Origin of the sequence: Bradyrhizobium sp. CCGUVB14, from assembly GCF_024199935.1 — a bacterium.
Lineage (GTDB): Bacteria > Pseudomonadota > Alphaproteobacteria > Rhizobiales > Xanthobacteraceae > Bradyrhizobium.
Map to the genome: position 1 here is coordinate 1,584,091 of NZ_JANADS010000001.1, position 115,343 is coordinate 1,699,433.

General features: G+C 59.5%; 73 protein-coding genes and 10 pseudogenes (1 of these 83 running past the window's edge). 44 read left to right on the forward strand and 39 right to left on the reverse strand.

Annotated elements, in window-relative coordinates; translation table 11 throughout:
- Positions 1-115: 115 nt before the first annotated feature.
- From NLM32_RS07485 to NLM32_RS07505, 5 genes are all read left to right on the forward strand, one after another.
- Positions 116-514, forward strand: a complete 399-nt coding sequence (locus NLM32_RS07485) for a transposase (RefSeq protein WP_254128299.1) — start codon at positions 116-118, stop codon at positions 512-514.
- Positions 495-848 (forward strand): IS66 family insertion sequence element accessory protein TnpB, encoded by a 354-nt coding sequence (tnpB, locus tag NLM32_RS07490; RefSeq protein ID WP_027584880.1) that lies wholly within the window; start codon positions 495-497, stop codon positions 846-848. The genes NLM32_RS07485 and tnpB (NLM32_RS07490) overlap by 20 nt, the downstream gene beginning before the upstream one ends.
- Before the next feature lie 765 nt (positions 849-1,613).
- Positions 1,614-2,789 carry a group II intron reverse transcriptase/maturase gene (gene ltrA / locus NLM32_RS07495; protein ID WP_254128553.1) on the forward strand — a complete coding sequence of 392 codons (1,176 nt, stop codon included), beginning with the start codon at positions 1,614-1,616 and terminating at the stop codon, positions 2,787-2,789.
- 105 nt (positions 2,790-2,894) lie between these two features.
- Positions 2,895-4,496, forward strand: a complete 1,602-nt coding sequence (locus NLM32_RS07500; protein WP_375143627.1) for an IS66 family transposase — start codon at positions 2,895-2,897, stop codon at positions 4,494-4,496.
- Between the two features lie 155 nt (positions 4,497-4,651).
- Entirely contained in the window at positions 4,652-5,158 is a 507-nt protein-coding gene (locus NLM32_RS07505; protein ID WP_254128554.1) for a S1/P1 nuclease, read from the forward strand.
- On the opposite strand, the gene NLM32_RS07510 is transcribed toward NLM32_RS07505, so the two are convergent.
- From NLM32_RS07510 to NLM32_RS07525, 4 genes are all read right to left on the reverse strand, one after another.
- Positions 5,145-6,746, reverse strand: a complete 1,602-nt coding sequence (locus NLM32_RS07510) for an IS66 family transposase (protein WP_375143627.1) — start codon at positions 6,744-6,746, stop codon at positions 5,145-5,147. The genes NLM32_RS07505 and NLM32_RS07510 overlap by 14 nt on opposite strands.
- A gap of 105 nt (positions 6,747-6,851) precedes the next feature.
- Positions 6,852-8,027: a group II intron reverse transcriptase/maturase gene (gene ltrA / locus NLM32_RS07515; protein ID WP_254128553.1), complete on the reverse strand. Its 1,176-nt coding sequence runs from the start codon at positions 8,025-8,027 to the stop codon at positions 6,852-6,854.
- 765 nt (positions 8,028-8,792) lie between these two features.
- Positions 8,793-9,146, reverse strand: coding sequence for an IS66 family insertion sequence element accessory protein TnpB (gene tnpB, locus NLM32_RS07520; protein ID WP_027584880.1), 354 nt, complete (start codon positions 9,144-9,146; stop codon positions 8,793-8,795).
- A complete protein-coding gene (locus tag NLM32_RS07525; RefSeq protein ID WP_254128555.1) occupies positions 9,127-9,576 on the reverse strand; it encodes a transposase in 450 nt (149 codons plus the stop codon). The genes tnpB (NLM32_RS07520) and NLM32_RS07525 overlap by 20 nt, the downstream gene beginning before the upstream one ends.
- A 182-nt stretch (positions 9,577-9,758) precedes the next feature.
- Here NLM32_RS07525 and NLM32_RS07530 point away from each other — a divergent pair, with 182 nt between their 5' ends.
- Positions 9,759-10,985, forward strand: coding sequence for an ISL3 family transposase (locus tag NLM32_RS07530; protein ID WP_254127840.1), 1,227 nt, complete (start codon positions 9,759-9,761; stop codon positions 10,983-10,985).
- Between the two features lie 455 nt (positions 10,986-11,440).
- Here NLM32_RS07530 and NLM32_RS07535 read toward each other — a convergent pair whose 3' ends face one another.
- From NLM32_RS07535 to NLM32_RS07545, 3 genes are all read right to left on the reverse strand, one after another.
- Positions 11,441-11,788: a transcriptional regulator gene (locus NLM32_RS07535; RefSeq protein WP_254128556.1), complete on the reverse strand. Its 348-nt coding sequence runs from the start codon at positions 11,786-11,788 to the stop codon at positions 11,441-11,443.
- Between the two features lie 117 nt (positions 11,789-11,905).
- Positions 11,906-12,820 carry a nucleotidyl transferase AbiEii/AbiGii toxin family protein gene (locus NLM32_RS07540; protein ID WP_254128557.1) on the reverse strand — a complete coding sequence of 305 codons (915 nt, stop codon included), beginning with the start codon at positions 12,818-12,820 and terminating at the stop codon, positions 11,906-11,908.
- On the reverse strand, positions 12,817-13,554 hold the full coding sequence (locus tag NLM32_RS07545; protein ID WP_254128558.1) for a type IV toxin-antitoxin system AbiEi family antitoxin domain-containing protein: 738 nt from the start codon (positions 13,552-13,554) through the stop codon (positions 12,817-12,819). Before NLM32_RS07545 ends, NLM32_RS07540 begins: the two co-directional genes overlap by 4 nt.
- A 1,085-nt stretch (positions 13,555-14,639) precedes the next feature.
- Here NLM32_RS07545 and NLM32_RS07550 point away from each other — a divergent pair.
- Positions 14,640-15,125: a transposase DNA-binding-containing protein gene (locus tag NLM32_RS07550; RefSeq protein ID WP_254128559.1), complete on the forward strand. Its 486-nt coding sequence runs from the start codon at positions 14,640-14,642 to the stop codon at positions 15,123-15,125.
- Positions 15,126-15,241: 116 nt separating this feature from the next.
- On the opposite strand, the gene NLM32_RS07555 is transcribed toward NLM32_RS07550, so the two are convergent.
- On the reverse strand, positions 15,242-15,400 hold the full coding sequence (locus tag NLM32_RS07555) for a hypothetical protein (protein ID WP_254128560.1): 159 nt from the start codon (positions 15,398-15,400) through the stop codon (positions 15,242-15,244).
- 15 nt (positions 15,401-15,415) lie between these two features.
- Here NLM32_RS07555 and NLM32_RS07560 point away from each other — a divergent pair, with 15 nt between their 5' ends.
- From NLM32_RS07560 to NLM32_RS07570, 3 genes are all read left to right on the forward strand, one after another.
- Complete coding sequence (locus NLM32_RS07560; RefSeq protein WP_254128561.1) at positions 15,416-15,610, forward strand: hypothetical protein; 195 nt, start codon at positions 15,416-15,418, stop codon at positions 15,608-15,610.
- 857 nt (positions 15,611-16,467) lie between these two features.
- Positions 16,468-25,098: a shikimate kinase gene (locus NLM32_RS07565; RefSeq protein ID WP_254128562.1), complete on the forward strand. Its 8,631-nt coding sequence runs from the start codon at positions 16,468-16,470 to the stop codon at positions 25,096-25,098.
- 21 nt (positions 25,099-25,119) lie between these two features.
- Entirely contained in the window at positions 25,120-25,512 is a 393-nt protein-coding gene (locus NLM32_RS07570; protein ID WP_375143628.1) for a hypothetical protein, read from the forward strand.
- Between the two features lie 83 nt (positions 25,513-25,595).
- Here NLM32_RS07570 and NLM32_RS07575 read toward each other — a convergent pair whose 3' ends face one another.
- The 4 genes and pseudogenes from NLM32_RS07575 to NLM32_RS07590 form a co-directional block, all read right to left on the reverse strand.
- Complete coding sequence (locus NLM32_RS07575; RefSeq protein WP_254128564.1) at positions 25,596-26,207, reverse strand: hypothetical protein; 612 nt, start codon at positions 26,205-26,207, stop codon at positions 25,596-25,598.
- A 152-nt stretch (positions 26,208-26,359) separates the two neighbouring features.
- Positions 26,360-28,888 carry a S8 family peptidase gene (locus NLM32_RS07580; protein ID WP_254128565.1) on the reverse strand — a complete coding sequence of 843 codons (2,529 nt, stop codon included), beginning with the start codon at positions 28,886-28,888 and terminating at the stop codon, positions 26,360-26,362.
- A complete protein-coding gene (locus NLM32_RS07585; RefSeq protein WP_254128566.1) occupies positions 28,878-30,086 on the reverse strand; it encodes an AAA family ATPase in 1,209 nt (402 codons plus the stop codon). The genes NLM32_RS07580 and NLM32_RS07585 overlap by 11 nt, the downstream gene beginning before the upstream one ends.
- 941 nt (positions 30,087-31,027) lie before the next feature.
- A pseudogene (locus NLM32_RS07590) lies at positions 31,028-32,373 on the reverse strand (IS1380 family transposase).
- A 148-nt stretch (positions 32,374-32,521) separates the two neighbouring features.
- On the opposite strand from NLM32_RS07590, the pseudogene NLM32_RS07595 reads away from it, so the two are divergent.
- A pseudogene (locus tag NLM32_RS07595) lies at positions 32,522-33,827 on the forward strand (DUF2130 domain-containing protein).
- A 1,667-nt stretch (positions 33,828-35,494) separates the two neighbouring features.
- Here the strand turns inward: NLM32_RS07595 and NLM32_RS07600 are convergent.
- Positions 35,495-35,866, reverse strand: coding sequence for a hypothetical protein (locus NLM32_RS07600; RefSeq protein ID WP_254128567.1), 372 nt, complete (start codon positions 35,864-35,866; stop codon positions 35,495-35,497).
- Between the two features lie 448 nt (positions 35,867-36,314).
- Here NLM32_RS07600 and NLM32_RS46215 point away from each other — a divergent pair, with 448 nt between their 5' ends.
- Complete coding sequence (locus NLM32_RS46215; protein WP_375143629.1) at positions 36,315-36,530, forward strand: hypothetical protein; 216 nt, start codon at positions 36,315-36,317, stop codon at positions 36,528-36,530.
- A 56-nt stretch (positions 36,531-36,586) separates the two neighbouring features.
- Here the strand turns inward: NLM32_RS46215 and NLM32_RS07605 are convergent, their stop codons facing one another.
- On the reverse strand, positions 36,587-36,844 hold the full coding sequence (locus NLM32_RS07605) for a hypothetical protein (protein WP_254128538.1): 258 nt from the start codon (positions 36,842-36,844) through the stop codon (positions 36,587-36,589).
- A gap of 304 nt (positions 36,845-37,148) precedes the next feature.
- Between NLM32_RS07605 and NLM32_RS07610 the strand changes: the two genes are divergently transcribed.
- The 3 genes from NLM32_RS07610 (at position 37,149) to NLM32_RS07625 (ending at position 47,291) form a co-directional block, all read left to right on the forward strand.
- Positions 37,149-39,200: an HrpF/NolX family T3SS translocon protein gene (locus NLM32_RS07610; protein WP_305884092.1), complete on the forward strand. Its 2,052-nt coding sequence runs from the start codon at positions 37,149-37,151 to the stop codon at positions 39,198-39,200.
- Between the two features lie 1,075 nt (positions 39,201-40,275).
- A complete protein-coding gene (locus tag NLM32_RS07620) occupies positions 40,276-40,572 on the forward strand; it encodes a hypothetical protein (RefSeq protein WP_254128568.1) in 297 nt (98 codons plus the stop codon).
- Positions 40,573-40,583: 11 nt separating this feature from the next.
- Entirely contained in the window at positions 40,584-47,291 is a 6,708-nt protein-coding gene (locus NLM32_RS07625; RefSeq protein ID WP_254128569.1) for a shikimate kinase, read from the forward strand.
- A gap of 1,000 nt (positions 47,292-48,291) precedes the next feature.
- Here NLM32_RS07625 and NLM32_RS07630 read toward each other — a convergent pair.
- Positions 48,292-49,064: pseudogene (locus tag NLM32_RS07630) on the reverse strand (ISL3 family transposase); the annotation flags it as partial.
- 109 nt (positions 49,065-49,173) lie between these two features.
- Here NLM32_RS07630 and NLM32_RS07635 point away from each other — a divergent pair.
- A pseudogene (locus tag NLM32_RS07635) lies at positions 49,174-49,329 on the forward strand (transposase); the annotation flags it as partial.
- Positions 49,330-49,431: 102 nt separating this feature from the next.
- Here the strand turns inward: NLM32_RS07635 and NLM32_RS07640 are convergent.
- From NLM32_RS07640 to zigA, 5 genes are all read right to left on the reverse strand, one after another.
- Positions 49,432-51,045, reverse strand: coding sequence for an IS66 family transposase (locus NLM32_RS07640; RefSeq protein ID WP_254128551.1), 1,614 nt, complete (start codon positions 51,043-51,045; stop codon positions 49,432-49,434).
- Between the two features lie 72 nt (positions 51,046-51,117).
- Positions 51,118-51,471 carry an IS66 family insertion sequence element accessory protein TnpB gene (gene tnpB, locus NLM32_RS07645; protein WP_254128550.1) on the reverse strand — a complete coding sequence of 118 codons (354 nt, stop codon included), beginning with the start codon at positions 51,469-51,471 and terminating at the stop codon, positions 51,118-51,120.
- A complete protein-coding gene (locus tag NLM32_RS46220; RefSeq protein ID WP_371933156.1) occupies positions 51,468-51,884 on the reverse strand; it encodes a transposase in 417 nt (138 codons plus the stop codon). The genes tnpB (NLM32_RS07645) and NLM32_RS46220 overlap by 4 nt, the downstream gene beginning before the upstream one ends.
- A 547-nt stretch (positions 51,885-52,431) precedes the next feature.
- Positions 52,432-53,397, reverse strand: coding sequence for a murein L,D-transpeptidase catalytic domain family protein (locus NLM32_RS07655; RefSeq protein ID WP_254128570.1), 966 nt, complete (start codon positions 53,395-53,397; stop codon positions 52,432-52,434).
- Positions 53,398-53,432: 35 nt separating this feature from the next.
- Positions 53,433-54,638, reverse strand: a complete 1,206-nt coding sequence (gene zigA / locus NLM32_RS07660; protein ID WP_254128571.1) for a zinc metallochaperone GTPase ZigA — start codon at positions 54,636-54,638, stop codon at positions 53,433-53,435.
- 132 nt (positions 54,639-54,770) lie between these two features.
- Here zigA and NLM32_RS07665 point away from each other — a divergent pair.
- Positions 54,771-55,020: pseudogene (locus NLM32_RS07665) on the forward strand (segregation and condensation protein B); the annotation flags it as partial.
- A 706-nt stretch (positions 55,021-55,726) separates the two neighbouring features.
- On the opposite strand, the gene NLM32_RS07675 reads toward NLM32_RS07665, so the two are convergent.
- From NLM32_RS07675 to NLM32_RS07685, 5 genes and pseudogenes are all read right to left on the reverse strand, one after another.
- Positions 55,727-56,386 (reverse strand): hypothetical protein, encoded by a 660-nt coding sequence (locus NLM32_RS07675; protein ID WP_254135244.1) that lies wholly within the window; start codon positions 56,384-56,386, stop codon positions 55,727-55,729.
- 314 nt (positions 56,387-56,700) lie between these two features.
- Positions 56,701-57,048, reverse strand: coding sequence for a transposase (locus tag NLM32_RS46225; RefSeq protein WP_375143630.1), 348 nt, complete (start codon positions 57,046-57,048; stop codon positions 56,701-56,703).
- Positions 57,003-57,314, reverse strand: a complete 312-nt coding sequence (locus NLM32_RS46230; protein ID WP_375143532.1) for a transposase — start codon at positions 57,312-57,314, stop codon at positions 57,003-57,005. The genes NLM32_RS46225 and NLM32_RS46230 overlap by 46 nt, the downstream gene beginning before the upstream one ends.
- A 103-nt stretch (positions 57,315-57,417) precedes the next feature.
- Positions 57,418-57,705 (reverse strand): annotated as a pseudogene (locus tag NLM32_RS46235) (transposase); the annotation flags it as partial.
- A 436-nt stretch (positions 57,706-58,141) separates the two neighbouring features.
- Positions 58,142-58,999 carry a host specificity protein gene (locus tag NLM32_RS07685; RefSeq protein WP_254128572.1) on the reverse strand — a complete coding sequence of 286 codons (858 nt, stop codon included), beginning with the start codon at positions 58,997-58,999 and terminating at the stop codon, positions 58,142-58,144.
- 1,755 nt (positions 59,000-60,754) lie between these two features.
- On the opposite strand from NLM32_RS07685, the gene NLM32_RS07690 reads away from it, so the two are divergent.
- Positions 60,755-60,925 (forward strand): hypothetical protein, encoded by a 171-nt coding sequence (locus NLM32_RS07690; protein ID WP_254128573.1) that lies wholly within the window; start codon positions 60,755-60,757, stop codon positions 60,923-60,925.
- Positions 60,926-62,302: 1,377 nt separating this feature from the next.
- Positions 62,303-64,924 (forward strand): PAS domain S-box protein, encoded by a 2,622-nt coding sequence (locus tag NLM32_RS07695; protein WP_375143533.1) that lies wholly within the window; start codon positions 62,303-62,305, stop codon positions 64,922-64,924.
- A gap of 184 nt (positions 64,925-65,108) precedes the next feature.
- Here NLM32_RS07695 and NLM32_RS07700 read toward each other — a convergent pair whose 3' ends face one another.
- A complete protein-coding gene (locus tag NLM32_RS07700; RefSeq protein WP_254128575.1) occupies positions 65,109-66,911 on the reverse strand; it encodes an HrpF/NolX family T3SS translocon protein in 1,803 nt (600 codons plus the stop codon).
- A 655-nt stretch (positions 66,912-67,566) separates the two neighbouring features.
- On the opposite strand from NLM32_RS07700, the gene NLM32_RS07705 reads away from it, so the two are divergent.
- The 7 genes and pseudogenes from NLM32_RS07705 to NLM32_RS07735 all read left to right on the forward strand — a co-directional run.
- Complete coding sequence (locus NLM32_RS07705) at positions 67,567-67,758, forward strand: hypothetical protein (protein WP_254128576.1); 192 nt, start codon at positions 67,567-67,569, stop codon at positions 67,756-67,758.
- Between the two features lie 70 nt (positions 67,759-67,828).
- On the forward strand, positions 67,829-68,140 hold the full coding sequence (locus tag NLM32_RS07710; RefSeq protein WP_254128577.1) for a hypothetical protein: 312 nt from the start codon (positions 67,829-67,831) through the stop codon (positions 68,138-68,140).
- Between the two features lie 125 nt (positions 68,141-68,265).
- Positions 68,266-69,159, forward strand: a complete 894-nt coding sequence (locus NLM32_RS07715) for a hypothetical protein (protein ID WP_254128578.1) — start codon at positions 68,266-68,268, stop codon at positions 69,157-69,159.
- A 36-nt stretch (positions 69,160-69,195) separates the two neighbouring features.
- Complete coding sequence (locus NLM32_RS07720; RefSeq protein WP_254128579.1) at positions 69,196-69,744, forward strand: hypothetical protein; 549 nt, start codon at positions 69,196-69,198, stop codon at positions 69,742-69,744.
- A 2-nt stretch (positions 69,745-69,746) separates the two neighbouring features.
- A complete protein-coding gene (locus tag NLM32_RS07725; protein WP_254128580.1) occupies positions 69,747-70,178 on the forward strand; it encodes a M48 family metallopeptidase in 432 nt (143 codons plus the stop codon).
- Positions 70,171-72,291: a type III secretion system export apparatus subunit SctV gene (sctV, locus tag NLM32_RS07730; RefSeq protein ID WP_254128581.1), complete on the forward strand. Its 2,121-nt coding sequence runs from the start codon at positions 70,171-70,173 to the stop codon at positions 72,289-72,291. The genes NLM32_RS07725 and sctV overlap by 8 nt, the downstream gene beginning before the upstream one ends.
- A gap of 948 nt (positions 72,292-73,239) precedes the next feature.
- A pseudogene (locus NLM32_RS07735) lies at positions 73,240-73,812 on the forward strand (IS481 family transposase); the annotation flags it as partial.
- 119 nt (positions 73,813-73,931) lie between these two features.
- Here the strand turns inward: NLM32_RS07735 and NLM32_RS07740 are convergent.
- Positions 73,932-74,132: an IS3 family transposase gene (locus NLM32_RS07740; protein WP_254128582.1), complete on the reverse strand. Its 201-nt coding sequence runs from the start codon at positions 74,130-74,132 to the stop codon at positions 73,932-73,934.
- A gap of 62 nt (positions 74,133-74,194) precedes the next feature.
- Positions 74,195-74,575, reverse strand: a complete 381-nt coding sequence (locus NLM32_RS07745) for a hypothetical protein (RefSeq protein ID WP_254128583.1) — start codon at positions 74,573-74,575, stop codon at positions 74,195-74,197.
- Positions 74,576-74,970: 395 nt separating this feature from the next.
- On the opposite strand from NLM32_RS07745, the gene NLM32_RS07750 reads away from it, so the two are divergent.
- Positions 74,971-75,765, forward strand: coding sequence for a glycosyl hydrolase (locus NLM32_RS07750; protein WP_254128584.1), 795 nt, complete (start codon positions 74,971-74,973; stop codon positions 75,763-75,765).
- Between the two features lie 1,143 nt (positions 75,766-76,908).
- On the opposite strand, the gene NLM32_RS07755 is transcribed toward NLM32_RS07750, so the two are convergent.
- Both NLM32_RS07755 and NLM32_RS07760 read right to left on the reverse strand, forming a co-directional pair.
- The gene (locus NLM32_RS07755) at positions 76,909-77,055 is read right to left on the reverse strand and encodes a hypothetical protein (protein ID WP_254128585.1); all 147 of its coding nucleotides are present in this window, start codon (positions 77,053-77,055) and stop codon (positions 76,909-76,911) included.
- 551 nt (positions 77,056-77,606) lie between these two features.
- A complete protein-coding gene (locus tag NLM32_RS07760) occupies positions 77,607-78,224 on the reverse strand; it encodes a secretin N-terminal domain-containing protein (RefSeq protein ID WP_254128586.1) in 618 nt (205 codons plus the stop codon).
- A gap of 286 nt (positions 78,225-78,510) precedes the next feature.
- Between NLM32_RS07760 and NLM32_RS07765 the strand changes: the two genes are divergently transcribed.
- From NLM32_RS07765 to NLM32_RS07815, 11 genes are all read left to right on the forward strand, one after another.
- Complete coding sequence (locus NLM32_RS07765) at positions 78,511-78,984, forward strand: nodulation protein NolB (RefSeq protein WP_254135245.1); 474 nt, start codon at positions 78,511-78,513, stop codon at positions 78,982-78,984.
- 9 nt (positions 78,985-78,993) lie between these two features.
- Positions 78,994-79,863 (forward strand): type III secretion system inner membrane ring lipoprotein SctJ, encoded by an 870-nt coding sequence (sctJ, locus tag NLM32_RS07770; RefSeq protein ID WP_254128587.1) that lies wholly within the window; start codon positions 78,994-78,996, stop codon positions 79,861-79,863.
- A gap of 14 nt (positions 79,864-79,877) precedes the next feature.
- Positions 79,878-80,510: a nodulation protein NolU gene (locus tag NLM32_RS07775; protein ID WP_254128588.1), complete on the forward strand. Its 633-nt coding sequence runs from the start codon at positions 79,878-79,880 to the stop codon at positions 80,508-80,510.
- Positions 80,507-81,130, forward strand: a complete 624-nt coding sequence (gene sctL, locus NLM32_RS07780; protein WP_254128589.1) for a type III secretion system stator protein SctL — start codon at positions 80,507-80,509, stop codon at positions 81,128-81,130. The genes NLM32_RS07775 and sctL overlap by 4 nt, the downstream gene beginning before the upstream one ends.
- Positions 81,131-81,174: 44 nt before the next feature.
- Complete coding sequence (gene sctN / locus NLM32_RS07785) at positions 81,175-82,485, forward strand: type III secretion system ATPase SctN (protein ID WP_254135246.1); 1,311 nt, start codon at positions 81,175-81,177, stop codon at positions 82,483-82,485.
- A complete protein-coding gene (locus NLM32_RS07790) occupies positions 82,461-82,994 on the forward strand; it encodes a hypothetical protein (protein ID WP_254128590.1) in 534 nt (177 codons plus the stop codon). The genes sctN and NLM32_RS07790 overlap by 25 nt, the downstream gene beginning before the upstream one ends.
- Positions 82,995-83,272: 278 nt before the next feature.
- The gene (gene sctQ / locus NLM32_RS07795) at positions 83,273-84,115 is read left to right on the forward strand and encodes a type III secretion system cytoplasmic ring protein SctQ (RefSeq protein ID WP_309143676.1); all 843 of its coding nucleotides are present in this window, start codon (positions 83,273-83,275) and stop codon (positions 84,113-84,115) included.
- Entirely contained in the window at positions 84,108-84,773 is a 666-nt protein-coding gene (sctR, locus tag NLM32_RS07800; RefSeq protein ID WP_254128592.1) for a type III secretion system export apparatus subunit SctR, read from the forward strand. The genes sctQ and sctR overlap by 8 nt, the downstream gene beginning before the upstream one ends.
- Positions 84,774-84,775: 2 nt before the next feature.
- Positions 84,776-85,051, forward strand: coding sequence for an EscS/YscS/HrcS family type III secretion system export apparatus protein (locus tag NLM32_RS07805; RefSeq protein WP_254128593.1), 276 nt, complete (start codon positions 84,776-84,778; stop codon positions 85,049-85,051).
- A gap of 11 nt (positions 85,052-85,062) precedes the next feature.
- The gene (sctT, locus tag NLM32_RS07810) at positions 85,063-85,884 is read left to right on the forward strand and encodes a type III secretion system export apparatus subunit SctT (RefSeq protein WP_254128594.1); all 822 of its coding nucleotides are present in this window, start codon (positions 85,063-85,065) and stop codon (positions 85,882-85,884) included.
- A complete protein-coding gene (locus NLM32_RS07815; RefSeq protein ID WP_254128595.1) occupies positions 85,881-86,918 on the forward strand; it encodes an EscU/YscU/HrcU family type III secretion system export apparatus switch protein in 1,038 nt (345 codons plus the stop codon). The genes sctT and NLM32_RS07815 overlap by 4 nt, the downstream gene beginning before the upstream one ends.
- 44 nt (positions 86,919-86,962) lie before the next feature.
- On the opposite strand, the gene NLM32_RS07820 is transcribed toward NLM32_RS07815, so the two are convergent.
- From NLM32_RS07820 to NLM32_RS07835, 4 genes are all read right to left on the reverse strand, one after another.
- On the reverse strand, positions 86,963-87,625 hold the full coding sequence (locus NLM32_RS07820; RefSeq protein ID WP_254128596.1) for a CpaD family pilus assembly lipoprotein: 663 nt from the start codon (positions 87,623-87,625) through the stop codon (positions 86,963-86,965).
- A gap of 10 nt (positions 87,626-87,635) precedes the next feature.
- A complete protein-coding gene (locus NLM32_RS07825) occupies positions 87,636-89,102 on the reverse strand; it encodes a type II and III secretion system protein family protein (protein WP_256568222.1) in 1,467 nt (488 codons plus the stop codon).
- A gap of 28 nt (positions 89,103-89,130) precedes the next feature.
- Positions 89,131-89,820, reverse strand: coding sequence for a response regulator transcription factor (locus NLM32_RS07830; RefSeq protein ID WP_254128597.1), 690 nt, complete (start codon positions 89,818-89,820; stop codon positions 89,131-89,133).
- Positions 89,821-90,073: 253 nt separating this feature from the next.
- Positions 90,074-90,211 (reverse strand): hypothetical protein, encoded by a 138-nt coding sequence (locus NLM32_RS07835; protein ID WP_254128598.1) that lies wholly within the window; start codon positions 90,209-90,211, stop codon positions 90,074-90,076.
- Positions 90,212-92,743: 2,532 nt separating this feature from the next.
- On the opposite strand from NLM32_RS07835, the gene xopAD reads away from it, so the two are divergent.
- The 3 genes from xopAD (at position 92,744) to NLM32_RS46240 (ending at position 104,644) form a co-directional block, all read left to right on the forward strand.
- Complete coding sequence (gene xopAD / locus NLM32_RS07840) at positions 92,744-100,489, forward strand: XopAD/skwp family type III secretion system effector (protein ID WP_254128599.1); 7,746 nt, start codon at positions 92,744-92,746, stop codon at positions 100,487-100,489.
- A 2,125-nt stretch (positions 100,490-102,614) separates the two neighbouring features.
- Positions 102,615-104,099 (forward strand): coproporphyrinogen-III oxidase family protein, encoded by a 1,485-nt coding sequence (locus NLM32_RS07845; RefSeq protein WP_254128600.1) that lies wholly within the window; start codon positions 102,615-102,617, stop codon positions 104,097-104,099.
- Between the two features lie 386 nt (positions 104,100-104,485).
- Complete coding sequence (locus NLM32_RS46240) at positions 104,486-104,644, forward strand: SEC-C metal-binding domain-containing protein (RefSeq protein WP_375143631.1); 159 nt, start codon at positions 104,486-104,488, stop codon at positions 104,642-104,644.
- Here the strand turns inward: NLM32_RS46240 and NLM32_RS07850 are convergent.
- On the reverse strand, positions 104,571-105,857 hold the full coding sequence (locus NLM32_RS07850) for a type II toxin-antitoxin system HipA family toxin (protein ID WP_254128601.1): 1,287 nt from the start codon (positions 105,855-105,857) through the stop codon (positions 104,571-104,573). The two genes, NLM32_RS46240 and NLM32_RS07850, sit on opposite strands and share 74 nt — an antisense overlap.
- Entirely contained in the window at positions 105,854-106,144 is a 291-nt protein-coding gene (locus NLM32_RS07855; RefSeq protein WP_254128602.1) for a helix-turn-helix domain-containing protein, read from the reverse strand. The genes NLM32_RS07850 and NLM32_RS07855 overlap by 4 nt, the downstream gene beginning before the upstream one ends.
- Before the next feature lie 585 nt (positions 106,145-106,729).
- On the opposite strand from NLM32_RS07855, the gene NLM32_RS07860 reads away from it, so the two are divergent.
- Positions 106,730-107,512 (forward strand): hypothetical protein, encoded by a 783-nt coding sequence (locus tag NLM32_RS07860; protein WP_254128603.1) that lies wholly within the window; start codon positions 106,730-106,732, stop codon positions 107,510-107,512.
- Between the two features lie 371 nt (positions 107,513-107,883).
- On the forward strand, positions 107,884-108,531 hold the full coding sequence (locus NLM32_RS07865) for a DUF938 domain-containing protein (RefSeq protein ID WP_254128604.1): 648 nt from the start codon (positions 107,884-107,886) through the stop codon (positions 108,529-108,531).
- Between the two features lie 60 nt (positions 108,532-108,591).
- Here NLM32_RS07865 and cysN read toward each other — a convergent pair.
- Both cysN and cysD read right to left on the reverse strand, forming a co-directional pair.
- Positions 108,592-110,480, reverse strand: a pseudogene (gene cysN, locus NLM32_RS07870) (sulfate adenylyltransferase subunit CysN).
- Positions 110,480-111,413 (reverse strand): annotated as a pseudogene (cysD, locus tag NLM32_RS07875) (sulfate adenylyltransferase subunit CysD). Before cysD ends, cysN begins: the two co-directional pseudogenes overlap by 1 nt.
- Positions 111,414-112,961: 1,548 nt before the next feature.
- On the opposite strand from cysD, the pseudogene NLM32_RS07880 reads away from it, so the two are divergent.
- Positions 112,962-114,647, forward strand: a pseudogene (locus tag NLM32_RS07880) (ABC transporter ATP-binding protein); the annotation flags it as partial.
- Here the strand turns inward: NLM32_RS07880 and NLM32_RS07885 are convergent.
- On the reverse strand, positions 114,639-115,343 hold the 3' end of the coding sequence (locus tag NLM32_RS07885; RefSeq protein WP_254128465.1) for an IS701 family transposase. 726 nt of this gene lie beyond the right edge of the window; the window shows 705 of its 1,431 coding nt (coding positions 727-1,431); the start codon falls outside the window, past its right edge; the stop codon is at positions 114,639-114,641. The pseudogene NLM32_RS07880 and the gene NLM32_RS07885 sit on opposite strands and share 9 nt — an antisense overlap.

A 115,343-nucleotide genomic window follows, 5' to 3' on the forward strand; every position in this document is an offset into this window, starting at 1 on the left:
GGTCAAGAGCCCGGCATCATCATTGAATGAACGTAAGCGCTCCTTTCTACGCACCTATGCAGTTGAGCGCGGGGATGGGATGAGGTGTCCACCATGAGCGAGGTGGACACCATCGATGATCACTCCAGAAGAACCTTTGAGACTTGAGACGGTCGGCGTGTTGTGCAATGGCCGGCGTCGCTATGATCCGGCCAGCAAACAGCGACTGGTCGAGGCCTGTCTGCAGCCTGGCGTGTCGCTGGCGGGGCTGGCGTTGCAACACGGCGTGAACGCGAACCTGCTGCGCAAGTGGGTGGCCAAGCGACAACTTCAGAACGGGGATGACCAGCCGGAGGCGCGGGCGCCGATTGCGCCAGCTTTTATTCCGGTTTGCGCGACGGAGCGATCCTGTGCAGGGCGGCTGACGGCATCGATGCCCAACGGCGTGACGCTTTCGCTGGAAGGCGGCGACGCGCAGTTGCTGTCGGCGGTGATTGAAGCGCTGGGGCGTTGCGATGTTCCGACTGGCGTCTGATCTTCGGGTCTACCTTCACCGCGAACCGATTGACTTCCGGGCGGGCATCAACAGCCTGGCGATCGTGGTGGAGCAGTCGATGGGGCTGGATCCGTTCCAACGCGCGGTGTTCGCGTTCTGCAATCGTCGCCGCGACCGGATCAAGCTGCTGATTTATGATCGGTCAGGATTTTGGATGCTGCTGAAGCGGCTGGAGGCCGACAGATTCCACTGGCCCCGAAGTCAGGAGGCGGTGCTGACGCTGACGATGGAGGAGCTGCACTGGCTGCTTGACGGCATCAACATCGCGGCGATGCGTCGTCATCCGGTGCGGCAATATCAGAGCGTGGGCTGAGCGTGTTCGATGCGGGCGGCGTCATCGGGCTTCGGCATGGCCGTTCTCAGATGACGCCGCCGAAGACATGACGAAGACATGGGAGCCCGGTTGACGCGGCGGCATGACTTCGATTCAAGACTACGATGAGTGTGCGTCCAGCGAAGGCTGGCATGTTCAGTAGGAGTTAGTCCTACCGGGGTAAAAGTCAGTGCCCTGTAGCACGGATAGCAGGAGGGGAGGAAACGAACCTTTTGAAGCCTATCGACAAGTCTCCCGACGGGGAGATCGCGAGTCATCGGGCCGTATCGAAAGAGAACGCGTTGTGGCCTCGAAATATTGAAGACCGAGGGCCGAGCCCCCATTCATCGGGCGAAGGCAACATGGGCAGCCGAAAACTGACTGACACGGCTGTGCACCTCGGCGGGGTGGAAGCGACAGCACGATGACAAGGACATGCCGAGCAACTGGAGAAGCCCTCCTCGTCCCGGCAAGAAATTGTCGGAGCAAGATAGGCCATATAACCGGCGAACACCGGGAAAGTGGTCGAAGACGAGAGGGTGGCGGCCGGGTCCGTATGTAGCTGCGAAGTGGCGTAACGGCCGTGGAGCGAAGGGACCCTGCCATTTGTGAAGTCTCCAACGCAAGGAAGGCAAGGACGAAATGATAAAAGCGTCCATCGATTTGCAGGACCTGAGGCGGAGACTATACGTCAAGGCGAAGGCTGAACCGTCCTGGCGTTTCTGGGGCCTATATGTCCACGTCTGCAAGGTGGAGACGCTACGCATGGCGTATGAGATGGCTAGAGAAAATGACGGCGCTCCGGGAATAGACGGAGTGACCTTCGGAGCCATCGAAGCGCAAGGCGTAGATGCTCTGCTTGAGCAGCTACGGGACGAACTGATCGGGCATACCTATCGACCACTTCCGGCGCGGAGACAGGAAATACCGAAGGACGGGAACAAAGTTCGAGTCCTTTCGATTCCGGCGATCCGCGATCGGGTGGTCCAAGGTGCGCTCAAACTCATACTCGAACCTGTCTTCGAGGCGGACTTCCAATCGGGGTCGTTTGGATACCGGCCCAAGCGGGCAGCACATGACGCGATCAAGCGAGTAGCAAAGGCAATAACGCAACGGAAGACGCGGGTCCTCGATTTTGATTTGCGAGCGTATTTCGACAATATTCGGCATGACCGGTTGTTGACGAAAGTGGCGCAGCGGATCAACGACGCGGACATCATGCACCTTCTAAAGGTTATGCTGAAAACCTCTGGCAAGAAGGGCGTTCCGCAAGGCGGAGTGATTTCACCCTTGCTCAGTAATCTCTACCTCAACGAGGTGGACAAGATGCTGGAGCGGGCGCGGGACGTCACACGCATCGGCAAGTACACCGGTGTCGACTACGCGAGATTCGCAGACGATCTGGTGATCTTGATTGACGCCCACAAACGTCGTGACTGGCTGGTTGGTGCCGTTATCAAACGGCTACGGGAGGAATTTGTCAAACTTCAGGTAGAAGTCAACGATGAGAAGAGCCGTACAGTCGACCTGGAGCGAGGCGAGAGCTTTGGCTTTCTAGGTTTCGACTTCCGCTATCTCCGCAGTCGACGTGGAGTGATGCGGCCGCATATGACGCCTAAGCTCAAGAAGCGAACGGCGATTATGCGGGAGCTCAAGGAAGTATTTCGACGGCATCGGTCGCAGCCGATTGAGAGGATAATCAACCTGATCAATCCGAAGCTCCGTGGCTGGGTGAACTACTTTGCGGTTGGGCACTCCAGTGAGTGCTTCAGCTACATCAAAGAGTGGGTAGAGAAGAAGGTCAGGCGTCATCTGACGCGGGCGCAGAAACGGAAGGGCTTCGGCTGGAGGCGGTGGAGTACATCATGGCTGTACGGTACCCTAAAGCTGTTTAATGGCTATCAGGTGACATACAACATGACGAAAGCTGCCCCAGTGTGATGAGCCCATAAACCTTAGCGCGAAGCAAATGGGTGCGCGTAGTGCGGGAAATCTGCACGCTGCGTGCGACGAGGCGGGGGCTGGAAACGTGCTCGACCAAGAGATCTGGTCGAGTGGCGCGCCAGCCCTCGACCCTACCGCAAGCCCACGACGCACGAGCTGGAAGCCTTGATCGCGGCGCTGAAGGCCGAGAACGAGAAGCTCGCGCAGCGCGTGACGCACCTTGAGGAGCAGTTGCGGCTGGAGCGGCTGCATCGCTACGCGCCACGCAGCGAGAAGCTCAAGGATCGCATCTTCAACGAAGCCGAACAGGCTTCCGCCGAAGAAGGCGCGGAACAGGACGATCTCGAACCGGCGGTCGTGCCGGATACGGGGCGGCCGGAGGGTGAGACGCCCGCGCCGAAGAAGCGCGGCCGCAAGCCTCTGCCGGCGGATCTGCCGCGCCAGCGTATCGAACATGATCTGCCCGAGGACCGGAAGGCCTGCCCGTGCTGCCGGAATCGGATGCACCGGATGGGCGAGAACGTCACCGAACAACTGCATATCGAGGTGAAGGCGACAGTGCTGCAGCACGTGCGGTTCAAGTACGCGTGCCGTCACTGCGAGCGCACTGCGCTGAACACCCCGATCGTGATCGCACCGATGCCGGCGCAGCCATTGCCGGGCAGCGTCGCCACGGCTTCGACGCTGGCGCTCGTGCTGGCCAACAAATACGTCGACGGCACGCCGCTGTATCGTCTGGCGGACGCGCTGGCACGCGCCAACGTCAGCGTCGGCCGCGGCGCCCTGGCCAATTGGGTGATCCGGTCGAGCGAATTGCACCTGCAACGCGTGTATGATGCGCTGAAGCAAACGCTCCGGTCGCAGCCTCTGATCCATGGCGACGAGACGTGGGTCAAGGTCCTCAAGGAGGACGGGCGGGATGCGCAGACCAAATCGTACATGTGGGTCTACCGCAGTGGCCAGGACAGCGCCCAGCCAGTCGTGTTGTTCGATTACCAGCCCGGTCGCGGCCAGGAGCATCCACAGGCCTTCCTGGCCAGTTGGGGCGGCCTGTTGATGAGCGACGGCTATGACGCCTGGCGCACGCTCTCCGGTGTCACTCATCTTGGCTGCATGGCGCACGCGCGCAGGAAATTTACCGACGCGCTCAAGGCGATGAAGAAGCCCGGCGGCCTCTCGTTGCAGGCACTCAGGTTCTTCGAGGCATTGTATGAGGTCGAGAGGCTGGCGCGCCAGACGCCGCCCGACGGCAAAACGCGCGCCGAATACGCCTTGCGGCTGCGCCAGCAGCACAGCGTCCCGGTCCTGGCTGCGTTCAAAAATTGGCTCGACGATCAGGCGCCGAACGTGCTGCCCGAAAGCCTGACCGGCAAGGCCATCGCCTATGCCCGCAACCAATGGGATTATCTGGCCCGCTACGCCAATGATGGCCTTGCGCCGATCGACAACAATGTTCTCGAACGCGACATCAGACCCTTTGTGACCGGAAGAAAAAACTGGTTGTTCAGCGACACCGTCGCCGGCGCAAAGGCCAGCGCGGTGATCTACAGCCTGGTGCTGACATGCCGGGCCTGTGACGTTGAGCCCTACGCCTGGCTATGTCACGTGCTCGCTGAACTGCCGCAGCGTCCGCCCGACGCCGACATCGAAGACCTGTTGCCATTCAACTTTGCCAAGCACGCAGAGACCGTCAACCCTGGCTGATCGCCTTAAAGCCAACAGGGACACTCCACCAATCAAAATCCCCGCCCTGCGCAGACGAGGAGATGATGCTGCACCGTGCGTCAAAAAGCGCGCTTACGAATGAACCGATTTCCGGTGCATGCGGAGTCTCTCACGACCAGAAGCGGGAGAGGCTCATGGCAAGCAGGACGGCGATACCGGCGAACCCGGTTCGGCGCAACCGGCTGTTCGGCATGCATCAGATGGACCTGTTCGCAGGTGGCATCACGCACAGCGCCGTTGGGGTTCCAGAGTGGCGGGAGCTGCCGAAGGAGGCGCGGGATGCGCTGGGCGCTTTAAAGAATGAACTGCGTTGCACCGCCGGCGATCAACAGCTTCGAGCCCTCAAGTTCGCCGCTCACTTCGTCGGCGACATTCATCAGCCGTTTCACACGATCTGGGAAAGCAGCGGCGGCAACGGGATTGCCATTAAGGTGATCCAGTTCAAGGGCAAGACCTGCACGGCGGACCACTGCTCGACGCCTCCCGACAATCTTCACAAGATGTGGGACACGACGCTGATACGCACGATGGTAAGCGCGCTTTTTGACGCACGGTGCAGCATCATCTCCTCGTCTGCGCAGGGCGGGGATTTTGATTGGTGGAGTGTCCCTGTTGGCTTTAAGGCGATCAGCCAGGGTTGACGGTCTCTGCGTGCTTGGCAAAGTTGAATGGCAACAGGTCTTCGATGTCGGCGTCGGGCGGACGCTGCGGCAGTTCAGCGAGCACGTGACATAGCCAGGCGTAGGGCTCAACGTCACAGGCCCGGCATGTCAGCACCAGGCTGTAGATCACCGCGCTGGCCTTTGCGCCGGCGACGGTGTCGCTGAACAACCAGTTTTTTCTTCCGGTCACAAAGGGTCTGATGTCGCGTTCGAGAACATTGTTGTCGATCGGCGCAAGGCCATCATTGGCGTAGCGGGCCAGATAATCCCATTGGTTGCGGGCATAGGCGATGGCCTTGCCGGTCAGGCTTTCGGGCAGCACGTTCGGCGCCTGATCGTCGAGCCAATTTTTGAACGCAGCCAGGACCGGGACGCTGTGCTGCTGGCGCAGCCGCAAGGCGTATTCGGCGCGCGTTTTGCCGTCGGGCGGCGTCTGGCGCGCCAGCCTCTCGACCTCATACAATGCCTCGAAGAACCTGAGTGCCTGCAACGAGAGGCCGCCGGGCTTCTTCATCGCCTTGAGCGCGTCGGTAAATTTCCTGCGCGCGTGCGCCATGCAGCCAAGATGAGTGACACCGGAGAGCGTGCGCCAGGCGTCATAGCCGTCGCTCATCAACAGGCCGCCCCAACTGGCCAGGAAGGCCTGTGGATGCTCCTGGCCGCGACCGGGCTGGTAATCGAACAACACGACTGGCTGGGCGCTGTCCTGGCCACTGCGGTAGACCCACATGTACGATTTGGTCTGCGCATCCCGCCCGTCCTCCTTGAGGACCTTGACCCACGTCTCGTCGCCATGGATCAGAGGCTGCGACCGGAGCGTTTGCTTCAGCGCATCATACACGCGTTGCAGGTGCAATTCGCTCGACCGGATCACCCAATTGGCCAGGGCGCCGCGGCCGACGCTGACGTTGGCGCGTGCCAGCGCGTCCGCCAGACGATACAGCGGCGTGCCGTCGACGTATTTGTTGGCCAGCACGAGCGCCAGCGTCGAAGCCGTGGCGACGCTGCCCGGCAATGGCTGCGCCGGCATCGGTGCGATCACGATCGGGGTGTTCAGCGCAGTGCGCTCGCAGTGACGGCACGCGTACTTGAACCGCACGTGCTGCAGCACTGTCGCCTTCACCTCGATATGCAGTTGTTCGGTGACGTTCTCGCCCATCCGGTGCATCCGATTCCGGCAGCACGGGCAGGCCTTCCGGTCCTCGGGCAGATCATGTTCGATACGCTGGCGCGGCAGATCCGCCGGCAGAGGCTTGCGGCCGCGCTTCTTCGGCGCGGGCGTCTCACCCTCCGGCCGCCCCGTATCCGGCACGACCGCCGGTTCGAGATCGTCCTGTTCCGCGCCTTCTTCGGCGGAAGCCTGTTCGGCTTCGTTGAAGATGCGATCCTTGAGCTTCTCGCTGCGTGGCGCGTAGCGATGCAGCCGCTCCAGCCGCAACTGCTCCTCAAGGTGCGTCACGCGCTGCGCGAGCTTCTCGTTCTCGGCCTTCAGCGCCGCGATCAAGGCTTCCAGCTCGTGCGTCGTGGGCTTGCGGTAGGGTCGAGGGCTGGCGCGCCACTCGACCAGATCTCTTGGTCGAGCACGTTTCCAGCCCCCGCCTCGTCGCACGCAGCGTGCAGATTTCCCGCACTACGCGCACCCATTTGCTTCGCGCTAAGGTTTATGGGCTCATCACACTGGGGCAGCTTTCGTCATGTTGTATGTCACCTGATAGCCATTAAACAGCTTTAGGGTACCGTACAGCCATGATGTACTCCACCGCCTCCAGCCGAAGCCCTTCCGTTTCTGCGCCCGCGTCAGATGACGCCTGACCTTCTTCTCTACCCACTCTTTGATGTAGCTGAAGCACTCACTGGAGTGCCCAACCGCAAAGTAGTTCACCCAGCCACGGAGCTTCGGATTGATCAGGTTGATTATCCTCTCAATCGGCTGCGACCGATGCCGTCGAAATACTTCCTTGAGCTCCCGCATAATCGCCGTTCGCTTCTTGAGCTTAGGCGTCATATGCGGCCGCATCACTCCACGTCGACTGCGGAGATAGCGGAAGTCGAAACCTAGAAAGCCAAAGCTCTCGCCTCGCTCCAGGTCGACTGTACGGCTCTTCTCATCGTTGACTTCTACCTGAAGTTTGACAAATTCCTCCCGTAGCCGTTTGATAACGGCACCAACCAGCCAGTCACGACGTTTGTGGGCGTCAATCAAGATCACCAGATCGTCTGCGAATCTCGCGTAGTCGACACCGGTGTACTTGCCGATGCGTGTGACGTCCCGCGCCCGCTCCAGCATCTTGTCCACCTCGTTGAGGTAGAGATTACTGAGCAAGGGTGAAATCACTCCGCCTTGCGGAACGCCCTTCTTGCCAGAGGTTTTCAGCATAACCTTTAGAAGGTGCATGATGTCCGCGTCGTTGATCCGCTGCGCCACTTTCGTCAACAACCGGTCATGCCGAATATTGTCGAAATACGCTCGCAAATCAAAATCGAGGACCCGCGTCTTCCGTTGCGTTATTGCCTTTGCTACTCGCTTGATCGCGTCATGTGCTGCCCGCTTGGGCCGGTATCCAAACGACCCCGATTGGAAGTCCGCCTCGAAGACAGGTTCGAGTATGAGTTTGAGCGCACCTTGGACCACCCGATCGCGGATCGCCGGAATCGAAAGGACTCGAACTTTGTTCCCGTCCTTCGGTATTTCCTGTCTCCGCGCCGGAAGTGGTCGATAGGTATGCCCGATCAGTTCGTCCCGTAGCTGCTCAAGCAGAGCATCTACGCCTTGCGCTTCGATGGCTCCGAAGGTCACTCCGTCTATTCCCGGAGCGCCGTCATTTTCTCTAGCCATCTCATACGCCATGCGTAGCGTCTCCACCTTGCAGACGTGGACATATAGGCCCCAGAAACGCCAGGACGGTTCAGCCTTCGCCTTGACGTATAGTCTCCGCCTCAGGTCCTGCAAATCGATGGACGCTTTTATCATTTCGTCCTTGCCTTCCTTGCGTTGGAGACTTCACAAATGGCAGGGTCCCTTCGCTCCACGGCCGTTACGCCACTTCGCAGCTACATACGGACCCGGCCGCCACCCTCTCGTCTTCGACCACTTTCCCGGTGTTCGCCGGTTATATGGCCTATCTTGCTCCGACAATTTCTTGCCGGGACGAGGAGGGCTTCTCCAGTTGCTCGGCATGTCCTTGTCATCGTGCTGTCGCTTCCACCCCGCCGAGGTGCACAGCCGTGTCAGTCAGTTTTCGGCTGCCCATGTTGCCTTCGCCCGATGAATGGGGGCTCGGCCCTCGGTCTTCAATATTTCGAGGCCACAACGCGTTCTCTTTCGATACGGCCCGATGACTCGCGATCTCCCCGTCGGGAGACTTGTCGATAGGCTTCAAAAGGTTCGTTTCCTCCCCTCCTGCTATCCGTGCTACAGGGCACTGACTTTTACCCCGGTAGGACTAACTCCTACTGAACATGCCAGCCTTCGCTGGACGCACACTCATCGTAGTCTTGAATCGAAGTCATGCCGCCGCGTCAACCGGGCTCCCATGTCTTCGTCATGTCTTCGGCGGCGTCATCTGAGAACGGCCATGCCGAAGCCCGATGACGCCGCCCGCATCGAACACGCTCAGCCCACGCTCTGATATTGCCGCACCGGATGACGACGCATCGCCGCGATGTTGATGCCGTCAAGCAGCCAGTGCAGCTCCTCCATCGTCAGCGTCAGCACCGCCTCCTGACTTCGGGGCCAGTGGAATCTGTCGGCCTCCAGCCGCTTCAGCAGCATCCAAAATCCTGACCGATCATAAATCAGCAGCTTGATCCGGTCGCGGCGACGATTGCAGAACGCGAACACCGCGCGTTGGAACGGATCCAGCCCCATCGACTGCTCCACCACGATCGCCAGGCTGTTGATGCCCGCCCGGAAGTCAATCGGTTCGCGGTGAAGGTAGACCCGAAGATCAGACGCCAGTCGGAACATCGCAACGCCCCAGCGCTTCAATCACCGCCGACAGCAACTGCGCGTCGCCGCCTTCCAGCGAAAGCGTCACGCCGTTGGGCATCGATGCCGTCAGCCGCCCTGCACAGGATCGCTCCGTCGCGCAAACCGGAATAAAAGCTGGCGCAATCGGCGCCCGCGCCTCCGGCTGGTCATCCCCGTTCTGAAGTTGTCGCTTGGCCACCCACTTGCGCAGCAGGTTCGCGTTCACGCCGTGTTGCAACGCCAGCCCCGCCAGCGACACGCCAGGCTGCAGACAGGCCTCGACCAGTCGCTGTTTGCTGGCCGGATCATAGCGACGCCGGCCATTGCACAACACGCCGACCGTCTCAAGTCTCAAAGGTTGCCTCTTTTGAAAACCGAGTGGGTGCAGTGACGGCTTTGGCCGCTTGACGACGAGCGCCGCGTTCATCCCTATGTTCGACCGGATGAGAGACCATCCCTCCGTCCCGACCTGCCTTGCCCGGTGCAAGGGGGCGTTCGGCGGTCAAGGATGGCCGCAGGCCACCGCACCGCGGCGCGAAGCGTCCTTGAGGGCCGACCGCCCCCTTGCGATGCTGGGTGCAGGTGGGGCTCTGGGAGGCGTGTGGGACGGTGCAAAATCAGCTCTTCGAATCGGCGCTTGGGATTACCAAGCCGTGGTACGTTCGGGGCGTCGACTTCGACGCTGCCAAGAAGGTTCTGACGATCACTGTCGATTTCGTCGCCGGGACGCGATTTGCGGTCGCCGGTGTCGCGGGCGTCCACCCGGTTCATGACACCCAGATCAAGCGGCTGCGACATCTCAACTTCTTCCAGCACGAATGCTTCCTGGAGGTTCGGACGCCGCGGGTGAAGCTGCCCGATGGGAAGGTCGTCCTGGCCGAGCCCGCTTGGTTCGGCAAGCTCGCCGGCTTCACCCTGCTGTTCGAAGCGCTGGTGCTGGCCATGGCCCAGCAGATGACCTTTGCGGCCGTCGCCAAGCTGGTCGACGAATCCTGGCATCGGGTCCACGCGATCTGCTCGCGCTATGTCAATCTCGCCTTGGCCGAGGCGGACCTTTCGGCAGTGACCGCCGTGGCGATCGACGAGACGTCCTGCCGGCGCGGCCACAATTATCTGACCATCACCGCCGACACCGATGAGCGGAAGGTAGTGTTCGTCACCGAGGGCAAGGACGCCAAGACGGTGGCCGATTTCGCCGCCGATCTGGCCGCCCACAAAGGTACCGCCGAGCAGGTCCGTTTGGTCAGCATCGACATGTCGCCGGCCTTCATCAAGGGCGTCGCAGATCATCTGCCCAACGCCCGCATCACCTTCGACAAGTTCCATGTCGTCGCCCACGCTTCCACTGCCGTCGACAAGATGCGGCGCCTCGAACAGCGCACAGATCCAAGCCTCAAAGGGCTGCGCTGGACGTTGCTCAAGGACCGCGGCCGGCTGTCGGACGAAAGTCGCGCCGATCTCGACACCTTGATTGCTCAGGCCGCGACCAAACGCACGGCGCGTGCCTGGCTCTATCGCGAGCATCTGCGCGACATCCTCGATCGCAAGCAGATCAACGTCGTCTCCGCCATGCTCAAACAGTGGTGCACCAACGTCCTGCGCTCCAGGGTCGAGCCGATGAAGGAGGTCGCCAGAATGATCCGCAAGCACTTCGACGGCATCGTCGCCTGGACGCAAACCCGCCAGACCAACGGCTACATCGAAGCCCTCAACGGCCTATTCCAGGCGGCTAAACGCAAGGCCCGCGGCTATACCCGTTTCACAACGATGCGCACCGTCCTCTTCCTCATCGCCGGAAAACTCGACTTCACTCCGATCAACCCCCATGCCGCGTAGCCCACTCAAAGTTCAAAAGAGCCCAAAGGTTCTTCTGGAGTGATCATCGATGGTGTCCACCTCGCTCATGGTGGACACCTCATCCCATCCCCGCGCTCAACTGCATAGGTGCGTAGAAAGGAGCGCTTACGCACGATGGAGTACAATTGGCCGACTTTCGTCGATGATCTTGAGGCAGGCTGGCTGACCAGCGATGTCGCGAAGAATGACACGAAGGACAATCCGGTCATGTGGGCGGAGGATGCGCACAATGAAGCGATCGCCGGTAATATCTGGGTCGATGGTGATACACTGGACCAAGCTTACTATGATCGGGCCACACCACTCTTAACACAACAACTTGGCTTCGCCGGCTTACGGCTTGGCGCGGTACCTGAACGACGTCATCAGTTCCTCGCAGTGCCCTCCTATACATCTCACATGTGTACTGGTGACAGTAGCGATAGGCAGCGACGTCACGCCGCCATCATGTCGAACTCAACATGCACGCGGTCATAGGGAAATTCCACGCCCCCACTTTCCGTTCGCTCCAAAATCCCTGCGCCCAGTAGCAGCGTCACGTCGGAGTGAACCCCCTTAAAGTCACGGTCGACCCGACGCGCAACTTCTCGGATCGTCAACGGGCCGGCTCCGGTCATAACGCGCACGATCTCCATACGCTTGGGCGCCAGCACCCGCCAAAGGTTGCTGACGCTCTCGAATGAAATTCGATCGTCCCCAGCCTTACGCTGCCCGTGCGCAGTCGCCAGGATGCGGCGCGTCAGGTCGCTTTGTGTCTCGACGCCCAGGATAACCGTCCGCATGCTCTATCTCCGTTTATTCACGTCGCGCCAAAAATCCGCCAGCAGCTGCTCCAGCCCACGAAACGTATTTAGGTCTCGGACAATTTGACCGACCAAGCTATTGGTCAAGTCCAAAACTTATTCCAATAGTCGCGCGAGCACGTCTGACTGCTCGGCGAATTTTTGGGTATTGGCCTTCCGCAATCGCTCGAGGTTTTGCAGCTTCCACCGGACGCCCGGGAGTTGCTCCAGATGCGGGATGCCCAGCAGGTTCCATTCTGGCTCAGCAGCGACCAATGACAACAGGAACCGGCGCTCATCCGCCGTCAGCTCCTGCTGGAGTTCGTGCGCCATTCGCTCGCGCGCGGCCAGCAGCGCGCCGAGCTCGACGGGCTCGGCGGTCATGCCGATGAAATTGTGCTCAAACTCCTGGCGGATGTCGCGCAGGGACGGAAACAGCACCTCATGCACAGGCCGGTTATGGCTCGCGAGGTAAATGACGAAGGCACGGCGGATGGCGGCCGTGATCCCCTCGTGGGCGAAGAGCTGCATGACGTCGAACAGATCGCGGGGATGCTGGCGGTCCATCGCAGCGACGAGCTTGCCGCCATACACGTCCTCGAGCGAAACGACCGGGATTTCGAGATCCGCCTGCAGCGTGTCGCGCGCATTCTGCGTCAGCGACGCCACGCGCACCGCGTTGACGGTGCCGCGCATAACGAAATTGACCTCAATCTTGACCTCGATGGCACCCTGTCGCACCAACAGCTTGGTCTCGCCTGCATCTGTCGAAGCGGGCGCATGGGTTCGAAAGCCGCGCTTGGTCAGGCGTGCAACGGATTGGCGAATGGCTTCGTTGATGCGCTTGGGCGCCTCGTCGCGCGGCAGCGTGTGATCGGGAAAGACCAGGTCGAGATCGACCGAGAGCCGCGGCATGTCGCGAACGAAGAGGTTGATCGCTGTGCCGCCCTTGAGCGCGAAGGTGTCATCGACGAGCACCAGCGGCGCGACTCGCGTCAGCAATCGGGCGCTGTCGAGATAGGTCTGATTCATGGCTTGAGCACCAGAAGCCCGTCAGCCGAGCGCGACACCCATCGCCGATCGCTGCCCTTAGGCAACTGGGATGGATCGAGCTTACCCATCCACGGCAGGGAAAGCTCGTGTCCGAGCTGCAGGCAGAGGCGCACGGTCTTGACGCTGGCGCATCTCTTGAGCAGGTCGCCGAGCACGTCGGCGCGCAAGCTGTAGCTGCTCTCGACCAGTTCGCGCGCTTCTTGCAGCGGCTGACGAACGCCAACTTCGCTCAGAACCTCCAGTAGTGCGCGCTCCGGTGCCGAGACGAATGGTGCGCCTTTGCGGTTCTCGAAGGGCCGGACCTGCAGGAGCGCGTCGGGGCGCTCCTCGAACAGCCGCTTGCGGTGATACTCGGCTGGAAAGCGCTGGATGAACCACTCGGGGAGACGCCCCGCCTTCCAGCCATAGAGATGAAGGACGGGTTGCTGGGCCACGTAGTGGCGGATGCCGTGCCAGTCAAGCGCAGACTTGCCGCCGACATGCAGGCCTTCAAAGCTTCGCTGCAGCAACGCCAGGCTCGGATGCAATGCTGGCGGATCGTTGGGGCGGCAATAGACTCCACGCGCCAGCCGCTCCAACCAGCCCGCCCGGACATAATGGACGGCCAGATCCGCCGATATTCCAAGTGCGGCGAGGTCCTCGGAGATCAGCGGCGTCCCCGGTGCCAGATGGGAATAGAGCCGGTTTAGCTTATCTCTTTGAGTCGTAGCCATACTACGATATTAGGAACAATTCCAAAAATCGGCAAGTTTAGATTCGAGTCGTGGATCGTAGCTAAATTACGATAATCTATCCTTTTCTAAACGGTGAGCCTGCCTGGGGTGCGGAAAGGGAAGCAGACATCGTCAGGCGCTCGATCAGATAATTAGGCCAAGCCGTCCAAATGCGTGAGCGTCGAGATTAGGGGAGCACCTATCCAGAAATCCTCCCGCGAAGGGATTGAGCCGCCCTTGCGGTCGAGGATGACCTTCTTGCCGAAAAACTGGGACAGCTCGCCGCGGGCCATGCGATTGATTTGGCGGCGGCCACATCGAAAGCGTCGCAGGTAGCATCCTTGCCGTTGATGACGGCAGAAAAGCCGTTATGGCATTTTCTTACTGGTGTCGTCCTTCGCCACGCAAGTACGGCGGCCGCGTTGAGCAGCGGCGACCAAGCATCGTTGCGGCGATCTCATCGTCCTCCTCACGCCATGCGAGGGCTTCGGCGGCTTTGAGGAGGCGATCATCCGGCGACTGATCGACTTCGGCGCGTCTCAAGTTCTCTTCGCGAATAAATCTCCACGGATCGCCGCGATGCCGTCGCCATTCCGGCAATGGTCGAGCGAGCAAAGGATTTCGTCAACCTCCTCGGCTCGCTCCGCAACATAAGAATGTGACCTTTCGGCCTATAGGGCCTTCAGGAATACCATCAATGACGGGAGAGAGGGTTGCCGAGGCGGCGGCCTCAGGCTGCTGATATCGACCCTGGCCAACGCCTCTGCATTCATCTCCAGGTCGACTTCAGCATAGATCTGCGTGGTGTCCAATGACGCGTGCCCCGCCAAGCGTGGATCGTGTTGACGCCGACGCCGGCGCGCAGCAGGTGCACGGCCGTTATGTGCCGAACCGTATGTGGGCTCAGGCGCTTCGTCGCCAACGTCGGCACCGTTTCGTCCGCCATATCGGCATATTGGTAAGCGGCAAAGAGACCTTTCAATGACCCACAGTTGACCGCCGATTTAGACGGCGCTCCCGGGACAAATTCTTGAATCGGCAGAATCTGTCGTGATTCCTTATTGAGCACCTGATTCGGAGGCGCGGTGTGCCCGATCGGCTTGGTATTGAAGGAGCGCGCGAAGGCGCGTGCTCCGCGATCGAGGACCGGTATCAAGACGTTGGTTGAACGGGAAGTTGCGGGATGTGACTTTAAGGATGAGTCGCTTGACCGCCGGTTCGGCAAACTGCTCGCACAAATCGGGAGCGACATGGGTCAAAGCATCCTGCTGGCTTGTCAGGATTGGGCCAACACCAAGACCGCCTATCGCTTCTTGTCCAACGAGGCGGATATTCTTTGCGGTCATTTCGAGGCGACGCGCGGTCGCGTGACGACGACGGAGGGGCCGATCCTCGTGCTCCATGACACGACGGAATTCAGCTTCAAGCGCGACAGACCGGAACTGATTGGCTCTAGGGGCTTGACCAGCCTTGGAACACACGGAGGAGGTCCTACAGCGGTGCGTACACAGTGCGGCATCCTGATGCACTCGAGCCTCACCTGGACGACCGAGGGGCTCCATCTCGACTGACGGCAATCAAGTTCTGGACACGCAAGAAGTTCAAGGGGACGACGGCGCTGAAGCGAAAGATCAATCCGACACTTGTTCCGACCGAGCAGAAGGAGAGCATCCGCTGGCTGGAGAATTTACGGTAATCGACCGACCTTCTCGCGGTCCCTGGACGATGCGTTCATATCGGTGATCGCGAGAGCGACATCTATGAACTGTTTTTCCTCGCCGAGGAGGTTGGAACGCATTTCCTGGTGCGAACCTGTGTTGATCGGCTTGCCGGAGACGGCAATCATACAATTGCCGACGAAATGGACGAGGTTACGGTCAAAGGCCTACATCGGATCAAAGTCAAGGACGACAAAGGCGATCCGGATGAAGCGCTTCTCGAAATTCGTTTCCGCAAGCTTCGAATTCTGCCGCCGGTCGGCAAGCAGAAGAAATATCCCGCACTCACTCTAACCGTGATCCATGCTCAAGAGCGGGGAACGCCGAAGCGGCGATAGAAGATCGACTGGAAGCTCCTCACTGATCTCCCGATCCAATCGCGCAAGGACGCTATTGAGACACTCGGATGATACGCGTTGAGGTGGAAGATCGAAGTCATCTATAAGATCCTCAAATCGGGCTGCAAGGCGGAGGAGTCGAAATTGCGAACTGCTGAGCGTCTGCGGCGACCTGCCACTCCAGCTTGTATTTGGCTCGGCCACCAACGCGACGTCGATGGCGGAGCTGGTGCGGACATCAGATGGTCCAAGCCGAGACCCGTCCTCGATTCACGACGCGGCCGGAGGCACGCGAAGCGCTGTCGATAGGTGCCAGTAGGATATTCGCGGGCGGACAACGGATTGAACGGCCGGCCAGTCTCAGCCGCGAGCTGCTCACCGAGAGCCTTTGACACCCGGCGAAGAAGCGTGCCGACGAAGTTCTTCGAGAACACCAATCTACGCGCTTGGCACTCGGGCAGCTCTTGCTCGATTAGCTACTTGGACCGCCGTTCCTACTCGCATCAATGTCGCGGAGGGGAAAAGCCAAGATCACCGCGCCACACCTGTCTCGATCTTGCCTTCGCAACTCCCGGACGAGTGGCTTAGTTGGGCGAATGCAACACCACTCCGGATTGCCCGCTTTGCGCAGGTCAGGTTCACGTCAGTTGACGTGGATATCTTCGATGCCACACTTCGATCAATTGTGCAGAAATGGTCTGCGCTTTTCGGGTGTGGCGAGCCATGTCTCGTTGGCGCAGCGTAAAAAGCTCCTTTCTGATCGGCTATCGAACAAAATCGTTGATGCCGTCGCGGCTGGACCGCGTGTGCGCCGAACGTTCTGATCGGCTAATTCTCGCCTGTCGGGAGGGCGGATTTTGACTCGAGTTGACCGACCTGGGAATGCATCCAGTGAACAAGAAGCGCACTGGACCAGTGCAGCATCAGATGTTGGCGGCGCAGGCGATGGCCCGACGTTCAGTTCTGTCGTGCAAGGCTTGCGCACCGAAAATCGAAATTTGGGAGCGCCACCCGCTCAAGCGCCATCCGCTCAAAGCCCGCCTCCGGCTGGCAATGTCCGACGTAGCAATGTCCGACGCGGCGCATGGGCCGACCGCACCGTTGATGCGCGTGACGACCATCTGCAGGACGACCAGCCAAGTTCCCGCTATTTGCCGTATCGCGTCGCGCCAGATTGGCGAGAAGGTCCGTCGCGTTCCGGCGCCGAGAGCCGAAGTGCCGATCAGTCCAGAAACTCACAAAAAATTGCCTCCTCCTCGCGCAGGCAATCCGTATCCGGCCTGGAGCGCGAACCCAAAAGGCGGCGCACAGATGACGTCGCCACGCAGAGCACGCAAAGTGCAATCTCAGAACAACAATCTAATGCAGCTCTAGACACGATTTATTACGCCCGTGACATCGTTGGATTCTCATGTGCCGTAGTAAAGCATGACAAACAGCTGCAAAGGGCTGGCGACGAGATTTATGCGACATTCGTACGAAAGGCCGCCGCCCACTTCAGAAGTCAATTTGTCCCTCGCTTCGAGGACGATATCCGCCGGGGTAAATCGTGGGGCTACGCGACGGTATGCAACGTGGTGAGTCGCGAGGTCGGAGGTCAGGAAGGTGTCGGGGCTTGCAAGGCGATGGCGGCTCGCGTGTCGCAGTGTCATGGTGCGTTGTTATACGAAGTCGAGCCAAAAACGCTTTCGCTTTTGGCTGCATCATTTGGTCGGCATCCGCAATCGAGGACATGCCGCAATGGAACGATCAGAATCGCCGAATTTTGTCGCGACGAAGACGGGGCACTTGGGCCGCTGAATAGTCAAGGTCTGTCGTTGCTGGTGAACGGTTTCAGCAAGTGGGCGCAACGGGAGGAAACTCGTGAGGGCACGGAAGCCGTCGCCCGTGAGGTCCGTCGTCGCGCCGACCGCCGTTTTCGGCTCTCGGATTTTGATCAGCAGAACTTAGCGAACCTCGTAAACGGTTTCAGCAAGTGGCCGCATGCAGCCGATTGTCGCGATGCTATGGCCACGCTCGCCAGTGAGGTCCTTCGCCGCGCTTCCAGTGACTTCGGCCTCTCTGCCTTTAATCACCAGGACTTGGCGAATCTCGTGAACGGTTTCGGCAAATGCCCGGAAGAGGAGGCCTTTTGCCAAGCGGCAGTCAGGATCGCGGACGAGGTCCTCCGTCGCGACCGCCGTGCCCGGCTCTCTGAATTCACTCACCAGGAACTGCCCAACCTTGTGTACGGTTTCAGCAAATGGCCGGAACAGAGGGCTTCTCGCCAAGCTGCAGGCGCGATAGCCGGTGAGGTTCTCCGTCGTGACCACCGCGCCCGGCTCTCTGAATTCAGTCAGCAGGAACTGGCGAACCTGGTGAACGGCTTCACCAAGTGGCCGCAAGAGGCGTCGTCTCGCCAGGCGACCGGAGCGATTGCCGGTGAAGTTGCTCGCCGCGCCGCCCGCGGGTGTGGGCTCTCTGATTTCAATCACCAGGACGTGGCGAACTTGGTGAACGGCTTCAGCAAATGGCCGGAAGAGGCGGTCTGTCGCCAAGCCACAGCCAACATCGCCACAGAACTCTCTCGCCGCGCCCCCGAGCAAGGGCTCTCTCATTTTAGTCCGCAGGAGCTGGCGAACCTAGTGAATGGGTTCAGCAAATGCCCGGACGATGCGAACTGTCACCAGGCCGCGGTGGCGATCGCCAGTGAGGTTATTGGCCGCCGCGCCCAACTGTCTAAGTTTACTTACCAGAATCTAACGAATCTGGTGAATGGCTTCAGTAAGTGGGCGGACGGGGCGGACTGTCGCCACGCCGCACTGGCAATCGCCAACGAGATCTGTCGCCGCGATGACCAGCTCTCTCATCTTACTCAGCAGGCGCTCGCGTCATTGGTGAACGGGTTCAGCAAGTGGCCGGAAGAGGTGGCGTCTCTCCGAGCGAGTGTCGCGATCGCCAGTGAGATCGCTCGCCGCGCTGTTCGCGGCGAGTTAGGGCTCTCTGACTTTGATCGCCAGGGGCTGGCGAATTTGGTGAACGGTTTTAGCAAATGGCCGCAAGAGACACCCTGTCGCCAAGCCACAGCCAACATCGCCACAGAACTCTCTCGCCGCGCCCACGAGGAAGGGCTCTTTCATTTTACTTCGCAGGAACTGGCGAACCTGGTGAACGGGTTCAGCAAATGCCCGGACGATGCAGACTGTCACCAGGCCACGATCGCGATCGCAGGCGAAGTTATTGACCGCCGCGGCCAACTGTCCGATTTTAATTACCAAAATCTGACGAACCTGGTGAATGGTTTCAGCAAGTGGCCGGACGGGACGGACTGTCGCGACGCCGCGCTCGCAATCGCCAGTGAGATCTTTCGCCGCGACGACCAGTTGTCTCATCTTACTCCACAGACGCTGGCGACATTGGTGAACGGGTTCAGCAAGTGGCCGGAAGAGGCGCCATCGCGTCAAGCAGCAGGCGCGATGGCCAGTGAGGTGCTCCGTCGTGACCGCCGTGCCCGTCTCTCTGAATTCCGTCAGCAAGACCTAGCAAACCTGGTAAACGGCTTCACTAAGTGGCCAGAAAACGAGTGGTCTCGCCAGACCACCGGAGCGATTGCCGGTGAGGTCCGTCGTCGCGCCGCGCGCGGCGAGTTCGGGCTCTCCGATTTTAATCACCAGGACTTGGTGAACCTGGTGAACGGTTTCTGCAAGTGGCCGGAAGGGGCAAGAAATCAGCGAGCCGCCGACGCGATCGCGCATGAGGTCCTTCGCCGCGGCGCCCAGCTCCGTGATTTTACTCACCAGCACCTGACTAATCTGGTGAATGGCTTCAGCAGGTGGCCGAACGCAGCGGGTTGTCGCGAGGCGACAGTCGCAATCGCTGGGGAGATCCGCGGGCGCCAGCTCTCCGATTTTGCTGCACATGAACTGGCGAACTTGGTGAACGGTTTCAGCAAGTGGCCAGAAGCGCCGGCGTCTCAGCAAGCCGCCGTCGCGATAGCGCATGAAATCCTCCGCCGCGGCGCCCCGCTTTCTGACTTTGACCATCAGCATCTGTCTAATTTGGTTAACGGTTTCAGCAAGTGGCGGGAAACTCCAGATTGTCGCGACGCTACGGTCGCAATCGCTGCGGAGGTGCCCGGCCGCCAGCTCTCTGACTTTACGCCGCAGGGACTAGCGAACCTGGTGAACGGTTTTAGCAAGTGGCCGGAAATGGCGGCCTCTGGCCAAGCCACAGTCGCGATCGCCGACGAGGTTTGTCGCCGCGGCGCGTGGCTCTCTGACTTTAGCCACCAGCACTTAGCTAATTTGGTGAACGGTTTCAGCAAGTGGCCGGAAGCGGCGGAGTGTCGGGGCGGCACGGTCGCAATCGCACGGGAGGTCCTTGCTCGCGACATCTGGTTTTCTGATTTTACCTCGCAGGAGCTGGCGAACCTGGTGAACGGCTTCAGCAAGTGGCCAGATGAGGCGGCGTTTCAGCAAGCCACAGTCGCGATAGCGAACGAGGTTCTTCGCCACGATGTCCGACTCCGCGATTCTACCCACCAGGAGCTTGCTAATCTGGTGAACGGTTTCAGCAAATGGCCGGAAGAGCCGGCCCCTCGCGACGCCACGTTCGCGATCGCGAGCGAGGTACTTCGCCGCGCCGAACTCTCTGATTTTGCTCCGCAGTGGCTAGCGAACCTGGTGAACGGTTTCAGCAAATGGCCGGAAGCGTCGGCCTCTCGCGACGCCACGTTCGCGATCGCGAGCGAGGTACTTCGCCGCGCCGAACTCTCTGATTTTGCTCCACAGGGACTGGCGAGTCTGGTGAACGGCTTCAGCAAGTGGCCGGACGAGGAGGACTGCCGCAAAGCCGCGGCCGCGATCGCCGAGGAAGCCCGTCGGCGCCAGCACGCTGATTTCGCTCCACAGGTAGTGGCGACCTTGGTGAACGGGTTCGCCAAATGGCCGGAAGAGGCGGCGTGCCGGCAGTCCACGATGGACATTGCGCGCGGCCTAGGCGTTCGAGAGTGGCGATTCGGTGTGTTCACCACGCCTCAGCTGAGTATGCTCGCCAATGCTCTGTCGCGAACGATCATGAGCACAGAGGACAGTGGGGAGATTACGGAGGCTGCTCTCCCGAAGGATCGGTTGCACAAGCTCGCCCACTACCTGTACTATGATCATGATCGTCTGGAACAGGCAGACGTTCTGCACATCACAACCATTTTCAAGGGGCTAGGTAAGGCTCGGCTGGTTGATGATCTCGGTTTGCTCGCGCCGACAGGCTTGAATCGGCTGTCGGAATTGCGTCAAGCCCCTGACTTTTCGGCCAAGAACGATCTGGAAACCATGGGCAATCTCTGTGCTGCTCTGCTGCCGCTGGCGCGTAGCCCACAGAGGCCGCTACGCTGGCACCGCAGGCAGGCCCTCAACCTGCTCAACGACGTCCAACCTGTGGTCGAGCACAAGATCGAGGCGCATCTGAACGCAAACGATGCCGAGCGGATCCGTGGGCCGCTTGCAAGCCGCTGTCCCGCTTTATCGATCTATCAGACGCTCAAGGCTCGTGCAGTCCTGGAGAGATTGTTCAGGTCACCGTATGTCGAGGGCAAGAGGCCCGAGTTACGGATCAGGCAGGAAGAGCTGCACGATGGGACCAGAGAGATCTTGGCCGGGGCGCGCGACCTGATTCAAGGCGATCTTTCCAGCATGAGCTGGAATCTGATTGCGCAGATCGAGGCCGACAGTCCCGTAGATGCGCTGGACTTATTCATGGAGCAGGATGCGGCGGCGATCCAGGCGCAACATCCTGCGTCGGTCTTCGACGTGCATCAGGTCTTGCGATCCATGGACCACGCGCCAAGAACTCCGCAGGGTGACGCGGGACTGATGCAGCTGCCTGTAGTGGACATGCAGGGGCGGCCGCTGGCCAAGGAGCCGGAGATGCGGTATTCGATTTTTCATCGCCTGACCTCCGGAGTCCTTCCGGTGGTCGCGGTGCAACTGCCAGCAACACCGAGCGCGTTCATGCTGGCGCGTACGGTGAACGTCAACGGAGTCCCATACCGCATGGACCTGTTCGGCGGCAGCAAGTTGAAGCCGCCGCGACTGACCGTGTCTCAGGTGGCAGCCCGTGCTCCAGGTGAGCCAGCAAAACCTAGCGGGGGAAAGCTTCTGGCGATTCCCTATGCCGAAACCGCACCGGGCACCGCCTTCGAGCAGCTGTCTCGCGCCTGGGCCCCTTTCAAGGAGGCCTATTATTACACTCAGCGCAGGGGTTTTGCGGCGCCTCCCGCGATCAAGGATCTATCTCCGCATGACTACGCGCTTGAAGGCGCGTTCAAATTGGCATTGCTGCCGGACCGCCCGACCAACGAGGAGCATCCCTTCAAGCTGAGGGGGCTAGACGGCCCTATCGCGTTGCGACCGCATGATGGGTGCGGCTTCATCAGGGCCTCGCTAGCCAACCTTATGCCAGCTGTGCGTCGCACCGGCCAACAGGAAGGCCCTGACCGGGTGCTCGCATATGGTGAGGCAAGGCATTCGGTCCTGCCGGTCTCGGCGCTGCAACATTATCCCCGTAGCGAGCAAGTGGCGGATGAGGTGCGCGAGAAGGCCAGGAGCTGGCTTGAGAGCCGGAAAGATCATAAGCTGACATCTGAGGAGCTGTTTCGCACCGTGACCGCCGGACATATCAATGGTCTGGGCGCAATCGCGATCCCGTCCGCAGACGGTCGTCTTCATGTGCCGACGCTCAAGAGCGGGATGTTGAGCGGTGGCGGCGTGCTGATTGGGCGATCACCTTATGACAAGCCTAACCTGCGTCCGCTCGCCCCCGACCAGGTCAGGTCGCCTGCTGATGTGGACCCGACCGCAACGTTCCTCGATCAGTGCGTGACCATCCAATACAGTTTTAATGTTGCCCAGAAGTCGGGGAAGGAGTTGGCAGCCAACGATCCGACGTTCTTCGCAAAAGGGCTTCTGATCGTGGTGCCGGATGAGATGTGGCCGACCGACTTCGCCGACCGGGCGCTGGTGATGTCTGCCGAGGACGTCAAGTGCCATTCGAACTGGACCAAGAGCAAAGACCGCGCAAAAGTAGACACAGCGATCGACTGTGTCGGCATCCTCCAGGCGACTGAATTGTTTGCCTCAGGCTCGGTGGTTGCCGTGCCGCCCGATGAACAGAAGAAGCTTGACGGCGACTTCGACGGGGATAGCCTTCTCATCATCGGCGACCGGCCGCAGCTTTACGAGCATGTCGGGCAATTCCATCAAGAGGAGCAAGCTCGCGGATTGCGCTCGCTCAAGCCGCCAAAGTCGCATACCCCAGCGATTGAGGACGGTCATTACAAATTCGGTCGCGCCAGTCAGATCCTCGCCGCCACGCGGAATGTTCTTGAAATATACACCGGCCTGCAGCGAGGCTTTCTGGCTCAATCCAATGAGGCCCGACAGTGGTTTGCCGAGCGTGCCATCTTCGGCACCTATGAAGGCGTTCACCAAGAGCTCAAGCGAGGAATCGGAGACCTCTTGGAACAGGAGCAAGTCAGTGTTCAGGACGTCCAGGACAAACTCAAGAAGGCGCGGCACGAGATCGAGCTGGCAGACCATCCGGTCGCGCGCGAAATGGCCGAGTTGCTCGTCACCGAGCTCGAGGCATGGACCGAAAGGCTGGATGAGCAAGCCCTGCCCGGACAACTGGTGCCCGAAACAGCGGCCAGCGTGAGTGAGACACAGCTCGCCTTGAGCCAACCGCTCTGCGAGCTGTTCCCGGAGCTGGCGGAGGTCTATCCGGCAACGGCTCAGCCACGCGACCGTATCCAGCTTATCGTCGATCGTTACCCCGTGCGCATCGACCCGCGGCCGGATGGTTACAATCCGCACGATCTCGTCCAAAGTGCAAGCAATCTACTGAGCCTCGGTATCAAGGTCGGGACTGACGCCTATAAATCCGACACCGGTGCCCACACCTTTATGATCAAGAGCGGGTATCTTCAGCGTCTGCTGCAACAGACACCGGGGTTGAAATCAGTGCCTTACGCCAAGAGCGTCGCGGCTGCCCTCAACCAGGGTCAGTTCGATGTTGATGCCACCTTGGACGATCTCAAGGACAATCCAACGCTGGCGGCTTCAGTTATGCAAGTCTCGATCAAGCTTGCAGCCGAGCAAGGCATTCTGCCTGAACCCTCGCGCCGAGAGCTTGCTGCCGATGATTCCGCGACGACGATCACGTTGACACGTGAGCAGGCTGCACAGCGCGCCCAAATGGAGGCTTCCCGCGCTCAGGCCGAAGAGAACAGCATTACCGCTATGGTGGGCTCGGTCGCCGAAGCCCTCAGACGGGCTAACATAGAGGTGAAGATGCCCCATCTCGCTGAGCGTTTGAGATCAGAAAGCTCGATGACAGACCAACTCGCCGGCATGCAGGCCCCGTCTGAGGCCAGCGTTCAGCTGATCAGCAACGCTGTACGCCACGTCCTCGAGCTCCCTGATCGGGATTTTACGCGTGCCGTCAAGAAGGCCATTCTAGCCTTTGACGAGAGCGGCTGTGCTGAGGTCAGTACGACCAATTGGTTCAAAGCCAGATCACCGACCTTCGTCGGCATCAAGACTGTCTTCGCCACGACCAGCGGCTACCGCTTCGAGGTGGAGTTCCACACGGCAGACAGTTACACCGCCAAGATCATCAATCACGACACTTACAAGGAGCTGCAGAAGCTGCAGGAGGGGCAGCGAACGAGCCGAGAGCCCTCGGACCAGTCAATGGCCGAGCCACTCTTGGAGCGCGTACGACAGGCCTGCAGCAAGGTTGTCGTTCCCGAAGGAGCCACATCAATCCCGCATTGGGAAGCCGACGCGGGTGGTACAGCCGGTACCAGCCTCGTTCGCCGGTTGCAAAAGTCGCCGCCGGGCCGTACGGCACACTCCGCGATCGCAAGAGAGGTCGTTGGCGCCCTGGGCGCGCGGCCGGTCGTGCTCGTCGGCATGCCGGGTGCCGGCAAATCCGCTATCGGCTCACATCTTGCGCGACGGCTGGGGTTGCCTTTCATCGATTCCGACAAGAAAATCGAGACAATGGCTCGTCTGTCGATAGCGGATATTTTTGCAACCAAAGGGGAGCGGCATTTTAGGGACCTCGAGGCGAGGTTGATCGCGGAGTTTCTCGAGCGAGGGCCGGCGGTGTTCGCCATCGGTGACGGCGCGTTCATGCGCGAGGAGACGCGGCGCTGCGTCGCCGAGAAGGGGGTTTCGATCTGGCTCAATACGGACGCAGGCGAAATCAAGAGACGCCTTAGGCGTGACACCGCTCGACCGCTGTTGCAGACCGAGGACCGAGCGGACAAGATCACGCAACTGATCCGCGAGCGCGCGCCGTTCTATCAACTTGCCGATCTCACGATCGTCCCGGGCCAAAAGCGTGACAACAAGAACGCGGATCAATGCGTGGCCGCGCTGCATGCACATCTTTGCGGCGAGCGCGGCGCGGACCGGACACCGGCCAATGTCATGGGAGCGCCGTCTTGACCTCGCTGACCCTACATAGACATATACGATGTCGATGCCAGGACAGCTAAACGGGATGGGCGCTTGCGGGATTCTGGGCGATTGATCCGCTTTGAATTCGAGGGCCACTCATTCCCTCTCGTTCCGCCGAACGTGTTCTATGATTGGCTGTACCTGACAGCAATCTACCCACACCGCGAGTGGCTGAAAGAGCGGATTGTTATGCAGGAACGGTTCGCCGGCTTCACCGATATTGAGTTCAACCCAAGCAAGTCCATCAACTGTCAGGCCCGTTCATGCGCTCTATTTGTGGCACTGACTGAGCGAGAGCTACTCGACGAGGCAATGGCATCGCCAGAGGCCTTTATCAAGATCGTTAAGGCTGACGACGATTCATCGATCGCTAAAGAGAATGAGAACAGACTTGCGCTTTAGCGTCGGAGAGCTCCCAAGAGAACCATCGATCCTCAAATCGCGATGGCAAACGATTATATTCTTACTTGCCCTCGCATGCTTGATCATGGCGCAACCTTCTTCTTTCGACCTCCTTTGCCGACAAGAATGATAGGCGCCCAGTTTACATCCGCCTTAACGCCGCGGAACTCTGCCTCTAGCTTATCTTGGTGGACAAGAGCATCGGTTGTGTAAATGACTGCAAAGAATGTGCGCCAGTCATCATGCCCGCTGTAGCCCTTCATGTCGGCATAGATCTCATCCAGCGCCTTTTTGACTTCGGCCTCGGTGTCAGCAAATTTGTATTCCGCCGCCGCCATCAATGAGCGGACGCCCAAATCGGGCTTATAGACCTTCAGCACTTGGGCTACCGGAATTTCTCGTACCGCGTCATGAAAAGCAAACTTCAGAACGTCGTATATCGCGGCGCGTACTTCGGCTTCGCTCGACGGTTCGATGCCTTTTGCCCGGATGATTGCGGGAGTATTTTTCAGAATTGTCTCGAACACGCGGAGGCCTGTGACCGCGCCGCCTTCGGCGATCGTGGCAAGCGAGTCATAGAAACCGTGCGCTTTCCCGAGCGTCGCGCTACGAAGCCCCACGTCCCATCGCGTCGGTTCCATGGCGGTGACATCTTTTGTGGGTGGGCTTTCCGCAACGATTCTGGCTGCAAGCAAGGGCAACCCGAGAAGTTCGGCTGAGATAGCAAGGTCTCGAAAGTAGTTGCGTTTCTTGACTCATATCGTCCTGCGCCCGCGGTACCGCGGCGAATTTCTTCGGATCATTGAAGCTTGCTCGCTTAGGGCATGCTTAGGTGCCTCGGCCTGCACTATCGCCCCCGAGGACGCACTCTCGTTGCGGTTCTAACATCTTGCGCTACGGCGTTGCTCGCCTGCAGCCATTGCCGCATCTCGCGAAAAACCGGCCGATCACCCTCGGGATCTTCAAGCGTGAAGACAACAGCGAAGGGCACGCCTTCGACAGGAAATTGTGCTTCGGCCCGAACGAGGCTTGTGACTTCCAAGCGCCATTGCGACGAGCTCCCATTCTCGACAAGTGCGCTCTCATATTGCTTCGCCGGCCACCATTTCAGACCATGATCAATGAGAGCTTTTTCAGGTATGGCGAGATTCGTCGACTTTGGCAGGTATCGGGCTGCGATTTGATTGGTGAACCGAACGCTTCCGTCGGACGCGGGCTCTGGCTGACGCTGCTTTAGCGCAGCTTCCAAATTGACGCGAACGAACTCAGCACCAAACGCTGGATCGAGGGGCGGCGCATAAACCAGGGTTATCCGAGCGCGACCGGAGCATCTTCCGCCCGTGACGAGACTCTGCGGCCAGGTGAATGGGAAACGGAGAATGACAGGCTTCTTCTCACCAATGCTAAGGCGGCTCTGGAATAACAGAGTGATCTGATGATCATCTGTTTCCAACATCCTGCTGACGGCTTGCGGCTTGCCGAAGCCGGCAAATTGCCTGCCGATCTCCCTGAGACCACGTTTCGTAAGCGGCTCAGGCATCGTTGCGTGATGCAGCAACATGGCCCGGAGGGCTTCAACAGACAGGCCTCCCTCGGTAGCTACGTCGAGGCCCGCAAGGGTGCGCGCAACAAGCGGCGCGGCGAAGCTCGTTCCGACAACACTCTGCTTGGTGCCCGCGGCCGATACCGATGAAAGCCCGGTCGGTCGTCCGGGGCGACTGCCGCCTGCTCCGCCATAGCACGCGACATCGGGCTTGACTCCAACCTGGAGACCCGGCCCGCGCGTGGTATAAATGGTAGGCGCGTCCGTGATCTGATCGGTGTTCGGTGGATTCAGGGCTCCCACCGAGATCGACCTGACGCTCTCGGCTGGCTTAAAGATAGTGTCTGGCGAGGTTCGTGACGCGAAATAATTGATGACGTCGACCGGACGCGTTTGCCAAGCGGAGCGCGCTTGGGACGATGGCAGATTTCCTGCAGAGTTCACGAAGATCACCCCATAGGCGTCTGCTATCTGATCAAGACGGGAAGCATAGATACCGTATCGATGTCGCTCAACCGCCGCGACTGCATTGATGGAGAGATTGAAGACTCTGACGCCGTGTTCGGTCTTTGCTTCAGCGACAGCCTGCTCGATCTCCTCAAGGAAGTCGGAGAATCCCCTGGGGTAGCGGGCCATAAATGGTCCGCTCGGGTAGAGCGGTATGTCGTAGAGATTGCAACCATTGGCCTCGGGCGCGACGGTTGCGCCATTAAGCGATTGGCCGACCGTCAGGAGGCCGGCAACGTTCGTGCCGTGAACCGCGTCGTATTCCCCGGATGAGAGATAGTCGAAGCGGCCTGTCACCCAGTCATCAAGAATTGCAGCCACCCCTGAATCAATGACACCGACGACAGGGTAGATCGATTGGTCCTGGGGAACTGGGATTGAAACAGAATCAGCAGCCTTGTCCGCTTCCGGGCTTGAGCGGTCGTCGGTCAGCTCGAGCAGCACAGGGGGCAAAATCGCACGCACCAAAGGGTGCTTCTGGAGCGCCGTGAGGGCGGCCTCGTGTCTTTCAGGATTGCGATCCATGGAGGATAGATCGACAGCAACGCCCGTGTCGCTTCCTGCCACTCCTGTTCGGTTGTCGATCAGTGCCCTCGCACGCTGGGTCGTCAGTTGCACTTCAAGAACAGGCGTCCGCCCGACTTCAAAAGCGAGATAGCTTCGCGCTCCCATACCGAGCGACAGCAGCAGATGTTCGAGCGAGCGCCGCAGTGCGAATCGTCCAAGCGGGTCATCCGCAATCACTCTTTCGAGTGGCGTCTCGAAAAGTTCGACCTGGTACCCGGAAACGGCCCGAGGATCCTCGAGCGCGGCGAGCGCGGCCGCGGTGGAAAACGAGCGCTTCTGCTCGGCAGGCGCAATCTCAATCGTTTCAATGGCGCCGACTTCGGCGCGCGCGATGGTGGGGGCCTTGTATGGCTGATTGTCCGATCGCCGATACTTGATCTCGACCGAGGGCTCCGCCTCTTCAATGCGCCGCCGCAAGCCTCTCAAGTAAATTAGCGGCGCTCGGAAATAGAGCGTTCCTACCGCGTCAGCTCCCACGCACGGGAACTGGTCCGGCTTGAACAACCACCAGACGGGCCGATACGATTTCGCCAGTGCCTCGTTCCGCATCTGGACCTTGAGGTATGCGGCTGGGCCGTAGGGGCTCTTCCTGATCTCGTCGATGATCCGATCGACCGCGGCCAAGAGCGAGGTCTGATGCGCGACGAACGCCCTGTCGGCGCTTTCAAAGAAGTCCTTATTCCTAGGTGGCTGGCCGGGGTCTGGCGCCTGATGAAAATCTCGGTCGTTCAGAATGATCTGGACAGGATTATTGGGCATGCGGGGCCTCCATCAGCGGCAAGTGTCGCTTCGCCTTCTTGAGGTCACTCACGCGCGACTGTCCGTAACCCGTCGCCTCCCCGATTTCGGTCTGCTTGAGCGAAAGGGCACCATCATTGGCGATCAGGCTAACGAAGGCCTCCTGATCAGCTGCAAGAATACGCGCCGGAGCATGATCATGATGCGGCGTGCGAGCCAGGACGGCACTCAGAGAACGGAACAAGCCTGGCCCATCGTGCGATTCGCCGCTGAGCGCCAGTGTTCGCTTAACCGCCGTGCATACCCTCTCGATGTCGGCTCCTGTGCGCCCCGCCAGGCAATAGGAGAATACCCGCAGCGTTGAACTGGGTGCATCGATTGGCTGCAGGAAGCGCGAAATCAGACCTTCGCGCGCGCTGTCATCGGGCTCACCGAGTTGAAGGTGGGTCTCGAATCGTCGCCAAACAGCTGGGTCCAAAAGCCTATCATGATTAGTGATAGCAATCGTGACGCCGAAGCTTCGCCGCAGATCGAGATTTTGGAGAAGGGTGTTTACCACGCGCTTGATCTCGCCGATCTCCTGCGGATCATCCCTGAGCTTCGCCAACGCATCAAACTCATCTAGGAGCAGGACGCAGGCATAGCGATTAGAAAAATCGAAGAGATTGGCGATGTTGCGCGCGGTCGTTCCCAGGAACGATGAAATGAGGCCGTCGATGCGCGCAGTGACAAGCGGTAAATTCAATCGGCCAGCGATATAATGGGCTGTGACGGTCTTTCCCGATCCGGGTGGACCATAAATCAGCAAAGTGCGCGTGGGCGACACCCCGATCGCTTGCAAGGCGGCCTCATTGGTCCATTCGCGCAATAATCCCTCAACCGTCTCCAGCATACTGCTAGAGTAGACAGGGGCGCGATTACCTTGACTCGGAAAATCGATCGAGCACAACCGGGCACCCGTTTCTCTATCAATCGGCGGACTGACGCCAGGTTCGAGTATCTCGCCAGAGACCTGACCACGGGACATCTCCACGCGGCTCGGCACCATTTCCTGCGTATCCCGCGTAGCAGCTCGCAGACGCTGCAAAGTGGCGACCTCCTTCGCCTCTCCGGCCTTTTCCAGGCGCTCGCAAAGACGCAGTACCTGCTTGTCCAGAGCCTCTCGGTCTCCGGCAAGGCCGGCGCGAATGATGCTTTGGACAACCGCGAAGTGCTCCATATCGTAAAAACCGCCATATGAATCTGCTGCAGCCGATTCATATCGATTTTCGCCTGATTCGGCAAGACCTCAAATAGCAATGTATCGGCTGTTTAGCGGTTTCGATCGGCGCTATCGCCATTGGAATCGGGATATCACCCCTTCCTATCGCAAGTTCGGGGGTTCAATCGCCGACGAGGCTGCTCGACGAAGGCAGGGATGCCAACACGCGATCCGAGCGCATGCTGCGGCCATTCACGCCTAAAGAGCAGAGGTTGAGGATGGCGACCAAGCCAATCGACAATGAACGACGCGCGACGCCGTGGCAAAGGTATTGGAGGAGCGCTTCGCCGAGCGACGTACGAATGCAACCTCGCCGGAGGACGAGCGGGTCGGCCCGCCAGTCGAATATTCGACCTGGCGGGGAAGACCTATGCGCTCGAGCGCACCGTCGAAGCCTTTGACGGACAGATTCACAGGGACATCGGCTTCGACGATTCGTCGCGCCCATCGCCAGCGCGCTCGATCGCCAGATGCCGTCTCCCGGCGGCAGCATCGCCTCACCTTCGCCATCCACCCCGAGCAAGGGGCTTAAGCCGAAGCGCATCGCACGGGTGCAAGCCGCCATCGTTGCCTGGGTGCACGCGGCAGGCGCCATGCATGCCGAATGCTCGGAGTTTCACGCTGGTTTCAGTGGAAAAGCTGCTTCGGATGCTGACAGCGTTCGACCAAGACGTTGAAATAACGGTAAAGCCACATCGGAAGCGGGGCGAATCCGGCCGGATCACGTTTATTCCGGCCTAGCCCGTCTTATTCATGATTGCCGGGCGGGCTTCTGGAACATTTTCGGTCAGGGTTGAAGGCGTGCGCGAACGCTACGGCTTTGACGCCGTTTTTCGACCGAACTTCGTGAACGCGTTGGAGGACGGCGGCGGGGTGACCAGGGGCTCATGCCCCGCGCCTCAGGGCGCTTGCGGGGCCAGAGCGTTGGCCAAGCCGCGGAACAGGTCGGCGTCGGGGCACGCCGCAGCGAAGGCTAGACGGACGCGGGTGGCGGTCTCGATGACGCGGGCTGCGATCTTGAGAAGCCTGAGCCTGATCGTGTTGAACTCGGCCGTTGCCAGATCACGCGGCTTCGGGATGGCATCGCGCACGGCGAGGATGAGCCAATAGGCGGCGGTGTGGAAGACGAGGCGGACCTGGTTGGCGAGCGCCGAGCGGCAACTGGTGCGATCGGAGGCGAGCTGGGTCTTGTGCAGCTTGATCAGGTTCTCTGCCTGTCCGCGTGAGCAATAGAGGCTGTCATAGATCCACTCGGCCGAGCCGATATTCAGGCTGGTGACGACGTAGCGGACGTCGAGCCCTTGTTGGGTTGCCTCGATGCGAGCGATGACGCGGCGCTCACGATGCCAGGAACCTGCCGCGTGGCGGGTCTCGGTGTAGCCGCGAACCACGATCTTGTTCTCGACCGCACGTTCGGTTCGAACAGCATCGCAGACCTCGTCGACCTTTCTGGCGAGCGGCTTGGTGCCGGCCAGCGCGAGGATGTAATCGACGCCGTTTTGCTCGCAAAAAGTCATCGCCTGTGGGCAGGCGTAATGGCTGTCGCCGCGGAAGGTGATACGCGTATCGGGCCAGCGCCGGCGAATGCGCCGAACCAGGCGGCGCAGATGTGCCCGCACCTCGATGCCGCTCGGCGTCTTGCCGGGGCGCAGCATGACCGCAACAGGCCGGCTGTGCTCGGTGTCGTAGACGTGGATCGGCAGGAAGCAGTACCCGTCATAATGGGCGTTGAACAGCGAGAGTTGCTGACGGCCATGCACCACGTCGACCGTGTCGTCGATGTCGAGCAGGATTGCGCTCGGCGCTCGCGCGTAGCTGTCCATCCATAGGTCAACCAGCGTATAGCCCAGCCGGATCACCTCACGCAGGTGTGTGGTGCATTCTCCAGGCGCGATAGCGTCGGCTGCGAACACAGATCCCGGCCAGTATCCGGCAGTCGGCCGCAAGCCAGCTTGAACGCCGGATCGCCGCGTAAACGATCGAGATCATTGCCATCCTCGTAGCCGCACGCGATGGCGAAGATGCGGGCGCGGATCATATCCGCAAGGCTGTGCACAATGCGTCCCGGATCGCGCCGCTCGGGGAATACACAGGACAACTTCGTGGCCAAGCCGAGGCGCTGGTCCGCCATGGCCAGAAGCATGACGCCGCCATCCGAGGTCAGCCCGCCGCCGTCAAACGCGGCTGTGAGCTTCTTGCGGGAAACGGCTGGAAATGAGAACGGCAGACTCGTATTGTCGGTCATGGCGAGTGTGGCGGCGGCCCGGATGCGCGGAGGGTGGGTGTTAGCAACCGAATCCTACGCCACCTCAGCGGCTTATGCCACGCTCGCCAGCCTCTCAACAATCCGCTGATGAATAAGACGGGCTAGCGCAGGCTGAAAGTGAGGGTTCATGACATTTCACGCCAGCGCGGCCAGTAGCGCCCATGAACCCACTCTTCATTGTCCAAATTGCAATCACGAGATTCGCCTAACCGAATCCCTCGCCGCGCCCCTTCTCACCGAAACCCGCCAACGCTTCCAAGAACAACTCGCCAGCAAGGACGCGGAGGTCGCGCGCAAGTCCGAAGCGCTGCGGCAAGAGCGCGAACAGCTCCAAAAGGATCGCGAGCTGATCGAAGACCAGGTAGCTCGACGGTTGGCGGCCGAGCGCAGCCAGCTCGTCGCTGCGGAAGCCAAGAAAGCGCGCGAGGCGGCCGCAGCTGAACTGCAGGCGCGGACAAACGAATTGGCCGAGCTCCGGCAGGCCCTCGAGGCGAACAACGCCAAACTGGCGGAGGCGCAGCAGGCACAGGCCGAGCTCATTCGCAAGCAACGGGCGTTCGATGAAGAAAAGCGTGAGCTTGATCTGACCGTTGAGAAACGTGTCCAAGCCTCGATTGAACCGAAGAGCGAGGCAGGAAGCTGACGAAGCCGCTCGACTGCGCGTCGCGGAAAAGGACCAGACCATCGAGTCGATGTCCCGCACGATCGAGGAGTTGAAGCGGAAAGCCGAGCAAGGATCACAACAGTCTCAGGGCGAGGTCCTGGAGCTTGAGCTTGAGGGTGTTCTTCGCGGCCGCTTTCCAACTGCCCTGATTGAACCGGTTGGTAAAGGCGAACTTGGTGCCGACGTAGTGCAGCAGGTTAATGGCTCTATAGGCCAGCCGGCAGGCATCCTTCTCTGGGAATCCAAACGCACCAAGGCCTGGAGCGATGGGTGGCTTGGCAAGCTCAGGGACGATCAGCGCCGCTGCGGCGCCGATGTCGCGCTCATCGTGTCGCAGGCGCTTCCGAAACACGTTGAGCATTTCGACCTGATTGATGGAATATGGGTAACGCATCCCCGATGCGCTCTGCCGGTTGCGGTGGCTCTGCGTCAGGCGCTTATCGATGTCACCGGCTCGCGCCTCGTGCAGCAAGGCCAGCAAACGAAGATGGAGCAGGTCTACCAGTACCTGACGGGGACGAAATTCAAGCAGCGGGTAGAAGCTGTTGTCGAGAAGTTCAACGACATGCGTGACGATCTCGACAAGGAACGCAAATTCATGGGCCGCCAGTGGGCCAAACGTGAGACGCAGATTTTGGCTGTTATCGATTCTACAGTTGGGATGGTGGGAGATCTTCAAGCCATCGCGGGCAAGGCCATGCCGGAGATTCCAAGTTTAGAGATGCCACTGCTGGAGAATAGCGCCGAACCCGAGCGAAAGGCAGGATGAATGACTGGGGGGCAGGTCAGTTCCCTCCTCCCGCTACTAGATGGCAGTCCTCCTACCGACATTGGCTGAATTGTTGAGCAGCGAATGCGGACTCAACCGGTTGGCCCTTGTCGCGGGCTGGGCCTGCTCATCGAGCCATGCAGGCTCTTTGCTCCCGAGCCATGCGAGGGCGGTTGCCACCGCACATTTGGCGCAGCCGTCGACGAGCTTTGCCCGCGGGCGGCAGTCGATCGGTAGATGGTCACTTCGCTGCCTTCAAAACCGCAGAGCTTGACCTCGGTCCACAATTGCGACCCGCGGCGTTCACCCTCCTCCCAGCGCTTTTCCAGATAATCTCGGAAAGGATCAACGAGGACGGATGCTGCGGGTCGCTGCCGGTGCTCAGGTTCACCGCCTGCAGCAAGCCAGCGCTCGACCGTCCTCACGCTCATGCCGATCCGCGATCCCGCGCGACGACAGGCCGTCGACGTGCAAGTCGATGATTTCGGCATAGAGTGAACGGTGATGGCTGCGCCAAGTGCTGCGCAGCTGATGAACTCTTGTAGAAGGCTCTAAACGAGCGCACATTGCAGTGACGCACCATCCCATCAGCGGACGACGAGGGCATAACGCCCGCCAACTCGGCAGCCCGGACTTTGAGACGACGTCGGCCCTCATCGAGAGCCGACGCAGCTTCTGCTTGCATCCTGTTTGTCAGCGACAATCACTCGTTCAGTTTCGGGTAACCCGAACGTCGTTTTGCCTGCCTGACGGGCCCAACGTTGCCGTGTATGGCACGCCACCAATGGTGAAATTCGTCTGCGGCCGAGACGCGCTCGGTAGCACGTCCATGTAGTGCATTCCGCGCATGAGGTGCTCAGGCGCCCGTTGATCGCCGTGTTGCCAGACCGGGACGTAGATTGCTAGATCTGGCACGGGAGGCGGCGCGTAGGGCATGTAGGGCGCCCCCGAAACCGGTGCTCCAGTGCCTTGGTCCCACGATGGGCTTGGCTGATTGACGCTTGGTGCTGGCGAAGGTGCCTCCATTCCGCGCCAAAAACTCGACGTGTTGCCCCAACTCTCGGCCGGCACCTGGCCCCGTTGATCCACCCCCGCCCAAAACTCCCCCGAACTGTAACTGGCCGCCGCAGAAGCGCCGAGCAACGGCACCGTATCAGCCGCGGCCCAAAGCTCTTCCTGGTTGTAACTTGAGACCCGCGACGGGGATGATTCACGCACTGGCGACGGGGATTCATGCACTGGCGACAGAGCAGGCTGATGCACTGGCCGGCTCGCGCTACCCCCCGTAGCACCCGACGTACCCTCTCCAAGAGTCTCACGGTACTTCTTAAGCATGCGCAATCCCGCCTTGACGGAGCGGTCACCCGGACACAGGTCGTTAGCACAATCCTTCAACGTCTCATCGCTGAGCGCGGAGAGAGACAGCCCGCGACGGGTGTGAAGCGCTTCAGATAGTTTACGGAGACCCGTATTACTGTGGTGTATAGTGTTCGTCGAAAGCCCCCCCGCGGATCTGCTGCATGATGCTGCTCGATCGCGCCTCGCGAGCCACATTACCTGCCCGCTCGATGAGGTCGGCGTCTCCGGGAGCGGCTCCATACCGCGCCAGAGTATCAGGAGTCCCACGGTACAGCCGAAGCATGCTCAACCCCTTCCTGACCTTGGTTTCACCCGGGAACAGTTGCTGGGCATAAGTCTTCAGCGAATCGTCGTCGAGCCGAGAGAGAGAGACAACCCGTAATGGTCGTGAAGCCTTTCAGATAGCATGCGGAGACCCGTTCTGTTTTAACTAAAGATGCGTCGCTTATGGTTCTGCTCGGTGCCGCATGACCCGCCCTGTCGATGAGGTCCTGGTCTTCAGGAGTTGCCCTATACCGCCTTCCATAATCCGGAGCGTCCGGCTGGGCAGCCTCTTCGAGGTGCTGCTCAAAGACGCCTGGCGCAGCCTCGTCAGGTTGTTCCGCCTGCTGCTGCTGTGCCACCATGGCGTAGTACGCATTTGGGTCGAATCCAAATAGATTGAACTTGCTCGGGTCCATCTTAGTCTCCTACGTTCGTCCATCACGTAAGAATGCGGCCTAGATGCTACTCGGGCCGGCTGTCGGGGAGCTGACGAACAGCCTACGTAGAGGGAGCACTGAACCAGAGCGGGCGTCCGCTCGGCAATCGGGGTCCTTCAGGTTGTTTCGAAGTGGCCTCCGCATCTACACCAGCTTGAGCTTGGCATCTTCATCAATTCCGTTCTTGTTCACCCGAAGTCACCAAACGGTGCGTATCCTGCCAACAGGCGTGACGAACTTAAGCGCACTATTCGGGAGGCCTGGTACTGGCTGGAAGGTGCGGCCCTTCCGATCCCACATCCCGGATACCTTGAGCCCAATACGCTTCGTGTGCTCAGTCGTCGCGCGCTGAAGCTGGGATGACGAGCCCGACCCCGTTCGTTCCTTCGGCGCAAGGAGGCTGCCCAAGGAGTCCTAGCATCCTGCGATCAGAGAAGACGTTCGGGCGCATTATCACGGGGCGAAATTCGATACGGCCGCGTTCGAAGCGATGAAGGCGGTTGAGGTCGCCGTGCGGGATGCCGCGAAACTCCCGGCAAGGGACAAGCCGCAGAATGATCGTGCCGGCAAAGCTTGCGAAATTCGCTTGATGTCGCACTCGCCATACCCCTTCAACACAGCATCGTGCTCGCGCCTGAGCTGACCAGACACATCGAGAGCACGCTGCAGCTTCCGGCAGAACTCCTAGATTTGCCATCGTCATTGGTGGGTCGCTTTCAGACGCGTCAGCTTCTCGAAAGCTGATCTCCCTAACATGAGAGCCTGGGTCTCTAGACGGCGCTGTTGCCGATTGACCGTAACGGAAATGAACGTCGGGCCTGGCGCGCAGGACATGATGGCGACATTTTTGGTGAGCCGCCAGGCAGTGGGCCAGGTCCCGGTCAACATTTCCATCAGGTCTTGCGTGTTGTTCGTCGTGAACACGGCGGCGCCACAAGGCGCACTTGTGACGGTCATCAATGTCACATCCGGGGATGCACCATGTCGTTCAGTAACCTTTCGCCAGCCAGTTGCGGAAATCAGCCTCAGCCGGCGTTTACCCCGGGGCCACGTTGGCTCTGGTACCTTCTGCGCAGACGCCGGGCCTGACCCAGCAAAGCGCATTTTCGAACTTTGGATAGCGAGGCAGTTGAGTGAGCGCCTTACGAAATGAACAGTCACTCAAAGGTCGACGTAACCCAAAAGTTCGGCATCCTTCGGGCCGATAGGTTGGACTCGGGCTCCTCAAACGACCTCCACCCTCACATCCGGGTATAGTGCTATGCAGCTCAACACCTCTTTGTCATCCGCCAGCGCGGTTCCAGCTCTGTTCGTGCTTGCTCCGGGAACCACGGCCGTGGGTCCTTCCGTGCAGCCGCCCGGCCAGCAAGGCGCCCCCTTCGAGGCCATGTTGTCCAGTTGCGCGCGGGAAGCCAAATCCGAGCTGCCGTCCCCACCACCGGAGCTGCTGGACCCAAAGCTACCTGTGCCGGAGGATCCCTTGGATCTGCTGCCGGCGAATGTGAAGGCGGCGGTTAAGGCCGCGGAGGAGGGCGTTCCCGCACCGGAAATGTCGAACGTCACGTGGAATGGTGGCACGCTGACCAATGCCGAGTTGGAGATCGTGGCAGCGCTGAACCGGCACAAGGACCTATGGGACCTATGCACGACACAGGGTTTGGGTGGGCTGGAGCGCATCAAGAACAGTCCCTCCCTGCCACAAGATCTGAGGGCAGCGTTCGAGGGATTGTGCCAGGATCCTGGGCTATTCCAAGCAATCCACACAAGCCTGATCAACAAAGACAAAGTCATCTCGTCGCGCCTCCCGTACTTTAGGAATGTGAACACGGGCAACGATCTGTCTGAGTTCTGCCGCCATCATCCGCAGGTTGCCGCCTTCCAGGAGCAGCAGGAGCACAGCTACGAGCAGAACTACATCCCCTCCGACGGTTCCGGAAATGGCCAACCGTCAGTCATGACCGTGAACGACGCAATGCGCGAGCTTTACCGGTATTCCGACTACCTACCCAAGAACCTGAGCCTGGCGGATTTCAAGCAGATCGTCGACGGCAACGCGCATACTGGCAAGAGCCCGCCGCAGGTGATCGCGGCGGCTCAATACTTCCTCGACCACCCGGATGCCTGGAAGCAGCTGTACGGTGGTGCGATTGATCAGGTCCACAAAGAGGATTTCCTTCAAGTCGCTTCATCGTCGATGGGCCTCACGCGAACCGAGCTGAACACGCTCGACACGATCAACAAGAATCAGGGCGCCTTCTTTGGAGGCGGCGTGCTGACCCGGGACAAGCTGGCGAGCATGGCCGAGGACAAGAGTCTTGATCCGAAGGTGCGGCAAGCGGCATCGCAGCTGCTCTCGGATCCGCTATTGTTCGCACTGCTGAACAATTCGATTACGGGCTACAAGACCCATCACAAGTTCTTCGACTTCGGTGGCGGACATAGGGTCGATTCCGGTAACATCAGCAACAACGACTTCACGAACTTCTACCGCAACATGTCGGCTGCGAACCGCACCGTTCAGCAGACCAAGACCCATATTCCCAAGACCGAGGCCGAGCAGTCCGCGGTGGCGGACATGATGATGGGCGTGGCCGACCAGCCCGATATCAAGTCTGTGAAGAAGAACGGCGGAGCGCTCATGCACGCAATCGACGACGTGCTCATTGCTGGATCGAAGACGCTCGCCTGGGCCGCCAAAAAGGTTGGCGTGCTCGACTCCATTCCAGTCCTGGGCCAGTGTTTCGGCCTTACATCCTTGACCCTCGAATGCGAGTCGGCAGCGGCGAATCTTCTCCACACCGCCGTTAACGGAGACAATATGAAGCAGGCGATGAAGCAGGGGCTCAACGACGCGAAGGCTAGACTCGATCACATGCTCGCTGCTCAATCAAAGGCGCTTGACTGGGCCGCCACAGCGGTTGGCACGCTCGGCTTCATTCCGGGCCTGGGTGAATTGGCCGATCTTGCATCAATGGGCCTCGAATGGGAGGCACAAGCGGCGAATATTCTTCACGCAGCCATTAGCGGAGGCGATATTACGCAGGCGCTCGAAGAGGCCGGCTTCAGTGACGTGGCGCAGGTGGTGGGCTGTATCGCCGGCCCGGAGGTCAAACTCGCGATGCGCGAGGGGCTAGCGAAAGAGCTAATTGAACGAGCCGCGAATGCCGGGGTCGACTTGGCGGTTTCGGAGGCGCAATCCTATGCGGAGGACTATTTGAACAACCTGAAGGAGCACCTCGAGGCCGGTCCCATGCCAGCCGGATACGCTCCGAGCCAGGTTGGCACGACGGCATCGTCGCAGAAGGTGGCCTGACGGGCGCACTTGCAGTCCTCGACGTGGAGGGCTGCGCACTGCTGATGGTTCAGGTTAACTCGCTGTGAGGGAGAAAGCGCGAGAGCGTTAGCTTTCCTCGCGTCGAACCTGAATTGGCTTTCGCGTTCAAATCGTCCGTCGGCGCACCCAGCGTCTCCGACAAGAGTGACATCGGAAGACCGACGCACCATATGGACTCGTCCTGGGTTGCGGGTCCGCCACGTTTCATTGCGCGCTCGAGGGGACCAGGTGCTCAACGGTCTGGGGACGCACCGGCGGTTTGACCGCGTCCACTTCTGTTCAGCACGAAGACCTGGTGCCCTTCGCCGCGCGCGGGCAATCTTTGGCATGTCGGACAGTACGCTCCAGCAGCGAACCACGCAGAATTTCGCCGGTGACCGGCAATTTGCTGGTCAGCCTCTGGCGGGCCCGGAGAGTTTGCTTGCGTTTCATCCGCAAGAATGAATCAGCAGCAACCAACGTCAACTTGCAATTCCGTCCGACCTTGCGGTTTTCAGCCCAACCAAGCGTCTGGTCGAATGGATTGTCGTGAGCTGATGGACCAAAGATCGGAATCGACGGGCAGAAGGAGGGTAATGCTCGGCAAGTTGCGGATCGGGCGCTCCCATTCGGTCAGCTCTACGTCAGACAAGACCAATATAGGTGGCCGAGCCGGCATGACTATCGAAGTCGTGAGAGCAGGCAGCCCAGTCCCTCCAAATCGGGAGTTGGATTATGAGGGGCATTGACGAGCGCGGGAATTCGCTCGGTTCGGAACGCGCCAACGAAGGTGGGAACGCGGACGGTTCTCGCGCAGGAGCGGCTCGTGCCCCCGGCGAAGAGACCCGATCATTCGATTCTGCAGTGGAGCGGATCCGCTCTGAGCTTCAGGATTCAGGCGCTTCCGCATCGCGCATCGCGCGACCCGCCAGCGGGGGGGACCGGTTTGCCGCCCCCCCCATCGGCGCGCATCGTATCCTTCGCGCTGCGCTGCAGGGCGCAATGGGTGGAAGCCGTCGTCGTTTCCGCTCCTTGCCGGAATCCAGTTCGTCGCGTTCTGATGAGGAGCTCTGGCGTGACGATCCGGCGGCTGGAAGCGCGCAAACAAGTGCGCGCCCGCAGCACACGCAATCCGTCTCCGATCGGCGTGGCGGACCAGAAGGACGGCGCGTGCACGATGTGCCATCGCAGGTCGTCCAGGCTTCAGGCTCGCAGCGACCTTGTCGATCTGACAGTGGCGCTCCACGCGGCGAGGCGGATTCCTTGCCATCGGAAGGCGAGCCGTGGCGCGCCGATCGAACGGCCGAAAGCTCGCGAAGAGCGGCGCTTTCGCCGGATACGCAATCCGTGCCCGAGCGAAGTGGCAGGCTAGGAAGGTGGCGCATGGGCGATGTGCCTGAGCGGCCGATCCAGGGCGAACGTCCGGAACGGCCACATCGATCTTCCAATGGCGCAGCAAATCGAGAAGCAAGCCTGTTGCATTCGGATGGCGGTCGGTGGCGCGCAGATCAAGCTGCCGAAAGCTTGCAACCAGCTGCGCGGCCGGCGCATCGCCAATCCGTCTCCGGCTTAAGCAACGTACCAGAAAGGCTGCATGTCGACAAAGCGACTGCGCAGAACGTCCAAGGTGCAATATCGGATAGCTATTCTAGCCGTTCAGATAAACTGAATGCGGCGCTAAGAGAAATCGCCAGCGCACGCAACATCGGTACTTTCTCACGTAAAGTGGTGCATCACAAGGGCGAGCTGAAGGGGAAGGACCTTTCAGAATTTCTGCGAAACGCAGCAGGCCGTTTTGACGCTCGGTTTGTGGCGCAGTTGGAAGAAAATATCCGATCGTCATGGGGGTACGCCACGACTTGCAACGCGGTGAGCGGGGACGCGGGAGGTCAGGCCGGCATGAGAGCTTGTCGAGCCCTAGCGGCTCAGGTATCGCGGCTTGACAAGGCGCTCTTGACGCAGGTCGACCTTCGGGCCTTTTCCCTTTTCGCATCATCGTTCGGTCGGCATCCCCGGGCAACGGAATGCCGCGACGGAACGGTCAAGATCGCAGAATTTTGTTGCGCTGAAAGCGGGTTGCTTGAGACGGCCATCAGTAAAGAGCTGGCATTATTGGTGAACGGCTTCAGCAAGTGGCCGGAAGAGGCGACCTGTCGCGACGCCACAATCGTAGTCGCCTGTGACGTGCGTGATCTCCAACTCTCCGATTTTAAGCCACAAGACCTGGCGAACCTGGTGAACGGCTTCAGCAAGTGGCCGGAAGCGGCGACCTGTCGCGATGCCACCGTCGCGATCGCCGGAGAGATCGGTCGCCGCCTGCTCTCCGATTTTACACCGCAGGCCTTGGCGAACCTGGTGAACGGTTTCAGCAAATGGCCGGAAGCGGCGGCCTGTCGCGAGGCCAGCGTCGCAATCGCCGAGGCCACAGTCGCAATCGCCAATGAGCCCCCTCGCGGTCGGCTCTCCGAATTTACACCGCAACACCTGGCGAACCTGGTGAACGGCTTCAGCAAGTGGCCGAACGCGGCGGATTGTTGCGAGGCGACAGTCGCAATCGCTGAGGAGATCGGCGGGCGCCAGCTCTCCGATTTTGCTCCACACGAACTGGCGAATTTGGTGAACGGTTTCAGCAAATGGCCGGAAGCGGCGGCCTGTCGCGAGGCCAGCGTCGCAATCGCCGAGGCCACAGTCGCAATCGCCAATGAGCCCCCTCGCGGTCGGCTCTCTGAGTTTAATCACCGGCACCTGACTAATATGGTGAACGGTTTCAGCAAGTGGCGGGAAGAACCGGATTGTCGTGACGCCACAGTCGCCATCGCGGATGAGATCCGTCGCCGTCAGCTCTCCGATTTTACACCGCAGGAGCTCGCGAACCTGGTGAACGGCTACGGCAAGTGGCCGGACGCGGCGACCTGTCGCGAGGCCGCAGCCGCCATCGCAAGTGTGGTGCGTGACCTCGGGCCCTCCGATTTTACTCCGCAGGGCTTGGCGAACCTGGTGAACGGTTTCAGCAAGTGGCCGGAAGCGGCGGACTGCGGTGAGGCCACCGTTGCCATCGCCGGTGATATCAGTCGCCGCGAGCTCTCCGATTTTGAACCACGGCACGTGGCGAACCTGGTGAACGGCTTCAGCAAATGGCCGGAAGCGACGGACTGTCGCGAGGCCGCCGTCGCAATCGCCGGTGAGATCAGTCGCCGCGAGCTCTCCGATTTTGAACCACTGCACGTGACGAACCTGGTGAACGGCTTCAGCAAGTGGCCGGAAGCGGCAGCCTGTCGCGAGGCCACCGTCGCAATCGCCGCTGCGATTCCTGGCCGCGGGCTTTCCGATTTTACTCCGCAGGAGCTGTCGAACCTGGTGAACGGCTACAGCAAGTGGCCGGAGACGGCGACGTGTGGCGAGGCCACAGCCGCCATCGCGAGTGTGGTGCGTCATTTCCGGCTCTCCGATTTTGCTCCGCGAGGCTTGGCGAATCTGGTGAACGGCTTCAACAAATGGCCAGACGAGGTGGTGTGCCACCAGGCGGTAATAGACATTGCGCGCGGCCTCGGCACAGGAGGCCGGCGCTTCGGTGCTTTCACAACGCGTGAGCTCAGCATGATTGCCAATGCCCTCGGGCGGAGTATTGTGAGGGAGCAGGACACTGGAGAAGTCACACAGACCGCTCTGCTGAGCGATCGGCTCCGTCAGTTGGCGCATCACCTTCAGTATGCCACTCATCGCCTCGAGCAGGCCGATGTTCTGAGCATCGGCAACATCTTCAAGGCATTGGGAAAGGCCCAGCTGTTCGACGATCTCGGTTTGCTCGCTTCGACAGGGCTCAATCGCCTCGCGCAATTGCATCGTGCCCCTGGTTTTGCCGCCGAGAACAACCTCGAAACTCTAGGCAATCTGTGCGTAGCTCTGCTGCCGCTGGCTCGCAGCCCGCAGAAGCCGCTGCGCTGGCACCGCAGACAGGCTCTAGTCTTGCTGAACGATCTGCAATCGGTCGTGGAGCAGAAGATCGAGGCACATCTGGCAGCAAGCGATGCGGAGCGGACCCGTGGACCACTGGCGACCCGTTGCCCGGCGCTGTCGATCTATCAGGTGCTCAAGGCGCGTGCGGTCCTGGAGACTCTGTACCGACGACCGCATGTCGAGGGCAAGAGGTCCGATTTGGGGATGAGGCAGCAAGCACTGCGGCGCGGGACCAGGCAGATCCTGGCCGGCGCGCGCGACCTCATCCAAAGCGATCTTTCCAAGATGAGCTGGAATTTGATCGCGCAGATCGAGGCGGAAAGCCCGGTCGATGTGCTGGACCCCTTCATGGCCCAGGAGGCGCAAAGGATCCAGGCGCAACATTCTGCGGCAGTGTTCGATGTCCATCAGCTGTTGCGAACCATGGATCACGAGCCGAGGCCGCCGCAGGGGGACGCGGGACTGATGCAGTTGCCGGTGGTGGACCTGCAGGGACGACGAGTGGCCACGGAGCCCGAGACGCGGTATTCGATTTTTCATCGCCTGACGTCGGGGACACTGCCGGTGGTCGCGGTGCAACTGCCGGCAAAGCCGAGCGTCTTCATGTTGGCGCGCACGGTCACCGTCGAGGGGGTGCCATACCGCATGGACCTGTTCGGCGGCAGCAAGTTGAAACCACCCAAACCGACCGTGTCGCAGATCGCCGCGCGCGCGCCAGGCGAGCAGCCAGCCGCGTCTTCCGGAGGGAAGCTGCTGGCCATTCCCTATGCCGACACAGCACCCGGCACGGCGTTCGAGCAGCTGTCACGCGCCTGGGCGCCCTTCAAAGAGGCCTATTATTACACGCAGCGCAGGGGGTTTGCAGCGCCACCGGCGATCAAAGATCTAGGGCCTCACGACTACGCGCTGGAGGGCACCTTCAAGCTGTTGCTGCTGCCGGACCGCCCTGCCACCGAGGAGCATCCCTTCAAGCTGACTGGGCCGCAAGGCCCGATTGCTCTGCGCCCTCATGACGGCTGTGGCTTCATCAAGGCCTCGCTGGCCGAGCGCATGCCAGCGGTTCGCCGGGCCGGCCACCGGGACGGTTCCGATCGGATGCATGCCTTTGGTGAGGGAAGGCGATCGTCGCTGCCCGCCTCGGCGCTACAGCATTATCCGCGCAGCGCGCAGGTGGCGGATGAGGCGCGCGAGAAGGCCACCATCTGGCTCGAGCGCAAGCAAGGGGACAAGCTGACGTCCGAAGAGCTGTTTCGCACCGTGACGGCCGGACATATCGATGGTCCCGGCGCAGTCGCCGTACCGTCCGATGATGGCTGCCTCCATGTGCCGACGCTCAAAAGCGACACCTTGACGGGAAAAAGTGGCGTGCTGCTCGGGCGGTCCCCCTATGACAAGCCCAACTTGCGTCCGTTCGAAGCCGAGCGAGTGAGGTCGGCCGTTGATGGCGATTCGACGGCGGCGTTCATGGATCAGTGCGTGGCCATGCAATACAGTTTTAACGTCGCCCAAAAGTCAGCCGAGCACTTGTCAGCCGAAGATCCGACGTTTTTTGCCAAAGGCATTCTGATCGTGGTGCCGGACGAGATGTGGCCGGCCAACTACGCCGGCCAAGGGCTGGTCATGTCTGCCGAGGACGTCAAATCCCATTCGAACTGGACCAAGCGCAAGGACCGCGTCACAGAGGACACGCCGGTCGACTGCGTCGGCATCCTGCAGGCGACCGAGCTGTTCGCCCCGGGCTCGTTGGTGGCCGTTCCGATCGATGAACAGAAAAAGCTTGACGGTGACTTCGACGGGGACACGGCCATTGTCATCGCCGACCGGCCGCAGCTTTATGAGCACGTCCGCCAGTTCGATCAGGCCGTGCACGCGCGCGGATTTCGTTCGCTTAAGCCGCCAAAGTCGCATACGCCTGCCATTGAGGGTGAGACCTACCACTTCGGTCGTGCCAGCCAGATCCTCGCTGCGACACAGGATGTCTTGGAAATGTATAGCTGCCTGCAGCGAGACTTTCTGGCTCAATCGCATGATGCCCGACGCTGGTTTGCCGAGCGCGCTGTGTTTGGTACCTTCGAAGGCATTCACCACGAGCTCAAGCGAGACATCCGTGACCTGTTGAATCAGGACCAGGTGCGTGGCCAGGATATCCAGGACAAGCTCGAGCGGGCGAGGGACGAGATCGAGGCTGCAGACCATCCGGTCGCCGGCGAAGTCGCTGAGCTGCTCATTTCTGACCTCGAGGCGTGGGTCGCCGGCGCGGATCAGCAGGTCCTGTCCGAGGGAGTTGACAGCGGGAGCGACGCAATCCCAACGCTGAGCCCCGCGCTCTCCGAGCTTTTCCCGGAACTGGCGGCGACCTATCCGGCAACGCCTGACCCACGCCACAGGGTCCAGGCCTTGCTCGACCATTATCCTGCGCGCATCGATCCCCGCCCGGATGGTTACGACGCCGACGACCTCCTGCAAAGCACAACCAACCTCCTGAGCCTCGGCATCAAAGTCGGGACCGACGCCTATAAATCAGACACGGGTTCTCGCAACTTCATGAAAAAGGGCCAAGCGCTTCAGCGGCTCCTGCAACGGACGCCGGATCTGCAGTCGGTGCCCTACAGCAAGGGGCTGGCGGCGACCCTCAACCAGGGCAGGTTCGATGCCGATGCGACCATGGAGAATCTGAAGGACAATCCGACACTGGCGGCTTCAATCATGGAAGCCTCGATCAAGCTTGCCGTGGAGAAGCAGATTCTGCCCGGCCTCTTTGATCGACAGCCGGTCGCCGAGGATTCCGCCGTGACGGTCACGCTGACCCGCGACGAGACGGCAGAGCGCAGCCACACGGAAACTGCCCGCGCAAGGGTCGAAGAGCGGGAAATCACCAGAACGGCGACGTCGGTCGCCGAAACCCTCAGGCGGGCGGGCATTCCAATGACTATGCCCCATTTCGATCGCAGGTTGAGATCAGAGAGCTCCATCAGGGATCAGCTCACCGGCATGAGCGTCCCATCCGGCAGCGTCGCACAGCTGGTCAGCAACGCCGTCCGCCATGTCTTCGAAGTCCCTGACAAGGATTTTACCCGCGCCTTCAAGGCGGCCATGCTGGCGTTCGACGCGCGCGGCTACGCCGAGATCAGCACGACCAACTGGTTCAGGAGGCGCAACCCGTCCTTCGTCGGCATCAAGACCGTACTCGCCACCCCGGACGATTACCGCTTCGAGGTGGAGTTCCACACGCCGGACAGCTACCGTGCCAAGATCGATAATCACGATGCCTACAAGCAGCTGGAGAAGCTTCACAAGCAGGCGAGCGGCGATGCTCTGGAACAAGGTAAGGCGCATAAGCTCGTACAGAGCGTCCGAGACCTCTGCAAGGAGGTCGCAATCCCCGATGGCGCCAATGACATCCCCCACTGGGGGGTCGACGCGGGTATCAGAGGCGGCGCCAGCGCAGCGTTTGGGTTGCAAGCTGCCGAACAACCAGGAAGCCGAGAGAGATCAGACGAGGCAAACGCGATTGTCGCCGCTCTCGGTGCGCGGCCGATCGTGCTCGTCGGCCTGCCCGGCGCCGGCAAATCCACCATCGGCCGGTATCTCGCAAGACGACTCGGGCTACGCTTTATCGATTCCGACAAACAGATCGAGCAGGCCACCGACATGTCGATATCGAAGATTTTCGATGCCAAAGGCCCGCAGTGGTTCAGGGACAGCGAGGCAAACGTGATCGCGCAGTGCGTCGAGAAAGGAAACGTGGTCCTGGCAACCGGCGGCGGGGCGTTCGAGCGCGAGGAAACGCGGCGCCTCATCCAGGACAAGGGGGTATCGATCTGGCTCGACACCAACCGAGACGAGATATGGAAGCGCCTTGCAAACGACACCAGTCGTCCGTTGCTGCAGATCGAGAAAGCCGAGGATAGCTCCGGCGCCGAAAGCTCCAACACGTCGGCCATCAAGAAGGAGCGCTTTGAGGAGCTCATCGCGCAGCGCACGCCCCACTATCGCCAAGCCGATCTCACCGTCGTTCCGTGCGAAAAGCGGGACAACAAGAACGCAGATGCATGCGTGCAGGCGCTGCACACCTACCTTTGTCAGCAGGGCGCTCCGGACCAGAGACGGCCTGGAGATCAACTACAAGTATAGCACGACGATCTGGGTAGCAAGCCTGAATTGCCCGCATGTAGCGACGTTCCCGATAGACCTCTCGTTGCCTCATCCATTTTGCTCCCTAGCCGGGGGAGTGAAGGAAGCCGGTCGCGCAACTCGTGGGCATTTCGAGCGCACCGATGTCCGCGCTCGGTCTCGGTCGATCACGGGTCTACTTCACACCGCCGCTCCGTCATGAGCAGCGCCGGGCTTTCCAGTAATATGTCAATCACGTCAATTTGCGCTGCGTTTTCCGGGCAGCTAAACAATAGTGCGCTTGCTTGCCCGCTGCGCCACAATTTGGGACGACATTGAAGAGTTCGGAATGCTTTGCTCGGGTAGACCCCGGGGCATTCTGGCTGAAGTTTGCGCAGGAGTACGCTGCTGCCGCCACGGCTCGGCCTCGAACCATTCACGCGGCTGTGGTAGCTTTGACGAGCGGATCAGGGCGTCGCCGCTCTCGCCTCGGCTCCGCAATTGGCCTGTCGCACCGCTCCTTCTTTCCACGCTGTTCGCAAGCTCGACAAAAACTGTTTGATCGGTTGTGCCGCAGTCAGATGGCTTGCTGTGGCGGCGGTTAGACTGGCCAACTTCTCCTGCACGGCTCGGATATCGCACAGCAAAGCGACGGATCCAGACGGGCATACATTTCCTTGACGAGGGCACGGACGGCATCAGGTGTTCTTGCTTCGGCAAGGCCGCTGATGCGGGGGCGCGCGGGCGCTATCGTGGGCTCCTTGCCCAGCCGCGCCCGATCATCGAGGGCCGCCAGCCCCCCGTGGGCAGCGCCCGCTCGACGCAGCGTTCGACGGTCCGGTGATGGACCCCAAGTCTGCGCCCCACGGCACAGACCGACCGAATGTCCCGATAGGCCAGCAGCATCTGCGCCCGCGCGACCCGGCTCGATGGCTCGGTTCTCGACCGCGAAAAGAGTTGCAAGCGCTTCAATCTCATCGTCGGCCATCGCCAATCCGACCGCTTGCCGCCATCTTGCCTGTCAATCGCCTCCCAAATTTGACCCCTCTGACGCAGTTTTGGTGCAGATCCGATTATTCTGCGCGATTGATCTCGCTTGAAGCAGATCGATTTTGCCGCGACCGTACATTTGACGTTCGACCAGCTCGAGGCGCGTGATCTGACGTTCAGTCTGCCCGTTGGACCAGGGCGAAGCGATTGCTGCCCCAACCGCCGCTTCATCCCTGGTGACGCCGCCGGCAAAGGACGCAACGAGAATAGCGCGAGCTCGCTCGATCCATGGGGTAAGGCCCGCCTCAGCCTTGCGCCGGATCATCAAGTGGAATTCGGCGATAAGCTCGCGTGCGTCAACCAGGATTGGTACGCTAGCTCGCCGCGACCGTACGGTCTCTGCTTTCGTGAGCAAATCCCGCCCGGTTGTCATGAGGCGCGCGATTGTTCTGGCCGACGGAATCCACTGAAGATTTTGCGCGTCGGCCCTTTCAGCCCGTCGTCTGCGGGTCGCCCACTCGCTGATGACGCGGAGCAAGCCTCGGAAGCCGCGCGCCGTTAAACGGCGCCAAAGTTCAGCCCCGTTTCGACAGCCGGACGCCCACTGATCGTCGAGCCACGGCAAATGCAAGTCCAACGAACTTTGCCGGGTCCGGAAGACATCGTTACGTTCACCGCGGATCACCCGCCGTACCAGCTCTCTGCTATGGCCAGTCTGGCGCACGATCTGCTTGATAGTAGGCCGTGCTTCGACAGAGCCAGGATGGCTGCATTGGTCTCCTCGCGCCGCAAATAGCCCTCATACAGGTTGCAGATGATGCTGGCGTATCGTAAGCGGCGTGTCTCCCGCACCTTGTTGCTGTTGAGCAGATCGGCAAAATGAGTTCCGTCTTGAAGAGGACGGTTTGCATAGATGATCGAGCGTGTTGTCGACGCATCGCAGCTACGAGTCCGGCGGCGCTGGAGCGACGAGGTCAAGAGACGGATTGTCTCGGAATCCTTTGTGCCTGGCGCGATCGTCTCGGACGTCGCGCGGCGCCACGATCTGTCGCCGCAGCATTTGTCGGCCTGGCGCAAGGCGGTGCGCGACGGGTTGTTGAAGCTGCCGGAACGCACGGAGCCAGTGGCGACGAGGCCTGCTGGAGCGGTCGCGATCCAGGAAGCGAGTTCATCAAGCGGCGAGGCTGTTGGCGCCGTTAGCTCGCTCGGCGGCCCACGCCCAGGGCATGAGTTCGTCCAGGCGCGATGCCGGCCAGAGGTTGACGAGTCTGGTGAGGACGTCGGTCAGATAGGCCTGCGGCTCCACGCCGCAGAGCTTGCAGGTCTCGATCAGCGAAGCGATGCAGGCCCAGTTCTCCGCGCCCTCATCATGCCCCGCGAACAGCGCATTCTTGCGGTTAAGGATAAGAGGACGGATGCTTCGTTCGACGATATTATTGTCGAGCTCGATGTGGCCGTCGTCGAGGAACCGCGTCAGGCCAACCCAGTGGTTCAAGGCGTAACGGATGTGCTCGGCGATTGTCGCTTTGCCCGAGACGCGGGTGAGTTGCTGGTCGAACCAGGCCTTGAGCGCCGCTACCTGCGGCTTGCTGCGCTCCTGGCGGATGGCCCGGCGCTCATCGGCGCTGCGGCCCCTGATCGACTTCTCGATGGCATAGAGAGCAGCGATACGCTCGAGCACTTCACTGGCGATCGGGGCAGGGCCGTCCTGGACAAGGTCGAAGAAGCGCCGCCGCAGATGAGCCCAGCAGAAGGCGAGCGTGATCGCCGCGTCCGGCGCGGTGTTGGCAATGGTCTTGTAGACGGTATAGCCGTCGCATTGCACGATGCCGCGATAACCGTCGAGCAGCTTGAGCGCGTGGACGGCACCGCGACCGGGTGCGTAAGTGTAGGCCACTGCCGGCGGATCGGCTCCGCCCCACGGCCGATCGTCGCGTGCGATCGCCCAGAAGAAGCCCTTCTTGGTGCGGCCGCGGCCGGGATCGAGCACCGGCGCTGTGGTCTCGTCGACCGCGATCTTGCTCGCGGTCAGAATGGTCTCGCGCAGCCTGAGCCAGAGTGGACGAAGCTCCGCGGCCGCATAGCCGACCCAGAACGCCAGAACCGAGCGCTTGATGTCGATCCCCTGCGCCAGCAGCATCTGAGCCTGCCGATAGAGCGGCAGGTGCCAGGCATATTTGGCGACCAGCACATGGGCGACCATCGCCTCGGTCGGCAAGCCGCCCTTGATCAGCCGCTCTGGTGCCGGCGCCTGAACCACGCCATCCGTGCAGGCCCGGCAGGCATATTTGGGACGATGGGTGACGATCACGCGGAACTGCGCCGGGACGACGTCGAGCCGCCGAGAGGTCTCCTCACCGATCACATGCAGAGGCGCGCGGCAACACGGACAGCAGGTCACTTCCGGGGCAATCGTGACGTCGATATGCGGCAGATGGGCCGGAAGCGCACCACGGCTGGCGCGGCGTCGTTCAGCACGCTGGCGTGCGCCTGCCGTGTCCTTCCGGTCCTGGGCCGCCTCGTCGCTGGCAATGGCCTGCTCGATGTCCTCGATCGCCAGCTGCAACTGCTCAGGATCGAGCTTCTCCGAGCGGCGACCGAACTGCGCGCGTTGCAGCTGGCGCAAGAGATGCTGAAGGCGATCCATTTGCGACAGCGCCTGGTCGCGTTCAACGATCGCCGCGTCGCACTTCGCGATCGCCGCGTCGCGCTCCGCGCGTGCCGCCGCAACCAGCGCCTGCAGCGCCTCGATGTCGGTCGGAAGTTGATCCGTGATCTCGCTCACGCCCGGTACTCAAGCTGATTCGCGGGCCGTTGTGGAATATTGTGGCCGACCTGATTCGATTGGTCACAGGGTTTATGAGGTTGCGCTCGGCTGAGCAATGTCGCGGGCATGCAGGCGCGACCAATCCAGACCGTCCATCAGCGCGGCGAGCTGTGAGGCAGACAAACGCATCACGCCATCGCTGATCGGCGGCCAGCGGAACGCGCTATGCTCCAGCCGCTTCCACAGCAGCACGAGCCCGGACCCGTCCCAGGCAAAAATCTTCAAACGGTCCGCTCGCTTTGAACGGAAGACGAAGATCGTTCCCGCGAATGGATCATGGTGGAGTTGCTCGCGCACCAGCGCGGCGAGACCATCGGCACCTTTACGGAAGTCGACCGGCCGCGTCGCGACCATGATCTTCACGCCCGCCGAAGCCGCGATCATGTTGTCGCCCTCACGGCCCGCAGCACATCGCGCAGCCAGGCCGGATCGACCCCGGCCGCTGCGCGAACCACCGCATCACCAATCTCGATGCTGATCGTTGTCGCGTTCCGCGTTGCCGCTTCCGCGGCCGCCCCAGCGGCGGGGTGCAGCTCCGATACCACCGGAACGAAGAATGGCGCATCTTCCGCCGGCAAGCTCAGCAGACCGGCACGCGCCGCCTTGCGCCAAACGAAGAGGTGTTGCGGCGCGAGGCCGTGCCGGCGCGCCACCTCGGACGCAACAGCGCCCGGCACATACGACTCCGCCACGATCCTTCCCTTGACCGCGTCGCTCCACCGCCGCCGACGCCCCGCTCCGACCTGGATATCCACCCGGCCCCGTGGCTCCGAAGCGTCGACCATATCGTCAACCATATATGCGAACCTAACTGTATATGACGGCTCGCATGTTGCCGATCAGCTCACGCCAAACAAGGTGCGGAAGACACGCCGCTTACCCTCAATCCAAGCCGGGAGCAAAATAAATGAGGCAACCGATCGCACTCGGGAGCCATCTGCCTGGAGACACGCGTACGGGCCTGAACCGGCTGAACTTGCCGGCACGGGCGGCTGGCAGCGCGGTCTCTCCGCTGTCGTCGGTCGGGCTGTGCTCGGGCGCGATCATCCTGCTCTTCTTTGGACTGGCGCATGACCTCTTCTGGACCGGCGTCGGCGCCACACTGCTGATGGGTCTCGGCACGGCGCGACCGTCGCGGCGATCGCAACGCTCGCGGTCAGCGCGCGCGACATCGCCGGCCGTGTTGCCAAGGCTCAGGCCGGCTTTGGCATGCTCGCGATCCGGGCGCTCGAGGTAGCGGCGTCGGTGGCGATTGTTACCTTCGGTGCCCTGCTGCTAGCCGGCTACAGAGCAACTCTGGATTGTCTCGCGGTGATGGCCGCAACGAAGGAAGCGGAGAAGAGGTTACGGCCTGCAAGTCGGCACGGGGCTCGCGGACCGCTCAGGATCCCGGCGGTAACGAACGAGGATCGGCTCGAGTATCTCATTCGACCAGAATATCGGAGCGCCGATCTGCTTCAGGCAAAGGGCGTTCCAATAAAGGCCATTGGATGAAAACGATCGGCGCGCCGAAACGGCTTGCGCAACCGCCTTGATGTCCTGCGATTCCGGGTAGATGTAGATTGTCGTCGGTTCATCGAGCAGCGGAATGATCTGTTCTGCGTCGGATCGCGACCAGCTCGTGCATCCATTGCTGCGTCCGCTCGCGTAGTCCACGAGGGTTCCGATCGGAACGCAACCATTCACATTGGCATACGGACTGCGCGCCATGCTTCGATAATGGATGCCCTTCAGGACAATGGCTGGATGTCCGCCGATCGCACGCTCCCTGGCATTGGCGGTCTCTCCCTCGCCATCGAACTGAACGAACGAACGCATCAGGATGGCCTCTCGTTTCGCGGCGTTGCGAAAGTAACCCTTGAAGGAGGTTTTCGTCTCGGCCGTCACATAGGCGCCGCCAGTCGTCAGATTCGAGTCCAGTGCATTGCCGAAATTTTTCGCGCACACCTTTCCGTTCGCGAAATTCACCGCGCCCTTGATGTTGCGGCCGCTGCCATGCCCCGCGGACATCGCGCGAAATGACCGGTCGGCTTCGCAGATCTCGTAGAAGCGCTTCCCCAATCCGCCATCGCTCGGCCGCGTCGCGTCCATGGCGAAATAGCAGGGGTTTTTGACGACGGCTGCCGCGACCTTTCGCAGGTAGAGAGCGCGCGCTCTCTGTAGGACCACTGGGACGATCTGTCCCTCGCCGTTTCCGACATGGTTCTTCAACCAGGCCGGAGTTTCCGACGGCTGTTCCACCGCCAAGGCTCCAGCCGCAAGCCAAGCGGCGATCGTCACGCCGAGCGCGAACCGCCCGAGCACGGCCAATCCAGCCCGCAACGGATCGCCGCCACGGCTGCCGTTCAGGCGGCCTGATCGGCGCGTCGCCAGGCTGGAAATGGATCTGACAGCTTTGCCCATTCGGCAACATCCATTGCAGGCCTGCCCGGCACGAGGCAGGCATCGAGGCGCGCGCGGATCGCCCCTTCGTCCATGCCGACGCCGATGAATACGATTTCCTGGCGGCGGTCGCCATAGATCTCGTTCCAGTGCTTCCGCAGATTTTTGCGCCAGAAGGGATCGTCGGGCCAGCGTTCGGCAGGAACGGCCGCCCACCAGAACCCCAATGCTCCGGTTCGCACGATCGAACCCGCCTGGCTGATCTCGCCGAGCCATTGCGGCCGGGTCGCCAGCCAGAAATGACCTTTCGCCCGGACGACACCCGGCCAAGGCTGCTTGATGAACTGGTCGAACTTGGCGGGATCGAACGGCCTGCGGCCGCGGTAGACGAAGTTCGTCACGCCGTATTCTTCGCTCTCGGGCACGTGCTCGGCGAAGCCATAGAGCTCCTTGTACCAGAGCGGGTGCTGCTGGGCCTTCTCAAAGTCGAAGCGGCCGGTGTCGAGTACGCGATCGAAGGGCACACGGCTGTAGTTTGCCTCGATGATATCGGCCTCCGGATTGAGCGAGCGGATAATCTTGCGCGCTACTTCGCGCTGAGCTTCCGTGGCGTCGTCGACCTTGTTGAGCACCACCACATCAGCAAACTCGATCTGCTCCACAAGCAGGTCGACCAGCGTTCGTCGGTCGTCTTCCAGTGCCTCGCCGCGATCCTGCAGAAAGTCGGTCGACGAATAGTCCTTGAGTAGGTTCACGGCGTCGACCACGGTGACCATGGTGTCGAGGCGTGCCACGTCGGAGAGGCTTTCGCCGTCTTCGGAGCGGAAGTCGAAGGTTGCCGCCACCGGCAGCGGCTCGGAGATGCCGGTGGATTCGATCAGAAGATAATCGAAGCGGCCGCTCTCGGCGAGGGCGCGCACCTCCTTCAGAAGGTCGTCCCTCAGCGTGCAGCAGATGCAGCCGTTGGTCATCTCGACGAGCTTCTCATCGGTCCGGGACAGGTTCGCACCGCCATCGCGAACCAGATCCGCATCGATGTTCACCTCGCTCATGTCGTTGACAATCACTGCCACCTTCAGGCCGTGCCGGTTGTTCAGGACGTGGTTCAGCAAAGTGGTCTTTCCAGCCCCGAGGAAACCGGACAAGACGGTGACGGGGAGTTTTTGCATGGAGATCGAAGAGCCTTTTCAAGGAGATAGGGTGAGAGCGGTGGAGTGGCGCACGAGGAGCCTACAAATGTAATGTTATAACGTTACACTGATTGACCTCAATTCGTCTGTCAAGGCGCATGACTGCCTAAATTAGGCTTCATCGCAAGTGGCCCGCGCAGCCCGCAACCCGGCGCGCCCTACACCTACGTCATCACCAAGGGGGTTTGGTGCATTTCGGCTGGCGACGCTGCGCGATCTGCCGGACATGGACACGCTGGAGGACGCCGGCCTGCTCAGCAAGGACAAAATGTTGGCGGGAGAGTTGCCGGATTCCTTGCCGGCAGATGATGAAGAGCATGACGATGACGAAAAAGCTGCAGATTGGACAGAGACAGGCTAGCCTCAGTGAGCGGCCTCTTTCGATTCTATCCCCCACCCGCAAGTGTCCCGCCCCGAGACATAAAACCTTGGCACAGGTTGTGCTGACTAATGGGAGCCGGGATTTTGCATCACCCTCCCGGGGCTCGATAAGCGCCGCCTGCAAGCTATTTCAAGCAGGTGGCGTTTTTATTCGGTGTCCCAATTCGATTTTGCAAGTGTGCCAATTAGGACAAGAACTGACGGGCGGGGGCGGTGGCCACGCCCGGGGGGAATCTTCAACGCTGCACCTTGCCGATCTCATTCATCCCTAAATTGAGGGTGAGTTACCGATGCAGCGACCGAACTTTGGACCACTCGAAACTAGAGTTTTACGACTCTTTGAAGCGAGACCGAAGTTTGGACCACCCAGAACTAGAGTTTTACGGCTCTGAACACGCTGGTGGGCTGGTGGCACCATCGCGGGTTTGCAGCAAAATCGGCGGTCGATTGCCGATCGCCCCGTGAGGCCTTTCCTCATTATACAACAAGGCTTGAGAACGCCCACGGGACCGTGTGCCGTGAGGTTCTCCAGAACGGGCGACAGGCGCTTTCGTTGACGTAAAGTCAGCGCGCAACCTATCTCGAGCGTTACCACCGTCAAGAAAAGAACGAGAGGCCAATTGACATCAATCTGCAATTAAAGGGTCGAATGGCACATCCAGCTACCCCGTTGGATGCAACAGATATCACAATGCATGTTGGACCCACACATTCGGCTCCACGTAAACTCCATAATTCTGCTCAACCGATACAAGTACCGGTACCAATGCACCCTCGACCTCTGCCTGGCCCGAACAATTGAAGGCTGCCCCTGTCCATTGCGTCCACTCCGCGATGGTCCCAACGATGGTCATGGAATAGGGAGCGATCTTCAATATCTTGCCTCCGGCGCGGACGTGAGTTCGCAACCACGTGTCCGTTGGCAAACCGTCGGCACGGTGCAATGTGACATACTCGCGCATTGCCTTCCGCGCGTCGAGTTGCTTTTGGCTGGGCCGGACAGGGGCAAACATTTCTGCAAAGCCCATTTTCTTCGCGCACGCCTTCAAGGCATCCAACATCGCCAGTGCATTGCCAATGCCCCTCGCCTTGGGGACAAGGGCGATTTCGAGCGCGCTTATCGTCGTCGGCCTACGTCCAACAAGCCTGTCTTCGTGAGCCCAGCGGATAACCTGGTCCCAGCCGCCGTCAGGCAATTCGGAGCGGCCCTCGATGTTGAAGGCAAATGGAACACCAAAAGCGCGCCCGACGATCTCGCCATCGAGAAGTGCTCCAAAGGCGTAGTCGAGGTAATCGAAAAACACAGATCGCCCAAAGTAGAGCTCTGACGTCGCGTCATGTCGCATGAACTCGGGCCACACCTCCTCCAAGTCATTCGAAAAGACCGACGGGATCAGATCTGGTCGTTCCCGCAATGAGAATATCTGTATCTTCATTCTTCGTAACACCATTGCAGCGAGCACGAGAGCTTGTCTTAGAGACTCTGTAACCAGATTTCTAGCTCGTCTTAATCGTGAGTGCCGGGCGGGCTGCTGGAACATTTCTGGTCGCGAGTGAAGGCGCGCGCGAACGCTACGGGCTTTTTCGCCGCTTTTCGACGGGACTTCCTGAACGCGTTGGAGGACGGTGGCGGGGATGACCGGGGCTCATGCCCCGAGCGTCAGGACGCTTGCGGGACCAGAGCGTTTGCCGCGCTGCGGAACAGGTTGGCGTCGGCGCACGCTGCAGCGAAGGCCAGACGTACGCGGGTGGCGGTCTCGATGACACGGGCTGCGATCTTGAGAAATGTGAGCCTGATGGTGTTGAATTCGGCGGTTGCCAGATCACGCGGCTTCGGGATGGCGTCGCGCATGGCGAGGATGAGCCAATAGACGGCGGCGTGGAAGACGAGGCGAACCTGGTTGGCGATCGCCGAGCGGCAGCTGGTGCGATCGGAGGCGAGCTGGGTCTTGTGCAGCTTGATCAGGTTCTCGGCCTGTCCGCGTGCCCGGTAGAGGCGATCATAGATCCCCCCGCCGTGCTGATATTCAGGCTGGTGACGACGTGGCGGATGTCGAGCCCTTGTTGGGGTGCTTCGATGCGGGCGATGACGCGGCGCTCAAGATGCCAGGAACCTGCCGCGTGGCGGGTCTCGGCGTAGCCGAACCACGTTCTTGTTCTCGACCGCACGTTGGTTCGGACTGCATCGCAGACCTCGTCGACCTTTCTGGCGAGCAGCTTGGTGCCGGCCAGCGCGAAGACGTAATCGACGCCGTTCTGCTCGCAGAAAGTCATGGCCTCGAGGCAGGCGTAGTGGCTTTCGCCGCGGAAGGCCAGCGCCGGCGAATGCGCCGAACCAGGCGGCGCAGATGTGTTCGCGCCTCAATGCCGCTCGGCGTCTTGCCGGGCGCAGCATGACCGCAATGGGCCGGCTGTGCTCGGTGTCGTGGACGTGGATCGGCAGGAAGTAGTGTTCGTCACATTGGGCAATGAACAGCGCGAGTTGCTGACGGCCATGCACCACGTCGACCATGTCGTCGATGTCGAGCGTGATTGCGCTCGGGTTCGCGCTTGTCCTCGTCGGACAAGCGTAGATGTGCTCGAGCAGCAGCCCGATGACGAACCGTCTCTCGGTCTCCGGCCGGTCCTTCTGGCAGCAGACGGTGCGATCTCGTGATCGACCGATCGACCCAGTCCCAGTCGGGTCTTGCCGCCAAGCTGCGCCAGCACATGCTTAACATTGATAATGATGCAGCCTGCCTCGATCGCCTTGAAGTCGTCGTCGGTTGCTTCGGTCGCATCACTTCCGTTGCGACGAGGGAATCACGATCGCTGACTCGAGGCTATCTTGAGAGTGGACCCGCAGGCTTTCGAGGCGTCAACTCTCGAAAGCCCGCAATCTCAAACCCACCAGCGTGCCAGAAACCGAATCCCGCTCAGCGGTTTGCACACTGTTCCACGGACGACACATTATGCGAAGTGATCGATGCGCGGGATCTTGCATCGGCACGAGTGATGGTACCTGCCCTCGCTAGGGGCTCGCACGACCGCCGCTGAAACGACGAGATAGCAATCACGTTCAGGTGCGACCTCGTCGTTGCGCCCGACTTCACGGGCAATACTCAGCTGAAAGTAAGAGCGCGCTCAAGATACCAAGAAGGGTCATCGCCAGTCGAGTCTGTCTCTACGCTTGCTTCACTCGGATTCGCCTCAACACCTGCTTCAGTATCGCTGTCATCGCCTTCAGCCTTTGAAAGATACAGTGCAGGTTTGTCTGACCGCTGCCATTCATTGTCAGCGTTCTTCGTCCACTTTTCGGGATGCTGGGTCGGATCAAGCACCCAGTGATTGCGACCCATATCAACAAACCCCATCTCCGCTAGACGGGGTTCCATACCTTCTATGGCAGGACGTGACATGACCAACGGCTGATCGCCGTCTTGCCGAAGTTGATGCTCCAGCAGAATATCGCCTGCGTTCTCGACAAGCGGATGGCTAAGCCGAAGATCTACAACGGACGTGAACTCATTGCGCCCGAATTGTCGCTGAAGCCGGTCCCCTCTAACAATCATCGGGCCTCCTGCTCTTAAAAGCCCAACAGTTGTGTCCCCCAATCGATAGCGGAAAAATCGCGGCTCCGTCACCGCATTGTCTGCCGTGCTGGCGTAAACTCTAGCGACCATTGCCGCGCGCTCAGCTTTTGTGGATACAAAATCCGTGTACTCTTGTGGATTATCGGCGATGTATTTGATTTCGTCGCCGAAAAATTCCCTCACTTCTCTGTCAAAGGTAGATCTTGCGATCTGCTCAATGGGTGGGGCGGAAACAAGAGAGTATGGCCGCGGGTTAGCCGACGACGAACTGCCTGGCTCCATGCCTGCAAGGGTTCGTTCAAAGCGCTGACTATCGCCTGACTCCCCTGATTCATCAGTCCGGCTGGCGCCTGCGGATTGGCTGGCTGAAATGCCGTGGCTATGCATCCGATTTTCGCTCCTACTGGCAGAGTTGTTACTACGGAGCTCTTGGGAGCCCTTGCCGTTCCACATACAAGCTCCAGCTGACCGTTATCTGACACGCAGACGTCACGCATCTGTCCCCGCATTTGGCGGACCAGGCTATCGTGATCGTGGCAACACGCCCGACTCGAGCATCTCCCGTCATCAGCGAGTGAAAGATCGCTACGAACTCGATGATGATATCATCACCAGCAATACGAGTAGGCTTGGACTTAATCGAGTTTCGACGTCGGGCACGTCCCAATCACGCAAGCCTACCGTTGCTTGTTCGGCGCGCTCGACCAGAGCGGAGCGTGTGTTGCATGGCAGCCGATGAACCAGCCCGACCGACCGCCCAATGACGTAGATCTGCTCGATCAGATCTGCGCTACTTATTGAACCACGGCGTCGTTCCGAACCGCCCCGTTGTCCAATACACCGCATGTCCAGGTTGGCGTTCGGCGAACCTCAGGGGCCATCCGCTGCATTGCAGAGCTGAATAGTTGGCCGCCGTGTCCAGCAGGATCGCGCATCCTTCCATGCCCTCAGCGCTCTCGGTTCTGGATTTAGAGATGTTCGGACGTCGCAAGTCGATCAATGCCGGTCAGTCTGCGCGCCGGCTCGAAGCCTCTGACGGAGCGACCGGCGCATCAACTGGCTATTGCCGCGCACGATCGGCGGCTCGAACAGTACCCACTGCACATCATGTTGGTTCAAGGACCACATACTTTGCACTTGCACCATAGCTTGCGAGCTTCTGGTTCAAATCCACGTCATCGAGCGTTCGGAAGCCGTGCTTCTCCCAGAACTTTCCTGAATTGCTGACAGCGACCAGCGAGAGGTTGGGAAAGCCGGCCTTTGTCGCGTGTCTGACCAGCTTAAGCACGACCTCGGAAAGCCGCAGCGTTGCTGCGCGCTTCCGGCAACAACGCGATGTCGTGATATTAGGTCGATGCAGGCTCGGTCACGGCGCCCACAAGCGCATTCAGCGCGGGCGGCTCCTTGAAGCGCCAAGGATGGTGACGATATAGCCGGCCAGGTCGTCCCGCGAGCGCTCAAGCACAAAACATCCCTCAGGGTACATCTCCGGCCGCTCCGGGAAAACGGCCTTATCCTGGCGATAGTTTAGGTGGACGCGATCTGCGATGGCGCGAACTTCAGGAAGATGGTCGGGCTCAATCGCTCGCCACGGCATGCAAAAGTACTTTCAATGAACCTTCCAATCCTTAGACAACCACCAGCACCAAAGTCCTGTCCAGGACAGACCGGGTCCGCCGCTAAGCTAATCAAACCGTGTAACAACTGTGTTCGTTTTGCTTTGTGCGATTGGGGTCGTGACGAACATTGGCCTCGCGGAATTGATGGAGGCATCGGACTTAGCCAATGAGTGCCCCCAGAGGAAGCTTCAAGGGAAGCCCCAGGTGCAGAACTGCTCAAAGTCAGGGAAACCTTCACGGGCGATCCCGAGCCAACCCCTCCCATGGGCAAGGTGTATGGACTGATCTTAGTGTCCCGAGCCACACGTTCGCAATCATAGATCCGCAGTAAATTCGCGTCGCTGTGCCAAGGATGGAGGCAAGCAGCGACGGAGTCCCCAATGGCAATCCAGCAACTTCCTGCCCGATATTGAGCGATGACGAGCGCGCCGAATTGACGTCGCTGACGATGCGGCGGAACGGCGCTGGCTCTTAAGAGTCCGGATCATGCTGATCCTGTGCGGAAGGTGGGCAGAACACGGGAGTGGCGGCCAAGCTAGGGCTGGAGCAGCAGACCGTAAAAAAGTGGCGGCGGCGTTTTATGGAGCAGCGCGGGGCCGGACTGCGCGACGAGCCCCGCACGATTGAGGATGCCCGCATCGAAGCCGTGATCGTGAGAACGTTGGAGAGTTGCGCTGAGCACGCCACCCATTAGAGCTCTCGCGACATGACGAAGACCAGCGGCCTATCGGTATCGACGGTGCAACGCATCTGACCGGCCTTCGCTTTCCAGTCGCACCGGATGGAGACGTTCAAGCTCTCGACCGATCCGAACTTCGTGGCCAAAGTGCGCGATGTCGTGGGTCTCTGCGTCTCACCGCCGGTGCACGCCATCGTTCTGTGTGTGGATGAGAGGTCCCAAATCCAGGCGCTGGACCGAAGCCAGCCGATGCTTCCGATGTATCCCGGCCAGGCGGCCCGAAGATGCCATGACGGACAAAAGCCATGGCACCACATAGCTGTTCGCCGGCCTCGATATTGCGACCGGACGGGTCATTGGCAAGTGCTGCGGGCGCCATCGCACCGCCGAATTTCGCAAGGTTCTTGACGAGATCGAGGCTGCCGTACCGCGCGAACTCGACGTCGATCTCGTCACGAACAATTACGTCACGCACAGGACCGCAATGATCCGCAGATGGCTCGCCAAAAAGGTCGCGTTGGCACGTGCACCTGACCGCGACCAGTTCGTCAGGACTCAACCAAGTCGAGCGCTTCTTCGCGCTCCTCACCGATAAGACGATCCGGCTCGGCATCTATCGCAGCTTGGCTGCCCTTAGGGTGGACGTCGCCTCGTTCATCGAGCGACACAACGCCGATCCCCAACCGTTCCGATGGACCAGATCAGCCGACGACATCTTTGCTTCCATCGAGCGCTTCTGTCGTTACATTGTCCCGGCAAAATCACGCCCCAATGCTCCAAACTTCCGGTTCAGGACTCGAGACTGGCAGCACCTACAGCGACATCGCCAATGTGAAGAGATAGTCCAGACCATGAGCGCCCGATGAGCGGCGACGAAAGCCGAAGCGGTACGACAATTCGTGGAGCTCCAAGGCCTGTGCTGGTTCGAGTCCGGCCGCCCGCACCAATGAACTTGGGGGAAACTGTCGGCTTCCATTCCCATATCCCGCGTCAGACAGCGCGGACTTCCCCGTCACTGGGCAACTAAAAAATCCGACGCGAAGGGCCATATCTGTCGGATTAACCGCGACTGCGTTCGACCCTTCTGCCGGCTTCCAGGCAATCCGGCTGCAGCATCGCGTTTTTGCGATCGAGGAGAAGGCGAGCAGCGTGAATACCAAGACCTAATTGTCCTATGAGAGCGTTCGATATTAATAGGTTTAAGAAGACTATACGAAGGTTTGTAATGCGCCTTCCTTCGGCTGTGCTGTTCAGCACCCGGTCGCGAAACCACCCAGGAGCACCTATCGGGGTCGAAATGAATTGTTGTATTCTTGCTCAATTGTTAACCCGCTCGAAGGCCGGACCGCTACAAGCATGTGTAACCAGCTCACCACGTTTGGATGTTCAGCGATGCAGCTGGTTTTCGGAAGCGTTGCGCTAGCGGCGGTGACGCTAGTGTCCGTTTATATTCACCGCCCTTTCGCAGCGACGGCGTTCGCCTATCTCGCGGTGATATTGCTGTTTTCGCTGACAGGCGGCTTCATCGCATCGTCGGTGCTTTCTATCGCCTCCGTCGCTGCGTTGGCCTATTTGTTTACGTCCCCGACGTTCAGTCTCCGGATCGATGACCCTCAGGACCTTTTGGTGATTGTCACCTTCCTAACCGTCTCAATTGTCGGAACGCACCTGATCGGAAAGGTCCGCCGCGAAAGGGAGGCTGCGCGTGAGTCCGTAGCCAAGCTACGGCACAGAGCGGCCGATCTGCATGGCCGCGAGAAACGCTGGCGCGCAATCTTTGAGCATAATCCATTTATGTATTTCATGGTCGATGAAGCCGGAACGGTCCTCAACGTCAATACTTTCGGCGCGACCCAACTCGGCTATGCTCCTGGGGAGCTGGCAGGCCTATCTGTGCTGAATGTCTTTCTGAAAGAAGATCGTGAGGTCGTTCGCAAACGTATCGGGGAGTGTCTTACAAATATCGGCCAATCGCGCACCTGGGACATCCAGAAGATCAGGAAAGACGGTTCGGTGCTGTGGGTGCGCGAAAACGCCAAAGCCATGCTGTGGGCCGATGACAAGCCCATCGTCCTCATTGCCTGCGAAGATGTCACCGAGCAGAAGCGGACCGCACTTGCGCTGCAGCGGAGTGAGGCCCAATTAGCCCAGGCGCAGGAATTGAGCCACGCCGGCAGCTTTGGCTGGAACGTCGCCACCGGCGAGGTCACTTGGTCTAAGGAAATTTTTCGGATTTTCCAATACGATCCGGAGACGAAAGCGACACTGCAGCACGTCCTTAATCGCGTCCACCCAGAAGATAAGGCCGCCGTCCGAGAGACGGCAGATCGAGCGTTTCAAGGCGAGGATTTCGAGCATGAATACCGACTGCAGATGCCCGACGGGTCGGTAAAGCATATTCACACGCTGGCACGGGCTACGAGAACCGCGTCTGGCGATATCGAGTTCGTCGGGGCGGCGACGGACGTCACAGCAGCCAAGCAGACGGAACAGCAGCTGCGCCGTAGCGAGGCCTATCTGGCCGACGCGCAGCAGCTGAGTCGCACAGGTACTTGGTCCTGGGACTGCCGTCGTCACTGTTTTGCGTATCGCTCCGCCGAAGTCAGTCGTCTGTTTGGCTTCGATTCGGACGAGCCTGTATCGCTTGAGGCCATCCAGTCGCGTATTCATCCAGATGACTTGGCGCCGCTGCAGGAAGTGCAACGTCAGGCTATCGAACAGAAGGCAGGTAACTTTGAGTATGATTTCCGAATCCGTCTTCCCGATGGCTCGATAAGGCACATACACTCAGTTGCGCACGCTGTGTTGGGAAGCGATGGCGACACTGTCGAACTCATCGGAACGCATATGGATGTCACCGAGCAACACGCAGCCAGGGAACAATTGGAAAACACCCTTGCCGCGCTGCGTGAGAGCGAGCAGCGCTTTCGTGATTACGCCGAAACTGCTTCCGACTGGCTCTGGGAGACCGGGCCGGACCATCTGGTCACCCACTTATCGGAGCACGCCGGCGCTACGGGCATCATGGCCACAGGACTCATCGGCCTGCCTCCTTGGAAAATTGCGTGCGACGTCGAAGAAGACCCCGAGAAGTGGCGACAGCATCGGGCGACGCTAGACGCACATCTGCCATTTCGTGATCTCGTCTATCGCGCCGTCAATAGGACCGGGACTCCGATCTACGTCCGGACCAGCGGCAAGCCGTTTTTTGATGTCAGCGGCAACTTTCTGGGCTACCGAGGCGTCAGCACCGACATCACCGCGAAGATCCGCGCAGATCAGGCCGAACAAGAGCTGCGGAAGGCACAGGCGGATCTTGCTCATGTATCGCGCGTGACGATGCTGGGGGAGCTAACAGCCTCCATCGCCCACGAAGTAAACCAGCCGCTCTCCGCCATTGTCAGCAATGCCGATGCGTGCCTCGCTTGGATGGGGCGCGAAGTTCCTGAGCTTTCCGCCGCGCGCAGATCGGTGGAGTGGATCGCCAAGGACGCGATCCGGGCAAGCGAGGTGATCCGCAGGGTCCGCGCACTTGCGAAGAAAGGGGAGATCGAGATGGTATCTCTCGATATCAATGACGTCGTTAAGGAGGCCATCACGCTGGTGACACGTGAGCTGGTCAATCACCAAGTGGCCTTGCGAACCGAGTTGACCCCAATGCTTCCCACGATTCTTGGTGACCGGATTCAGCTGCAACAGGTGATCATCAATCTGGTGACGAACGGGATCGAAGCCATGCAAGCGGTTGACGATCGAACGCGCGGACTGGTGATCAGATCTTCCTGGAACGGTGATGGGCGCGTGCAGCTCTCCGTGACCGATTGCGGCGCCGGGATCGCTGAGGAAGATAGGGATCGCATCTTAGATCCGTTTTTCACCACCAAAACGAGCGGTCTTGGAATGGGTCTGTCGATCTGTCGTTCGATCGTGGAAGCTCACGGAGGGCGCCTGTCAATCGTCCGCAACCAAGGGCCGGGCGCGACCTTTCAGTTTGCCCTGCCGATCGTGTCGTGAATGGACGCTTTGACGCGCTCGCGAAAGCCGGAAGGCCGACGGACCGACAAGTGCGATCGTCTTCATGGCCGGGAAGACGCCTCGATGCGTCACTCGAATGTTGCAAGAGTTGATGCAAGGTCATGGCTGGTTTCCGATGTGTTTCCCGATGGTGACGATGTGGTCATTCAACGTCGACAGTGGCCTATGTGGGCTCAGTTTCAAGCCTCGTCTTCAGGTCGTCCAAATAGTTGTCCGCATAGGATTGCGCTTGCGAGACCGTCAGGTCGATTCCGCTCGTTGCAGCCCCTTCCATCACTGTCTTCATTAGCCCTTCGCGCATCGCGAATTTGACCTCGGGCCCAGAGATGCAGCCAACGGCCTGCGCCGCGACGTTGAGGCCAGCTTCTTCGAGCGCTTGCTTCATATTGCCCCCGCTAATGGCGGTGTGCAAAAGGTTCGCTGCTTGCGACTCGCACTCGAGCGCCATTGATGCTGCATCGGCCAATTCGCCCAGACCCGGAACGAAACCGAGCAGACCGACCGCCGTGGCGGTCCAATCAAGCACCTTCGAACCCACTTTGGCCACGCCGTCGAGCCCATGCATGAGGGCCCCGCCGTTCTTCTTCTGAGACTTGATGTCGGGCTGGTCGGCCGCGCCCGTTAGCATATCCGCGACAGCGTTCTGTTGGGCCAAGGTCTCGGGGAGGTGGGTCTTTGTCTGCTGGACGGTGTGGTTCGCAGCCGACAGGTTGCTGTAGAAGTGCGTGAAGTCGTTGTTGCTGATATTACCGGAATCGACCGTATGCCCGCCGCCGAAGTCGAAGAACTTGTGATGGGTCTTGTAGCCCGTAATCGAGTTGTTTAGCAGACCGAACAACACGGGATCCGAGAGCAGTTGTGACGCCGCTTGTCGTACCTTCGGGTCGAGAGTTTTGTCGCCCGCCATGCTCGCCAACTTCTCGCGTGTCAGGACGCCGCCTCCGAAGAAGGCATCCTCATTCTTGTTGATCGTACCGAGCGTGTCCAGCTCGCATTGCGAGAGGTTCATCGACGACGAGGCGACTTGCAGGAAGTCTTCCTTGTGGACCTTATCAATCGCACCACCGTAAAGCTGCTTCCAGGTGTCCGAATGGTCGAGGAAGTATTGAGCCGCCGCGATCACCTGGGGCGGACACTTGCCGGTTTGGGCGTTGCCGTCGACGATCCCCTTGAAATCGTCCAGGCTCAAATTCTTGGGCAGGTAGTCAGAATACTTGTACAGCTCGCGCAATGCATCACTCAAGGTCATGACCGACGGTTGTCCATTCCCGGTGCCGTCGGATGGAATATAGTTCTGCTCGTAGCTGCGCGCCTGCTGCTCCTGGAATGTGGCCACCTGCGAGTGGCTGTCGGAAAACTCTGACAGATCCTTGTCCTTGATCTTGCCTCCGCAGCGGCCGTCGCCTTGGGAGCCAATTGCGTAGAAGAGCTCTGGGTCGCGCCGCAATCCATTGATCGCCTCCTTCAGATCCGCGGGCGTCGACGGATCGTTGGCCTTGTCTGCCAGCGAGTCCCAGCTGAGCGGGCATTGGTCCTTGTGCCGGTTCAGCACTGCCACGATCTGCAACTCGGCATTAGTCAGCGTGCCGCCATTCCACGTGATCCTTGAGCTTGGCACCGGAGCAGTCGGTAGATCAGCTGCGGGTTCAGCCGTCGCCGATGTGCCGCTTGCCGATGTGCCGCTTGAGGAGGGAAGGGGCTCGCCCCGCTCCATGGCCTCGATCGCCGCCTTCACGTGCGCGGGCAGGTGGTCCAGCGGATCCTCCGGCATAGGCAGCTTTGGGTGCAGTAGGTCCGGTGACGGGGGGGGCGCGTCGGCTTGGTCGTCCCGCGTGCAAACGGACACCATTGCCTCGAATGTCGAAGGTTCCCCTTGCCGAATCTGGCCGGGTGTGTGCGCGGAAGGTCCCAACGCCGACAGAGCTGGATTTGCACTACCTGGTAGCAAAGAATTATTGAGCTGCATGTGAGTTCATGTTCCATTGCGGTCAACGGGCGGGATCGGCGGTTAGAGATCGAGGCTACGGGATAGGCACGCAAGCTTTCGAAAAGCTGACGAGCCTCAGAATCAAAGAACGCTTGCGCAGTGCCGCGCGACCATCTTGATGACTCCAGGCGGCGCTGAGTGTTCTGCTGCGGCCCTGAACATGCGGCACGACGATCTCCTGATGTGGCATGCTGGAAGAACAAGGCCCCTCCGGTCGTCCAGTTGCGAATGACCATCGTCGAGGAGCCGCAAATAACATCACCGCCGAGCCTCGCGTCGGCATTTCCGACTGCGCGTGGTTGCATCTACGCCTCGCCATTCGCCATCGAGAGTGCGATCCACGAGCATGACGATGTGCCCGTATGGCAATGTGTGAATGGATCGAGCGAAGGCTGTCGGGTGCACGTCGGAGATGCCGTAGAGCTTAACAGGCGCGGTCCAGAACGTGCTTAGTGGCGGGATCCCGCATGTACCCGCGAATCCGTCCTCCTGCCTCGGCGGCGAGGTTGAATGAGATACTTTCCCGATCCGTCGTTCGACGTCAGCTTCTCGACAGCTGATCTCGTTAGCGTAAGCAACGTGGATCGCGAAGTGATGCCACCTTTCTGATGGAACTAAAATATAGAGGCACCAGATGGCCGGAGCAATCGAGAACGTGACTCGTACCAATTCTGATAGTGACAGCTCGTCGTCTGCAGCTGATCGCCAAAACTTAGAATCGGCTTTTGGTTCGGTTCTTAGCATGGTTGCGATCCAGTCTGTGGAGCGAAACATGGAAAAGTTTCACGAGACTGTGGCTGAAACAGAAGAGGAAGAGGGTTCTTGACGTCGAAGTGTCCGGCGTCAAGGGTGCGTCGCCATTCGTGGCGGCAGATTCAAGCAGAAGGTGAAACGACATGACGAAAGTAAATTCTCCTGGCTCTTCTGGAGCTGGCCACGACATCAACAATGAGAGCAAGGTCGAAAACAAGCCCGGAGGTGGCGGTGGCGGTGGCGGTGGCAATATCAACGCGCCTGCCGCCGGATCGGCGGCATCGGGTGCCGCGTCTGCGCTTGATACTGTTGGTAACGCGGCAACCTTCGAGGCGCTGATCGCGCAGTTGAAGGCTGTTAATCAGCAAGCCATGGTGCAGGACATGCGGTTGCGTGCGCTGTCGACCGAGCTATCGAGCGAGAAGAAGGCGGCGGCTGAGCGGGCCAGCGGTTGAGCCTGGAAAGCGGGGCGAGCTCTCGCTCCGCTTTTTCCGCCGTGGCGACGATGTTAAGCCGTGCGGCCTGGATATGAATCGTGCAGCATTCGCCTGCACGTGCTCCCTGGTTCGGAGGATTGTCCGTGAATGAGGCTGCTGCCTCCTTGCATTTCGAGGTGCTATCGGGGCTTTATGCCGGACTAAGCGGGAAGGCGGCTGCCGGAGCGAGCCTTATCGGTAGTGGCCTCGACGCAGATATGGTCTTCGTCGAACAAGGGCTTGAGCCGCATCACCTTCGTTTCACGCTTGTTGGGAATTCAATCGAGATTGAGGCTCTTGCAGCCGTAGGCGCCCCGGAGGGCGAAGAGGATATCGCCGCAGGTGGGCGCGTTGTCCTTTCTCTTCCCGCTGTCGTTGGCGCGGGTGCGATGTCCATTCGCTGGTCGATCCAGAACACGGTTGAGGCTCGGTCGATCAGCCTATCGCGTGCTTCGATCTTAGCGCTCGCCATCGCGCTGCTCGCCTTTCTTGGTCTAGGCGCTCTCTCGACCATATTCTTCAAGGCCAGCGGAAGCGCACCGAGCACCATTGCGTCGCCTGCCGGCAAGCTTGTACCCAAGCTGGGCTTGAACAGACCAGATGACCGGCGAGCTGAGGCCGCAGCTGAAGTGCTGAAACAGGAAGTTGATAAGGCCGGCCTGCTCGATATCAGGGTCGGTTCTGGGCCGGGGTTTGTGAGCGCTGAGGGAATAGTAACGCCTGCAGCGGTTACGAAATGGCAGGAGCTCCAGCAATGGTTTGATGGTCGTACAAACGGCGCGGTGGCACTGGTGAACGGAGTCGTGGTCAAGGAGGACAAGCAGCCATCCTCAATCGCTGTCGAAGCTGTTTGGCGCGGAACCCAACCCTATCTTCTTATCGGTGGACAGAAGTATTTCGTCGGCGCTCTGTTGGCCGACGGATGGGCGGTCAATCGAATCGAGGAGGGGCGTGTGCTGCTAAGCCGCAATGGCCGCTTTGCCGCCATTCCCTATTAGACTTTCTGGGCTCGAAAGAAAGATAAGGAGAGCGTCATGTCAAAGCTGTCCCATTACGATGTCGGGCCCAGCAGTGTTTCGCGGCGGCCAAACGAGGACCATCATGTGCCGGTCATCGGGCCGACCATTTGCCAACCCAACAAGATTGAGATCGACGGTGCTTGCACTGATGGTGGGAAGGAGCCGGCGTCGATCTGGCGCGAGCTGAGTGCGTCGCATATGCCGCCGGATGTAGCGATAAAAGCCATAGGGGAGGCCAAAGAGGCCAAAGAGATTGATGCAGTCGGGCGCGTCAGTCTCAACGAAGTACGCACTCACCCTCATGAGATCGAGCCGCCCGCGGTGTTGGCGTCGGCCTATGGGCGCGATATCGCGCATGATCTGCTCTCTTTTGTCACACCAACGCTGCGTCATCCCGACATGCTGCGGGCAGAGCGGTATAGCACTCTTCTGGAACGTCTCACCCATAAGCTGGCGGCCGCGCCTGCGGATTCGATGGCGCACGAAGGTGTCGTTGTCCTACAGCGGGGACTGCAGTGGCTGGCGCTGCTGCGGCAAAACCGGAACAGCCTGATCGAAGCCTAGCAATGTCCAACTCCGATGGAGCGCAACGGACGACAGATGTTTCCAATTCCGATAACGTCTCGCTGAGTTCCGGACAGGAGCGCGATTTGCTCTGTGCACTTTCCTATCTGCATCTTGCGTGTGGGCAAAGTGCAGAATGCTTGGCTCTCTTGCGGCTCATCGTCCGCGACGACACTCAAGATGTCGATCTGCTGCGGATTCTCGCCTACGCCCTCATCTCGGAAGGCCTTGGCGATGAAGCACTGCCGATCCTGGATAAACTAGACGCACTTGATGATGGATCGTCTTCGCGCATCTCTTTGATGCTGTTGCGTAGCCAAGCGCTGCGGCGGGCCGGCCTCATGGACGAGGCGCGCGCGGTTTTCCAAACCTATGTTTCGTTGCGTGACAACACCGGCCCTATCAACCAACGATCGGAAGGTCCCCATGGCTAGCGTCATGCGTCACATCATTGCGCGCGCGTCGGCCAGCTCCGATTTGATGGTTGCGTTGGCGCTGCTTCTGACGGTCAGCATGATGATCATGCCGATCCCGATAGTGGCGATCGATACGCTGATCGGCTTCAATCTGGGCTTCGCCATATTGCTGCTGATGGTTGCTCTCTATATCAGCACGCCGCTTGATTTTTCGTCCTTGCCGAGCGTCATCCTGATTTCCACGGTGTTCCGTCTGGCGCTTACCATCTCGACGACGCGGCTAATCTTGGCCGAGGGGGATGCCGGCAGCATCATTCACACGTTCGGTGATTTCGTCATATCGGGAAACATCGTCGTCGGCATTGTCATATTTTTAGTCGTGACCATGGTGCAGTTCATCGTCGTCGCCAAGGGCGCCGAACGCGTGGCGGAGGTGGCGGCGCGCTTCACGCTCGATGCTCTGCCCGGCAAGCAGATGGGGATCGATGCGGAGCTGCGCAACGGCCATATCGATCAAAACGAAGCCCGCAGCCGGCGCGCTACATTGGAGAAAGAAAGTCAGCTTTATGGGGCTATGGATGGCGCCATGAAGTTCGTGAAGGGCGATGCCATCGCAGGCTTGGTGGTCATCTGCATCAACATGCTGGGCGGGATCACCATCGGCCTGCTCTCCAAGGGCATGTCTTTCGAGGCGGCGCTGCATCAATATACTCTGCTGACGATAGGTGATGCGCTCATTTCACAGATTCCCTCGCTGTTGCTTTCGATTACTGCCGGGACGATCATCACTCGTGTCAATGGAGTTGCAAGGCTCAATCTTGGTACGGACATCGTAAATCAGCTCACGGCCAATCCGCACGCATTGCGGCTATCTTCCTGCGTCCTGGTTGCAATGGGGGCCATTCCGGGTTTCCCGCTCCCTGTCTTTCTTCTGTTGGCCGCAGTCTTTGCGGCAGCGAGCTTTGCCGACGGCTTCATCCAAAGCGCCAAGAAAAACGCCGATGTCTCTCGTCCGGCTTCCGAACAGTCCGACAAGCAAACTGTGCCCGCGGGGGCACTTCCGGTCGCGGTGTTCCTTGCGCCCAGTCTGACACGGGCGATCGACAAGGACGAATTGCAACAGCACATTGCGCGCGTTTCGGGACTTGTCTCAGCTGATCTTGGCATCACGATTCCGCGCATCCCCGTTGAGGTCGACGAGCGCTCGCCGGAGTTGCAGTTCAGGGTGGATGTCGAGGGCGTCCCGGTCGATCAAGGTTTGATTGATCCAACGCAGCTCGCACTCCACGACGATCCGGCCAACATTGAATTGAGCGGCATCCCGTTTCGGCATGACCCGGAGACGAACCAAATTTGGATTGAACAGAGCAACGCACCGGCTCTCAAAGCAGCCGGCATCGGCCATCACCGTCCCATTGAAATCCTGGCCTTGCGCGTCCATTCGGCGTTGACCCGTTATGCACAGTGCTTGGTGGGTATCCAAGAGACGCGCCAATTGCTGGCCCGGATGGAGACGGAATATTCCGATTTGGTGAAGGAGGTACTACGTACGACGCCAATCCCAAAGGTCGCCGACGTCTTACGGCGCCTCCTGGAAGAGGGTATTCCGATCCGGAACACGCGGCTGGTCTTGGAAGCATTGGCCGAATGGAGCGGACGTGAACAAAACGTCGTCTTGCTCACGGAATATGTTCGCTCCGGCCTGAGACGGCAGATCTGCCACCGCTATGCCAACGCACACCGTGTCGTGCCGGTCTTCATCATCGAGCGTCAAACCGAGGATATTGTTCGCAGCGCGGTGCGTGACACTCCCAAAGGGCCCTACCTGGTATTGACGGACTGGCAAAGCGAGGCGCTGCTGTCAAAAATGCGTCAGATCCATTCGAACGCAGTCCGAGGTCAGATCCAGCCCGTTATCCTTGCCTCGATGGATATAAGGCGGTTTGTCCGCGGTTTTCTTACCCGCAATGGGATCGATCTTGCTGTTCTATCCTATCAAGACCTTGCCTCGGACTTCACAATTCAGCCGGTTGGATCCATCACACTCGCGGCTGCGAAGGACAAGGCTCCGTCGGAGGAACTTAGCAACATGCTCGTTGCAGCCGATTCACAGGCGCAGCAGTCAATATAAGAAGGGCCGAATGAATTCACGTCAGAAAGCAATCCGGTGGCGCTTGGGTTCAGTTTTTCTGCTCTCATTCTCAGCTCTCCTCGGTATTCTAGGACTCGGCGGTTGCGCTAGCTGGGATAGACCAGCTCTTCAGGTGCAGGAGACGCCGCCGCCAAAATTGCTTGGCGCAAAAGATATCGATCAAGCTATGCGAGAACGTATTGAGTGCGCGGTCGACCAGAATCCAGACCAGGAGCTTTGCGCGACGCGCTGAAAAGCGAACGGAAGAGTGCGCGGCGAGCGCATAGGTATTGGGCCGCGTGTCGCTGCGAGGGCCTGTTAACGGCTGCGAGGAATCGCGCATAATGGCGCAGTCTCGGTAAGGCGCGTAGCGGGCATTGGCGACCGGCCCCGGGCGAGCCGAGTGGGCTGCCGTCAAGCTGGGGCCAAGTCGCCGCCGGGGGCGACCAACATGGCGACGCGGCGGGGCCAACAGGCGCACAAGCGCCGAGGCCGATTGCGAACAACGATGACAGGGGGGCGGAGGCGAGGTGCGTTGACCGCGAGGCGGATTGCTCGAAGCAGTGTTGAGTGTGGCCAAACGTAATTGTGATTTGGTCACGAGAGGACCGTGGTCCGTCACAGCCTCGCTGTTGCGCGATACCGGCGGTTCCGGTTGGCGTGCATAGCTCGGCCGGTCAGTTGCCTGTTATGTAGAAGTTTCGGCTTGATTTTACGACATGGTTCGAAACTGGCAGGGAACGAAGCTGCGGGCGAGCAGGGGCGCTCACCCAAATGGGCGCTCCCGCACAGCCCGCATCGTCTCACAGGAGACGTCCCATGACACAAGAGCAGAAGGTCATTCGCGCGAAGGTTGGCATGCTGGAGCTGGCCAAGCAGCTGAGCAATGTCAGCCAAGCCTGCCGGATGATGGGCTACGACCGCGACAGCTAATACCGGTTCGAGGAGCTGTACGACAAGGGCGGCAAGCTGGCGCTGATCGAGATCAGCCGCATGAAGCCGCTCCTAAAAACCGTGTAGCGCCCGAGATCGAGGTCGCGGTCGTGGACTTGGCGATCGAACACCCGGCTTTGGGGGCAGGTGCGGGTCAGCAACGAGCTCCGCCGTCGCGGCCTATCGGCCTCACCGTTCGGGGGGCGGGCGGTGTGGCCGCGTCACGACCTTGCCAACGTCAAGAAACGGCTGACGACGCTGGAGGCCACGAAGGCCCAGGATGGCCTGGTGCTGACCGAGGCCCAGCTCGTCGCGCTGGCGAAGGCCAAGTCCGAGAGGGAGGCGCATGGCGAGTTCGAGAGCGAGTGCGCCGGCTATTGCGGCGCGCAGGACACCTTCTATGTCGGCAATATGAAAGGGGTGGGGCGGATCTATCAGCAGACCTTCATCGACACTCATAGCAAGGTGGCGTTTGCCAAGCCGTATGACTGCAAGGCGCCGATCACGGCGGCAGAGCTGCTGAATGACCGCGTGCTGCCGTTCTTCGATGCGCAGGCCATCCCGCTGAGCCGAATCCTGACCGATCGAGAAATCGGCGTAACAGTTTCGCCTTAGTCCCCTTTACATGCGGGCTACGTCACCCTGCCAGTTGAGAGCAGGTCACCTCCGCTCGGGCTGCTGCTTCCCCACAGCAGGAAGCCGGCGCGTCAAATCCCTCCTTTCTCAATGCGTTCCAAGCCCGGCTTTGTGGTTCTGGGCTTCGGCCCCAGCGCCGCGATGCCCATCTTGCGCATCAACCGCTGCACGCGTTTGCGATTGATGCGGCGGCCTTCGCCATTGAGCATCGCCGTCATCCGCCGCGAACCTAGGAAGGGCCAGGACGTGAACAGCTGGTCGATCCGTCGCATCAGCTCAACGTCGTTGTCATTGGCCGGCCGCGGCGGCCGATGTACGCTCGATTGCGCAACGCTCAGCAGTTGGCATTACCGGCGGATCGATAGATTTTCATGATCGCGGTGAAGCAATCCTCGGCGATCCGGCGCGATCGTCTTCCGGACCTCCTGGATAAGAAATCCCACTCGACCGTCAATTGTCCGATCTTGGCGGGGAGCTTCTCGACCTCCAGTTCGCGAGCCGCCTCGCCATCCCGACCAGCGCCCGCGTCGAACGCCTGAACCGCTTGATCCTGAAGCTGCAGCTTCCACACATAGATCTGGTTCACATGGACCTCGTAGCGCTGCGCTAGATCCGTCACCCTTGATTGTTCACGCAGCGCGCCAAGGCGGTCTTCACCTTCAGCGCCGCATCGATCTTCTGTCTCGTCTTCTTCATGATCCGCTCCCTTTATCAATACGGAATGGCATCCGCACCGCCTAAGCCGCGGGTCCAAATCCGGGGTCCATTTCAAAAGGCGACCCCGCATACCTTCGGTCTACGACAGCGTATGTCAGCTGCGTAATCGCCGCGGTTGCCTCAAGTGCAAGCGAGATCAAGTAGGGGCGGTGCTTGTTCGGAGCGCGAAGAGCGCGCTCGTCGCACGACCCTCAGATTCCCGGACACCTCGCACCCCCTGCTGTCATCCGAAATGACAAACTGAGCAGCCGGTCCATCTTTGTTCTTGCACGGGTCAGCTTCTCGAAAGCCAAGCTTCGTAGCATTCGAACCTGCCTTCAGATGAGGCCACCTAAGACTGAACTGCTCAGCCATTCCAGGATACCCCGCTGGCAGAAAGAGGAAGAGAGCACTATGGATTTCAATCGGATAAACAGTGCCCGCTCGCCAGAATGCCCAATGGGGTACGCTTACTCACAGGAGGAACATGATCTTTTTAGCCAGGCTGTGAATAATGTCAGGTCATCGGCTACCGCCCTGCCGGCACAGGCCCTGATTTGGAGGTCGAGCGATCCATACGGGAACCATTCAAGTGATGGCTATACCTGGAACAACGACGTGTGGGGCAGTGGTGCGGGGCCTCAGACCATTTCGGTGCATGAAGCGAACCGATGGAGCGTGTGGTCGAACCAGCCTGAAACAGGCGGCATCAAGAGCTATCCGCACGAGGCTGTCCATATCGGAAAGCCGCTCAGTGCAATCAACACTTTGAGTTCGACCTTCAATCAGGACGTTCCTAAAAGCGGTGCTTGGGACACTGCCTATGATATTTGGGACAGCTCAAACCAGCAAGAGATCATGATCTGGACAAACTACACCGGAAACTCGGACGGTAGCGGGAACGTTAAGCCCATATCGTATAAATACACCCCTTCCGGGGCGTCGATGCCGGTCTATCGCAATGTCGCTCTAGGAGGGACGACCTGGAACGTGTTTGAAGGGAATAATGGTCACAACGTCATCTCGCTCGTGCCCATTTCCAAGAGCAACAGCGGGACAGTGGATATCAAAGGCATCCTCGAGTGGATCAAGTCGAAGGGTTACTTCGGCGACATAAACGTCGGTAGCGTCCAATACGGCGTCGAGATCACCTCATCGCCAGGCGGAATGAACTTCAACTTCGACAATATGACCGTGACCTCGAAGTGAAGATTCGTGGGGCGAGGTGATCTGTGCTCATATTGTAAGCTACGCCGACTAACGGTCTCAGCCTGCGGCTTACGACGTCTAAGACCGGCGTGTCGGCCCTTTAATTGCAGTTTGTTGTCAAAGCTTACATTTTCTGAACTCACCCACGGCATACGGTGGTAGCGCTCGCGTCATCGGAGCTGGACGGGGGTCGCGGAGATGGCGTGGGCACGGCTGATACACGCTTTGCCGGCCAGGCATTGGATCGCCGGAGCTGGTGCTGATGTCTTCGCTGGGGTCATGGTCCTTTCCGAGGTCGCGCAGCGCCTCATGATAATGTCCGGGTCGGGCGCCTCAACGTCTGCAGCGGAGTACAGTCAAGCCGCCCACCAGCCGATTGAACAAGGTCGCCAACACCGGTCCCAGCGGAACATCGCCAGTCCGGCAAACCGGACCAGGAACTTTACAAAATCGGATCAAGCTTCCTTCGGCTGCCCCCAGTCGAACGATGTGCCGTCGACCCAGATACGTGAAGAATGATGGCGATTTGAGAATCTTGCGGGCATACGAGGCGCGGTCGGGAACGCGATGCAGAAGCACGTCGCACCGCGACCGCGCATTGTGTTACCTCAGCTGGATGCGCGCTCAGCGAGCAGATTGAAAACCTGCCTCGATCCCTCCCGCCGGATGATTTCGAAGTGGCTTGGGCAAGGAGTTCGATCCGCCCTTCGTGCTGCTGGTGGGCGCCAATTCCTGTGTGCCTGACGAGTAGCGTGTCAATCGGTACTGGAACGGATCTTTACGGGATCCAAAAGCTCCATGCCCGACAAGCTACTGGAGGCGCTCGCAGAGCATGCCAAACTCAGGCAACATGGCATTCAAGATCGCGGTCCATATCGTTCCGCATCAAACGCGAATGCTGAATCTGGCACACGCGAGCTCAACGCCCGAGCTGATGGGCAAGAAAAAAGGGCCGCTTGATTGACAAGCGGCCCAAGTCTAGGGAGGAAACGCCCAAGGAGGGCAGCGGCAGCGAGACGCTACCGCGCTGCAATAGTACGCGACCGCACTGCACACGCAAGTCTTTTTCGCCAAGTCTTTTTCGCCAGTCCGTGCGAGGTTCGCCAAGTCTGTGCGAGGCACCATCCTTGCGTAGATGTTCACCTAGCGCGTCAGTGGCGGAAATCGTTCCCTGGACGAAACGAAGTCACGTCCGCTGTAGATCTTCCGATCGTTCATCCGCTCGTCGATAATGCGGGCGATATCCTGGAACATCAGCTTCGGCTCGACGGCGATAACGCGTTGCTCCATTCTCGTCCTGCTAATCAAGAAGACAGAGCCCGTTCGCTGCAGTTGGCTTTGTTGACGACGGGCACCACAATGATGTCGCCCGCGTGAACACATAAGGCTGATTACCGTCGAACGATCGTTTAGTGAGCCGCCTTCAATCTCATTGCATCACCTCATGGATTGTCAGTGGTTGCCGCAAGGCTTGTCATCCAAAGGGCGCAACGGGTCGGCCGGCGCGGACGGCATGAGGTGACGAACGTCCCGGCGAACTTGCAAGGCCGATCCTGACAACCTCTTGGCTTGGACCAAATCCGGCCGGAGCATCGCGCCGCCGGTGCAACGGAACTTCAGCCTGGGCGGCTGGTGCCGAACGGTGATCGGCCATCCCGAGACTGCAAGACAAGGTGGCGCAGCGGCAATTCTCGTGTGTCTAGCGCCGATTTACGAGACGCAACGTCTTGCCATCCTTCAACGGCGTTTGACCGGGACGATCGGTCAAAGCTCCCTGCACAACCCCGCGTAACGGGCTCATTGGGGGCCGCTGGCAGGAATTCGCCAACAGCGCCTCAGTATCATCTTTGGCCCGCCGTGTATGCGGGCAAGGCGCCGTCCTGGTGCGAGGTATCTGAAGAAGAGGGGCTTTCAGCTCGCCCATCTCGAACAACCGTCGCTGAGGACCCGCGATATAGCAGCAGCACAGAGTCCCGCGACGGCATCTGGGCGGAGCGTGGTCGCGCCTGCGCTTCCGCCACAAGCCCTTTGAGCGTCTGCTCCACCAGTGCGATGAAGCGCGGCGGCCCGGACGCGAGGACGAGGCCATTTCCCGGTGCTGGCCTCAAGATGTAGCGCTCGTCAGAAATGTTGAGCGTATCCAAGGTCGCCTTGAGAGCGTCGAAACTGATTGAAGTTAGAAGAAGCAGACGAGTTTGCGCTTCCTTCGCGGTAGACACGTAGAGCACGAGCCCATCGTAATACCATTGAAGATTGTAGAGCTGCGTCAGATGATCGAGAAACTCGCGCGGTGGCAGATCCGGCATGTGCCCGCGAATCCGTCCCTTCACCTCGGCGCTGATGGTGACTCTGATATTGAGGTTGTCGCCGAATTCCTGCAGCGCGGCGGAAAGCTCCTGATCCAGAACAGTATAGCGATAAGCGGTCGAGGGCAGCGACAGGGAAGCGCCGGACGCCATCTGTATTCCGGTGGAAGCGAAAACACTGAAACAGAGGACTCCGTTCAAAACGTATCGGATTATGAATCGAATGAGCATTCACGGCTCTCTCTGACTTAGACAGGAGTAACGTTGCGTAAACGTGAACGCGAAACGTGATCTTTAGATGACCATGAACGGGCGAACTCGTCAGCTTGCCGTCAGCTGACCTCTCTAGGACATTGAACCGCTATGGGCTTGAGCGACTGGTCGCATCACATCTCGAAGAGAGCGAGGTCTTTCCATGATGATGTTAGGCGCTGCGCCGATGTCTCACACTCTAACCGAAGGGTTGTCCAAGACATGTTCGGCAACAGCGGTCGACGAGCAGGCCCAGTTTCAACAGAGTCTCTTGCAGGCGGCTTCAGTTCAAGACGCTGTGCCTCCAGTGGCAGGGCCTCCAGTGACAGAAGTGGCGCCAGTTCCGCCGACATCCGAGGTATCACGTGCAGCAACACAGGCGAGCCCGCTCGGCGATCGCATCCTCCAGAATCTTTCGTCAATGTATCGGGTCAACGCAGTTCCAAAGGGTGTGGAGCCTGGGCCGGTGTCGGAGCCCCTGTTGCTGAAACCGGGCGCGGCAGAAACACGTGAGCCGGTCGCTCCCCATGGCCCAGTTGATTTCGAGGCGATGATGACGAACCTGAAGGATGTTTCTGACGGCGTCATTCAGGTTACGCTGATTTCAAATGGCATCGGCAGTCTCGGTTCGTCCCTGAACAAGCTGATGTCGGCCGGCTGAGTGGGGCGAATGATTGGTTCATTCTGTTGTCGCCAAAGCGGCCAGGCTCGTCCATCCAGCAAGCGATTTCGCGTTGTGGCCCTGTTGCCGCTCCTGCTTCTCCTCATCGGTTGCAAAGCCGATCTCTACACCAAAGTTCAAGAGCGTGAGGCGAACGAGATGCTTGCGGTCCTCCTCAAGAGCGGGATCGATGCGGTCCGCGTTGCTGCCAAGGACGGGACCAGCACGATCCAGGTCGAGCAGAATCAGATTGCCTCCTCAATCGATCTGCTGAATGGAGAAGGGTTGCCGCGCCATGCTTTTAAGAGTCTGGGCGAAGTGTTCAACGCGGCGGGTCTGATTGCTTCGCCGACCGAAGAGCGCGCCCGTTACGTCTATGCGCTGAGCGAGGAATTGTCGCGCACGATCAGCGATATCGATGGTGTCCTGTCAGCGCGCGTCCATGTTGTTCTGCCGAAGAATGACCTGCTCCGACGTGACACCACCCCATCTTCGGCGTCGGTTTTCATCCGGCATGACTCCAGGGCAAATCTCTCAATTCTGCTGCCGCAGATCAAGATGCTCGTCGCCAACAGCATCGAGGGCTTGTCCTATGACAAGGTGGCTGTGGTTTTCGTGTCGGTCGAACGGCCTGCACTGGAACCGCGACCGGTGCCTGCAGCCGGTTTCGGCCAAGCATCAGGATTGATTTCAACCCCATTGCTTGCGGTCGGCATGGCTCTCGGTGGCTCTGTATTCGGCGTACTATCCTGCGTCTTGCTCAGCGCTCGTATGCGTCAGCGCAGGCAATCATCTCACAAAGCGGGCACGGTCCCGGGGCGTTCGGGGATGTCCGCCATCGAGGCCGTGCACAAAGCGATCAACCCTAATGCGGCGTAGTGTGGTTTTCCGATATGGCGAGACCGAATTCATCCTCCGAGCGGCATCGTCCGCTCAAATTGCCCTCTGTAGGTGTTCGTGAGCTTGCCGCCTCGATTCATCCGACCCGCCTTGCCGCACGTCTTGACGCGAACCTCTCGGCTGCGACGTTGCTACGGCTGCAGAAGAGTCCCAGGCTGCAAATAAGATTGCCAGGGTTGCTGCTCGACAATGAAATGGACTTGAACGGAAGTGGCTTCGGGCCAGACCTTCTATTCGGACGCGATCCGGGCAGGGCTGCTCGGCTCGCTGGCGGTATTTGGCATGCCCGTTCGCTGACAAGGCTGATCGCAAAGCACGATGTCACTATTCTGATCGGGCGCGTCGGGAGCGAGGTGCAGGCTTTCGGAATCCGACATGCAGCGCATGCGGTTTCAACCAGAGTTATTGCCGATCCCGAACAACTTGCGCAAGAGATTGAGGACGATGGACATGCCTGTCTCGGCGCTTGGCTCGATGAAGTGTCAGCGCTTGATCGCCGCCGCGTGCTTCTACGCCTAGCTGTCGGAACGGCTGCTGACAATCCTGCCACAGAGCACCGCGATGTCGCAGGCCGATTGTTTTCCCTGGTGTTGGCGCAATTGACGACGGAGGCCCCAGCGGGATGACGGCCGACGACTCCGCGCCGCCCAACACTCCGCACATCCGCCCGCTTGGGCCACTGGTGGCGGCAAGCGATCTTAAGATCTGGCAGAACGCCGTCGAGGCGTGTGCCGCAGCAGAGCGCCATCTAGCGCGGGTTCGCACCTGGGCGCGCGGAGCTTATCAGAAGGAGCGAGCGCGCGGTCATGCCGAGGGGGTGAAGGCCGGCACCGAGGAAATGGCACAACTGATCGCTCAGGCTGCTTCGGAACTGGCACGACGAAAGGCCGTTCTGGAGCAGGAATTGTCAGCGCTCGTGATGGACATCGTAACCGACCTATTGGGCGCGTTCGACCCCGGCGAGATGCTGGTGAGGACGGTTCGTCACACGATCTTGCAAAAATATGGTGGGGCGGAACTTTCTCTTCGTGTGTCCCCCATGGATGCAGATGCGCTTACGCGCGAATTTGCTGCCTGCGACGGCCAGGAAGGCCGCCCGGCGGTCCGAATTGTTCCGGATCCGGCGCTGCTTCCGCACGAATGCGTACTGTGGAGCGAATTTGGCAATATTAATCTCGGACTCGACGCGCAGCTCCGCGCCCTGCGTTTGGGCCTTGGGTTAGGTCATGAGGTAGGCGAACAGTGACGGCGCCCGGAAGAAATCATGCCGGCCCTGATGGAGAGGAGACTCTGCACGCGGCGCTGGCGCGTCTGCGATCTACAGCAGGGCAGGTGGACACGCGTGCCGTACGCGGACGGATCACGCGAGCGATCGGCACGCTAATCCATGCGGTCTTGCCGGATGCTCGTATTGGAGAGCTTTGTCTCCTAAAGGATCCGCGCACCGGATCCTCTCTTGAGGCCGAGGTGATCGGTCTGTTGCACGATGGCGTGTTGCTGACGCCCATCGGTGACCTGCAAGGCATGTCCAGCCGCGCGGAAGTCGTTGCCACCGGACGGATGCACGAAGTGCCTGTCGGCCCCGATTTGCTTGGCCGGGTGATCGACAGCTTCGGCCGTCCGCTCGATGGCAAGGGCGCAGTCAAAGCCACGGAAACTCGCCCCCTGCGCGGCAAAGCGCCAAATCCGATGACGAGACGCATCATCGCGCGCCCCCTGCCACTCGGCGTTCGCGTCATGGATGGTCTTCTGACCTGCGGCGAGGGCCAGCGGATCGGCATTTATGGAGAGCCCGGTGGCGGTAAGTCGACGTTATTGTCGCAGATCGTAAAAGGCGCGGCCGCCGACGTCAGCGTGGTCGCGCTGATAGGCGAGCGTGGACGCGAAGTGCGTGAATTCATCGAGCGACATCTTGGGGAGGCGGCGCTTCGCCGCACGGTCGTCGTCGTTGAGACCTCCGATCGCTCAGCGATGGAGCGGGCGCAGTGTGCTTATACGGCAACCGCGCTCGCCGAATATTTTCGCGAGCAACGCCTGCGCGTCGTTCTGATGATGGATTCATTGACGCGATTTAGCCGCGCCATGCGTGAAATCGGTCTGGCTGCTGGTGAGCCGCCGACCCGCCGGGGCTTTCCTCCCTCTGTCTTTGCCATGCTGCCAGGTTTGCTGGAACGCGCTGGCATGGGCGAACACGGTTCGATTACGGCCTTCTATACCGTGCTTGTAGAAGGTGACGGCGCCGGCGATCCAATCGCCGAGGAAACGCGCGGCATTCTCGATGGTCATATCGTTCTCTCACGATCTCTCGCGGCACGGGGGCATTTCCCCGCCATCGATGTGCTGTCGAGCCGCAGCCGCGTCATGGATACCGTCGTGTCTGCGCCGCATCGCCGGGCCGCATCCGTGTTCCGTGATCTGCTCTCCCGCCATGCAGAGGCGGAATTCTTGATCAAGGTTGGCGAATACAAGCAAGGCAGCGATTTGCTGACGGACCGAGCTATCGCCTCGATCGACGATTTGCGCGAGTTTTTGCGCCAGGGTGAAAACGATGCGTCCACTTTTGAGGAAACCGTTACATGGATGTGCCGTCTGACCGCATGAGTTGCATTCACGCTTCGAGATTGCGCCACGTGAAGGATATGCGTGAGCGCAGTGCGCGCAGTGAGTTGTCCAATATGGAAGCCAAACGTCATATCGCGACCTTGGCCGCGGAACACGCATGGCAGGAACTTGCAATTGCCGAACAGCATCACACACAGGCGGAGGCCGAGGTTTACCAACAGTTGACATCGCTCGGTACCTTGTCCGTCGCCGAACTGGATCGTTGCGAGCTCACCCTTGAGCGGCTCGCAAGTGAGATCACGTCGAAACGCCAGGCGCTTGAAGAGGCGCGCATCGCTCAAAAGCAGGCCGAGACAGCGGCATCGGAGAAGCGGGCGCACTGGGCCAAACGTTCCGCCGCGACTCACAAATGGCGACAAATCGAGACCGACGTCCGGCGTGCGGCCGATACCCATTCGGAAGCGACGGCCGAGCTAGAGGCCGATGATGAAGTCTTGCTTCGCTATGGGAGCGGCTTGCTCACGGCAGTGGCGGAGAGTTCAATCTGATGACAACAGCTAGTCCTGATGGGCTGCAAAGGTGCTGTCCTGTAGACCCAGCTCCTGCAAGTCGTGCGGACGAGTACGCCAAGTATGAGCCGTCCCAGGTTCTGACCCATACTCTCGTCTCATGGCTCAATAGAATAGCCGGGCCCCGCACGTCGTTGCGCAGTAACCTTGGCGATAAGCCGCTATCGGTGCGCGTGGGGCGACTTGTGTGGCAGCAGGAGCCTTCGGCTAGCTCGACGCTCGAGTGCGTTTGGGGCGTCGGAGGTGATGCGATTGTCTTGTCGGTACCGTATGCGCTTGCCGAGGCGTTGATCTCGACAGTTCAGAATGGCAGTAGCCTGGCTCAATTGTCCGAGCCAAGTCGTTCGCTCGTTCTCGAACTTGCACTCGAACCGTTACTCGCTCGTCTGGAGACTGAGACACAGCAGAAACTGCAACTTCTCCGTGTCGGAAATGCCGAGACAAAAGGGCCTTATATCGAATTCGACATCGTCTACGGCCCGGTCAAGGGTAAAGGTCGTCTTTTTCTTTTCTCGCCTCTTGATGGACCTATACCGCAGGCGTTCCGCGCCTTAGGCGAGCTGCTCGCCAAGTTGCCGCCAGAGATGCGCAAGCTTTCCGCAGAGCTACCCATCATCGTTGCAGGAGAGGTCGGCGCGCTCCGCGCTTCAGCCTCGCTTCTTCGCAAGACAAGTGCAGGTGATGCGTTGTTGCCAGAGGTCATGCCATTCGCTCATGGCCAGATTATCCTCACTGCGGGTCGGCTATGGACCGCGGCAGATGTGGCCGGCAACCGCCTGATCCTGTGCGGACCATTTCATTCGCGACCGCGACCCCTGGAGTATGCGCCTATGACGACACAACCCGGTCAATTGCAGCCGCCCTCGGAAGCCGATCTCGAGGATATCGAGATCTCACTTGTCTTCGAATGCGGCCGCTGGCCGATCACGCTGGGAGCACTGAGAAGCATCGGCGAAGGACATGTGTTCGAACTTGGCCGGCCGGTCGATGGCCCGGTCGATATCTTTGCGAACGGGGTGCGCATCGGATGCGGCGACATAGTACGTATTGGGGACGAGCTCGGCGTCAGACTGCGTGGCGGGTTAGCGGGCAATGACTGACATTCAACCAGCAATCGTGGCGCTTCTTGCGATTACGGCCGGGCTCGGCCTCCTGGTCTTCGCGGTCGTCACGACCACAGCGTTCATAAAGGTATCTGTCGTTCTCTTCCTCGTTCGCAATGCACTAGGGACCCAATCAATACCTCCGAACATCGTTCTATACGGCGCCGCATTGATCCTCACCGCCTTCACGAGCGCCCCCATCTTCGAGCAGAGCTACAATAAGATCGCCGATCTGCAGCTGCGCTATCAGACGCTTGAGGATTTTGTAACCGCTGCGAAGGAGGGGCAGGAACCGCTGCGCGGCTATCTCAAGAAGTTCACCAATGAAGAACAGCGAGACTTTTTCCTGTCCTCGACCGAACGTGTCTGGCCAGAGGAGATGCGCGGCAGAGCCACGGCCGATGATTTTGCTATTCTTGTGCCATCTTTTCTAATCTCAGAACTCAAGCGCGCCTTCGAAATCGGATTCCTACTCTATCTTCCCTTTATCACGATCGATCTGATCGTAACGACGATTCTGATGGCCTTGGGCATGTCAATGGTGTCTCCGACAGTGATATCTGTTCCATTCAAGCTCTTTCTATTCGTGGCCATTGATGGCTGGTCGCGTCTCATGCACGGACTCGTGCTGAGCTATACAACGCCTGGAGGTTGAGCATGGATGAGACCACTATTCTCACTCATATGAGCCGATCGCTGGTCCTTTTCATGATCTGGGTTCTGCCGCCACTCATTGCGGCGGCGGTCGCCGAAACCGTCGTCGGCATCATCCAGGCGGCAACGCAGATCCAGGACCAGACATTGCCACTCACAGTGAAGCTTCTGGTCATTGTTGGGATTATCGCTCTGTTTGCGCCGGTCCTGAGCGCCCCGCTTATCGAGCAAACCAAGCAGATATTCACCGATTTTCCCGCGCTCACAACGGGCTACTAGCAGCCGTCGCCATGTATGGTTTGTCAATCGCCGAGACTCCAAATCTGATCCAGGCGGCTATTGAACTTGTCGTTGCTGCCGGCCTTGGTGCGGCTCGCCCCGCGGGCATTATGCTGGTGCTTCCCGTATTTACGCGTCCGCAGATCGGCCGGCTGATCCGCGGCTGCCTGGCGGTTGCGATCGAACTACCATATTTGGCGCAAGTCGCCGATGGCCTGAAGGCGCTGGACCCGGACACGCGTCTGCTCAAAATCACACTCCTCGGTCTTAAGGAGGCGTGCGTCGGACTGATGATCGGTGCCCTGCTCAGCATTCCACTCTGGAGTCTTCAGGCCGTCGGCGAAATTATCGATACGCAACGAGGCATCAGCAGCGTGGTCACGCCCGCCGATCCCGCGACGCGCAGCCAGGCTTCAGCGACCGGTCTGTTTATCGGTATCACCGCGATCACGATCTTCGTTGTATCGGGGGGGCTGCAAACCATGATCAGCGGGCTTTACGGCAGCTACCTGATTTGGCCGGTTTATCAGTTCGGACCCACGCTGAGCATGCAGAGGACAATGGAGTTGTGGGGCGTACTCGATAGCATCATAAGTACCACCCTCCTGGTCTCTGGGCCTGTGGTGGCGTTTTTGTTGCTGGTCGACATATCTGCGCTCTTGCTCGAGCGCTTTGCGCCGCAATTGAACCCGAAGGATCTGACTTTGACGATCAAGAATATCGGCTTTGCGATCATCATGGTCACTTACGCGGTCTATCTCATCGAATACATGCAATCGGAAATCACGCAGTCGGGCCGCGAGCTGGAGCAGCTTGAAAGGCAACTGAAATGAGCGACACGAGCGAAGAGAAAACGCACGCCGCCAGCGACAAGAAGCTAAAAGATGCGCGCAAGAAAGGAACGGTTCCGCACAGTGCTGATCTCGTCAAAGCCGTCAGCGCTTGCGCCGGTCTTGGCTATCTCTGGGTGGAAGCGGGTTCCATCCAGGGCAAGTGCCGTGAAGCGCTCATGCTGACCGACAAGCTGCTGAGTGAGCCGTTCAATATTGCGGTCGATCTGGCGCTCGGCGTCTTGCCCGAACTTGCCTTCCGAGTTGTTGGTCCGCTCCTTGGGAGTGTTGTCATCTGCGCAATGCTGACGGCAGTCCTGGCCAATGGTGGACCAGTGTTCTCCACGGAGCCGATGACCCCGAAATTCGAGAACATTGATCCCATCAAGGGGTTGAAGCGCATCGCGTCTTTGCGTTCCCTCGTCGAACTTGGCAAGAGCTTGTTCAAGCTCGTCTGTCTCGGCGCGATCTTTTTCCTTGTCGTTGTCGGCGGGTGGAAGACACTGGTCTATCTGCCGGTTTGCGGCATGGGCTGCTTCGACTTCCTCTTCATAGAGGTGAAACTGTTGATCGAAATTGCCTGCGGCGCGTTCCTGATCGTCGGATTGATCGATCTCCTCCTGCAGCGCTGGCTATTTTTGCGCAACATGCGCATGACTGAGAGCGAAATGAAGCGCGAGTACAAGGAGCAGCAAGGTAATCCGGAGTTGAAACGGGAACACCATCGTCTCCGGCGGGAGCAGGCGAATGAGCCCCCGCTCGGCTTGCATCGCGCAACATTGATCTTGACTGGGCCAAAGATGCTGGTCGGGCTGCGCTACGTCCGTGGCGAAACCGGCGTGCCGGTCCTGGTTTGCCGCGGCGAGGGCGAAGCGGCATCACGGATCTCGGATGAGGCGCGAGCCCTTCGTCTCAGTATTGTCGATGACCACGGCCTGGTCCGCGAGCTTATCCGCAGCGCCAAGCTTGGTAGCCCCATTCCTATGCAGTATTTTGAACCTGTCGCAAAAGCACTCCTTGCCACCGGCCAAGTCTAGCTTGTGTTGGGAAGGACGTCGCATGACGGGTAGGGCGTTGATCGCTACCGAGACGGCTGGGCGGCCTGGGTTCCGCTTGAGGTGGAATCTGATGAAACCTTGTTGTTAGCTGCGCCCAGGTTGCCGCTATTGCCTGTCGCGAAGCTTTTGTATGTGGCAACGGGAATGGCCGCACGATTACCATCACTCGGCACAACGGCCTGATTGTCGAGCAAGTCGTGCGGATCGTTGACCATCCCGGCCAGATTGTTGCGGATCGAACAGCCAAGCGTCGGGTCGAAAGAATTGTCGTTCACTGAAGGGCCAACGATCGACATTGACGGACAGACCGGAGGGTGTGCCTCATACGTAATCGCCTCGATTCGCGCGCCAGAGCCATCGCGCCGGTCGACGGATGGGCCGTAAAAGCGGATATTGTAAGGGTCGACGCCCATTGCGCGGGCCTCACTGGCAATCTGCGCTCCGAGCCGAGGTGAGCCGGTGATATCGAGATGGAGCGCGTCACGCCGACCGCGACTGGTATTGGCTATGAAATACCGCAGGCGTTGCCGCTCAGTCCCTCGAAGGCTCTGTAACAGCAAGACGTTCTTCTCCTGTTGAACCGTGATCGCCTGCGAAATCGGCTCGGGGGAGATCGGCGCGGTGCTTGTGCAGCCACCTAGGCTGGCCGTCAGAGCGATCAGGGTGGGCACGATTCGAAATGTCATTGGTCGATCCTCATTCGATGACGTGGCCGCCACCCCGTGTCGTGCTTGGTACGCTGGTCGGGGGAGCACCGCGCCCAGGCGGGCGAGTTGCCATCGTGTTCGTCAGACTGCGCGCGAGGTCCGAGGGCGGTGCGATGCGGTCGGTGGGGGCACTCATCGGCCTCGTGTTCGATCGTGGCCGCACGACGTAGGGCGTGACGATAATCACGAGTTCCGTCTCCTCCTGTTGGAATGAGGATGAGCGAAACAGCGCACCAAGAATCGGCACGTCGCCGAGCCAAGGGAAAGTCGTAATATCAGTGCTGAAGTTGCGCCGAATGAGCCCGCCGATTGCAAAGCTTTGGCCACTGGCGAGCTCGACGACCGTGTTGGCACGCCGAGTGGCGAGAGCCGGCACGGAGATGCCGTTGATGGTGACCGCGCCTTGTGTCGATAGTTCGCTGACCTCGGGCTTCACGCGGACGTTGATCTGATTGTTACTGAGAACGGTCGGCACGAACTCCAGGCTGACGCCGAAGTGACGAAACTCGACGGAGACCTGCCGATTATCCTGCAAGACCGGAATGGGAAATTCGCCGCCGGCCAGGAAGCTGGCGGATTCGCCGGACATTGCGGTGAGGTTCGGTTCAGCGAGTACGGAAGCGAGGTGCTCGTGGGCCATTGCATCGAGTACAGCGCTGACGTTGACATTGCCAGTGTTGACTCCGATCCTAGCCGTACCGCCGCCCTGCGCCGCGCCGTTACCGCCGCCACTGCCACTGACCAAGCCGAGCGTGAAAGGGCCAGCTTGACCGGAAGCGGAGAGGTTGACGCCGAGCTCCTTCATGGCGCTCCGGGAGACCTCCGCCACGCGCACGCTCAGATTGACCTGCAATGACCCAGCGACCTGGATCTTGTTGACGACGAGCGCACCGATGCCGAGAAATTGCTCAGTCACTTTCACTGCGCTATCGACGATCTCCGCATTGGGAGCCGTACCGCTAAGGATGGCGCCGCGCGGGGTATAACTGACCTGGATCGGATAGTCGCCGACCTGCGCTTTCAGCGTGGCGCGCAGATCCTCGATCGGCTGCGTGACGACAACACGCAGCTCAACGAGAGCCTCCCCACCCTCGTTCAGTGCGAACAAGCTGGTCCGTCCCGACTTTTTGCCAAAAACGAAGATGGTATTGTTCGACGGCGCCTGATAGTCCGCGATCGTAGGATCGGCGACAAAGATGCTCGCAGCTGGCGCGGGCAGATGAATTGTCTTGCCGAGCGAAGAGGAAAGGGTCAGTGTCCCGCTTGTGCCGTCGGGAGCCGTACGCGGCGGCCCCCCTCCATCAGTTCGCTTGATCTGAGCCGCGGCAGCGAGCGGGGATAGCAGAACGACCACGCACAAAAGATGCGAAAGACAAGGAAGAAAGATGGATAAAAGTGCGCTCACAGCGATCGAGACTCGACTGACGCCCGCATGTTTATCAAAAATGATGTTCAAGACAGTCTTTTCTTTCAAGTTCGATTGACTAGGCGGCCGACGCCGCGCCTTTTAATTCAAGGACGTAGCCGATCCCGCGCGCGGTTTTGATCCGTAGCGTTGCGCCGGACTTACTCAAATGGCCGCGTAAACGATAGATTCCGACCTCAAGCGCATTCGTCGAAACCTCGTTGTCAAACGCATAGAGGCCATCCTCCAATGACGCGCGCAACACGGTGCGGCCTGCGCGGCTGAGCAGATGCTCAAGAATGCATACTTCGCGGCGCGCGATCTTCAGCGGCCGACCATTAACGGAGGCCTGCCGACCGATCGGATCGAATCTTAGATTGCCAAAAGTAACGACAGGGGCCGTCATCTGCGTTGATCGGCGCAGAGTGGCGCGCATTCGTGCGATGAGTTCATCAGTAGACACGGGCTTGGGCAGGAAGTCGTCCGCACCGCCATTGAAGATCGCGATCCGCCTGCCGAGCTCGTTAAGGCTGCTCATCATTACGGCAGGCATCGAATACCCGTCGCGCCTCAGCTGCTTCAGCCACTCCAAGCCGTCTCCATCCGGTAGAAGCAACTCAAGCAGAAGGATGTCATAGCGGGCACAATCAAAGGCGGCGGCGGCCTCATCGAGCGTGCACGTTACGTCAACGGCAAAACCGCAGTCCGAGAGCGCCTGGTGCACAACGCGCGCTGGGTCCGTCTCATGATCAACCAGTAGCGTTCGCATGTCATCACCTCTTACCAAGTCATGCCAAAACACTCAGCGCGTCATGTTCAAACATGACTTCGAGCGAAGTTGAGCAGTCCGGCTTTCGCGTAAGCGTTTGCAGCCGGAATAGACGAAGAAGAACGGTACTGACCAATCGCGCACTTGATCGGATCCAATGTCAGCTCGACTCGCATTTTCGACAGCCTCATCTGGCTCGCATGCATCCCGGTGGACCTCCAGTCTGGCCTTGCCGCAGAGGCATCGACCGCAATCAATCAAACGCATCGACAGACTTGGCAGAACCCTCGTTCATCGCCGCGACAATTTTGGCAATTGTCAGCGACATCAGGGGGGCAATATGATTGCGAGAACACGTGATGGTGAAATCGATTGTTTGGATGAAATGCATTCATATTCCGGATCGGTAATAATGTTCCGGAGGCTGGATCTAAATCTCCTCATCGTGTCGATGCCTTGATGACCGAGGGGCGCTGCCTCACGGCAGCAGGTTTGATTGCTGATGAGCGGTGATTTCGGCGATTTACATCGTTGCGCTCTCCATTTGGCAAGCCCTCTCGCGCTGGTAGAGTTTCCGTGCGGGACCTGCGGATCCACCATTCGGCCACTCGAGCCCGTGAGCGGTTAGCTCCTGCTAAATCAAAGTCTCGATCGCCGCGTGGACGACCTGTCGTCAGGTTTACAAGGCCGCTCACTTGCTCGGCCTTTATCGCTTCGAGCCAATCTCTCTCGCTGCAAAGGACACCCCCTCGATGGGCGCCGAAACCTCGCCAGACCCAACATTCAGTCACGTCCATACGCTGGCGGCGGTGAACCCGTCGGGCGCCGAACCATTGGCGAGCGCATTTCGTATCCTTCGTTGTGATGCGTGCCACTTAGGCGGCTGAGCTGCCGACGTTCCACCGATTCAGGCCAACGGGCACGAAGGTCAGATATCGGACTTTGATTGAGACGCAACTTCAAGCCAGTTGGCGCGCCGGCGGACAGCTCGTCCGGTTCGGGCTGCAAGTGGGGCAGAGCTGACACGGCGTCAAGGTCGCATTGGCTGCGCCGGCAGCAGGGGCTTGGGTGCCGTGGCCAAGAAGCTTGAGGGATGAGAGGCAGGCGAGCTTGGGGCATTTGAGACATTCTATCTGTCTTGAATGTGCGAGGGCCGGAGACCGCCAAGAGCCGGCTGGATACGTACTGTACTTGTTTCGGATCGTACAATCTGACGCCCCGTCCGATTCAAGCCCCCTATGAGCGCTCATAGCTTGGCTTATATCGAGCGCGCATGCCTCCAGATGGGGGGACGGTATTGGAATTTGAAAAAGCGCGGCTGCTCCGAAAGGCTCTTGTCCGAACCGAGCGATTGTTTCTGGCTATGTTCGTGGTTCCATCGCCTCTGGATGGGAGGACGATGCTCGTCAAGCACGCAACGTCATCTGCGGGGGTCGGCAAGCTTACGAAGATGTAGAGTCCGCCTGCTCGTTCGAGGCGTCTTGCAGCGGCGAATAATTTTGGCCGCCGTCGGTCCGCGGCGGCGCAACCAGTGACCTCGTTGACGGGGCGCCAGACCAGCGACGACGAACCAAGTGGTCTTTTCGACAACATCGGGTTTGAGAGGACGGCCAAAGGCTTCGTCGTTCTTCCACGTCTGCATTAACATGGCATGGTTCAGCCGAGCGGCTCGCACACGAGTCTTCGTCACGAAAGCATGTCCTCCAGCGCCGCGCGTTGATGTGGGGGCGAATTCGTTAAATCGTATAAGGGAGGATTTCAGAAGCGGTCATGTGGCTGGACGCGTTGCTCAATCGGTGCAAGCTGCTTGTGAGACTTTCTTTCGGCTTGGTCTTGCCGCGAGACCTGTGGTTCTAGTGCCATGGCCCGCGGAACCAGCGTTTGGGCCGCTAGCGGTGAGTGTCCGCGGCGAATTCGTCAGCTTCTCGTCAGCTCGCCCCTTTAGGTGTGTGCCGCCTTCGACAGTACAGCTAGGATCATCCATTTTGCAGTGAGAATTCCCCAGCCTATAGCCCTCCAACCGATCTGCTCCAACGTGTCGTCGTGGAGGGTATTGGCGGGTATCTCCAATCTCAGCAGGGTCTTTCGCGCGAAATTGCTAGTTCGCGCCGGCAATCTTGAGTGAGAGATGGTAGTCCTGATCCGTCGTTCGACGTTCATCAGCTGACACCAAAAATCAACTTTCACGGAATGCTGCAAGCCCGGCAGAGTTAGTGGCGCTGCCGGGCGGCAATGAGCGTCGAATACAGCTTACCTCGACATCGAAGCGGGCTAGCAAATGTTTTCTGTCTTGCGACAGATGCACCCTTAGCGATGAACGACGGTGCTCGCTCGAACTGCTCGAAACGCCCGTATCCAGCCGTCCATTATGTGTGCAGCAGCTTTAGCATCGTCATTTGGTGCTTCTGCCCTCTTGGAGGAGCCGCCACGACGGATCGGTCCGACACGCAGCTAAGGCGATAAGCGTTTTCGCCCGCGCATTCACATCCTCTTCGGAGAACACGGCATGAGAGACGTCACCAGGCGTAGGAACGCACAGATTTCTAACTTCGAGGCGGGCAGCACCGCTCGGGATGATGAATCTCAATTCGCGTCTTGGCGCGGCGATGGAGCTAGCGGAACGTTCGGAACTGTGCTTGGGCGGATGCGCACTGGGCCTCAAGATGCTGAGGCTCCCTCAACACGCAGCGCGTCCGTGCCTGGCGATGATCGTTGCGATACTTCGTCCGATCCTAGCCTTGACGCAGATGGAACCGGAGCGGGTGCGCCGTACGTAGCCAGTGGCGGGCGCGATCGGTCCGCGGGACACAAGCGTGGCGCCCAAACTCGGAGGCCGAGCTCCTCTCGTTCCGGTGTTGATCCCTTCGAAGTCGATCTGCCGCCGGAAAGCTCGCAAACAGGTGCGCTGCAACTGCGCCGAGGTGTGTCGGGACGTGACGCGGAACCGGGAACGCATCGTGGCAGCGAAGAAGGAGGTCATAGCGCCCCCGATTGGCGTCATACCATCTATCGCAACGCGCAAGATCCCGAAGGCGGCTTAACCCATTCTCGTCTTGCGGATCGGCGAGGTAACGGAGCCACTGAAAGTTCGCGAACGAGCAAACTTGCGCCGCACGCGCAATCGGCCTCGCTGCTTCCCTCCAGGGCAGGTAAGCGCCGCTTCGACGAGCTGGCTGGGCACCACCCGCATGCCGCGACTTCGGATCGGTATGGACGTGCAGAGTTCGAGAGCGGAAAAGTTCGTGCAGCGATCGAGACCATTGATCGGGCTGCTCGCGCGCATGACTTTTATCAATTCTCTCGAACCGTGGTCGATCATACACAACAGAACAATCGCAAGCAGTTGAAGATGCCTGGGCTGGCAGCTTTTCTGCAAAGGGCCGCGACTCTTTTCAAGACTGAATTCGTCCCGCTATGGGAAGACAATCTCCGCTACCGGCAATCCTGGGGCTACGCTACGACCTGCAATGCAGTGAGCCGGGAGGCCGGAGGTCAAGCGGGTATAGACGCTTGCAAGGCCATGGCAGCGCGACTGTCGGGACTTGATGACTCCCTCATGAGGAAAGTCGACCTCAAGGCGTTTTCCCTTTTTGCGACGTCATTCGGGCGGCACACACAATCGAGTAGGTGTCGAAATGGAACAGTCAGGATCGCCGAGTTCTTTCGCGATGATCATGAAGCGCTTCAGGAGCTGAACGAACAGAGTCTCGCGTTGCTCGCGAACGGATTTAGCAAGTGGCCGGAACGGGCGGAGTGTCGGCAAGCCACGGTCGCGATTGCGAGCGAAGTCTGTCGCCGCGCACGCGGTGCGGGGATCTCCCATGCCACTCAGCAGCAACTGTCCAATCTGGCAAACGCCTTCTGCAAATGGCCCGACGAGGCGAAGTGCTGCCGGGCGACCGTCGTGATTGCCGATGACGTGTCCGGTCGCGCACAACTTTCCGACTTCAATCCGCAGGCACTTACGAACCTAGCGAATGCGTTCGGCAAGTGGCCGGACCGAACAAGCTGTAAGCTCGCGACGATCGCCATCGCCAGGGAGGTTGCCGGGCGCCGGCTGGGTAATTTTGAGCCGCAGGGCCTAGCGAACCTGGTGAACGGCTTCGACAAGTGGCCGGACGAACGGCCTACCCGGCAAGCGGCCGTTGCAATTGCCGGTGAGATCTGCCGCCGGGACATCTCTGCGTTTAATCATCAGAACCTATCCCTCCTCGCAAACGGCTTCAGCAAATGGCCGGACGAGGAGAACTGTCGCGCGGCCATAGTGGCCATCGCCGCGGAGGTCCTCCGCCGCGGGCTCGGCCATTTCACGCCACAGGCATTGGTGAACCTCGTGAGCGGTTTCAGCAAGCGGCCCGAGGAAGCGGACTGTCGCGCGGCGACAGCGGCAATCGCCGGCGCGGTCCTGGGCGGGCGATTGCGTGGTCTTACTCCGCAGGGCCAGACCGTCCTGGTAAACGGCTTCAGCAAATGGCCGGAGGATCCGACCTGTCGTGCGGGTACCGTGGTCATAGCCTCTGAGGTTCTTGAGTTCGCCCGCCGAACCGATGGTCTTTCTGACTATCCTGTACAAGCTCTCGCTGTGGCGGCGAATGGTTTCAGCAAGTGGCCGCATGAGAGGGGCTGTCGTCAGGCAACCGTCGCGATTGCCGACGAGATCCTCAGGCTTCCTGGCCGCCTTTCTCATTGTACGCCGCCGGAACTGGCCAGTCTGGCAAACGGTTTCAGCAAGTGGCAGACAGAGCCGGCCTGCGGCGAAGGTATAGGCGCAGTCGCCCGAGAGACCCTCGGCCGTGCCGACCGCGACAGTCGGCTCACTGGCTTTACCGAGCAGTCGCTCTCGAATCTGGCGAATGCTTTCAGCAAATGGCCAGACCAGATGCCTGTGCTTCAAGCCACGATCGCAATCGCCGGTGAGGTTCTCAGCCGCTCCGGTCGGCTTTCGGCTTTTACCCGCCAGCAATCCGCGAGCCTGGTGAACGGCTTTTGCAAGTGGCCGACTGATGAGAGCTGTCGCCGCGCAACAGCGGCGATCGCCCGCGAGCTATGCGACCGCAGCAGGCTATCCGGTTCTGATAGCCAGGGACTGTCGAACCTGCTGAACGGCTTTGGCAAGTGGCCTGCAGACGAAGACTGCTCCGAAGCCGCCGCCGCGATCGCTCGGGAGATCCTCAGCCGCCGGCGCCTCTGCTATTTTACTCCGCAGCAACAGGCCGACGTGATGAACAGCTTCATCAAATGGCGTGGAGAGATATCGTGCACCCAGGTGATGGTACACCTTGCGCGGGACCTTGGTCGGGGAGGGGAGCGATTCGCTGCTTTCAACACGCATCAGCTCAGCATGATCGCCAACGCTGTGGGACGAAGTTTCATCAGGGCTGAGGAAGGTGGAGAGATTGGCGACGCCACTTTGCTCAAAGACCGGTTACAGCAGCTGGTTCACTACTTGCACTATGCAAATGATCGGCTCGAGCAGGCCGATGTCTTGAGCATAACCAACATCTTCAAGGCGATTGGAAAGGCCCGGCTTTTTGACGAACTCGGTTTGCTCGCACCGACAGGCTTGACTAGGCTCGAGGAATTGCTCCATGCCTCGGGCTTTGCTCACGAGAACAACCTCGAATCCATGGGCAATATTTGTATCGCCCTGCTGCCGTTGGCGCGCAGCCCACAGAAGTCGATGCAGTGGCACCGCAGGCAGGCTCTCAACCTGCTCAACGATCTGCAACCAGTATTGGAGCAAAAAATAGCGGCTTATCTGGCGGCAAGCAAAGCCGAGCGGCGGACCCAGAGTTCGTTTTCGGCCCGCCGTCCCGCACTCTCGATTTTTCAGGTGCTCAAAGCGCGCAAGGTCTTGGAGACTTTGTACCGTCGGCCGTATGTCGAGGGCCACAAGTCTGATTTGGCGATGAGGCGGCAACAGCTGGAGCATGTGACCAAGAAGATCCTGGCAGAGACACGAGCCCTGATCGAAGGCGATCTTTCCAACATGAGCTGGAATCTGATCGCGCAGATCGAGGCGGACGATGTGGTTGACGCGCTAGACTCATTCATGTCGTTCGATGAGGGCGCGATCCAAGCTCAACGTCCCTCGTCCGTCTTCGATACGCACCAGGTGTTACGAACCATGGATCACGAGCCTAGACCGCCGCAGGGCAAGGCAGGACTGATGCAGTTGACGGTCGTGGACATGCAGGGGCGCCGACTGCCCATGGCACCCGAGACGCGATATTCGATGTTTCATCGCTTGACCTCGGGAGCGTTGCCGGTCGTTGCGGTGCAACTGCCGAAAAAGCCAAGCCCCTTCATGTTGAGGCGCGTGTTCTGTGTCGACGATGTGCCCTACCGGATGGACCTGTTCGGCGGGAGTAAGTTAAAGGCACCGAAACCAACCCTGTCGCAGATTGCTGCCGTCGCTCCAGGCGAGCAAAGACCCGCGGCTTCCGGCGGGAAGCTGTTGGCGATTCCGTATGCCGACACCGCACCGGGCACGGCGTTCGAGCGGCTATCGCGCGCCTGGGCCCCTTTTAAGGAAGCATATTATTATACTCAGCGCAGGGGATTTGCCGCGCCACCTGTGATCAAAGATCTTGGCCCTCATGACTACGCCCTGGAAGGAACCTTTAAGTTGTCGCTGCTGCCGGACCGCGCTGCCGGCGAGGAACATCCCTTTAAGCTGATTGGACCAGACGGGCCGATCGCTTTGCGCCCGCACGATGGCTGCGGCTTCATCAGAGCCTCGTTAGCCGAGCGCATGTTAGCTGTTCGCCGAGGTGGTCAGCAGGAAGGTCCTGATCGGCTACTTGCCTACGGTGAGGAAAGGAAGGCGTCGCTGCCCGCCGCGGCGCTGCAATTTTATTCGCGCAGCGAGCAAGTGGCGCAGGAAGTGAGCGAGAAAACCAGGAGCTGGCTTGAGAGCAGAAACGGGGAGCCACTGAGTTCGGAACAGCTGTATCGTACCGTGACGGCCGGACACATCGAAGCCCCCGGCGCGATCGCCGTGCCCTCCGATGATGGCCATCTGCACGTGCCTAAGCTCAAGAGCGCTACATTGGCTGGGGCGGCTGGTGTGCTGATCGGCCGCTCGCCATACGACAAGGCAAACCTTCGCCCGTTCACCACCGAGCGCGTAAAGACGGCATCTGAAGGTGACCCCACAGCGGCGTTCCTCGATAAATGCGTGGCGATGCAATACAGCTTCAATGTTGCCGAGAAGTCGGGTGATCAGCTGGCGGCCGACGATCCGACCTTTTTCGCAAAAGGCATTCTGATCGTGGTGCCTGATGAGGCGTGGCCGGCCAACTATCGAGATCGCGGGCTGGTGATGTCGGCTGAGGACGTGAAGTCCCATTCGAACTGGACCGAGCGCAAGGACCGCGTGACGGCGGACACCTCACTCGATTGTGTCGGCATGCTCCAAGCCACCGAGGTCTTCGCTCCCGGGTCCCTGGTTGCCGTCCCGCCCGATGAACAGAAAAAGCTCGACGGCGATTTCGATGGGGACACCGTCATTATTATCGGGGACCGGCCGCAACTTTATGAGCATGTCCGGCAGTTTGATGCCGAGGAGCAGGCTCGCGGAGTCCGCTCACTCAAGCCGCCGAAGTCGCATACCCCCGCGATCGAGAACGGCAGGTACCAATTTAGTCGTGGCAACCAGATCCTGGCAGCCACCCAGGATACCTTGGAAACTTATAGCACTCTGCAGAGAAACTTTCTGGCTCAATCCGATCAAGCCCGGCGCTGGTTTGCGGAACGGGCCATCTTTGGCATCTACGAGGGCGTTGACCACGAGCTCAGGCAAGAGATCCGAGACTTATTGAATCGGGAGGAGACGAGCGGGCAGGATATTCAGGCGACGCTGGAAAGGGCGATGCGCGAGATCGACCTCGCAGATCACCCAATCGCTCGCGAGGTCACCGAATTGCTCGTGGCCGACTTAGAGGCGTGGGCTTCGAGCGCGGATACGCCGGTCCCGGTCGAACAAGAAAGCGCCACCGATCTCGACCCTGGGCTGAGCCAAACGGCTTGCGAGCTTTTTCCGGACTTGGCGGACGCCTATCGGGCCTCCGCTCACCCGAGAGACCGCGTCGTGGCCTTACTCGATCAATATCCTGCGCGCATCGATCCACGACCGGATGGTTACGAGCCGGACGACGTCGTACAAAGCGCAATCAACCTTCTCAGCCTCGGTAACAAGGTCGGGACCGACGCCTATAAATCCGATACAAGTGCCCGCCTATTCCTTAAAAAAGGCCAGCACCTTCAGCGCCTCCTGCACAAGACGCCGGGCCTGAATGCCGTGCCCTATATCAAAGGCGTAGCTGCCACACTCATGCATGGCAGGTTCGATGTCGATACGTCCCTGGACGATCTGAAGGACAACCCGACACTGGCGGCTTCAGTCATGGAAGCCTCAATCAAGCTTGCTGCCGACAAACACATCCTCCCTAAGAGCTCCGGTCGACAGCTCTCGACGGAGGATTCCGCTATGGCGATGATTTTGACCAGCGCGGAGGCTGCCGACCGCGCCAGGGCGGAGTCTGCCAGGGCCGTTGAAGAAGAGACCGACATTACCTCGGCGACCCTTCGGGTCGCCGAGATACTCAGGCGGGCGGATATCGAGGTGAGCATGCCTCGTTTAAATCGCTGCTTGAGATCAAAGGAGTCGATGACAGACCAATTGACCGGAGCGATCATCAAGTCTGACGGCAACGCCCAGCTGATCAGCAGCGCCGTGCGTCATCTCTTCACGATCCCTGACAAGGATTTCACACGTGGTTTCAAGAAGGCCATATTGGCGTTCGATGAGCGGGGCTACGCCGAGGTCAGCACCAGGAATTGGTTCAGGATGCGAGATCCAACCTTCGTCGGCGTCACGACTGTGCTGACCACGCCGGACGGCTATCGCTTTGAGATAGAGTTCCATACGCCACAGAGCTTTGAAGCCAAGATTGCCAATCACGATACCTACAAGGAGCGAGGCCGGCTGCGGCTGCGAGCGAGTGGGGATGCTCTGGACGAGGCTACGCAACAACTCGCCCAGCGCGCGCGGGAGGTCTGTAAGGGCGTGCCGATCCCGGAGGGCGCCAGAGAGATTTCCCACTGGGGAAACGAACTCGACGCTCGATCCGCTGCCAGCGCCGTCTTTGGCCCGCGAGTTGCCGAACGGTCAAGAATGCCCGAGAGGTCACAGATCGCAAAAGAGGTTGTCTCTGTTCTGGGTTCGCGGCCGGTTGTGCTTGTCGGACTACCGGCCGCCGGAAAGTCCCGCATCGGCCCAGCTCTCGCACGACGACTGGGGCTCGCCTTCGTCGACACGGACAAGAAAATTGAAAGGGAGACCGGTATGGCGATTACGCAAATTTTTGCCGCCAAAGACAAAGGCAAGCAGTGGTTCAGGAGCCGCGAGGCGAGCTTGATCGCGCAGTTGGTCGAGAAAGGGAACTTGATCCTTGCAACCGGCGGTGGCTCGTTCGAGCACGAGGAAACGCGGCGCCTCATCCTGGATAAAGCGGTCTCGATCTGGCTCGATACCGACCGCGGCGAGATTTGGAAGCGCCTTGCAAACGACACCAGCCGGCCGTTGTTGCGGACCGACGAGGCGGAGGAGACCTCGGGCGAGGGGAATGCGAACAAGGCGGCCATCAAGAAGGAGCTCTTCGAGGAAATCGTCAAGGAGCGAATTCCGCAGTATCGCCAGGCAGATATCACGGTCGTTCCGCCTCATAAGAGGAGCGATAACAAGAACGCGGATGCGTGTGTGACGGCGCTGCACGGCCATCTCTGTGGTGGCGCCGGGGAAGAAGCTTCGTTGGCCAGCTCGCTTCAGGAGCTTTCCACAGCGTCAAACCCGCCGAGCGCGGAAGCTTCAGTTCGGCTCAAGGCGCAGAGGCAGGGACCCGCCGCACCATCACTTGCGAGCGCTCCGGGGGCAGACGTCGACCGCAGCCTTGTCGCGGTGGTTGATTTGCCGTCGACACAACAGATCATGCCCGATGATGCTCCTGATCCGCGGGTGTTTCCGCGCAAGACATCCGATGCTCAGGTCGGTTCTTTGGATCCGACAGCCTCGCTTCACGCCAGCTTGGTACCTGGCGCCACGGAATGGCTGGGCGACGAGCATATCGCGGCGGACTACGCGCTCCTTAACGAGCAGCTGCAGAGGGTCAATCCGGCTCTGGTGGCGCAGATGCGGTTCGTTCAGCCGGCCCAAGCCCATCTGCTGCGATTGACCCAGAGCCCGATCGGCTGGCTGGAAACGTTCCAGCGGATCGTACATGACCGGGATGGTCACGATACCGCGAGGTTCCTGCTCGTGCCCGTGAGCGATGGTGATGCTGGTGGCGAAGGCTCGCATTGGTCGCTGCTGTTCGTGGATCGCTACGCGCCGGAGGGAGCGCTTGCGTACCACTACGACTCCGCCGGGGCACACAACACCCCAGTTGCAGAACAACTCGCAGCACGACTCGGCGCCCGTCTGCAGGTCGCTCGAATAACCCGGCAGCAGAACGGTTATGATTGTGGCGTCTTCGTCGTGGACGCCACGCGGGCGCTGGTTAGACGATTGGCGCAAGGAGAGCGGCCAGGGCGCGAGCCGCTGCACCTTGACCACCTCGTCGCCGATCGGCCGGCGCTCCAGGACCGACTTGGAGCTGATGCCCGCTGAGGCTGATGAAGTTGGCTCCAACAGCTCTCGCCGACACGAGGATGGCAGGCTCGCCTGAACGGGCCGGCGGGTCCTTTGCCTTGCGATTTGAAGATCCGCCGATACGTCGGCCAAGATGCGCCCCCCTTTCCAAGTCGCAGGCAGGCTAGCGAGCAACAAGTCGATCGGCAGGTCGCCGCAGGAGTGGATCGCCGCCGGCCGTACCGCCGGCGGTCTTTAAGATGCCGTCGGGGTTGCGTCATCGACGGACCTCGCGCTCAGACGAGTTCGCCGCCGGCTCCAGCACGATCCGGACCCGAAGGGCCGCGTTAGCGCAAAGCGTGGCACGGTTTTCCCCCGCGACAAACGCGAAACGCGTTTGCACGGAGATTCATGCTAAAATATCAACCTAAGGCGCGATGGCGATTCATCCTGATCTCATCGCGCTTTGGCTTACCTTGCCGGGGGGCGATCAGCTTGAAAAATTTTGGACGCCGCCCCGCTTTAAGCTTGGGGCGGCAGATTTTGCTTTGGCGCAATCTTGGAGCAGCTCTCCTCGTTGCCGATTGATTCTTCTTGGATCAGATCGATTTTGCCAGAGCCGTACATTTGCCGGCCTGACGCGCTCGAGGCGGGTGATCTGCTCCTTTTGTCTGACTGTTGGACCAAGGTGAGATCATCGCGGCCGAACCGCCGCTGCATCACTCGAACCGCCATGGACCGAATGAGGCAATGAGGCTGGCGGGCCGAACGCGCTCGATCCACACGACATTCTTCGATAGCGCGCGCGACGGTCACCTCACAATCGCACTACCGACCTAAGGATAGCCGGACAAAGGCGAGCCTTGCAGTCCAATAGGAAAGGGTCTTGGAGGCTTGTCATCGTCATCGAGAGTGGCAGATCGTGGCGATCAGCTGAGCGCATTTCTCGTTAGCGTCAAGCATTCGGCCAAGCGTGCAAAGCCAAGAAGAGACGTGGGCCGCATAGAACCTTTACGGTCAGTGATAGCGTATCCTTGCGCCGGACGAAAGAGAAAGTCAGTAGCTATGAGAACTTTGAAACCGCCCACGCGCTCTCTTCGACGCGGCGTAATCATATAGGCAAGCGGAAGCGAGATTTCGTCCTGTGCAGGAATGGTGTGTGTTCTATTCTCGGTCTTCCAGAAGAGTTCTCTTAAGTTCTGAGCATCTCGGAAAAGATCTTCGCTGCCGTGGCCCTGGGACTAGCCTTCGGCAGATTGCGAATATGTAAAACCAGCAGATCTGGAGGTGTTGCTGCCGTTCAAGATTCGCGTTCACTTGCATCAAGCGCAGCCATTCCACCTAAGTCTTCCTGCAAATCGTCTTTTGCTGACGCCGCATCTTCAGCGAGATCGCCCTGAGGCGGCTTGCAGTGACAATGCGCTGCCCTCGTACCCGCTCGGCATGCACAATAGCGCCAGACGGGTGTCAACAGATGGGCTCCGGCGGTTCTCCATCATCCGATACGTGATGAAGCGCAGCGTCGTCTGCCGAGCATAGAGCGGAACGAAAGAGACGCGGGCCGACAAGTGAAACACTCAGGTCGCCGTAACGTCGCCGTTCTGGGCACATTCGCGGGGCGGATGTCCGAGTTCGCGCTTGAGACCGTCATCACGCGATATTCCCCGGCTGTCGTGTTTCAGTCGTGTTCGGCTCTCGACGCCGATGTCCAGAATCGAACGGTTGAGCACAAGTCTGTGCGGCGCGTGGCGAAGCCGATCGTTTGCGCGCAGCTTCAAGCAAGCCGCGCAGGACTTGTTTGATGGCACGCCAATTGCTGGACACGAGGAAGGCTGAGCAACATGGTACTCTCACTGTCCGGGATTTCAAATGAGCGTGGTCGACCGGTCCAAATCGATGCGATGGACGCTGCATCCTTGAGCCCGGTCCCGCTGGAGGTTCGCTGCCGCACGCTGGTGCCGCTGTCATTATCCATGCCGAATTATGGCCAGCGGTGTCGCGCTGTAGATGGCAACGCAGGATACGATCTGCAAGAAGCGAGGCTATTCTGTGTGCTGGCGCGAATTGCGCCGCGACTTTATCGACACGAAACCGAAGCTCGCCCCTCTGACGCCCGTGTGTCGTCGCCCCTGCCTTCGTACGATAGCTAAAGGAGAAAAACAACATGGGTGTGCCAAGCTATTGCGAGGCTCTTGAGTTCGCGATCGACCGCTCGTACGACATCAACCTCGACATGCTGAGAGCTCGAAAGCTACACCTTGACATCTACAATGATTACCCTGTCGGTACCTATCCGCCTCTCAAAGCAATGGGTACGCTGAATCCCGAAAGGCTGTTGAGCGAGATTGCCTCGTCGATCGATCTTTATTTTCACATCCCGTTCTGCAATCAGTATTGCACCTTTTGTCACTTCGCCAAGGAAATCAATCCACGTCCCGGGCGAGTGGAACGTTACCTGGCGGCTCTCGATAAGGAAATGAGTTGGTCGGACGCACCGCTCGCCGGTAGATCTATCGAGACAGCGTTCTTCGGCGGCGGCACCTCGTCAATGCTGACAAATCCACAACTCAAAACGCTATTTGACATGATCAAGCAGCGCTTTGATCTATCGAAGTCCGAAGTCAGCTTCGAATTACATCCCTCTCTTGCAAGGCAGGTGGATGCGGCAGATCGCATATCCACTCTGCTCAGCAATGGCGTAAACCGCTTCGTGCTGGGCGTTCAAAGTTTTGATCAAAACATCTTGCGTATCTTGAATCGCGGCCACGGTGTGCACGAGGTCAGGCAACTCGTCAAATTGCTGAACAAGATGGGCGCTCGTAATTTGTCCCTGGACCTCATTTATGGGCTGCCGCGGCAAACGCTCCGGAGCTGGTATGATACGCTCATTGGTCTATTGGATATCGGCGCGGAGACATTCAACATATTCCCATTGTTGTTCAAATCGACGGACCCCATAGCTCGCCATTTGAGCAGAGGGCAATATCAATTCGCCGGGGCGAAGGAGCGCATCATCATGCATTTCATGGCGGAGCACATCCTCACGAGACTTGGCTATCGCCACGGCCCGATCTTCTACTGGACTAAAAGGTCGCAGCCGCACGCTGTTCAGCAGACCCGCAAATACGATTCATGGAACGACAATAATCTGATCCCGTTTGGGGTAGGCGGAGTTGGCTACGTCAGTCAGTGCCAGTTCTACAACGAGGTAGATTTAGATCGCTACTTGCTTAGGGCCGAGCGTGGCGAGAAACCAGTATGGAAGGGCATCGTCCTGTCACAGGACGATCTGATGCGCAGAACGGTGATGCTGGCGTTGCGAAGTAGCGGAGTGTCGCTCTTTCGTTTCGAGAAGGAATTTGGCGTGTCCTTGGAGGAATACTTTCGCCGCGAGCTCAAAAAACTAAGGGAAGCGGGGCTCATCAATATCTCAAACGAAGGTGTTTTGACGTTAACCACCGCTGGCATCATCAATTCGAGCGCGGTATCGCTGCAATTCTTTTCCAATCATGTTCTCGATCGGGCCGCACGCACCGACAGCAGGATCTCAGACAAACGAAGTGATCTTATCGAGAGGCACGACTACTCGCCGGCCGCCCGATACGGGGCGACCGCCGAAATGCAAGCCGTTTTTAGCCAAGGCCGGTGAGTGCGCGGGCCGTCTTTAGGTGCTTAATAGTGCTGATCTCAGCATTGGCGAGCCGAGATGCCAATGCAAAGCGGATCGACGCGGCAAAGCCCACGATCGAATAGACTGCGGCATTGCCGGATTGAGCGTCGCGCACGGATCTTTGACGATGCCGGTGCAATCGACGACCGCGCCGACCTGGATGTCGAGAGGATCGGAATACGGTGCTTGCCTACGGAACACCGAACGGGGTGTATTTTCGCGCGGTTCCTGTTCCTGTCAGCGTCCCCGCAAAGGGAATACCTGAATATAGCGAGCTTCAAGGCGACGTCGCACGTGTGGATGCGCGAAAATGCGCGATCCTCTCAGAGGCGGTTGAAAGGGAGCGCGAGCTCACTGGCATACGCATGTCAGGGCCTAACGATCCCTGCTGGTGTGGAAACGGTAAGAAATACAAGAATTGTCATAGGGGCCTGACGGCGCGGCGGATCATCAAGAGGAGCCGTTCAGGATACGTAAGCAGTCCTTTGCCCTTGCAATCAACTTTTTGGCCAAACGTTCGATGATGGCGTTCTCAAGCCCTGCAGCTCGTGCCGTTGCGCATACGTCGGGTATGCTGTCGGGAATAAGCTCAGCCATCGAACTCAAGCCGCCGATCACTTTGTCTGGATCAAGGCGTGCTTCGCGAGAAAATTGTTGCCAGTCGCGTACGCTGATCTCGTTCAATTTGTATTCGCCGCCGATTTTCATGGCGAGCCTGGTCTTCTTTAGATCGATATCGTCATAGGGAAGAATGCTGGCGACATCGTAGAGCGGCGCAAGCCGCACGGTAGGACCGCCGGCCAGAAGTAGTGAATAGTTCTTGGCATGTGCGTCCGTCCCCGCAATGAGCCAGTTGAAGGCGAGGGCGTCGACAAATGTATCAACGTCGGTAACGCGATCCGTGGAATGTGTACGCAGCAGTTCAATGATGTCGCTTGGTGTCGGCCCTCCTTCGCTCTGATATTTTTGTGTCGGCATCGTGCCGCGAGCCTGGCACATGTCTTCCTGATGGACGCGAATAACATCATTGCCGCTGATCTGTCGGTCGTAACGTGTGATCACAATGGCAATTTCATCCTCAAATCGCATGACTCTGGTTTCGGCAACGGGAAAGCCAAGATCGCGTGCGAGATTGAGACAGATGTGCTCGTTCTCGGCATGCCCGTCGAAATGGCCGGTCGGAGGTTTCAGAAGGTGCGTTGTGGGAATGCGCCCGGCTGGCAGCCCCCACTTGTTGTTTTGCCAGAGCAGCGCTGTTTTCGGTTGAGCACCGGCGAGGCTGAATTGTCCGGTATCGCGCGGCAATCGCCACGCGGCGTGGTCCTCTCGCAGCGTCTTCAAACGCTTTGCGATTTCTGCTTCATCGAGCCACTCAATCTTGTCGGCATTACCGCTTCGCAACACTTCCAAACGGTCGGGCGTGACAAACTGGATAGCGCCAGCGCAATCCTCGCCGACATGCGAGATAAGGGCGAATACGTTGCGGGCCGAGACCTGAAATTTCTTAGCCCAACGCTCTAGGACGTGTTCGTTATCCGGCAGGAGTCCCCAGAGAAAGGCCTGAATGGCGGAAGGGCCATGTTCCTCGGCCGCAAGTGGCATGGAAAGCGATAGCGGATAGGCCCCCTGCGCATTACGCCAATCGCTGTTGTAGACAAAAGTCAGCCGGCCGCGAGCATCATTGTGTACGAGGCCGACTTCCTTACCATCCAAGAGAGCAATGAGCTGGTTCGTCATGTCCTGCTCTTCTTTTTGGCTTTAGCTACAATCGCATTGATATCGACGGCAGGCTTTTCTGCCGTGCGGCTATTGGTGGGCTCGCTGCTTGCGTCCACGCGAATGTCCAAAGCGTCGAGCGCGCGGAGTACAAGGCCGAGTTCGGCGCGCGGATGGCCCTGCTCGATCTCGATCACCCACTGACGGCTGACGCCAATGCGCTTAGCGAGACTTGATTGATCAAGTTTCAGCCGCTTGCGTCTATCGCGAATGACGGCTCCAAGATCGGTGGCGGTACGGATAAGCATGGAAAGTCCAAATGTCAGCGTTCGTTAACATTACCCCATGTCAGCGATCGCTGACAATTAGAAAATGTCATCGCTCGCCGACATTCCCGAAAGTCAGCGATCGCTGACATCAAGAGGTTGCCGCGCTGTTCAAGAATTACAAGGAATATCAAGCGCTTAAGTCAGAAACTCGGCTTGATACAGAAAGTCCTAAGCGTCCGTTGATAACGAGTTAGCATGGCGCAATGGGCCTTCGCAGGAGTGCCGATCCTCGTTGCCGTATACGAAGAGATTTGGTTTTGGCCCGTCCATCAAGACTCTCATCCGAGGATCATAGGTCCCGCCGCCACAGCCCATGGCTATGAGAACGCCTACGCCATCGCACAAGAGAAGGCTGGCAGATTCAACCGTTCCGAATTCGTCGGAAACGCCCGATTTCCGTAGTGGTGGGGCCACGACAAGGATGCCCCACAATTGCATCGGTACGTAATCAGAGCTTCGTAGTACCCGTGATACCCAAGATAAAAGACACGCAAACATTGCGTTAGACTTGTCTCACACGCCGTCCATCCAATAAGGTATTTGAAACCGGGAGGAGACGCGACCATGAGATGGCATGCTTTTATGATATTCGTAGGTCTTGTCGTCGGGACCATGAATTCCGCATTTGGGCAGCAGATCAATTGCGGGCCGCCTCCAACACTCAGCCAAGAATTGCAAAATAACGAGGCCATCAAGGGTAATTTGCAAGGCAAGGCACAGCTTCTCTCAAAATATGTTGGACAAGCAGAGCTAGGTGGACAGATCGAGACGACGAAGAGCGAAATATACACTCAATCCCAGGACTACTACCCTGCGCAACAAGAAGCTTATCTTAGCTATCTCTTCTGTTCGATTATCAGCGCCGATCCCAAATTCACCACGCCTGAGAAACTAGACGCGCTTATCAAATACAAGGCAGCTCGTCAGAAAAGTTCGTCGAATGATCTGCCGCCATGCGTGCCCAGCGTCCTGAAGAACATCCCGTTGCCGAACGTGCCGACTCTGGACGGGAACGGCAATCATGTTGGCGATCTCTCTGGCATCGCCGTGAGCGTCATTCAAGAATGCCCAACACCGGCAGCGTCTAAGCAAAGAGCACATCTCGCGTTCGGCTACTATAATGGATCGGGAACGTGGAGAGGCGAACAACATCTAACATTGGTTCTGAAATCGAGCGAAGGGGCGGTCCTCAAGTCACAAACAGTTCCTCTCGACCGCTCCCGTTGCATCTATGGTCATGCAGAGCAGCGAAATGCGGACGATACTCTTGACGGCGGAATCGGCTATCTCGTGAACTCTGCTGAACTAACCGTGTCACGCGTCTCCGGCACTCAAACCCCCTGCTAAGTTGGTTCGTCTGACGCTCAAAACGGTTATCTCAAGAATCTAATGCAAGCAGTCGGAATCCGGCAATCAGTCGAAGGGCCGAGGTATTAAACTATTGCAACGTACGATCGCGTAGCCGACCGCTTTGGATTCCGCCTGAAATCTAACAAGCTGGAAAATTTCACGGCATAGCCTTCCCGTGATTACCAGGTCCACGCGATGAATTGGGCCGAAAGTGGAAGCGTGAGTTTGGCGCCCGCCGAGCGTGCTTAGGTCGCCACGTCGACCGCGCCGTGACTAGCCGCAGGTCTCCGGGTGGCCAACTTGATCGATCTTTATCTCGCTGCTACCGAAGACCTCTTGCTAGAGTACGGAAAGCGAGGAATACCCGAATGTCCGGACCAAGGCCTGACATCGATCCGCATCCGCTCAGCCCGTATGTTGCCTGGGCGGGCAACCGCAACAAGGATCCGATTCTGAAGACGTTCGAAGAATTCTTTCCCAAGCAAGGTGACGTGCTTGAGCTGGCGACAGGGGCTGGATTGCATATCAACTACTTAGCGCCTCATTTTCCGAACGTGCGATTTCAGCCCTCCGACTACGATCGAGATGTCTTTGCGTCCATCAAGAGATGCTGCGCCGGAGCCGGCAACAAGAACGTTGCCGATCCCGTTCTCATTGATCTCTCTGTTCCTGCGACTTGGCCGGGAGCCGATGAGCGGCTTTATGACGTCATCTTCGTCATCAACATCTTCCAGGTCGCGCCGGTCTCGATCGCCGACGGTGTCGCTGCGCTTGGCGCAAAACTTCTCAAGCCAGCTGGTTTCGTCGCCGTCTATGGTCCCTTCAAACTTGACGGGAAATACACCACGCCATCGAACCTGGCCTTCGACAGGGAGATTCGGGCGGCCGGTGTACCCGGATGGAGCCTCAAAGACGTGCGGGATCTCCAGAGAGCGAGCGAGAAGTATGGATTGACGCTCAAACAAAAATTCGAGCTACCCGCCAACAATTTCGTTTTGCTCTTCTGCAGGCCCTGAAGAGGATTGCGCGGCAAGTCCTGGAAGCCTCTACGCTGGCGCGTTGCAGAGCCAATTCGGCTAGGTCAGAGCGATGATCCCGCGTGCCTGCAGGCAATTTAGCACCGTATAAGCCAACTGCTCTGGTTGCAGGCCTAGCGTCTTCAGATGGACCTCCGGCTCACTTGGGGCTTCGTATGGCGCATCGATGCCGGTAAAGTTCATGATCTTGCCGGAGGTTGCCTTGGAATAGAGGCCCTTTGGATCGCGCCGAATGCATTCATTTATCGGCGTATCCACGAAGACCTCGACGAATTCGTGCTTCCCCACGAGCTTGCGCACCATGTCGCGGTCGGCCTTGTAGGGTGAGATGAAACAGCAGATGACGATCAGGCCGCTTTCGAGCATCAATTTAGCCACCTCGCCGGCACGTCTGATGTTTTCGACGCGATCTGCTTCAGTGAACCCGAGATCGCAATTGAGGCCGTGACGAAGGTTGTCGCCGTCCAGGAGCATCGTGTGATGCGACATTGCGTACAGCTTCTGGTCGACGATATTCGCAATCGTCGACTTGCCGGCGCCTGAAAGCCCAGTGAACCAGATGACGCACGGCTTCTGATGCTTGAGCGCGGAACGCTCCCTCTTGCCGATCGACACTGGCTGCCGGAGCGTGTTGGCCGCCCGCCGGAGCGGAAAATCGATCATTCCCGCCCCAACCGTACGGTTGGTATTGCGGTCGATCACGATGAAGGATCCCGTGCGCCGGTTGACGTGGTACGGATCGAAACTAGCAGGCACGATGGTCGCCACGTTGCAACGGCCGATCTCATTGAGGCCCAACGTGGTCGCGGCGAGACGCTCGCGCTTGTTGACGTCTATCTTGTACTTGATGCGCGTGACGCTGCCGGAGGTAATCGTTTGCGTGCCAATCCGAAATGCATAGGAGCGGCCAGGCGCCATTGGCTCTTCGTCCATCCAGCTCAGATGAGCGGCAAACCGGCAGTCAATCTCGGGGCACTCCGTGGGGCTTGCAAGGACATCGCCGCGGCTGATATCGATCTCATCTTCGAGCGTGATCGTGACCGCATCGCCAGCCTCTGCAGCCGCAAGATCACCATCATAGGTCACAATTCGCTTCACGCGTGAGCTGCGACCGGAGGCCGCCACGAGAATTTCATCGCCAACCGCGATGCCTCCCGAGGCGATCGTGCCGGCATATCCTCGGAAATCTAGGTTGGGTCGGTTCACCCATTGTACGGGAAATCGGAAGGGCAGGTCGGTCGTCTTAGACCGAATATCGATGGTCTCGAGGTAATCCAGCAGGGACTGGCCATGATACCAATCGGTGTTGGCGGATCGGTAGGTGATGTTGTCGCCGTATCTGGCGGAGATCGGCAATGGGACGATCGACTTGAAGCCGAGCGCCGAAGCAAAGGCGACATAGTCGCGCACGATGCCGTCGAAGACTTCTTTCCGGTAGTTCACGAGGTCGATTTTGTTAACGGCCACGAGGACGTGCCGGATGCCCAATAGCGAGCAGATGAACGAGTGGCGTCTGGTCTGCACCAGAACACCCTTGCGTGCGTCGATCAGGATGATGGCGAGCTGCGCGTTGGAGGCGCCGGTCGCCATATTGCGGGTATATTGTTCGTGGCCCGGCGTATCGGCGACCATGAAGGATCGGCGTGGTGTGGAGAAGAACCGATAGGCGACGTCGATGGTAATACCTTGTTCGCGTTCGGCTTCGAGGCCGTCGACCAGGAGAGCAAGGTCGATGTCCTCGCCGTCGTGCCATGCTTGGCGCTGTCGCGCGCGAGCGCCTGCAGCTGGTCCTCATAGATCATCTTGCTGTCATGCAGGAGGCGCCCGATCAGCGTCGATTTGCCGTCGTCGACCGAGCCGCAGGTGATGAACCGCAGTTGATCTTTGCGAACGGCCTGGCCGAGGTGGCACACCGCGTCCGTATCCATCAAAAGTATCCTTCCCGCTTCTTCTTCTCCATCGACGCCGCCTCATCCGTGTCGATCAGACGCCCCTGGCGTTCCGAGACTTTCGCAACCTGCATTTCGGCTACAATGTCCTCGATGGTTGTGGCCTCCGACTCGATCGCGCCGCTCAGGGGACAGCAGCCGAGGGTACGGAAGCGGATCGTGCGCATCTCGGGGGCTTCGTTTGGCTCGAGCGGGAGTCGCTCGTCGTCCATCATGATCAAGGCGCCGTTCCGATGCACCACAGGTCGCCGTTTGGCAAAGTAGAGAGGGACGACGGGGATTCTTTCGAACGTGATGTATTCCCAGATGTCGAGCTCCGTCCAATTCGACATCGCGAACACCCTCATCGTTTCACCTTGCCGGATGCGGGTGTTGAAGAGATTCCAAAGTTCGGGCCGCTGGTTGCGGGGATCCCAAGCATGTCCTGCCGATCGGAACGAAAATATACGCTCCTTAGCACGGCTTTTCTCTTCGTCCCGCCGCGCCCCGCCAAATGCCGCATCGAATCCGTACAGGTCGAGCGCTTGCTTAAGCGCCTCGGTCTTCATGACCTGCGTATGCAGCGTGGAACCAGAGTGGATCGGATTGATGCCGCGCGCGATACCTTCCTTGTTTACATGGACGATCAAATCGCTCCCGATGCGCTTGGCCGTCTCGTCACGAAAGGTGATCATTTCCTGGAATTTCCAGATCGTATCAATGCATCAGCGGGAAGGGCAGCTTCGCCGGATAGAATGCTTTTACCGCAAGGAGCAGCATGACGCTGGAATCCTTGCCCATCGAATAGAGCATCACCGGCTTTTTGAATTCGGCGACAACTTCGCGCATGATTTCGATCGACTCGGCCTCGAGCCGCCGCAAATGCTGTGGCAGCGTGTGTGGTTTGGGTCCGGTCATGTCCTGCGCGTTCATTTTGAACATCCTCGAGAAGTGCCCCTCGCTACGAAGCTGCGTTGCGGTTTTCATTCCGTCTCTGAAGGCTCGACTATGAGATCAGTGATCGGGCTGCCTCTGCGAGAAGGATCGCGTGGCCCGCCGCCGCGTCCAATCCATGGTCGGTCCAAGCGGGCTAGACGTTGGCTTCACCTTCGCCTCGAGCATAGAATTCTGGGAGTGAGCCCGCGGCTGTAGATGGGAAACTGACTGATGGTCAATCCATTCCTTGGTTGCTGTCTCAACATACGCTGGTTTATCGTGTCGCCAAGCCGTTGCGGGGGGCGACCGGCGCAGAGCGATCGGTTCGTCTTGCTAAAAGAAAGGACATGATCATCCATGCGCTTTTCGAACTTGCGGGCGTCCTTGCCACCAATATAGAGCTGGTGCAGAGCCGCCGAAAACCGCGCCTACAAACGGGGTGCCGTGCCCATGATGACATGCTCCTGGTAGCTTTCCCGACCGGAAACCTACCATGCGGCTCAATGGCTGGCGTTTTTCCTACCCGGCAGTAGGTGAGTTGGTGAAATCGATTTTTTGGATGGAACGCATTCACATCGCCAGTCGTGACAATGCGCCCCTGACGGCTTGGACTTGATCTCCTGATCGATTCGATAGCCTGGTGATCGAACACAGTCTCATGGCGGCAGGTCTGGCGGCCGGCGAGCGTTGATTTTCGGTGGATCGGCGCGCCGTTTGCACGGCACACGTGGATGGCAGACGACTTCTATTCAACTAGCAAACCCACCTGATGGTCACTCAACCCGCTATCGGGGCAGTTGGCTCCTGCAAATCAAAGTTTCGATCGCCACGTGGGTGCGTTGGTCTACAGACCACCAAGTTAGTCGATCTCTATCGCGCTGGCGCCCGGTATCTTCTCGCCGGGAAGCAATATCCGGGGAGAGCCAATTCTTATACCTTCCAGTCAGGCTCGCCCAACCGGCTAGCCACGCATTCGGCTAGCCACGCATTGGCCAGATTTCGCCTTGCGCCCAAGTCAACTACCAGCCCTGGGAATTGATTGAGAAGACGGGCACTGGCACTGCATGAGCGTCCCGCGTGTCTTCGGGATCCAACATCAATATCGCCACGCCGCACCTGATGGGTGTGCTGTCTTCTCGCCTGCAGTCATGACATGCGATCTTCTCTTTTCCTGAAACGCCATGATGGACTCTTTTTGTGCCCGCCGGCCGCTCACATGCAGGGAAGGTTAAAGCAAACGGGGCGTCATTGTCGTGCGAGGCCTGTCTTTGCGGCGAGTTTTTCGAAGGAGGTCTTCCTCGAGCAAGATGCTAGCATGAGCGAATTCTTAAAGCGCCTGATACTGAATGAAGGGAGGCCTCATAGGACCGCCAGGCTTCCACGAGAAGCTATGGAGCGGAGTTCGATCGGTTTGGAGAATTGGCATCGAGTGCTTCGCCTAGCCAAGGCATGCCGACGGAGCGCCGGTGTTCGATCGCACCTGTGTAACGCGGAGCTCAGTTCAGATCACGCCGATTTATACCCTAGCAACGGCCGGATTGCGGCATGACCGTTCTAGCTGACAAACGTCCTATCGCGATCCGAGCGGTGCTTCCGTTCGTTTTTCGCCACTGGCTGCACCAGCCCTACCGCGCCGCCGTTGTGCTGGTGGGCTTCCTCGGGTCAACGGTGGCCGACCTGTTCATGCCGGTCTACTCCGGCCATCTAGTCGACGCATTGACGTTAGGCCCTCATAATCAGAGTGCGCGAGAAGCGGCGCTGGCCGCCTTCGGCGGCATCGTTGCACTCGGCCTGGTTTCGATGATCCTGCGCCTCATAGGACTGCACGCAATCGCTCCGTTCACACTTCAGACGATGGCGGACGTGGCCCGCGACACGTTCACGCGTGTCCAGCGGTTCTCAACCGACTGGCACGCCAACTCTTTTGCTGGTTCCAGCGTGCGGAAGATTGCGCGCGGTATGTGGGCCCTCGACCTGCTCAACACGACGATCCTGATGTCTCTGTTGCCGTCCCTGACGATACTGGTCGGTTCGATGATCCTGCTCGGGCTGCATTGGTCTGCGCTGGGCGGCGTGGTCGCGATTGGTGCGGGAATCTATGTTGTCGTGACGCTGACATTCTCGGTCCGCCATATCGCGCCTGCCGCACGGATCTCCAACGCCTGGGACACCAAGATCGGTGGCACGCTGGCCGATGCCCTGACCTGCAATGCGGTAGTAAAATCTTTCGGGGCGGAAGTGCGCGAGGATGCTCGGCTCGCCCGCACCATCAACCGCTGGCGAATACGGCTGCGGCGAACCTGGCTGCGCCACAGCTACGCCGCGATGGCTCAGCACTCGCTGCTATTGTTCCTGCGAGCGGCGGTGATCGGCGGCGCGGTGCTGCTCTGGATGGCGGGGCTCGCCTCGCCAGGCGACGTTACCTATGTGCTGACCAGCTACTACGTTATTCACGCGTATCTGCGCGAGGTCGGCATATACATCAACAACCTCCAGCGTTCGGTCGACGACATGGAGGAGCTGGTCGCGATCCATGATGAGCCGATCGGGATCGCGGACGTGCCGGAGGCAAGTCCTATCGCCATCGACGGCGGTGAGATCGTATTCGACGAAGTCACCTTCCAGTACAGCGGCGACGGTGCGCCGCTCTATGACAGGCTATCGGTTGATATAAGCGCCGGCGAGCGGGTTGGTCTGGTCGGCCGCTCCGGCTCCGGAAAGACGACCTTCGTCAAGCTGGTGCAACGGCTCTATGACGTCACGGGCGGCCGCATTCTGATCGACGGTCAGGACATCGCTTTTGCCACGCAGCAATCGCTCCGCAGCCAGATAGCGGTCGTGCAGCAAGAACCGATCCTGTTCCATCGTTCGCTCGCCGAGAATATCGCTTATGGCCGGCCCGGAGCCGGTATGGGGGCGATCGAGCGGGCGGCGCGGCTTGCCAATGCGCACGAGTTCATCCTTCGGCTTCCCAGGGGGTACGGCACGCTGGTCGGTGAGCGTGGCGTCAAGCTGTCTGGCGGTGAGCGGCAGCGCGTCGCGCTGGCGCGCGCCTTCTTAGCGGATGCGCCGGTGCTGGTCTTGGACGAGGCAACCTCAAGCCTTGACTCGGAATCAGAAGCTCTCATTCAAGAAGCGATGGAGCGGCTGATGAAGGGCCGCACCTCGATTGTGATCGCACATCGGCTGTCGACGGTGCGCAGCCTCGACCGCATCCTAGTCTTACTGCGTCACAAAAGAAGGCGCTGTTTGATCGGGCGAATGCAACAGGGACAGCGTGAGAGGGTGCGGACGATGGCAACGATCAGTCTTCGCCGCATCGTCGCAATCGAGTTCGGGATGTGACGTTCGGGTCGCAGCAGCGGAGCCTCTGGGTCGGTAACCGTTGGAAACCGCAAGTCTCTTGAACGGCCTGGTGGAACGAGATCCCGAGGGGGGAATCGTCTCCCTCTCGGAGACCAGGAATCCGTAGGCTGCGATGCACAGCGTAGCGTGGTGGTGGAAGCCACGCCAACCTCGCCCTTCGAAATGCCCGAGCCCGACCTCTTGTTTGAGATCCTGATAATCGCGCTCGATGCGCCAGCGCAGCTTGGTTAGATCGACTAGCCTTCCAAAAGTGATCGTTTCCGGCAACGTTGAAAGCCAGTATTTGGTCGGCTCGTCCTCACCTTCTGGCCATTCGATCAAAAGCCATTCTTCCGGTCGGCTTTCGGTGAGTTGGTAATCTCGATGCGCGACGCAAACGCGCGCGCGAGCGAAGCGCGACGATAGCCGCTCGGCCGCGCCCTCTCGCCACTTGATCGTGCGCCAGACCCGCTTAGGAAGGCAAAGAGCAAGCTCCTTGACCGAAATCGGTTGATGCTTGTGGTCGCGGCGCAGCAGCTTTGGTGGTCGCCCTTTGCCCGACCATTTTTTCGGCGGTAGCGG

Coding starts and splice junctions, on each gene's coding strand:
- NLM32_RS07485 (WP_254128299.1), top strand. CDS start 116: ATGATCACTCCAGAAGAACCTTTGAGACTTGAGACGGTCGGCGTGTTG.
- tnpB (WP_027584880.1), top strand. CDS start 495: ATGTTCCGACTGGCGTCTGATCTTCGGGTCTACCTTCACCGCGAACCG.
- ltrA (WP_254128553.1), top strand. CDS start 1,614: ATGGCGTATGAGATGGCTAGAGAAAATGACGGCGCTCCGGGAATAGAC.
- NLM32_RS07505 (WP_254128554.1), top strand. CDS start 4,652: ATGGCAAGCAGGACGGCGATACCGGCGAACCCGGTTCGGCGCAACCGG.
- ltrA (WP_254128553.1), bottom strand. CDS start 8,027: ATGGCGTATGAGATGGCTAGAGAAAATGACGGCGCTCCGGGAATAGAC.
- tnpB (WP_027584880.1), bottom strand. CDS start 9,146: ATGTTCCGACTGGCGTCTGATCTTCGGGTCTACCTTCACCGCGAACCG.
- NLM32_RS07525 (WP_254128555.1), bottom strand. CDS start 9,576: ATGAACGCGGCGCTCGTCGTCAAGCGGCCAAAGCCGTCACTGCACCCA.
- NLM32_RS07535 (WP_254128556.1), bottom strand. CDS start 11,788: ATGCGGACGGTTATCCTGGGCGTCGAGACACAAAGCGACCTGACGCGC.
- NLM32_RS07540 (WP_254128557.1), bottom strand. CDS start 12,820: ATGAATCAGACCTATCTCGACAGCGCCCGATTGCTGACGCGAGTCGCG.
- NLM32_RS07545 (WP_254128558.1), bottom strand. CDS start 13,554: ATGGCTACGACTCAAAGAGATAAGCTAAACCGGCTCTATTCCCATCTG.
- NLM32_RS07555 (WP_254128560.1), bottom strand. CDS start 15,400: ATGATTGCCGTCTCCGGCAAGCCGATCAACACAGGTTCGCACCAGGAA.
- NLM32_RS07560 (WP_254128561.1), top strand. CDS start 15,416: ATGGACGAGGTTACGGTCAAAGGCCTACATCGGATCAAAGTCAAGGAC.
- NLM32_RS07580 (WP_254128565.1), bottom strand. CDS start 28,888: ATGCCCAATAATCCTGTCCAGATCATTCTGAACGACCGAGATTTTCAT.
- NLM32_RS07585 (WP_254128566.1), bottom strand. CDS start 30,086: ATGGAGCACTTCGCGGTTGTCCAAAGCATCATTCGCGCCGGCCTTGCC.
- NLM32_RS07600 (WP_254128567.1), bottom strand. CDS start 35,866: ATGGACCCGAGCAAGTTCAATCTATTTGGATTCGACCCAAATGCGTAC.
- NLM32_RS07605 (WP_254128538.1), bottom strand. CDS start 36,844: ATGACCGTCACAAGTGCGCCTTGTGGCGCCGCCGTGTTCACGACGAAC.
- NLM32_RS07610 (WP_305884092.1), top strand. CDS start 37,149: ATGCAGCTCAACACCTCTTTGTCATCCGCCAGCGCGGTTCCAGCTCTG.
- NLM32_RS07625 (WP_254128569.1), top strand. CDS start 40,584: ATGGGCGATGTGCCTGAGCGGCCGATCCAGGGCGAACGTCCGGAACGG.
- tnpB (WP_254128550.1), bottom strand. CDS start 51,471: ATGATCGCGGCTTCGGCGGGCGTGAAGATCATGGTCGCGACGCGGCCG.
- NLM32_RS46220 (WP_371933156.1), bottom strand. CDS start 51,884: ATGGTTGACGATATGGTCGACGCTTCGGAGCCACGGGGCCGGGTGGAT.
- zigA (WP_254128571.1), bottom strand. CDS start 54,638: ATGCAAAAACTCCCCGTCACCGTCTTGTCCGGTTTCCTCGGGGCTGGA.
- NLM32_RS07675 (WP_254135244.1), bottom strand. CDS start 56,386: ATGCGACATGACGCGACGTCAGAGCTCTACTTTGGGCGATCTGTGTTT.
- NLM32_RS46230 (WP_375143532.1), bottom strand. CDS start 57,314: ATGACTTTCTGCGAGCAGAACGGCGTCGATTACGTCTTCGCGCTGGCC.
- NLM32_RS07685 (WP_254128572.1), bottom strand. CDS start 58,999: ATGCATAGCCACGGCATTTCAGCCAGCCAATCCGCAGGCGCCAGCCGG.
- NLM32_RS07695 (WP_375143533.1), top strand. CDS start 62,303: ATGCAGCTGGTTTTCGGAAGCGTTGCGCTAGCGGCGGTGACGCTAGTG.
- NLM32_RS07700 (WP_254128575.1), bottom strand. CDS start 66,911: ATGCAGCTCAATAATTCTTTGCTACCAGGTAGTGCAAATCCAGCTCTG.
- NLM32_RS07705 (WP_254128576.1), top strand. CDS start 67,567: ATGGCCGGAGCAATCGAGAACGTGACTCGTACCAATTCTGATAGTGAC.
- NLM32_RS07710 (WP_254128577.1), top strand. CDS start 67,829: ATGACGAAAGTAAATTCTCCTGGCTCTTCTGGAGCTGGCCACGACATC.
- NLM32_RS07720 (WP_254128579.1), top strand. CDS start 69,196: ATGTCAAAGCTGTCCCATTACGATGTCGGGCCCAGCAGTGTTTCGCGG.
- NLM32_RS07725 (WP_254128580.1), top strand. CDS start 69,747: ATGTCCAACTCCGATGGAGCGCAACGGACGACAGATGTTTCCAATTCC.
- sctV (WP_254128581.1), top strand. CDS start 70,171: ATGGCTAGCGTCATGCGTCACATCATTGCGCGCGCGTCGGCCAGCTCC.
- NLM32_RS07740 (WP_254128582.1), bottom strand. CDS start 74,132: ATGCGACGGATCGACCAGCTGTTCACGTCCTGGCCCTTCCTAGGTTCG.
- NLM32_RS07750 (WP_254128584.1), top strand. CDS start 74,971: ATGGATTTCAATCGGATAAACAGTGCCCGCTCGCCAGAATGCCCAATG.
- NLM32_RS07755 (WP_254128585.1), bottom strand. CDS start 77,055: ATGGAGCAACGCGTTATCGCCGTCGAGCCGAAGCTGATGTTCCAGGAT.
- NLM32_RS07760 (WP_254128586.1), bottom strand. CDS start 78,224: ATGGCGTCCGGCGCTTCCCTGTCGCTGCCCTCGACCGCTTATCGCTAT.
- NLM32_RS07765 (WP_254135245.1), top strand. CDS start 78,511: ATGTCTCACACTCTAACCGAAGGGTTGTCCAAGACATGTTCGGCAACA.
- sctJ (WP_254128587.1), top strand. CDS start 78,994: ATGATTGGTTCATTCTGTTGTCGCCAAAGCGGCCAGGCTCGTCCATCC.
- NLM32_RS07775 (WP_254128588.1), top strand. CDS start 79,878: ATGGCGAGACCGAATTCATCCTCCGAGCGGCATCGTCCGCTCAAATTG.
- sctL (WP_254128589.1), top strand. CDS start 80,507: ATGACGGCCGACGACTCCGCGCCGCCCAACACTCCGCACATCCGCCCG.
- NLM32_RS07790 (WP_254128590.1), top strand. CDS start 82,461: ATGGATGTGCCGTCTGACCGCATGAGTTGCATTCACGCTTCGAGATTG.
- sctR (WP_254128592.1), top strand. CDS start 84,108: ATGACTGACATTCAACCAGCAATCGTGGCGCTTCTTGCGATTACGGCC.
- NLM32_RS07805 (WP_254128593.1), top strand. CDS start 84,776: ATGGATGAGACCACTATTCTCACTCATATGAGCCGATCGCTGGTCCTT.
- sctT (WP_254128594.1), top strand. CDS start 85,063: ATGTATGGTTTGTCAATCGCCGAGACTCCAAATCTGATCCAGGCGGCT.
- NLM32_RS07815 (WP_254128595.1), top strand. CDS start 85,881: ATGAGCGACACGAGCGAAGAGAAAACGCACGCCGCCAGCGACAAGAAG.
- NLM32_RS07820 (WP_254128596.1), bottom strand. CDS start 87,625: ATGACATTTCGAATCGTGCCCACCCTGATCGCTCTGACGGCCAGCCTA.
- NLM32_RS07830 (WP_254128597.1), bottom strand. CDS start 89,820: ATGCGAACGCTACTGGTTGATCATGAGACGGACCCAGCGCGCGTTGTG.
- NLM32_RS07835 (WP_254128598.1), bottom strand. CDS start 90,211: ATGCATTTCATCCAAACAATCGATTTCACCATCACGTGTTCTCGCAAT.
- NLM32_RS07845 (WP_254128600.1), top strand. CDS start 102,615: ATGGGTGTGCCAAGCTATTGCGAGGCTCTTGAGTTCGCGATCGACCGC.
- NLM32_RS46240 (WP_375143631.1), top strand. CDS start 104,486: ATGTCAGGGCCTAACGATCCCTGCTGGTGTGGAAACGGTAAGAAATAC.
- NLM32_RS07850 (WP_254128601.1), bottom strand. CDS start 105,857: ATGACGAACCAGCTCATTGCTCTCTTGGATGGTAAGGAAGTCGGCCTC.
- NLM32_RS07855 (WP_254128602.1), bottom strand. CDS start 106,144: ATGCTTATCCGTACCGCCACCGATCTTGGAGCCGTCATTCGCGATAGA.
- NLM32_RS07860 (WP_254128603.1), top strand. CDS start 106,730: ATGAGATGGCATGCTTTTATGATATTCGTAGGTCTTGTCGTCGGGACC.
- NLM32_RS07865 (WP_254128604.1), top strand. CDS start 107,884: ATGTCCGGACCAAGGCCTGACATCGATCCGCATCCGCTCAGCCCGTAT.